The 113,037-nt window shown below is 54.4% G+C and carries 111 protein-coding genes and 1 pseudogene (2 of these 112 running past the window's edge); 51 read left to right on the top strand and 61 right to left on the bottom strand.

Annotation, left to right across the window (positions count from 1 at the left end):
- Positions 1-269 carry the 3' portion of a formate dehydrogenase subunit alpha gene (fdhF, locus tag ACW14G_RS00245; RefSeq protein WP_455648419.1) on the top strand. 1,885 nt of this gene lie to the left of the window's left edge, so 269 of the gene's 2,154 nt are visible here — the last part of the coding sequence; the start codon falls outside the window, past its left edge; its stop codon occupies positions 267-269.
- A gap of 45 nt (positions 270-314) precedes the next feature.
- On the opposite strand, the gene ACW14G_RS00250 is transcribed toward fdhF, so the two are convergent.
- Together ACW14G_RS00250 and ACW14G_RS00255 are read right to left on the bottom strand one after the other, a co-directional pair.
- Entirely contained in the window at positions 315-773 is a 459-nt protein-coding gene (locus ACW14G_RS00250; protein WP_163446383.1) for a (2Fe-2S)-binding protein, read from the bottom strand.
- 43 nt (positions 774-816) lie between these two features.
- Complete coding sequence (locus ACW14G_RS00255) at positions 817-4,023, bottom strand: molybdopterin cofactor-binding domain-containing protein (protein WP_249023255.1); 3,207 nt, start codon at positions 4,021-4,023, stop codon at positions 817-819.
- 377 nt (positions 4,024-4,400) lie between these two features.
- Between ACW14G_RS00255 and ACW14G_RS00260 the strand changes: the two genes are divergently transcribed.
- Positions 4,401-5,714, top strand: coding sequence for a glycoside hydrolase family 10 protein (locus ACW14G_RS00260; protein ID WP_411908116.1), 1,314 nt, complete (start codon positions 4,401-4,403; stop codon positions 5,712-5,714).
- A 327-nt stretch (positions 5,715-6,041) separates the two neighbouring features.
- Entirely contained in the window at positions 6,042-7,253 is a 1,212-nt protein-coding gene (locus tag ACW14G_RS00265) for an amino acid permease (protein WP_249023254.1), read from the top strand.
- A 49-nt stretch (positions 7,254-7,302) separates the two neighbouring features.
- On the opposite strand, the gene cfa is transcribed toward ACW14G_RS00265, so the two are convergent.
- Positions 7,303-8,457 carry a cyclopropane fatty acyl phospholipid synthase gene (gene cfa / locus ACW14G_RS00270; RefSeq protein WP_249023253.1) on the bottom strand — a complete coding sequence of 385 codons (1,155 nt, stop codon included), beginning with the start codon at positions 8,455-8,457 and terminating at the stop codon, positions 7,303-7,305.
- A gap of 175 nt (positions 8,458-8,632) precedes the next feature.
- Here cfa and ACW14G_RS00275 point away from each other — a divergent pair, with 175 nt between their 5' ends.
- Complete coding sequence (locus tag ACW14G_RS00275) at positions 8,633-9,370, top strand: helix-turn-helix transcriptional regulator (RefSeq protein ID WP_223802647.1); 738 nt, start codon at positions 8,633-8,635, stop codon at positions 9,368-9,370.
- On the opposite strand, the gene ACW14G_RS00280 is transcribed toward ACW14G_RS00275, so the two are convergent.
- Positions 9,367-9,717: a PerC family transcriptional regulator gene (locus tag ACW14G_RS00280; protein ID WP_163446387.1), complete on the bottom strand. Its 351-nt coding sequence runs from the start codon at positions 9,715-9,717 to the stop codon at positions 9,367-9,369. The two genes, ACW14G_RS00275 and ACW14G_RS00280, sit on opposite strands and share 4 nt — an antisense overlap.
- Before the next feature lie 269 nt (positions 9,718-9,986).
- On the opposite strand from ACW14G_RS00280, the gene ACW14G_RS00285 reads away from it, so the two are divergent.
- Together ACW14G_RS00285 and ACW14G_RS00290 are read left to right on the top strand one after the other, a co-directional pair.
- The gene (locus tag ACW14G_RS00285) at positions 9,987-10,763 is read left to right on the top strand and encodes an MBL fold metallo-hydrolase (RefSeq protein WP_249023252.1); all 777 of its coding nucleotides are present in this window, start codon (positions 9,987-9,989) and stop codon (positions 10,761-10,763) included.
- A 15-nt stretch (positions 10,764-10,778) separates the two neighbouring features.
- Positions 10,779-11,726 (top strand): GlxA family transcriptional regulator, encoded by a 948-nt coding sequence (locus ACW14G_RS00290; protein ID WP_163446389.1) that lies wholly within the window; start codon positions 10,779-10,781, stop codon positions 11,724-11,726.
- 314 nt (positions 11,727-12,040) lie between these two features.
- Here the strand turns inward: ACW14G_RS00290 and ACW14G_RS00295 are convergent, their stop codons facing one another.
- The 8 genes from ACW14G_RS00295 to sad form a co-directional block, all read right to left on the bottom strand.
- Positions 12,041-12,481 (bottom strand): GNAT family N-acetyltransferase, encoded by a 441-nt coding sequence (locus ACW14G_RS00295; RefSeq protein WP_163446390.1) that lies wholly within the window; start codon positions 12,479-12,481, stop codon positions 12,041-12,043.
- A 10-nt stretch (positions 12,482-12,491) separates the two neighbouring features.
- The gene (locus tag ACW14G_RS00300; protein ID WP_163446391.1) at positions 12,492-13,406 is read right to left on the bottom strand and encodes a bestrophin family protein; all 915 of its coding nucleotides are present in this window, start codon (positions 13,404-13,406) and stop codon (positions 12,492-12,494) included.
- Positions 13,407-13,679: 273 nt separating this feature from the next.
- Positions 13,680-15,131, bottom strand: a complete 1,452-nt coding sequence (locus tag ACW14G_RS00305) for a tagaturonate reductase (protein ID WP_223802650.1) — start codon at positions 15,129-15,131, stop codon at positions 13,680-13,682.
- Positions 15,132-15,245: 114 nt separating this feature from the next.
- The gene (locus ACW14G_RS00310; protein WP_167575800.1) at positions 15,246-15,773 is read right to left on the bottom strand and encodes a GNAT family N-acetyltransferase; all 528 of its coding nucleotides are present in this window, start codon (positions 15,771-15,773) and stop codon (positions 15,246-15,248) included.
- Between the two features lie 88 nt (positions 15,774-15,861).
- Positions 15,862-16,854: a sensor domain-containing diguanylate cyclase gene (locus ACW14G_RS00315; protein ID WP_249023250.1), complete on the bottom strand. Its 993-nt coding sequence runs from the start codon at positions 16,852-16,854 to the stop codon at positions 15,862-15,864.
- 165 nt (positions 16,855-17,019) lie between these two features.
- Entirely contained in the window at positions 17,020-17,385 is a 366-nt protein-coding gene (locus ACW14G_RS00320; RefSeq protein ID WP_163446395.1) for a DUF4186 domain-containing protein, read from the bottom strand.
- Positions 17,385-18,311 (bottom strand): glutaminase B, encoded by a 927-nt coding sequence (gene glsB, locus ACW14G_RS00325; protein WP_223802651.1) that lies wholly within the window; start codon positions 18,309-18,311, stop codon positions 17,385-17,387. Before glsB ends, ACW14G_RS00320 begins: the two co-directional genes overlap by 1 nt.
- Before the next feature lie 71 nt (positions 18,312-18,382).
- The gene (sad, locus tag ACW14G_RS00330) at positions 18,383-19,768 is read right to left on the bottom strand and encodes a succinate-semialdehyde dehydrogenase (protein ID WP_249023319.1); all 1,386 of its coding nucleotides are present in this window, start codon (positions 19,766-19,768) and stop codon (positions 18,383-18,385) included.
- A gap of 103 nt (positions 19,769-19,871) precedes the next feature.
- On the opposite strand from sad, the gene ptrR reads away from it, so the two are divergent.
- Complete coding sequence (gene ptrR / locus ACW14G_RS00335; protein ID WP_419058742.1) at positions 19,872-20,732, top strand: putrescine utilization regulator PtrR; 861 nt, start codon at positions 19,872-19,874, stop codon at positions 20,730-20,732.
- Here ptrR and ACW14G_RS00340 read toward each other — a convergent pair.
- Positions 20,704-21,183 (bottom strand): GNAT family N-acetyltransferase, encoded by a 480-nt coding sequence (locus ACW14G_RS00340; protein ID WP_249023248.1) that lies wholly within the window; start codon positions 21,181-21,183, stop codon positions 20,704-20,706. The two genes, ptrR and ACW14G_RS00340, sit on opposite strands and share 29 nt — an antisense overlap.
- A gap of 151 nt (positions 21,184-21,334) precedes the next feature.
- On the opposite strand from ACW14G_RS00340, the gene ACW14G_RS00345 reads away from it, so the two are divergent.
- A complete protein-coding gene (locus tag ACW14G_RS00345) occupies positions 21,335-22,279 on the top strand; it encodes an L-lactate dehydrogenase (protein ID WP_163446399.1) in 945 nt (314 codons plus the stop codon).
- Positions 22,280-22,319: 40 nt separating this feature from the next.
- On the opposite strand, the gene ACW14G_RS00350 is transcribed toward ACW14G_RS00345, so the two are convergent.
- On the bottom strand, positions 22,320-23,108 hold the full coding sequence (locus ACW14G_RS00350; protein ID WP_249023247.1) for a PhzF family phenazine biosynthesis protein: 789 nt from the start codon (positions 23,106-23,108) through the stop codon (positions 22,320-22,322).
- Positions 23,109-23,308: 200 nt separating this feature from the next.
- Between ACW14G_RS00350 and ACW14G_RS00355 the strand changes: the two genes are divergently transcribed.
- Positions 23,309-24,508 carry a sugar transporter gene (locus ACW14G_RS00355; RefSeq protein ID WP_167575795.1) on the top strand — a complete coding sequence of 400 codons (1,200 nt, stop codon included), beginning with the start codon at positions 23,309-23,311 and terminating at the stop codon, positions 24,506-24,508.
- A gap of 42 nt (positions 24,509-24,550) precedes the next feature.
- On the opposite strand, the gene ACW14G_RS00360 is transcribed toward ACW14G_RS00355, so the two are convergent.
- Positions 24,551-25,219, bottom strand: coding sequence for a MarC family NAAT transporter (locus ACW14G_RS00360; protein WP_065358073.1), 669 nt, complete (start codon positions 25,217-25,219; stop codon positions 24,551-24,553).
- A gap of 229 nt (positions 25,220-25,448) precedes the next feature.
- On the opposite strand from ACW14G_RS00360, the gene marR reads away from it, so the two are divergent.
- From marR to marB, 3 genes are read left to right on the top strand one after another with little or no spacing between them, the layout of a single operon-like run.
- Positions 25,449-25,883, top strand: a complete 435-nt coding sequence (marR, locus tag ACW14G_RS00365) for a multiple antibiotic resistance transcriptional regulator MarR (RefSeq protein ID WP_064545351.1) — start codon at positions 25,449-25,451, stop codon at positions 25,881-25,883.
- Positions 25,884-25,903: 20 nt separating this feature from the next.
- Complete coding sequence (gene marA, locus ACW14G_RS00370; RefSeq protein ID WP_163446402.1) at positions 25,904-26,287, top strand: MDR efflux pump AcrAB transcriptional activator MarA; 384 nt, start codon at positions 25,904-25,906, stop codon at positions 26,285-26,287.
- Positions 26,288-26,317: 30 nt separating this feature from the next.
- Positions 26,318-26,530, top strand: a complete 213-nt coding sequence (marB, locus tag ACW14G_RS00375; protein WP_163446403.1) for a multiple antibiotic resistance protein MarB — start codon at positions 26,318-26,320, stop codon at positions 26,528-26,530.
- 32 nt (positions 26,531-26,562) lie between these two features.
- Here the strand turns inward: marB and eamA are convergent, their stop codons facing one another.
- Positions 26,563-27,465 carry an O-acetylserine/cysteine exporter gene (gene eamA, locus ACW14G_RS00380; RefSeq protein ID WP_249023246.1) on the bottom strand — a complete coding sequence of 301 codons (903 nt, stop codon included), beginning with the start codon at positions 27,463-27,465 and terminating at the stop codon, positions 26,563-26,565.
- Positions 27,466-27,661: 196 nt separating this feature from the next.
- Here eamA and ydeE point away from each other — a divergent pair, with 196 nt between their 5' ends.
- Positions 27,662-28,852 (top strand): efflux MFS transporter YdeE, encoded by a 1,191-nt coding sequence (gene ydeE, locus ACW14G_RS00385; protein WP_249023245.1) that lies wholly within the window; start codon positions 27,662-27,664, stop codon positions 28,850-28,852.
- 37 nt (positions 28,853-28,889) lie between these two features.
- Here the strand turns inward: ydeE and ACW14G_RS00390 are convergent, their stop codons facing one another.
- Both ACW14G_RS00390 and ACW14G_RS00395 read right to left on the bottom strand, forming a co-directional pair.
- Complete coding sequence (locus ACW14G_RS00390; protein WP_249023244.1) at positions 28,890-29,996, bottom strand: cobalamin-independent methionine synthase II family protein; 1,107 nt, start codon at positions 29,994-29,996, stop codon at positions 28,890-28,892.
- Positions 29,997-30,148: 152 nt separating this feature from the next.
- The gene (locus ACW14G_RS00395) at positions 30,149-30,547 is read right to left on the bottom strand and encodes a rhodanese-like domain-containing protein (RefSeq protein WP_163446516.1); all 399 of its coding nucleotides are present in this window, start codon (positions 30,545-30,547) and stop codon (positions 30,149-30,151) included.
- A gap of 85 nt (positions 30,548-30,632) precedes the next feature.
- Here ACW14G_RS00395 and ftrA point away from each other — a divergent pair, with 85 nt between their 5' ends.
- Both ftrA and mgtS read left to right on the top strand, forming a co-directional pair.
- On the top strand, positions 30,633-31,622 hold the full coding sequence (ftrA, locus tag ACW14G_RS00400) for a transcriptional regulator FtrA (RefSeq protein WP_249023243.1): 990 nt from the start codon (positions 30,633-30,635) through the stop codon (positions 31,620-31,622).
- 82 nt (positions 31,623-31,704) lie between these two features.
- The gene (gene mgtS / locus ACW14G_RS00405) at positions 31,705-31,800 is read left to right on the top strand and encodes a protein MgtS (protein WP_163446408.1); all 96 of its coding nucleotides are present in this window, start codon (positions 31,705-31,707) and stop codon (positions 31,798-31,800) included.
- A 167-nt stretch (positions 31,801-31,967) separates the two neighbouring features.
- Here the strand turns inward: mgtS and ACW14G_RS00410 are convergent, their stop codons facing one another.
- On the bottom strand, positions 31,968-32,138 hold the full coding sequence (locus ACW14G_RS00410; RefSeq protein ID WP_163446409.1) for a hypothetical protein: 171 nt from the start codon (positions 32,136-32,138) through the stop codon (positions 31,968-31,970).
- A 353-nt stretch (positions 32,139-32,491) separates the two neighbouring features.
- Complete coding sequence (gene dcp, locus ACW14G_RS00415; RefSeq protein ID WP_455648412.1) at positions 32,492-34,537, bottom strand: peptidyl-dipeptidase Dcp; 2,046 nt, start codon at positions 34,535-34,537, stop codon at positions 32,492-32,494.
- A 300-nt stretch (positions 34,538-34,837) separates the two neighbouring features.
- On the opposite strand from dcp, the gene ydfG reads away from it, so the two are divergent.
- Together ydfG and ACW14G_RS00425 are read left to right on the top strand one after the other, a co-directional pair.
- Positions 34,838-35,587: a bifunctional NADP-dependent 3-hydroxy acid dehydrogenase/3-hydroxypropionate dehydrogenase YdfG gene (gene ydfG, locus ACW14G_RS00420; RefSeq protein WP_163446411.1), complete on the top strand. Its 750-nt coding sequence runs from the start codon at positions 34,838-34,840 to the stop codon at positions 35,585-35,587.
- Between the two features lie 92 nt (positions 35,588-35,679).
- Complete coding sequence (locus ACW14G_RS00425) at positions 35,680-36,366, top strand: GntR family transcriptional regulator (protein WP_163446412.1); 687 nt, start codon at positions 35,680-35,682, stop codon at positions 36,364-36,366.
- A gap of 32 nt (positions 36,367-36,398) precedes the next feature.
- On the opposite strand, the gene ACW14G_RS00430 is transcribed toward ACW14G_RS00425, so the two are convergent.
- The 6 genes from ACW14G_RS00430 to ACW14G_RS00455 form a co-directional block, all read right to left on the bottom strand.
- Positions 36,399-36,827, bottom strand: a complete 429-nt coding sequence (locus tag ACW14G_RS00430; protein ID WP_167575790.1) for a universal stress protein — start codon at positions 36,825-36,827, stop codon at positions 36,399-36,401.
- A gap of 211 nt (positions 36,828-37,038) precedes the next feature.
- Complete coding sequence (locus ACW14G_RS00435) at positions 37,039-38,499, bottom strand: mannitol dehydrogenase family protein (RefSeq protein ID WP_163446414.1); 1,461 nt, start codon at positions 38,497-38,499, stop codon at positions 37,039-37,041.
- A 168-nt stretch (positions 38,500-38,667) separates the two neighbouring features.
- Positions 38,668-40,209 (bottom strand): MFS transporter, encoded by a 1,542-nt coding sequence (locus ACW14G_RS00440; RefSeq protein WP_223802659.1) that lies wholly within the window; start codon positions 40,207-40,209, stop codon positions 38,668-38,670.
- Positions 40,210-40,235: 26 nt separating this feature from the next.
- A complete protein-coding gene (gene uxaC / locus ACW14G_RS00445; RefSeq protein WP_249023240.1) occupies positions 40,236-41,642 on the bottom strand; it encodes a glucuronate isomerase in 1,407 nt (468 codons plus the stop codon).
- A 47-nt stretch (positions 41,643-41,689) separates the two neighbouring features.
- Positions 41,690-42,904: a starvation-sensing protein RspA gene (gene rspA, locus ACW14G_RS00450; protein WP_065358061.1), complete on the bottom strand. Its 1,215-nt coding sequence runs from the start codon at positions 42,902-42,904 to the stop codon at positions 41,690-41,692.
- A 194-nt stretch (positions 42,905-43,098) separates the two neighbouring features.
- Positions 43,099-43,425 (bottom strand): YnfA family protein, encoded by a 327-nt coding sequence (locus tag ACW14G_RS00455; protein ID WP_249023239.1) that lies wholly within the window; start codon positions 43,423-43,425, stop codon positions 43,099-43,101.
- A 150-nt stretch (positions 43,426-43,575) separates the two neighbouring features.
- Between ACW14G_RS00455 and ACW14G_RS00460 the strand changes: the two genes are divergently transcribed.
- Positions 43,576-43,917 (top strand): DUF1283 family protein, encoded by a 342-nt coding sequence (locus tag ACW14G_RS00460; protein WP_163446418.1) that lies wholly within the window; start codon positions 43,576-43,578, stop codon positions 43,915-43,917.
- Between the two features lie 49 nt (positions 43,918-43,966).
- Here ACW14G_RS00460 and ACW14G_RS00465 read toward each other — a convergent pair whose 3' ends face one another.
- Complete coding sequence (locus ACW14G_RS00465; RefSeq protein ID WP_455648413.1) at positions 43,967-44,677, bottom strand: YnfC family lipoprotein; 711 nt, start codon at positions 44,675-44,677, stop codon at positions 43,967-43,969.
- Between the two features lie 103 nt (positions 44,678-44,780).
- On the opposite strand from ACW14G_RS00465, the gene ACW14G_RS00470 reads away from it, so the two are divergent.
- Positions 44,781-45,035, top strand: coding sequence for a DUF1161 domain-containing protein (locus tag ACW14G_RS00470; RefSeq protein WP_163446420.1), 255 nt, complete (start codon positions 44,781-44,783; stop codon positions 45,033-45,035).
- A 32-nt stretch (positions 45,036-45,067) separates the two neighbouring features.
- Here ACW14G_RS00470 and ACW14G_RS00475 read toward each other — a convergent pair whose 3' ends face one another.
- Positions 45,068-45,469 (bottom strand): dTDP-glucose pyrophosphorylase, encoded by a 402-nt coding sequence (locus ACW14G_RS00475; RefSeq protein ID WP_249023238.1) that lies wholly within the window; start codon positions 45,467-45,469, stop codon positions 45,068-45,070.
- A 265-nt stretch (positions 45,470-45,734) separates the two neighbouring features.
- Here ACW14G_RS00475 and ynfE point away from each other — a divergent pair, with 265 nt between their 5' ends.
- The 5 genes from ynfE to clcB are packed head-to-tail and all read left to right on the top strand — an operon-like array spanning position 45,735 to position 51,629.
- On the top strand, positions 45,735-48,170 hold the full coding sequence (gene ynfE, locus ACW14G_RS00480; RefSeq protein WP_455648414.1) for a selenate/tellurate reductase subunit YnfE: 2,436 nt from the start codon (positions 45,735-45,737) through the stop codon (positions 48,168-48,170).
- Positions 48,171-48,180: 10 nt separating this feature from the next.
- Positions 48,181-48,798, top strand: a complete 618-nt coding sequence (locus tag ACW14G_RS00485) for a DMSO/selenate family reductase complex B subunit (RefSeq protein ID WP_163446423.1) — start codon at positions 48,181-48,183, stop codon at positions 48,796-48,798.
- Position 48,799: 1 nt separating this feature from the next.
- Complete coding sequence (locus ACW14G_RS00490; RefSeq protein WP_249023236.1) at positions 48,800-49,657, top strand: DmsC/YnfH family molybdoenzyme membrane anchor subunit; 858 nt, start codon at positions 48,800-48,802, stop codon at positions 49,655-49,657.
- A 47-nt stretch (positions 49,658-49,704) separates the two neighbouring features.
- Positions 49,705-50,319: a Tat proofreading chaperone DmsD gene (dmsD, locus tag ACW14G_RS00495; RefSeq protein ID WP_223802667.1), complete on the top strand. Its 615-nt coding sequence runs from the start codon at positions 49,705-49,707 to the stop codon at positions 50,317-50,319.
- 14 nt (positions 50,320-50,333) lie between these two features.
- On the top strand, positions 50,334-51,629 hold the full coding sequence (clcB, locus tag ACW14G_RS00500) for a voltage-gated ClC-type chloride channel ClcB (protein ID WP_249023235.1): 1,296 nt from the start codon (positions 50,334-50,336) through the stop codon (positions 51,627-51,629).
- On the opposite strand, the gene bioD is transcribed toward clcB, so the two are convergent.
- From bioD to ACW14G_RS00515, 3 genes are all read right to left on the bottom strand, one after another.
- Positions 51,582-52,277 (bottom strand): dethiobiotin synthase, encoded by a 696-nt coding sequence (gene bioD, locus ACW14G_RS00505; RefSeq protein ID WP_163446517.1) that lies wholly within the window; start codon positions 52,275-52,277, stop codon positions 51,582-51,584. The genes clcB and bioD overlap by 48 nt on opposite strands.
- Positions 52,278-52,408: 131 nt before the next feature.
- A complete protein-coding gene (gene mlc / locus ACW14G_RS00510; protein ID WP_163446427.1) occupies positions 52,409-53,626 on the bottom strand; it encodes a sugar metabolism global transcriptional regulator Mlc in 1,218 nt (405 codons plus the stop codon).
- A 124-nt stretch (positions 53,627-53,750) separates the two neighbouring features.
- Positions 53,751-54,653, bottom strand: a complete 903-nt coding sequence (locus tag ACW14G_RS00515; protein WP_163446428.1) for a LysR family transcriptional regulator — start codon at positions 54,651-54,653, stop codon at positions 53,751-53,753.
- A 116-nt stretch (positions 54,654-54,769) separates the two neighbouring features.
- Here ACW14G_RS00515 and ACW14G_RS00520 point away from each other — a divergent pair, with 116 nt between their 5' ends.
- The gene (locus tag ACW14G_RS00520) at positions 54,770-56,020 is read left to right on the top strand and encodes an MFS transporter (protein ID WP_163446429.1); all 1,251 of its coding nucleotides are present in this window, start codon (positions 54,770-54,772) and stop codon (positions 56,018-56,020) included.
- A gap of 56 nt (positions 56,021-56,076) precedes the next feature.
- Here ACW14G_RS00520 and ACW14G_RS00525 read toward each other — a convergent pair whose 3' ends face one another.
- Positions 56,077-56,715: a hypothetical protein gene (locus ACW14G_RS00525; RefSeq protein WP_419058014.1), complete on the bottom strand. Its 639-nt coding sequence runs from the start codon at positions 56,713-56,715 to the stop codon at positions 56,077-56,079.
- 249 nt (positions 56,716-56,964) lie between these two features.
- A pseudogene (locus tag ACW14G_RS00530) lies at positions 56,965-57,048 on the bottom strand (DUF968 domain-containing protein); the annotation flags it as partial.
- Between the two features lie 107 nt (positions 57,049-57,155).
- Between ACW14G_RS00530 and ACW14G_RS00535 the strand changes: the two are divergent.
- From ACW14G_RS00535 to ACW14G_RS00550, 4 genes are all read left to right on the top strand, one after another.
- On the top strand, positions 57,156-58,352 hold the full coding sequence (locus tag ACW14G_RS00535; RefSeq protein ID WP_163446431.1) for an MFS transporter: 1,197 nt from the start codon (positions 57,156-57,158) through the stop codon (positions 58,350-58,352).
- A 171-nt stretch (positions 58,353-58,523) separates the two neighbouring features.
- On the top strand, positions 58,524-58,943 hold the full coding sequence (asr, locus tag ACW14G_RS00540; protein WP_163446432.1) for an acid resistance repetitive basic protein Asr: 420 nt from the start codon (positions 58,524-58,526) through the stop codon (positions 58,941-58,943).
- Between the two features lie 155 nt (positions 58,944-59,098).
- Positions 59,099-59,182, top strand: a complete 84-nt coding sequence (ydgU, locus tag ACW14G_RS00545; RefSeq protein WP_455648420.1) for a small membrane protein YdgU — start codon at positions 59,099-59,101, stop codon at positions 59,180-59,182.
- 101 nt (positions 59,183-59,283) lie between these two features.
- Entirely contained in the window at positions 59,284-60,108 is an 825-nt protein-coding gene (locus ACW14G_RS00550) for a trypsin-like serine peptidase (RefSeq protein WP_163446433.1), read from the top strand.
- Here ACW14G_RS00550 and ACW14G_RS00555 read toward each other — a convergent pair.
- The 4 genes from ACW14G_RS00555 to ACW14G_RS00570 form a co-directional block, all read right to left on the bottom strand.
- Positions 60,105-62,270 (bottom strand): EAL domain-containing protein, encoded by a 2,166-nt coding sequence (locus tag ACW14G_RS00555; RefSeq protein WP_455648415.1) that lies wholly within the window; start codon positions 62,268-62,270, stop codon positions 60,105-60,107. The two genes, ACW14G_RS00550 and ACW14G_RS00555, sit on opposite strands and share 4 nt — an antisense overlap.
- Before the next feature lie 91 nt (positions 62,271-62,361).
- Positions 62,362-62,691 (bottom strand): multidrug/spermidine efflux SMR transporter subunit MdtI, encoded by a 330-nt coding sequence (mdtI, locus tag ACW14G_RS00560; protein WP_163446435.1) that lies wholly within the window; start codon positions 62,689-62,691, stop codon positions 62,362-62,364.
- A complete protein-coding gene (gene mdtJ, locus ACW14G_RS00565; RefSeq protein ID WP_163446436.1) occupies positions 62,684-63,052 on the bottom strand; it encodes a multidrug/spermidine efflux SMR transporter subunit MdtJ in 369 nt (122 codons plus the stop codon). Before mdtJ ends, mdtI begins: the two co-directional genes overlap by 8 nt.
- Positions 63,053-63,149: 97 nt before the next feature.
- Entirely contained in the window at positions 63,150-63,284 is a 135-nt protein-coding gene (locus ACW14G_RS00570) for a protein YdgV (protein ID WP_419058010.1), read from the bottom strand.
- Positions 63,285-63,452: 168 nt separating this feature from the next.
- Here ACW14G_RS00570 and ACW14G_RS00575 point away from each other — a divergent pair, with 168 nt between their 5' ends.
- Positions 63,453-64,484 (top strand): AI-2E family transporter, encoded by a 1,032-nt coding sequence (locus tag ACW14G_RS00575; protein WP_167575776.1) that lies wholly within the window; start codon positions 63,453-63,455, stop codon positions 64,482-64,484.
- Between the two features lie 3 nt (positions 64,485-64,487).
- On the opposite strand, the gene ACW14G_RS00580 is transcribed toward ACW14G_RS00575, so the two are convergent.
- From ACW14G_RS00580 to ACW14G_RS00615, 8 genes are all read right to left on the bottom strand, one after another.
- On the bottom strand, positions 64,488-64,661 hold the full coding sequence (locus ACW14G_RS00580; RefSeq protein WP_163446438.1) for a GhoT/OrtT family toxin: 174 nt from the start codon (positions 64,659-64,661) through the stop codon (positions 64,488-64,490).
- 198 nt (positions 64,662-64,859) lie between these two features.
- The gene (locus ACW14G_RS00585; protein ID WP_163446439.1) at positions 64,860-65,096 is read right to left on the bottom strand and encodes a hypothetical protein; all 237 of its coding nucleotides are present in this window, start codon (positions 65,094-65,096) and stop codon (positions 64,860-64,862) included.
- Positions 65,097-65,207: 111 nt separating this feature from the next.
- Positions 65,208-66,632, bottom strand: coding sequence for an aminobutyraldehyde dehydrogenase (patD, locus tag ACW14G_RS00590; protein WP_455648416.1), 1,425 nt, complete (start codon positions 66,630-66,632; stop codon positions 65,208-65,210).
- Between the two features lie 14 nt (positions 66,633-66,646).
- On the bottom strand, positions 66,647-67,462 hold the full coding sequence (locus ACW14G_RS00595; RefSeq protein ID WP_163446441.1) for an ABC transporter permease: 816 nt from the start codon (positions 67,460-67,462) through the stop codon (positions 66,647-66,649).
- On the bottom strand, positions 67,452-68,393 hold the full coding sequence (locus tag ACW14G_RS00600) for an ABC transporter permease (RefSeq protein WP_249023231.1): 942 nt from the start codon (positions 68,391-68,393) through the stop codon (positions 67,452-67,454). The genes ACW14G_RS00595 and ACW14G_RS00600 overlap by 11 nt, the downstream gene beginning before the upstream one ends.
- A complete protein-coding gene (locus ACW14G_RS00605) occupies positions 68,394-69,407 on the bottom strand; it encodes an ABC transporter ATP-binding protein (protein WP_249023230.1) in 1,014 nt (337 codons plus the stop codon).
- A 17-nt stretch (positions 69,408-69,424) separates the two neighbouring features.
- Complete coding sequence (ydcS, locus tag ACW14G_RS00610) at positions 69,425-70,570, bottom strand: putative ABC transporter substrate-binding protein YdcS (protein WP_167575770.1); 1,146 nt, start codon at positions 70,568-70,570, stop codon at positions 69,425-69,427.
- Positions 70,571-70,866: 296 nt separating this feature from the next.
- The gene (locus ACW14G_RS00615; protein ID WP_167575769.1) at positions 70,867-72,279 is read right to left on the bottom strand and encodes an aminotransferase-like domain-containing protein; all 1,413 of its coding nucleotides are present in this window, start codon (positions 72,277-72,279) and stop codon (positions 70,867-70,869) included.
- A gap of 229 nt (positions 72,280-72,508) precedes the next feature.
- On the opposite strand from ACW14G_RS00615, the gene ACW14G_RS00620 reads away from it, so the two are divergent.
- Genes ACW14G_RS00620 through ACW14G_RS00630 form a run of 3 tightly spaced genes read left to right on the top strand, consistent with a single transcriptional unit; the run spans position 72,509 to position 75,041 of the window.
- Positions 72,509-73,909 (top strand): cytochrome ubiquinol oxidase subunit I, encoded by a 1,401-nt coding sequence (locus tag ACW14G_RS00620; RefSeq protein ID WP_163446446.1) that lies wholly within the window; start codon positions 72,509-72,511, stop codon positions 73,907-73,909.
- Positions 73,906-74,916, top strand: coding sequence for a cytochrome d ubiquinol oxidase subunit II (gene cydB, locus ACW14G_RS00625; RefSeq protein WP_249023229.1), 1,011 nt, complete (start codon positions 73,906-73,908; stop codon positions 74,914-74,916). Before ACW14G_RS00620 ends, cydB begins: the two co-directional genes overlap by 4 nt.
- Positions 74,916-75,041 carry a DUF2474 domain-containing protein gene (locus tag ACW14G_RS00630; protein ID WP_249023228.1) on the top strand — a complete coding sequence of 42 codons (126 nt, stop codon included), beginning with the start codon at positions 74,916-74,918 and terminating at the stop codon, positions 75,039-75,041. Before cydB ends, ACW14G_RS00630 begins: the two co-directional genes overlap by 1 nt.
- A gap of 121 nt (positions 75,042-75,162) precedes the next feature.
- Here ACW14G_RS00630 and ACW14G_RS00635 read toward each other — a convergent pair whose 3' ends face one another.
- Both ACW14G_RS00635 and ACW14G_RS00640 read right to left on the bottom strand, forming a co-directional pair.
- The gene (locus ACW14G_RS00635) at positions 75,163-77,133 is read right to left on the bottom strand and encodes a peptidase U32 family protein (protein WP_249023227.1); all 1,971 of its coding nucleotides are present in this window, start codon (positions 77,131-77,133) and stop codon (positions 75,163-75,165) included.
- Between the two features lie 199 nt (positions 77,134-77,332).
- Entirely contained in the window at positions 77,333-77,908 is a 576-nt protein-coding gene (locus ACW14G_RS00640) for a helix-turn-helix domain-containing protein (RefSeq protein ID WP_249023226.1), read from the bottom strand.
- A gap of 132 nt (positions 77,909-78,040) precedes the next feature.
- Between ACW14G_RS00640 and ACW14G_RS00645 the strand changes: the two genes are divergently transcribed.
- Entirely contained in the window at positions 78,041-79,207 is a 1,167-nt protein-coding gene (locus tag ACW14G_RS00645; protein ID WP_249023317.1) for a benzoate/H(+) symporter BenE family transporter, read from the top strand.
- Here the strand turns inward: ACW14G_RS00645 and ACW14G_RS00650 are convergent.
- Positions 79,184-80,059, bottom strand: a complete 876-nt coding sequence (locus tag ACW14G_RS00650) for a helix-turn-helix domain-containing protein (protein ID WP_249023316.1) — start codon at positions 80,057-80,059, stop codon at positions 79,184-79,186. The two genes, ACW14G_RS00645 and ACW14G_RS00650, sit on opposite strands and share 24 nt — an antisense overlap.
- Before the next feature lie 185 nt (positions 80,060-80,244).
- Between ACW14G_RS00650 and ACW14G_RS00655 the strand changes: the two genes are divergently transcribed.
- Positions 80,245-81,144 carry a DMT family transporter gene (locus ACW14G_RS00655; protein WP_249023225.1) on the top strand — a complete coding sequence of 300 codons (900 nt, stop codon included), beginning with the start codon at positions 80,245-80,247 and terminating at the stop codon, positions 81,142-81,144.
- 160 nt (positions 81,145-81,304) lie between these two features.
- Here the strand turns inward: ACW14G_RS00655 and ACW14G_RS00660 are convergent, their stop codons facing one another.
- The 3 genes from ACW14G_RS00660 to tehA form a co-directional block, all read right to left on the bottom strand.
- On the bottom strand, positions 81,305-81,973 hold the full coding sequence (locus ACW14G_RS00660) for a DUF3313 domain-containing protein (RefSeq protein WP_163446453.1): 669 nt from the start codon (positions 81,971-81,973) through the stop codon (positions 81,305-81,307).
- Positions 81,974-82,119: 146 nt separating this feature from the next.
- Positions 82,120-82,716: a tellurite resistance methyltransferase TehB gene (tehB, locus tag ACW14G_RS00665; protein WP_223802683.1), complete on the bottom strand. Its 597-nt coding sequence runs from the start codon at positions 82,714-82,716 to the stop codon at positions 82,120-82,122.
- Positions 82,713-83,717, bottom strand: coding sequence for a dicarboxylate transporter/tellurite-resistance protein TehA (gene tehA / locus ACW14G_RS00670; RefSeq protein ID WP_223802684.1), 1,005 nt, complete (start codon positions 83,715-83,717; stop codon positions 82,713-82,715). Before tehA ends, tehB begins: the two co-directional genes overlap by 4 nt.
- Before the next feature lie 153 nt (positions 83,718-83,870).
- On the opposite strand from tehA, the gene ydcK reads away from it, so the two are divergent.
- Positions 83,871-84,851: a YdcK family protein gene (ydcK, locus tag ACW14G_RS00675; RefSeq protein WP_163446456.1), complete on the top strand. Its 981-nt coding sequence runs from the start codon at positions 83,871-83,873 to the stop codon at positions 84,849-84,851.
- Here ydcK and rimL read toward each other — a convergent pair.
- The 4 genes from rimL to hglS form a co-directional block, all read right to left on the bottom strand.
- Positions 84,846-85,397 carry a 50S ribosomal protein L7/L12-serine acetyltransferase gene (rimL, locus tag ACW14G_RS00680; RefSeq protein WP_167575757.1) on the bottom strand — a complete coding sequence of 184 codons (552 nt, stop codon included), beginning with the start codon at positions 85,395-85,397 and terminating at the stop codon, positions 84,846-84,848. The genes ydcK and rimL overlap by 6 nt on opposite strands.
- A gap of 62 nt (positions 85,398-85,459) precedes the next feature.
- The gene (locus tag ACW14G_RS00685) at positions 85,460-87,115 is read right to left on the bottom strand and encodes a glucan biosynthesis protein D (RefSeq protein ID WP_249023224.1); all 1,656 of its coding nucleotides are present in this window, start codon (positions 87,113-87,115) and stop codon (positions 85,460-85,462) included.
- A 114-nt stretch (positions 87,116-87,229) separates the two neighbouring features.
- Entirely contained in the window at positions 87,230-88,735 is a 1,506-nt protein-coding gene (locus tag ACW14G_RS00690) for a carboxylesterase/lipase family protein (RefSeq protein WP_249023223.1), read from the bottom strand.
- A gap of 44 nt (positions 88,736-88,779) precedes the next feature.
- On the bottom strand, positions 88,780-90,123 hold the full coding sequence (gene hglS, locus ACW14G_RS00695; RefSeq protein ID WP_419057999.1) for a 2-oxoadipate dioxygenase/decarboxylase HglS: 1,344 nt from the start codon (positions 90,121-90,123) through the stop codon (positions 88,780-88,782).
- Positions 90,124-90,349: 226 nt separating this feature from the next.
- On the opposite strand from hglS, the gene pcaH reads away from it, so the two are divergent.
- The 4 genes from pcaH (at position 90,350) to ACW14G_RS00715 (ending at position 95,600) form a co-directional block, all read left to right on the top strand.
- On the top strand, positions 90,350-91,090 hold the full coding sequence (gene pcaH, locus ACW14G_RS00700) for a protocatechuate 3,4-dioxygenase subunit beta (RefSeq protein ID WP_163446461.1): 741 nt from the start codon (positions 90,350-90,352) through the stop codon (positions 91,088-91,090).
- Positions 91,087-91,707 (top strand): protocatechuate 3,4-dioxygenase subunit alpha, encoded by a 621-nt coding sequence (gene pcaG, locus ACW14G_RS00705; protein WP_163446462.1) that lies wholly within the window; start codon positions 91,087-91,089, stop codon positions 91,705-91,707. Before pcaH ends, pcaG begins: the two co-directional genes overlap by 4 nt.
- 185 nt (positions 91,708-91,892) lie before the next feature.
- On the top strand, positions 91,893-92,816 hold the full coding sequence (locus tag ACW14G_RS00710) for a LysR substrate-binding domain-containing protein (RefSeq protein ID WP_064545207.1): 924 nt from the start codon (positions 91,893-91,895) through the stop codon (positions 92,814-92,816).
- Between the two features lie 408 nt (positions 92,817-93,224).
- The gene (locus ACW14G_RS00715; RefSeq protein ID WP_249023221.1) at positions 93,225-95,600 is read left to right on the top strand and encodes a glucose/quinate/shikimate family membrane-bound PQQ-dependent dehydrogenase; all 2,376 of its coding nucleotides are present in this window, start codon (positions 93,225-93,227) and stop codon (positions 95,598-95,600) included.
- A gap of 46 nt (positions 95,601-95,646) precedes the next feature.
- On the opposite strand, the gene ACW14G_RS00720 is transcribed toward ACW14G_RS00715, so the two are convergent.
- From ACW14G_RS00720 to cybB, 5 genes are all read right to left on the bottom strand, one after another.
- Positions 95,647-97,341: a methyl-accepting chemotaxis protein gene (locus tag ACW14G_RS00720; RefSeq protein WP_249023220.1), complete on the bottom strand. Its 1,695-nt coding sequence runs from the start codon at positions 97,339-97,341 to the stop codon at positions 95,647-95,649.
- 138 nt (positions 97,342-97,479) lie between these two features.
- Positions 97,480-98,598 carry an S-(hydroxymethyl)glutathione dehydrogenase/class III alcohol dehydrogenase gene (locus ACW14G_RS00725; protein ID WP_163446465.1) on the bottom strand — a complete coding sequence of 373 codons (1,119 nt, stop codon included), beginning with the start codon at positions 98,596-98,598 and terminating at the stop codon, positions 97,480-97,482.
- 23 nt (positions 98,599-98,621) lie between these two features.
- Positions 98,622-98,897, bottom strand: coding sequence for a metal/formaldehyde-sensitive transcriptional repressor (locus ACW14G_RS00730; RefSeq protein ID WP_163446466.1), 276 nt, complete (start codon positions 98,895-98,897; stop codon positions 98,622-98,624).
- A gap of 130 nt (positions 98,898-99,027) precedes the next feature.
- A complete protein-coding gene (gene leuE, locus ACW14G_RS00735) occupies positions 99,028-99,666 on the bottom strand; it encodes a leucine efflux protein LeuE (RefSeq protein ID WP_065357142.1) in 639 nt (212 codons plus the stop codon).
- Between the two features lie 74 nt (positions 99,667-99,740).
- On the bottom strand, positions 99,741-100,268 hold the full coding sequence (cybB, locus tag ACW14G_RS00740; RefSeq protein ID WP_163446469.1) for a cytochrome b561: 528 nt from the start codon (positions 100,266-100,268) through the stop codon (positions 99,741-99,743).
- 224 nt (positions 100,269-100,492) lie between these two features.
- Between cybB and gap the strand changes: the two genes are divergently transcribed.
- From gap to ACW14G_RS00760, 4 genes are all read left to right on the top strand, one after another.
- Positions 100,493-101,494, top strand: a complete 1,002-nt coding sequence (gene gap, locus ACW14G_RS00745; protein ID WP_223802691.1) for a type I glyceraldehyde-3-phosphate dehydrogenase — start codon at positions 100,493-100,495, stop codon at positions 101,492-101,494.
- Positions 101,495-101,614: 120 nt separating this feature from the next.
- On the top strand, positions 101,615-102,391 hold the full coding sequence (locus ACW14G_RS00750; protein WP_249023219.1) for an isocitrate lyase/PEP mutase family protein: 777 nt from the start codon (positions 101,615-101,617) through the stop codon (positions 102,389-102,391).
- Entirely contained in the window at positions 102,375-103,439 is a 1,065-nt protein-coding gene (locus ACW14G_RS00755) for a bifunctional transcriptional activator/DNA repair enzyme AdaA (protein ID WP_249023218.1), read from the top strand. The genes ACW14G_RS00750 and ACW14G_RS00755 overlap by 17 nt, the downstream gene beginning before the upstream one ends.
- Positions 103,440-103,633: 194 nt before the next feature.
- Positions 103,634-104,152, top strand: coding sequence for a hypothetical protein (locus tag ACW14G_RS00760; RefSeq protein ID WP_411908126.1), 519 nt, complete (start codon positions 103,634-103,636; stop codon positions 104,150-104,152).
- A 48-nt stretch (positions 104,153-104,200) separates the two neighbouring features.
- Here ACW14G_RS00760 and ACW14G_RS00765 read toward each other — a convergent pair whose 3' ends face one another.
- The gene (locus tag ACW14G_RS00765; protein WP_249023217.1) at positions 104,201-104,995 is read right to left on the bottom strand and encodes a YdcF family protein; all 795 of its coding nucleotides are present in this window, start codon (positions 104,993-104,995) and stop codon (positions 104,201-104,203) included.
- 360 nt (positions 104,996-105,355) lie between these two features.
- On the opposite strand from ACW14G_RS00765, the gene ACW14G_RS00770 reads away from it, so the two are divergent.
- From ACW14G_RS00770 to pbp4b, 7 genes are all read left to right on the top strand, one after another.
- Positions 105,356-106,678 (top strand): MFS transporter, encoded by a 1,323-nt coding sequence (locus ACW14G_RS00770; RefSeq protein WP_167575744.1) that lies wholly within the window; start codon positions 105,356-105,358, stop codon positions 106,676-106,678.
- A gap of 147 nt (positions 106,679-106,825) precedes the next feature.
- Positions 106,826-107,257, top strand: a complete 432-nt coding sequence (locus ACW14G_RS00775; protein ID WP_249023216.1) for a MarR family winged helix-turn-helix transcriptional regulator — start codon at positions 106,826-106,828, stop codon at positions 107,255-107,257.
- Entirely contained in the window at positions 107,257-108,909 is a 1,653-nt protein-coding gene (locus ACW14G_RS00780; protein WP_163446476.1) for an MFS transporter, read from the top strand. The genes ACW14G_RS00775 and ACW14G_RS00780 overlap by 1 nt, the downstream gene beginning before the upstream one ends.
- A 24-nt stretch (positions 108,910-108,933) precedes the next feature.
- Complete coding sequence (locus tag ACW14G_RS00785) at positions 108,934-110,019, top strand: HlyD family secretion protein (RefSeq protein WP_065357148.1); 1,086 nt, start codon at positions 108,934-108,936, stop codon at positions 110,017-110,019.
- Entirely contained in the window at positions 110,016-111,392 is a 1,377-nt protein-coding gene (locus tag ACW14G_RS00790; protein WP_249023214.1) for an efflux transporter outer membrane subunit, read from the top strand. The genes ACW14G_RS00785 and ACW14G_RS00790 overlap by 4 nt, the downstream gene beginning before the upstream one ends.
- A gap of 21 nt (positions 111,393-111,413) precedes the next feature.
- A complete protein-coding gene (locus tag ACW14G_RS00795; RefSeq protein ID WP_163446479.1) occupies positions 111,414-112,073 on the top strand; it encodes an O-methyltransferase in 660 nt (219 codons plus the stop codon).
- 104 nt (positions 112,074-112,177) lie between these two features.
- Positions 112,178-113,037 carry the 5' portion of a penicillin binding protein PBP4B gene (gene pbp4b, locus ACW14G_RS00800; protein WP_419058018.1) on the top strand. The gene runs 442 nt beyond the window's last position, so 860 of the gene's 1,302 nt are visible here — the first part of the coding sequence; its start codon is at positions 112,178-112,180; the stop codon falls past the right edge of the window.

A 113,037-nucleotide genomic window follows, 5' to 3' on the forward strand; every position in this document is an offset into this window, starting at 1 on the left:
ACTCACGTAAAGGGCGAATTATTACCCGGGCCAAAGTCAGCGAAAGGCCCAATAAAGGGGCGATTTACATGACCTACCAGTGGTGGATCGGCGCCTGTAACGAGCTGGTCACGGAAAATCTTAGTCCGGTCACCAAAACGCCGGAATACAAGTATTGTGCGGTGCGGGTAGAGGCGATTGCCGATCAGGCGGCAGCGGAACGCTATGTCATAGAAGAGTATGCGAAGCTCAAAGCACAACTACGGGAATGCAGCGAGAGTCATGCGTAATCGGCGTTGGGGAGGTTTCAACCTCCCCGGCGCGCCATCACCGCGTTATGACTTTAAGGCGTGATGAATTGAATCAAGAATCGGCTGGTAGCCGGTACAGCGACAGATATTACCTTCCAGCACATCCTTCAGTTGTTCATCACTCGGCTGCGGCACCTCTTGCAGCAGCGCGGTCGTGCTGACCAGCACGCCCGGCGTACAGAATCCGCACTGAACGCCGCCTTTCTCAACAAAAGCATTCTGCAATTTTTGCGTAATAGGGTTGTCGTTTAACCCTTCCAGGGTGGTGATTTCCGCCTCATCGCACTGTTCTGCCAGCACCAGACAGGAACAGACCGCTTTGCCGTCCATCATCACCGTACAGGCACCGCATTCACCAATAGAGCAGCCTTCTTTTGTCGCGGTTAGCTTCAGGGTGTTGCGAACCAAATCCAGCAGACGCATATTGCCTTCGACCTTAGCTTCCACCAGTTTGCCGTTGACCTTCACTTTAATGATACTCATCTCGTTGTCCTCGACAGGGCGCCGGGCGCCCTGCTTTCATTGATTATTGAGCGGATGCCTGCGTCATCATGTCGCGGAACATGCTGACAAAAACCGGCTGCTTATAGGCGGCAGACCAGCGTTTGCCGATCGCGGCATAAATCAGCTTGTCCAGCACCTCGCAGGCGCTATCAACGGTTTGCGGCGTGATACGCTGCCCCACCAGGCAGCGCTCGACATCGAGCAGACGCTGCGGTTTGCTGAATAACGCGCCGTCGACCAGACGGCAGTAGCTCACGGTACCGTCAGCAGTGAATTCCAGCAGCGCGGTTAAGCTCTGGCGGGTAATGTTCAGTGCATTACGACGTCCAAGCTGATGGTAGAACCCCTTCGCTTTTGGGTGCGTCGGCGGCGGAAGGATCACGCGCGTCAGCAGTTCATCTGGCTGGCGTTGCGTTTTGTAGCCAGAGAGCAGGAACTCGGCCAGTGACATACGCCGTGTGGCAGCATGGGAACGCAGTTCAACGCTGGCGTCGTAGAGAATCGACGGCGGGATGGAGTCACCACATGGCGCCGCGTTGACGATATTGCCGCCGATGGTGGCGCGGTTACGAATCTGGTGTGAGCCGACGGTATGACAGGCCTGCACCAGCAGCGGGTAACGTTCGCGCAGCAGAGGGTGGTCGGTAATACGGTTAAAGGTGACCGCGGCGCCAATCGACACTTCGTGGCTTTGCGGGTCTTCCGTCACCTGAGTCAGTTCACTGAGACGAGAAATATCAACCAGCTTCACCGATTTGGTTTGCAGACGCCCCTGTACGATAACATCGGTACCGCCTGCGATAGCCGTGACACCGTCACTTTTAAGCAATGCCAAAGCTTCATCCAACGTCTTCGGCCTTGTCACCGTAACGTCGGTCAGCCGTAGCACCTGCTTTTTGTTCTCCTGCTCGATCATCAGTTCACTTTGCCGCGCCGGTTTTTTCAGGTTATAGCCAAGAATCACCTGTTCCAGCGTCAGCGGCAGCTTATTAAAACGCGTGCCTAGCGCAAAACTCACGGCGTTATTGATGGCGGCGGCCGCCAGTTCAGTCGCCGGTTCACCGATACCTTTTGCCCCGAGCGGGCCTGCTTTATCCGGGTTTTCCACCCCGATTACCGTAATGGCGGGAATGTCCTTGATCGTTGGCAGCAGGTAGCTATCAAAGTTCTCCGACTTCACCTGGCCGTGCTCAATATTGAAATCTTCCAACAGCGCGTAGCCGAAGCCCTGCGCCACGCCGCCGCATACCTGCCCTTCAAAACCGACGGGATTGAGCACCTGACCGACATCATGCGCGGCGGTGACGTGCAGCAGGTCGGTCTTACCCGTGCTGATGTTCACCCGCACTTCCGCCACCTGGCAACCATATACCCAGGTGAAGTACGGGCTGCCACAGCCTTTTTCTTCATCCCAGTGGATCGGCGGCGGCACAAACCAACCGTATTCCGTCAGGCTGACGCTGGCCCATTTGGTTTTATTAACCGCATCTTTAAACGCGATACGTTGGCTATCATCTTGTTTATTGATGATAAAACCGTCCTGCCAGCGGGTATCTTCAAGTCGCGTCGCGCCGATGGTCTCACCCACGACGCTCAGAATACGGCGCTTAATTTTCTCTGCCGCGTCCAGAATCGCCCCGCCGCCAACCATCGTCCCGCGCGTGGCCGCCGTTGAGCCCCCGTCGCCAATCACCGAGGTGGGCGGTTCACTGAAGTGAATGTCGGCCATCGCGATCCCGAAAGCTTCAGCGGCGATTAACGACATGGTGGTCTGTAGCCCCTGACCGTTTTCCGACACCGACGTGGAGAGGTTGACGCTGCCGTCCTCGTTCACCTGAATCAACGCCGTTGAGGTATCGACCCCTTCCGCACCAATGGAGCAGCCGCGGTAGCTGAGCGCTAACCCAATGCCGTAGCGATATACGCCACCCTGTTCGTTCAGCACATGGTAATGCTTACGCTTGGCCATAAACTCCGCCGAGGCGGCGGCCTTTTTCAGCACCTCGAGTGCCGACACCGTATGCTGATCGAAAACCTGGCCAGTGACGGACGTATCGCCTTGACGTAATGCGTTGATTTCACGTATTTCAACCGGGGAAATATTCAGATACTCGGCAATTTCATCCATCAACGATTCATTCGCATAAACCACCTGCGGGGAACCAAAACCGCGCATCGCCGAGGTATAACTGTTGTTGGTGTATATCGCTTTCACATCGATATGCACATTAGGAATGGCGTAAGGACCTGCCGCCTGTACGGAAGAACGCCAGGTCACAAACGGTGATGATGCGGCATAGCCCCCGCTGTCGGCGAGAATATCGACTTTCATCGCCTGGATACGTCCGGCGTCGCTAAAGCCGACTTTGTATTTCATTTTGTACGGGTGGCGCTTGCAGCTTTCAATAATGGACTGTTCACGGGTATAGGCGAACTTGATTGGTTTTCCGGTCAACCGTGTCAACAGCGCGGAGCGGCAGGCAAGATGATCAATCACATCATCTTTACCGCCAAACGAACCGCCCATCACCGCGCGCTTGACGTTAATCTGGCTCTGCGGGCAGCCCATAAATTTGGCCACAAAGCCGCGCACGCGGTGCGGGTTCTGAATGGAGCCGGAAATAATCAGGCTGCCATCGGTAGGATCAAGCCAGGTCAGTACCACTTCCGGCTCAATGTAGGCGTGTTCCTGGAAGCCCACCTCATATTCGCGTTCAAGGATATGCCGGGAGTCGGCAAATCCCTTTTCGATATCGCCTTTCAACGTGTGGTGATGCGCAGCAATATTGTCGTCGCGCTCCGGGTGAATTCGCCGTGCATCCGGCGCCAGCGCGGATTCCACGTCGGTTAGCGGCGCATACGGCGTGTAGCGCACGTGAATTTTGTCGGCCGCTTCGCATGCCGCCTCATAGGTGGTTGCAGCGACGACGGCGATCACGTCGCCGTGAAAGACCACCTCATCTTTGACGATTGGCAGGTAATCTTTAACGATAACGCCGACCACCGGCGTGCCGGGAATATCCTGCCAGGTGGCAATCCTGACCACACCCTCTACCGCCAGCGCGTCGCTGAGATCCAGTTCTTCGATTTTGCCCGCCGGGATATCCGCATAGCGGCAGACGCCGTAGAGCATATCCGGCAACGTAATATCATCGCCGTATAGGGCGGTTCCTTTGACTTTCGCCAATCCATCCACGCGTCCTGGCGACGCTGAACGCAAAGCACACATAACGCTCCCCTTATTATCAATCCTGTAAGTAGTTACGGGAAAAGCCCATCGCTACGTACAAATCCAAGATTTATGCCAGAGATCAACGAGGTGGCTGTTAGGGTTCGTTTTTGTGATTGCGCCCGCGTTAATGGTCAATCACAGGGAGAAATCGGCCTGTCGAACGAGGAGTGGGCAGAGAATTCGTGTCGTGCTGTCGGTGAATTATCAAAGTAATAATCGGTTTTTATCAAAATAATAATGGCTTAGCGCGTATTAACCGAACATTCACTGTCAAGGGTCAGTAAAGGTCACGCTCCCTGCAGGCTAAGCGATTGACTTCGCCGCAAATAGTACGAAAATGTTCCCCACTCGTGACAACCCGAATAACGGCACCTATGACTTCCAGCTCTTTTCGTTTTTCCCGCCTCTCCACCCTGAAAAAGGCCAGCGCGCTGATCGTTGCCGCATTTTTACTGGTTAGCTGCGATTCGAAACAATCGACGACGCCCTCCTCTACCGTGAAACCGGGCAGTTCACAGCAGAGCAACGAACCGATGCGCGGCGTCTGGCTAACCACGGTGTCACGTCTTGACTGGCCGCCGATAAGCTCCATCAATGCGCCTGACGCCACCCTGCGCGTCGAACAACAGCAAGCCGCGCTGCGGGCAAAACTCGATAAGCTGAAAAGTCTCGGCATCAATACCGTTTTTTTCCAGGTAAAACCGGACGCAACGGCGCTGTGGAAATCGGACATTCTGCCCTGGTCTGATGTGATGACCGGCAATATTGGCGAATATCCTGGCTACGATCCGCTGCAGTTTATGCTCGATGAAGCGCACAAACGCGGCATGAAAGTCCATGCCTGGTTTAACCCGTATCGGGTTTCGACCAATACCAAACCCTCAACCGTCACCGCGCTCAATAACACCCTGTCGATGACGCCTCCGAGCGTGTTTGTGTTACATCGTGACTGGATTCGCACGGCCAGTGACCGTTTTGTCCTCGACCCAGGTATTCCGGAAGCGCGTGATTGGATCACCAGCATCGTTGCCGAGGTGGTGTCGCGCTATGACATTGATGGCGTGCAGTTTGACGATTATTTCTATACCGAAACCGCCGGCTCTTCGCTGAACGACACAGTCACCTTCCGCCGCTACGGTCAGGGGTTTGCCTCGAAAGCGGACTGGCGTCGACACAATACGCAGGAATTGATCGCCCAGGTCTCCCGCACCATTAAGCAGTTGAAGCCGAATGTCGAGTTTGGCGTGAGTCCTGCAGGCGTATGGCGTAACCGTTCGCACGATCCGGCGGGATCGGAGACTCGCGGTGCAGCAGCCTACGATGAATCCTATGCCGATACCCGTCAGTGGGTGCAGCAGGGTTTGCTCGATTATATCGCCCCGCAGATTTACTGGCCGTTTGCCCGTGATGCGGCGCGTTACGACGTGCTGGCCAAATGGTGGGCAGACGTGGTTAAACCGACCAACACGCGCCTTTATATTGGTATCGCACTATATAAAGTGGGCGAACCCTCGAAGAATGAGCCGGACTGGAGCATCGAAGGCGGTGTGCCGGAGCTGAAAAAGCAGATTGACCTGAATGAGTCCGCCGCCAACATCAATGGAACGATTCTGTTCCGCGAAGCTTATCTGGAACAACCGCAAACGCAGCAGGCCGTTGATTATTTAAGAAGCCGCTGGGGGAAATAATAACCACAAGGAATCAGCCACTACTGGCTGATTCCTTTAATAAAAATCGAGATAAGTTACATCGGTGTGAATTATAATCAGTAATATCTTTTTATCTCACCAATAATAAGAAAAAAAGCTTGCAGCCGCTGCAGCGGTACCCGTAGTATCGAAAACAAGCACAATGAATAAATAATAACAACGACCTCATCCCTCTACATTTCTTTCCCGTTTGGATACCCAATAATTCGCCCATTAACGTTCGCGTTATTCTCGATATATATGAGTACTATGACTAAAGACACCGTAATATCTCGTCCTCAATGGACGAAAAAGGACACCATCTGGATGATGGGTGTGTATGGCGCTACCGTCGGAGCAGGCACGCTTTTCCTGCCGGTAGAAATCGGCACGCGCGGTCCGCTCGTCTTTATTCTCCTGCTTCTACTCGGTTTCCCGCTATCGTTAGTGCCGCACGTGCTGATTTGCCGCGTTTTTATGCGCGATAATGCCGGGCAAACGCAAAACGACCGCACGCTGCCGCTCTTCGGCTCTTTCTTCGGCGCCAAAGGCCGTCAGGCGATGAAGCTGTTTTTCTGCGTCGCGCACTATCCTGTGACGTTGGTGTACGCTGTTTCGCTCATTAATGCCCTCAGCCATTTCCTTAACGAACGTCTGCATTTCACCGGCTTCAACCGCGCCTCTCTGACGCTGGTCGTGCTTGCGATTTTGCATCTCGTGCTGAGTAAAGGCCGCGATAAAGTCGTCAGTACTATGAGCGCACTGGCGTTACCGTTCGCCATCGCCATCATTGTGGTGGCCGCTTCGCAAATCCCGGCATGGGATATCAGCAACATCACCCACGCCTGGCAGTTGACTCACGCCACCTCGGTTGGTAATTCACTGAAAGATTTGTGGCTGACGCTGCCGCTTATCGCCTTTTCACTCTGCTCCGCGCCGCTGATTCCCGCGTTGGCCTCCTGGTATCGCGAACCGGGCAACGGTGGGGAAACCCAATCCGTTCGCGTGATTCGTCGCGCCTATGGTCTGATATTCTTCAGCATTATTTTCTTCGTACTGAGCTGCATTTTGAGCACCCCGCGCGAAACCTTTGAAATGGCCAAAGCGCAAAACCTCAACGTGCTGTCGGTTATCGGCGGTAATGACGGTATGAATGTGATGATCTATCTGGCGCCGCTGATTGCGATTCTGGGAATGACTAAATCATTTTTAGGTATTTCAATGCCGGTGGCCGAGACATTTAACGTCTTGGCAACGGACCTGTTGGGTATTAAACGGACCAGCCATATTAAGCAGATTAAATTAATGATTTCGGTCTTAATGTTTATCGTCACATCGGTGGTGGTTTATATTAACCCGGATGTCATTAATATGATCGAAACACTTTGTGGCCCGTTAATTGCCATTTTCCTGTTTATTATTCCAACCTGGTTAATCTTCACCCGGGCTGCGCTGAAACCGATGCGCGGTGTGGTCTCAATCATGGTGATGATCAGCGGCATTCTGACAGTATCCGCGCTGCTTTACGGGATGTTCTGAAAACAAGCTGACTCAAGGGTGGCATAGTGACCTATGCCACCCTCACGCATTAACGATAAACGTACATCCCGCCTTCCTTTCCCCGGCTAAACAGCACCTGCCAGAGTTCAATATCGCGGGCGCGAAATGCGCCGGCACAGGCACACAGGTAGTAATTAAACATCCGACGGAAACGCGGCGTATAACGTAGGGCCAGTTCGGGCCAGGCGTCGTTAAAACGTTGATGCCACGCCATCAAGGTTTTGTCGTAATCACTGCCAAAGTTGTGCCAGTCCTCCATGATCAGCCGTTTTTCGCTCACACTGGCGATCTGACGAATCGAAGGCAAACACCCGTTCGGGAAAATGTACTTGTTGATCCACGGATCGACGTTTACACCACTTTCATTGCTGCCAATGGTATGCAACAAAAACAGCCCCTCTTTCTTCAGGCAGCGGTCAACTACGCTAAAGTAGGTGTCATAGTTTTTCGGCCCGACGTGCTCGAACATCCCCACAGACACAATGCGATCGTACGTTCTATCCAGGTCGCGATAATCCTGAAGCAGAATCGTGACGTCTAAACCTTCACCGCGCTGCTGGGCCATTTTCTGCTGCTCTTGCGAGATGGTCACGCCATCAACGCTAACGCCATAGTGTTGCGCGGCGTAAGCTGCCAGCCCTCCCCAGCCGCAGCCAATATCCAGCAGACGCATACCTGGCTTGAGCTGTAATTTTTCACAAATCATCTTCAGCTTGGCATTTTGCGCCTGCTCAAGCGTCTCCGCTTCTCGCCAGTAAGCGCAGGAGTATTGCATGTGGGGATCAAGCATGCGGGCGAAGAGATCGTTGCCAATATCGTAGTGTTCTTTGCCAACAATCCAGGAACGTCGACGCGTCTGGAGATTAAATAATCGTGCACCGGCAATGCGCAGAATATCTTTCAGGTTTCCCGGCATCTGTTTATCCAGTTTGCCTTTGAGAATTTTATAGAACAACACATCCAGTCGGTCGCAATCCCACCAACCATCCATATAACTTTCGCCAAAACCGAGAGAACCTTGCTGAAAAACACGCTTAAAAAAATCAGCATGATGAACCTGAATATCCCAGGGGCGCGAACCGTTAATCTTAATATCCACCTGCTGAAGCAGTTCTTTAGCCATTCGCGACCAATTATCATTCAATTCTTCAACATTTATTACGTCAGAGCAAACCGTCGCCATAATCCTAATCCGTCATCAAGTCATTTTATTCTGCGTGAGATTATCATTGATAACACGATGGTATGTATTATGATGTCAGGACATTATTTATCGAGTAGACGCCATTATGGTCGACAAGCGCCCCCCTTTTTCCAGCATACAGCCTAAGAAGTGGTTTTCATCGCAGGATGATTCGATGAAAGAGCTGCCGCAGTCGGTTTATTTTCGCTCATATGTGCTTGAAGCCAATAATCATGTTGCCGACCACAGCCATGTCTTCACCCAATTCCATTTTGCCCGTACCGGTAGTATGCGCATCGACGTGGCGGGAAAATGTTGGGTGATACCGGCGCATTATGGAATCTGGATCCCACACAACATCACGCATGCGGTATGGGCGCTGGATGATGTGTACCTGGAGAGCGTGGATGTTGAACCGGCATTTTTACCCGAGCCGATCAACGAGTGTAAAATGGTGGCAATCAGCGATTTTGCCCGCGAATTCATTCATTATGCCACCACAAACACGCCAGAACGCTATGACATTTCTGGTAAGGAGGGTCAACTGGTGAGCGTGCTGCTGGATGTTCTTTTGCAGCTTCCGGAGGTGGAGTTGATGTTACCGTGGCCGCATGATGATGCTCTGATAAAGGTATGCAGAACTATTCAGGAATCACCAGGACTGGAACATTCAATGGAATATTGGGCCGATCATCTGGGCATGTCGGCCCGTACTTTTTCCCGTCATTTTAAAAAAGAGACCGGTCTACCTTTTAGCGCTTGGAAACAGAAAATGCGTATTCTGGAGTCGGTCATGCTGCTGAAGAAAAACAAAAATGTCACCGCCGTAGCGTTAGAGGTGGGCTATTCGAGCACGGCAGCATTTAGTTATGCTTTCCGCCAGGCCTTGGGCGTTCCTCCTTCCAGTTATTAATGGATAGGTTTGCTTCGTGGATTATATTTATAGATAAACGCACTCGATCTCCCGGTGAGCAGCTGGACTTCTTTAATGCTATATCCTTGCTGTAGCAACTGCTGAATTCTAATTTTATCCCGCTCAATGTTTTGCTTCTTTTCGTTTCCTGTAAGCGCTACAGCAGGTGATTTTATTTGCAAATGTAAACTGCAGAGATCTATTTTTTCCGCTGCCAGTCGGCACTGGGTTTTATCAGCGTCAAAATGTGTAGAGACTTCCCGCCAGATACGTAGAGCACGGCGGTAAAAACCTTTCGTTTCGTTAAGTTGGGCGAGCACAATGAGTGCATTAACTTCTGCGGACATAATCAAAGACCCAGTAATGAATGAACAGTACGCGTATGCGCTATGGCTGACTTCATTTGTATGATAAATACAAATTCCCCGTACTGTCTACGGACAACCTGCTCTTTTTACATACTGATTTTTCATACTTTCCATGCCTGAATGGCATCGTTGCGGTACCAGACAGTAGAAAATTGGCCCAATTTCATCGAAAACTGGCTTTCAGCCAATGGCGAGATTTTGCCGCTGCCGCATACTGTCTTCAGTGACCCCAACACAGGATTTTGACGATGGACATCATGCAAATACGCAATGCGACTCAGTTGATCGCTTATGCGGGTAAACGTTTCCTTGTTGACCCAATGCTGGCGGCAAAAGACGCCTATCCTGGCTTTGCAGGCAGCGCACGTGCTCACCTTCGTAACCCGATGGTTGAATTGCCAGTCCCCATCGAGCGCCTGCTGGATGTGGACGCCATCATCGTGACACATACCCATCCCGACCATTGGGACGACGCTGCGGCGGCTTTGATTCCGAAATCTATGCTGATTTATGTGCAGAATGCCAGCGACGAGGCCATGCTCCGCGCTCAGGGGTTTACCCAATTACGCCAGCTTTCCGACACCAGCCGCTATGGCGATATCATGTTGACCAAAACCGACGGTCAACATGGTTCTGACGCCGCCTATGCGATTCCTGAACTGGCTCAGCGTTTGGGAGAAGCCTGCGGTGTGGTATTCCAGCATCCTGATGAAAAAACGCTCTATCTGCTCGGAGATTCAATCTGGACCAAAGGTATCGAAGGGAACCTGCGCCAGTATCAGCCCGATGTGCTTATCATGAATACCGGTTGGGCACACCTGCTGGGTTTTGGCCCCATCATCTTCGGAATGGAAGATGTCCTCAAAGCCCACAGCCTGTTACCGCAAGCGCAGATCGTCGCCACCCATATGGAGGCACTCAATCACTGTCTTGTTACGCGCAGCGCCTTGCTGGAATATGCGCGCGATAATCAGATTGAAACCTTCGTCAGTGCCCCGGCCGATGGTGACACTGTCACCTATTAACAAGAGAAAAACGCTATGACCACCACCTCGGTTGCTATCGTCGCCAGCGAAGGCTTCAGCACATTTCATTTTTCGGTTCCGCTGATTCTGTTTGGCGATAGCGTCAGCAGCGAAAAGCGTTTCACTCGCTATATTTGCGCAGAAACGCCTGGAATGGTCTGGTCTAAGGAGGGCACGGCGGTCATCGCTGATGCTGATTTTTCTACCCTTGCGCAATGCGAGATTGTCATTGTTCCCTACTGGCGGGATGTGGATGAAAACCCCTCACCCGCGCTGCTCGCTGCACTGGTCGCCGCGCGTCAAAATGGCGCTACGCTGGTCGGTCTGTGCCTCGGCACCTTCGCATTGGCTTATGCGGGGTTACTGGACCATCATCGCGCCGTGACCCACTGGGAGTTTGAAAACGCGTTTCTGCGCTTATTTCCCGACGTGCGGCTCGACGTCAACGTGCTTTATACGGACGATGACGGTCTTATCACCTCCGCCGGTACCGCCGCGGCGCTGGACTGCTGTCTGTACGTTATCCGTCAGCGTTTTGGCACAAAAGTAGCCAACCAGATAGCCCGACGGATGGTCACGCCGCCCCATCGGGAAGGCGGCCAGACGCAGTACATTGAGCAAGCGCTGCCGCAACGGAGCTACGATAAACGCATCAATAATCTGCTGGATTTCTTACAGCAGAATCTCGAGACACCGCTCAGTATTGATCTGCTGGCCGAACGCGCAGCAATGAGTCGTCGCTCTTTGACCCGCCATTTCCAGAAGGCCATGGGGATGTCGATTGGGGAATGGGTGACGACAGAGCGACTGCGGCGAAGCCAACGACTGCTGGAGAGCAGCCAGCTGTCCATTGAGCAGGTTGCGGAACGTGCAGGCTTTCAGTCATCTATCACGTTTCGTCAGACCTTTCGTGAAAAAATGGGCGTCAGTCCCGGCGAGTGGCGTAAGACGTTTCAGGGATGAAGCGCCCGATGTTATCCACAGAAACGGTGCACAACCTTGTGGGTAAATAGCCTAAAAGCCGTTGATTATTGGCATGTTCATACATTGTACAAGGGCGCAACAGGTATCGCGCCCGGAAGGACGGTTTCGCTCTACTCGCTTTAGCTTACCAGCTAAAGGAACGAACCAGCGACAGGTCCCAGGCAGTCGCAAACAGTGAAATGAACAGAATGATGTTAACGGCAGTCTCGATACGCCTTTCCATTTTGATTCTCCTTATGTCACTGCAACCATTAAACATGGAAAACCTTAATGATTTATTCTGTGTATTGGGTTTAAAGCCTAACACAATATCGTACATAATCATCCGCAGCGATGAATTCATCATAAAGCTTACGGGCAGGATTATGAATACGAGTATGCCAGTAGAAACGTGACCACCCCTGCTCTTTGGCCTCATTTAGCACGAAATGCATCAGCTGACGAGCAATACCCTGACCGCGAAACGCCGGATCAACGAACAAGTCTTCCAGATAGCAGATGGGTGAACTTACCCAGGTCCCTTCGTGCAGAACACAGAGCGCGAATGCCGCCACACGTCCATCCACCACGGCAACCCGGCCAAAAATTGGCGATTCAGGGCTCAGTATCCGCTGCCAGGTATGCTCGGTGATCTCATCAGCAAGGCTGCTGCCATAAAAGTCGTTATATCCTTTCCACAGCGCTAACCACTGAGCTTTATCTTCTGCCTGAATGGGACGATTCACAACGTTCACGTGTCACCTCTTAGCTGAGCTGATAGTACTTATCGACGGTAAGGCGCGCAGGTATCTCTGTGGCATCGTTCATTTGCAGCAGGTCGATCTCGATGGCATTGCAGATGGCATCCAGCGGTAAGTCATTATTTTCCATACCGAAGGGTTCTTCAAGCTCTTCTGCTAACGTATCCAGCGAGATAAAGGTATACGAAATCAGCACCGAGACAAACGGCGTCATATAGTGCAAATCAACCACCAACGCGAAAGGCAGCATGATGCAGAACAGATACACCGTACGGTGAAGAATCAACGAATAGGCGAAGGGTACCGGCGTGTTGGCAATACGCTCGCAGCCCGCCAGCACGATAGACATATCGTTAAGACGGATATTCAGACTGTGGAACAGAATATCCGACAACTCACCCGCCCGACGACGTTCCGCCAGCCACTCACCCATGATCAACAGAATTCGGTTCGCCGGAGACTGTGCGGCCAGCACCTGGTTAAGATGCGGCTCGCTAAGATACTTTGCCAGCACGGCACGTGTCGGCTGACGGCGTAGAGTCAGACGAAGACAATGGGCAAAGGCAATCTGCAAACCTACAAATTCACTGACATGCGGATCGTCATGCAGCGTATTTTTGACCTCGCGAAGCAAAGAGCGTGAGGCGATCATCAGTTGGCCCCATAGTTGCCTCGCCTCGACGTAGCGTGAATAGCAGGCGTTATTGCGAAAACCCAGAAAGATTGCAATGGCCACGCCGAGAATACTGAACGGCGCGACGGTCAATTTCACGCCAAGCGACGAATACCACGGCAAAATGAGGATCACCACAATCGACAACAGAAAGTTGAGCAGTAAACGCGAGAAAATTTTTGGCAGTACCGAGCCGTGCCAAACGAAAATGCGAGCCAGCCAGTGCTGGTGAGGACGAACGATCATTTTTATATCAATCAGGTTAATAAGTTGTGTATTAAACGTGATCTTCATCATGTATTCAAGCGATGATCAGGCGGTAATGATATGCTTTGCGGCGCTCCATCTTACTGGCAGACCCTTTTGCTCGATGTTTCATGAGGATAATAAGCGAATAAAAAATGTATGTTGTAACTAATAAAGCAGGCTAGCAACGATGCATCGCCCTCTTTGCGTTTGGTCGCACAACAAACAAAAAACCCGGCCAGTGCCGGGTTTACAGCTGCGATCAGGCCGTGATTAGCAAAGCGGCTGTACCGCTTTACGCATGCCCTGAGTCAGAATAGCGTCGAGGTCAGCAGCGACTTGTTCGACCAATCCAGAAACCTGTGTAAGATCTTGTTCCCAGTGTTCGCTGACAGACAGTACCGCGCTGACCAGATCGGTGGTGCTAATCTGTTGGTCGCGATGTTGCGCCCACAGCTGCTGGTAACGTTCAATCCAGTGCGCATCATCCTGCACCGGATAGGCTTCACCGTTACGTTCTGCGCGATAGAAGGCAATCAGAGCAGCCAACGCAAAAGTGAGACGCGCAGGCAATTTACCGCTCGCCTTCTGCCCTGCCAGCAGCTGCGGCAGAATACGGGTACGGAATTTCGTCATACCGTTCAGCGCAATAGACAGCAGTTGGTGCTTGATATACGGGTTACGGAAACGACCAGTTACCGCACTCGCAAACGACTCCAGCTCGTCTTTCGGCAGGTCCAGCACCGGGATGATTTCCTGGTGGATCGCTTTCTCAACGAATGCGCAGATTTCCGCATCGTTCATCGCTTCACCCACGGTATCAATACCTGCCTGGAAAGCTACCGGCACCAGCGCGGTGTGCGCACCGTTCAGAATCGCAACTTTACGTTCTTTATACGGCTTGATGTCGTCAACAATCAGCACGTTCAGCGCCAGTTTATCCAGACGCAGTTCGCTGGCTAGTGATTTTGGCCCCTGAATCACGAACAGGTAGAAGTGCTCAGCGGTATCGAGGAAACCGTCTTTATAACCCAGTTCCGCTTCCAGTTGAGAGGCTTCATCACGCGGATAACCGGTCACGATACGGTCAACGAGGGTTGAGCAGAAGGCGTTAGACTCATTCAGCCAAGTCATGAATTCTGCCGGCAGCGCCCACTCCTGCGCGTAACGAACCACCAGCTCGTGCAGGGCTTCACCGTTATAATCAATCAGTTCGCAAGGAATGATCACCCAACCTTTATCCGCCGCACCGTTGAAATGGCTGAAGCGCTCGAACAGCAGACGAGTCAGTTTTGCCGGGTAGCTAACCGCCGGTGCATCGTCAAACTTATCGCCTGCGTGATAGCTAATACCCGCTTCGGTGGTGTTGGAAAACACAAAACGCATGTCCGGGTTATGAGCCAGCTTGAGGAATTCTGCGTAATCGTTATAGGCGCTGATTTCACGGTTGACGGAGCGGATCAGGCGCGCATCGCTCACCGCTTCACCCTTCTCATTCAGACCGCGAATAATCGTGGTGTACAGGCCATCCTGAGTACTCAGTGAAGGCGGGAAGTCGCTGGCGATCGGACGAACGATAACCACGCCTGAATTCAGGTCGGTTTTTTCGTTCAGCAGGTCAATCTGCCAGTCAACAAACGCGCGCAGGAAGTTTCCTTCGCCAAACTGGATAATACGTTCAGGGTATTGGGCACCGGGGAAATCATGGCGGTTAAGTGTTTTCACAATGGGTTCCTTTCTGGATTAGTCATACAGCCTGCTCAATTGGTCTAATAACTTATCAGATTTTCCGCTTATGAAACCCTGTTTTGATCAAAACTGCGAGAATAAATAGTGAGTCTATAAAAATTTGTAAAAAATCGAGGTCGCCGTCAGCGTACCGTCTGGCATAAGGGCATAGCGCGGCACTTCGCCCACTTTCTGCCATCCGCAGCGCTGATAGAAGTTTTCCGCCCCGCTGCCAGTGGCAGTATCCAGCACCAGCACGTTTTTCCCCGCATCAACCGCAACCGCTTCCAGTCGCTGCATCAGCGCTCGCGCAATGCCGCCGCGACGGGCGCGTTCGTGTACTAACAGTTTTGCCACGTCGGCACGATGCGGTTGGTTTTCTGGCTGATCGATAATCAGCTGAACGGTACCGACAATCGTCTGGTCGACATCTTTGGCCACGAGAACCACGCGTTCGTCGCGCCCAACGCTGGCGGCAGTTCGCCGCCAGAATGCCAGCGCGGTATCGTGATGAAAAGGCAGCATAAAGCTAACCGATGCGCCGCCATTGACGCAGTTGGTCAGGACGTCAGACAGCGGCTCAAGATGGGAGAGAATCTCCGCTTCAGAAAAGGTATGCAGCGTAAATGATGCGTTCATGATGGCCTCCTGGAAAATGAGGTTATCACTATTGCGTTAACTTATTGATAACACAATAGGTCTTATCATCGCAGTTTCTTATGATGCGCTAATGCGCAAAAATCTGGTTCTTACCACGACGTTTTGCCTCATACAGCGCGCTGTCCGCCGCCTGTAGCCAGTCGGAGACTTCCAGCATTTCCGGCAGCGCGTCGGCAATCCCAATGCTTAGCGTGAGCGTCTGGCGATGATCCGGACGCTCCGTCACCACCGCGGTAGCGTCCATAATTCGCTGGGCGATTGAGCGCCCTTCTTCAAGCGTGGTATCCGGGAGCAGGATAACAAATTCATCGCCGCCCAGACGTGCGGGAGTATCCGTTGGCCGGGTCGCCATCTGCAAAATTTGCGACACGGTTTTGAGCATCACGTCGCCCACCTTATGGCCGTAGCGATCGTTAATCTCTTTGAAATTGTCGACGTCGATAAACATCAGCAGCGAATGGCCGCAGTCCCGTTGCAATCGAATCAATTCCCATGAAATACGCTGCTCCAGCAGACGACGATTGGCGATATCCAGCAGCGGGTCGAGCATCGCAATACGTTCCAGTTCCTGGCTCTTCAGCCGCAGCTTGACGGCAATGCTATCGGTAAGCAGACTCAGTGCCAGAACATATAAGGAAATCAGTGGCAGCGTCGCCAGCATCGTGCGTTGACTTACCGCGCCATAAAATGGCATACCGATCACTACCCAGCTGATCGCAAATCCCGCCAGCATGGCCAGCGCGGCTTTACGCATCAACATTTGTCCCCCCGCAGAGAGCCTGTCAGTCAGCAGGATCGTGGCAATCGCGACTGATGGCAGCGGATTCATCGCCATCATCGCTATCCAGAAGCCACCCACTCCGGCATCCCATAACAGGTTCTGTTGTTCAACCTCACGGGGTATTGGCGCGAGCATGGCACGCAGATAAGCTACGGTGGGCCAGACAAAGGCGTTCAACGCCAGTAAGATCTTCAGGTATTCAGGTCGATGAAGTTCGGCAAGAACGGAGAAAATAGGCAGAAAACAGAGGAAGGTGCCGAGCATCCGCATCAGAAACATCCGTCTGACAAACCGGGTTCCCACTCCCCCATTGTTCGCAATAAGTTTGTCAAAACTCTTCATAACACAATTTATTCCGATGCGATGCCAGCCGTATCATATTGAGGGCGGCATGTCGAAACAAGCTATCAAAATAGATAGCTTTTCAGAATAAACTTAAGCGTGCTAGCGTTCGTTACGGTTCATCTGGATGACCAGCCAGTGGTGAATAACACCCACAATATAGCGCTGTTGATCCGCACTCAGCGCCTGCCCCTGCGGGATATGGTGCCATTTTTCCAGGCAGCCGCGACAGCAGGTAGCGGTGGCGTGCTGGGCAATAAATACCGGGTGACCACGCATCGGTGTCTGCTTACCGTCGTTCTTCGGCTGTGCGGGCGCCAGACGCCCGGCGATAAAATCGGCCGCATGGCTATCGATAATCTCCGGGCCTTTATCAATACAGTACTGCCGCTCTTTTGCGCCAAGGCGAAAGCGGCTGCGGAAGGTTGAACGCTGCAGCCGCGCAAATAAACTGTCGAGAGTATCCATCAGTAAACTGAACGTCCTATCTGCTGCGTCAGCGCCTCCAGGGCTGCCACGCCGGCCAGAGAGTTACCCGCGTCATCCAGTTCCGGGCTCCAGACGGCTATCGCCATTTCGTGCGGTACGATAGCAACCACGCCGCCGCCCACGCCAGATTTCGCTGGCAGCCCTACTCGCCAGGCAAATTCGCCGGCGTTCTGGTACATACCGCTGGTCGCCATCAATGCATTAACCTGCCGCGTCTGCATGGGGGTGATCACCGGCGTGTCGAGATGCAGCGCCTGCCCCTGGTTGGCAAGAAACAGAAAAGTCCTCGCCAACTCTACGCAGTTCATCTCAAGCGCACAGTAATGGAAATAATTTTGCAGTACGGTCGCCACGTCGTGATGGAAGTTACCAAAGGATTTCATTAGCCAGGCGATCGCCGCATTCCGCGCCGAATGTTCAAACTCCGAGCGCGCGACCTGCGCGTCATAACCGATGTTCGACACGCCGCTCAGCTTACGTACGATCTCCAGCATCCGCTGGCGCGGTGCGCTGAGTCGCCCTTGCAGCATATCGCAGACCACCAGCGCGCCAGCGTTAATAAACGGGTTACGTGGAATACCCTGTTCAATTTCCAGCTGTAAAAGAGAGTTAAACGGCTGCCCGGAAGGATCTTTACCCACCCGCGACCAGATCTCCTCGGCCTGATAGTGATTCATCGCCACGACCAGACTGAGGACTTTGGAAATTGATTGAATGGAGAATCGCTCGTTGGCGTCGCCAGCGCTAAAGTGCTGCCCATCGACGGTACTGATAGCGATCCCCAGTTTTTTGCCGCTTACGCAGGCCAATGCCGGAATATAGTCCGCCACTTTCCCCTGCCCAATCAGCGGCCTGACGTCGTCGAGGATCGACGCCAGCATGACATTATTGATAACCGTAGCCACTTACCACTCCTTGCCCACAGGCTATTTTCGGCCAGGGAGTATAGCAGAGCGTAAGGGCTACGTCGTTTCGCTTATCGACGATCTTTCCATACCGTTTGAACGTTACAGAATTCGCGCAGGCCAAAATGCGACAACTCACGACCAAAGCCGCTCTTTTTCACGCCGCCGAAGGCCACGCGCGCATCGCTGGCACTGTAGCCGTTGATAAACACGCCGCCGCACTCCAGCTCGTCGGCAAAACGCTGCGCCTGTATCGGGTCCGCGGTAAAGACCGTTGCCGACAGACCAAACTCACTGTCGTTCGCCAGCGCCAGCGCGTGATCGGCATCGCGTGCGACGGTGATCGCGGCCACCGGGCCAAACATCTCCTGACGGAAGGCGGTCATCGTCGGAGCCACATTGACCAGCACGGTGGCCGGATAATAGTTGCCTTCACTGCTGGGCAGTTCGCCGCCCAGTAAGAGAGTCGCCCCTTCGTTAATCGTCGCCATCACCTGACCATGCAGCTCATCACGCAGATCGAAACGGGCCATTGGGCCGAGATAATTTGCTTCATCCCGCGGGTCGCCCATTTTCAGCGCCGCGACGGCAGCAACAAACTTGTCGGTGAACTGCTCGGCAATGCTCGCTTCCAGAATAAAACGCTTAGCCGCCGCACAGACCTGTCCGGTATTCTGATAGCGGCCAATCACCGCCGCTTGCACCGCCGTATCGATGTCCGCATCGTTCAGTACGATGAACGGATCGGAACCGCCCAGTTCCAGTACGCACTTTTTCAGCGCGGCACCCGCCTGCGCACCAATCGCCTTACCCGCGCGCACGCTGCCGGTAACAGTGACAGCGGCAATCCGTGGATCGTTAATGATTTGGGAAACACCGTCATTCGTCGCATTCACCCAATTAAAGACGCCTGCCGGAACGCCCGCTTGCGCAACGATATCACCAATCAGCGCCGCACAGCCCATGACGTTCGGCGCGTGTTTCAGTAGGTAACTGTTCCCCGCCAGCATAATCGGCACCGCGCCGCGCAGAACCTGCCACAGCGGGAAGTTCCATGGCATCACCGCCAGCACAGGCCCCAACGGACGGTACTCGATAACCGCCTGATGGTTTTCCACCTGGGTTGCTTCGGTCGCCAGCATCGCCGGGCCATGTTCGGCATACCAATCGCACAGATGGGCAGATTTTGCCACTTCACCGCGCGCCTGATTAATGGGTTTACCCATTTCGCGGGTGATGCACTGCGCCATCTCTTCAGCCCGCTCGCGCAGAACGCGGCCAATGGCGCGCAGGGCATCGGCACGCTGCGCGACGGACGTTTTGCGCCACTGACGGAAAGCGTTATCGGCCAGGGTAATCGCCAGATCCACGTCAGTAGAGGACGCCCACGGCAGCGCGGAGAGTGTTTCGCCGTTGGCCGGGTTAACGGAGACGGCATGGGTTGCAGGTGAAGTCATCTTTTTCTCTCTGATTGATTGCGTCATGGTGACATCCTCACCTATTCTTCCGTTTATGAAAACTGAATAATATTAACCGAACCATTCACGATATGAGAAAGTCATGGATTTAACTCAACTGGAGATGTTTAATGCCGTCGCCCAAACCGGCAGCATTACTCAGGCCGCGCAGAAGGTGCACCGCGTGCCGTCTAATCTGACCACTCGCATTCGCCAGCTGGAAGCCGACCTTGGCGTCGATTTATTCATTCGTGAAAACCAGCGTCTGCGCCTGTCGCCAGCGGGGCACAGCTTTCTGCGCTACAGTCAGCAAATTCTCGCGCTGGTCGATGAGGCCAGAATGGTTGTCGCTGGCGATGAGCCTCAAGGGCTGTTTGCACTCGGTGCGCTGGAAAGCACCGCCGCCGTGCGCATTCCGCAGACGCTGGCGTCCTATAACCGCCGCTACCCGCGGATCCAGTTTGATCTGGCCACCGGCCCATCCGGTACCATGATCGACGGCGTACTGGAAGGTACACTGAGCGCCGCTTTTGTCGATGGTCCGGTGATGCATCCTGGACTCGACGGCATGCCGGTCTATCAGGAAGAGATGATGATTGTCGCCGCCCACGGCCATCCCCCCATTACCCGTGCCAGTGAGGTCAACGGCACCAGCATTTACGCGTTTCGCGCTAACTGTTCCTATCGTCGTCATTTTGAGAGCTGGTTTCATAGCGATCAGGCCACGCCAGGGCGTATTCACGAAATGGAGTCTTATCACGGCATGCTGGCCTGCGTGATCGCCGGCGCCGGGTTGGCATTAATGCCGCGTAGCATGCTGGAAAGTATGCCCGGGCATCAGCAGGTCTGCGCATGGCCGCTGGCCGAGAAATGGCGCTGGCTAACGACCTGGCTGGTGTGGCGGCGCGGCGCGATGAGCCGCCAACTGGAAGCGTTTATTGCGCTGCTTGATGAACCTGCGTGACCAACGGCTTCGTCATAAATACGCTGAGCGGATCCGGTTGATACGGCGCAAACGCCGCGCAAATTTGATAGCCACTGCGCGTGTACAGGTTAATTGCCGCATGCTGATGAATTCCGGTTTCCAGCTGCAACGTGGTGCAACCGCGTTGCAGTGCCACCGTCTCCAGCGCTGTCAGGAGTTTTTCCCCGAGCCGCTGGCCTCGGTGCGTCGGGTCGATAAAAACACGTTTCATTTCACCGCAGCCGTCGTCTGCTAATACGATGGCGCCGCAGCCGACAGCGGTTTTCCCCTGGCGAATCAGCATGACGATAATCTGGTTTTCCGGCAGCGCCGCAAGGTCAATCAGGTGGTTACTTTCTGTCGGATAGAGCGTGCTCTGATATTTATCCAGCTCGTGAATCAACGCGCTGACATCCGGGTCGGCAGGGGAAGTGATAGCGATCGTGTACATGGCAGGCTCCTGTTTATTTTATCACCCCACTCTATCATTCACCCTCATGTCGTCTCATAGCATTAACTTATATTGTCGGCCGGGTATTGCGCTAACCACTTGTTAACGAGTAGCTTTATCCCCTGTCGTTTGCCCATGTAATGGAATAACCATGAACACGAAAGCCCGTAAAGTCATGATCATCGGCGCCGGTAACGTTGGCGCGTCAGCTGCTTATGCGCTACTGAATCAGAATATTTGCGAAGAACTTATCCTGGTCGACCTGAACAAGACCCGCGCAGAAGCGCATGCTCAGGATCTTAGCGATGCCGCCGCCTATATGCCCGGCATGATGACCATTACCTGTCGCGATGCCAGCGACTGCGCCGATGTGGATATCGCTGTGATCACGGTGTCCGGCGGCGCATTAAAGCCGGGTCAAACCCGTCTGGATGAGTTAAAAAGCACGGCCAAAATCGTCCACAGTATCGTGCCGCAGATGATGGCAGGCGGCTTCAACGGCATCTTTCTGATCGCCACCAACCCGTGCGATATTATTACCTGGCAAGTCTGGCAGCTATCCGGCCTCCCTCGCAGTCAGGTCATCGGCACCGGCGTGTGGCTGGATACCACGCGTCTTCGCCGCAAGCTGGCGCAGGATCTGGATATCGGTGCGCAAAGCATTGACGCCTTTATTCTCGGCGAGCACGGCGACAGCCAGTTTCCGGTCTGGTCACACTCTTCAGTCTATGGCTCGCCAATCGAACAGGTTTATCGGCACCGTACCGGCCGCGAACTTGACCGCCAGGCGATGGCCGACAGCGTGCGCAAGCTGGGTTTTGAGATCTACGCCGGTAAAGGCTGTACCGAGTATGGTATTGCGGGAACCATTGCCGAGATCTGTCGCAATGTCTTCACCGGTAGCCACCGTGCGCTGGCCATCTCCTGCATTCTTGATGGCGAATATGGCGTGAACGGCGTCGCTATCGGTGTGCCTGCCGTGCTGGCGCAAAGCGGTGTTCAGCAAGTTATTGAGCTTCAGCTGGAAGCGGACGAACAGGAAAAGTTCGCCCGGTCGGTTGAGGTGATTAAAGCGAATATTGCGCTATTACCCTAGTTCTGAGTCAGTCCACCCGGCTGAGCACAGCGACGCCGGGTTAATCCAGAAACACCTTACCCTGCAAATAGGTTCTCGCCTTCCCGCTCATGAAGACCCGTTCTCCCCGCCACTCGCAGCGTACATCGCCGCCACGGGCGGATACCTGACGCGCCAACATCTGCGTTTTCCCCAACTTTTCACCCCAGTAAGGAATCAACATCGTGTGCGCCGAGCCAGTCACCGGATCTTCCCAGACCGCTTCGCCTGGCGAGAAGAATCGGCTGACAAAATCGTATTCGCCGTCGCCTTTCGCCGTCACCGACACTTTATGTTCGCCCGGTATCATCGCGCCGATATCCGGTTGCAGTGCTTCAACCTGTTGCTGATTCTCCAGTTCAATCACCCATGCGCGGCCTTTACGCGCGTGGCGATACTCGCCGATCCCGAGCGCACGCAGCATCTCTTCTGGCGGCAGCGCTTCTTCGGTCACACTGATGGGGAAATCCAGCGTCAACCATTCACCGCGACGGGTCACGGTTAAACGACCAGATAGCGTCTCAAAATGAACTCGCTCATCCGGATAGTCGAGATAGTTGAACACCACATGGGCGCTGGCCAGCGTGCCGTGACCGCAAAGGTTAACTTCATGACGCGTGGTAAACCAGCGCAACGCAAAGCCACCTGGCTGTTTCACAATAAACGCGGTTTCCGACTGATTATGTTGTTGCGCCATTTTAAGCAGCAGGTCATCTGCTGGCCATGATTCCAGCAGACAGACTGCCGCCGCATTGCCCCCAAAGGCTCGGTCGCTAAAGGCATCAACCATAAAAAAATCAATCTCGTGCATATTTTTCCTCTGCATTATCTCCACGTTATCGCAAACTGACACAAAATCTTAACAACGACAAGACCCTTTTTTCTGCAATCGGTGACACTGTCACTCAAACTTAAAATGAGATCTGAATCACATAATGATTGTGTTTGCAGCAATAATAGCTTTAAGATCCCACGTCTCTTCATTTATCTAACGCCCCCGGTGCATTATCTATGACAACAAACGCCGTCTCTCGTCGGATCGCGTGGCTTCGGGTAGTCACGCTGGCTGTCGCGGCCTTTATTTTCAATACTACTGAGTTCGTTCCGGTTGGCCTGCTGTCAGATATCGCCGACAGCTTTGGCATGCAAACCGCCGAGGTCGGCATTATGTTGACCATCTACGCGTGGGTCGTGGCGGTAATGTCGTTGCCATTTATGCTGCTCACCAGCCAGATGGAGCGCCGCAAGCTGCTGATCGGGCTCTTTGTCCTGTTTATTGCCAGCCATGTGCTCTCGTTCCTGGCGTGGAACTTCACGGTGCTGGTCGCCAGCCGCATCGGCATCGCCTTCGCCCACGCGGTGTTCTGGTCGATTACCGCTTCTCTGGCTATTCGTATGGCGCCCGCAGGAAAACGCGCTCAGGCGCTGAGCCTGATTGCCACCGGCACGGCGCTGGCGATGGTTTTCGGCATCCCGATTGGCCGTATCGTCGGCCAGTACTTTGGCTGGCGCACCACCTTCTTCGCCATCGGCGTCGGGGCGCTGATAACGCTGCTGGCCTTGATTAAGCTGCTGCCGCGCTTGCCAAGCGAACATTCCGGTTCGTTGAAAAGCCTGCCGGTGCTGTTCCGCCGTCCGGCGCTAATGAGCATCTACCTGCTAACCGTCGTGGTGGTCACCGCCCACTACACCGCTTACAGCTATATTGAACCCTTTGTCCAGACCGTGGCCGGACTGAGCGGCAACTTTGCCACTGTGCTGCTGCTGATTCTTGGCGGTGCGGGAATTATCGGTAGCGTGCTGTTTGGCAAATTGGGGAACCTGCATGCATCCGGGCTCATCAGCAGTGCGATTGGCTTGCTGCTCGTTTGTCTGCTGCTGCTGTTGCCTGCGGCACAGGATGCGACACATCTGGCGGTACTAAGCATCTTCTGGGGAATCGCCATTATGGTGATTGGCCTGGGTATGCAGGTGAAGGTTCTGGCGCTGGCACCGGATGCCACTGACGTGGCGATGTCGTTATTCTCTGGTATTTTCAATATCGGGATTGGGGCTGGCGCTCTGCTGGGCAGCCAGATTAGCACCCACTTATCGATGTCATCCATCGGCTATGTGGGCGCCGTGCCCGCGCTGGCGGCGTTTATCTGGGCGGTGGTCATTTTCCGCCGTTGGCCAACGGCATCGTTAGAAGAACAGGCTCATCAGCATTAACACGCGTGATCAGGCCGGGAGTGAGTCCCGGCCTGACTGCTATTACGCGGGATAGGTTTTAATAATTTCCAGCACGCCGTTAATAATAAACTGCACCCCCATGCACACCAGCAGGAAGCCCATCAGACGGGAAATCGCCTCGATGCCGCCCTTGCCCACCAGACGCATAATGGCGCCTGAACTACGCAGGCAGCCCCATAAAATCACCCCCACCAGCGCGAAGATAATCGGCGGCGCGACCAGCACCACCCACTCCGGGAAGTTGACGCCATGCTTCACCGTTGAAGCCGAGCTGATGATCATCGCAATGGTACCAGGGCCTGCGGTGCTGGGCATCGCCAGCGGCACAAAGGCGATATTGGCGGTCGGCTCTTCCTGAAGCTCTTCGGACTTACTGCGCGCTTCCGGTGAGTCATGCGCCTTCTGCTGCGGGAACAGCATGCGAAAACCAATAAAAGCGACAATCAGCCCGCCGGCGATACGAAGGCCAGGTATTGATATCCCGAATGTATTCATCACCACCTGGCCCGCATAGTAGGCCACCATCATGATGGCGAAAACGTAAACGGAAGCCATCAGCGACTGTCGGTTACGCTCCGCGCTGTTCATATTCCCCGAAAGGCCGAGGAACAGCGCGACGGTGGTTAGCGGGTTAGCCAGCGGTAGCAACACCACCAGACCCAGCCCAATTGCCTGAAAGAGTTCCTTCATAAGCGTTTAAAAATCCTGTCTGTTTTACGGAAAAAATCGGTCTGTACGCCAGGTCGGCGCCCTTTTGTACAGCATCTCTTGCTACGGGGTGCTCCTTTACAGGATATCCTATTTAGGCCTTCCTGAAGCGTTTTAGCAATTCGTGGCATCGCCTGACCCATTCAGTTGACTTATGGTTGCGTGAGAAATAATATCCATCGCAACTAAAGTACTTGCCAGGGCAACCATTGTGAACAGCACAAGCGATCTCTTCAATGAAATGATTCCACTTGGGCATTTGATTCACCTGGTTAACCAAAAGAAAGATCGCTTACTCAACGAGCATTTATCGCCAGAAGACATTACCGCCTCACAGTTTAGAGTGCTGTGCTCTATTCGTTGTAAAGGCAGTATCACCCCCGTGGAATTGAAAAAAACCTTGTCGGTGGATCTGGGCGCGCTCACCCGCATGCTTGACCGTTTGCTGTGTCGGGGCTGGATAGCCCGGTTACCCAATCCAAGCGACAAGCGGGGTGTATTGATTCAGTTGACGCCGGAAGGCGCAGCCATTTGTGAACAATGCCATCTGCTCGTTGGGCAAAACCTGCACCAGGAATTAACAAAAAACTTAACGGCAAATGAAGTAGCAACACTCGAGCTTCTGCTTAAAAAAATATTGCCGTAAACAGAAGAAGAGGTAAGACGATGTCCAGACGTAACACTGACGCTATTACTATTCATAGCATTTTGGACTGGATCGAAGAGAACCTGGAATCGCCGCTGTCGCTTGAAAAAGTGTCAGAACGTTCTGGTTACTCCAAATGGCACCTGCAGCGGATGTTTAAAAAAGAGACCGGTCATTCATTAGGTCAGTACATTCGCACCCGTAAGCTGACGGAAATCGCCCAGAAATTAAAAGAAGGTAATGAGCCGATTCTGTATCTGGCCGAACGCTACGGTTTTGAATCTCAGCAGACGTTGACGCGAACGTTTAAAAACTATTTCGACGTGCCACCGCACAAGTACCGCGTCACCAATATGCACGGAGAGTCTCGCTATCTCCACCCTATTAATCACTGTGTTTGTTAATCGCCTGCAATAAGACGTATCGAGGAAATAATGAAACTGTTCGCTTCCGTTGCCTTCGCCCTGCTAGCGATGGCCTCAACTCAGAGCTACGCGGAGCAACTTCCGGCCCACAGAACTGCGCACGACACCATGCTGATGCCGTCCGCCAGCAGCCAGTCACCGTTTGATTTCAATCATATGGGTGCCGGTAGCGATAAATCTGATGAGCTGGGTGTACCTTATTACAATGAAAATAATCGCTAAACATTCATTGCCCCGCTATCGCGGGGCTTTTTTTAGCCCTTCACCACCCGCCGCATCCCTGGCAAACGTAGACCAAAGACGTTAATAAACAGTCCGGCCATAATCAACAGCGCACCAATCAACTGCATTGCCGACAACGTTTCATCCAGCAACAACGCTGCACTGGCGAGCCCCACCACCGGCACCAACAGTGACAGTGGAGCCACGCGCCAGGTTTCATAACGGCCAAGCAGCGAACCCCAGATGCCATAACCCACAATGCTGGCAATAAACGAGAGATACGCCAGCGACAGTATGGTCGTCAGGTCGATGTGAATCAGGCTTTGGGTCATCAACTGCGGCCCCTCGAAAATCCACGAGCTCAGCATAAACGGCAGAATAGGAATCAACGCGCTCCATACCACCAACGACATCACCCCGGGTTTCGAATCATGGTGCAGGATTTTCTTATTAAAGATATTACCGCAGGCCCAGCACAGCGCCGCCGCCAGCGTCAGCATAAAGCCCAGCAGCTTAACGTGTTGCCCGCTCATACTGGTTTCAATCAGCACCAGCACGCCAAACACCGCCAGCGAAATCCCCACCAGCTGTTTACGCTGCAGTCGCTCACCAAAGGCGAAGGCACCAAGAATGATGGTAAAGAAAGCCTGCGCCTGAAGCACCAGCGAGGCCAGCCCAGCCGGCATGCCGAAGTTGATGGCACAAAACAGAAAGGCAAACTGGCCAAAACTGATGGTGAGCGCGTAGCCAAGCAGCAGCGGTAGCGGAACCCGCGGACGTGGAACGAAGAATAGCGCCGGGAAAGCGACAAATAAAAAGCGTAGCCCCGCTAACAGCAGCGGCGGCATACCGTGCAGGCCGACTTTGATCACCACAAAGTTCAGCCCCCAAACCACAACCACCAACAGCGCCAGTAGCCCATCTTTACGCGTCATGCCTCGCCCCAACATTTATTAAATTTATGTAAACCTAACCAAAGTAACGAAAAATTCAGACGAGGAATAGATCATTATTTTTGGCAGTTCAAAATCGCACTCCCCAACACGACCACGGCTATACAAGCTGCTTATGGCATGATATTTGTGAAAGAGATAACAAAAAACAATACAACGACATCTATCAGGCAGGAAAATGAAACCAACGACCAGACGATCTACGATCGCGCTACTGGCATCGTCGTTACTGTTAACTATCGGACGCGGCGCCACACTTCCCTTTATGACCATTTATCTCACGCGTCAGTACGCAATGACGGTAGATACCATCGGTTATGCCATGTCCATTGCGCTGGTGGTTGGCGTCATGTTCAGCCTCGGCTTCGGGATTCTGGCCGATAAATTTGATAAAAAACGCTACATGCTGATTGCCGTCGCCTTTTTTATCTGCGGTTTTGTCGCCATTCCGCTGGTCCATAGCGTGGTGCTGGTGGTTTTTTTCTTCTCGCTGATCAACTGCTCGTACTCGGTGTTTTCCACCGTACTGAAAGCCTATTTCTCCGATACCCTCGCGCCGACAACCAAAGCGAAGGTTTTTTCGCTTAACTACACGTTTCTGAATATTGGCTGGACTATCGGTCCGCCGATTGGAACGCTGCTGGTCATGCAAAGTATTAACCTGCCTTTCTGGCTGGCAGCGATATGCGCGGCCTTCCCGCTGCTGTTTATCCAGCGCTATGTTGAACGTCTGAGACCAACAGAAATCCCGGAAACGCCCATCGCCTGGTCACCGTCAGTATTGCTGCGCGACCGGGCGCTGCTGTGGTTCACGCTGTCGGGCCTGCTGGCGTCCTTCGTTGGCGGTTCTTTTGCATCCTGCCTCTCTCAGTACGTGCTGGCAGTTGGCGACAGTAACTTTGCTGAAAAGGTCGTGGCCGTGATTTTGCCGGTGAACGCCGCCGTGGTCGTCACACTACAGTACGCGATTGGTCGCAAGCTCACTGCCAATAATCTGCGACCATTAATGACCTTTGGTACCGTTTGCTATGTGATAGGTCTGACAGGGTTTATGTTTTCTGGCGACAACCTGTGGTTCTGGGGGCTGGCGGCAGCCGTTTTCACCCTGGGAGAAGTCATCTACGCACCGGGTGAATACATGTTGATCGATAACATCGCTCCACCGGGCATGAAAGCCAGCTATTTTTCCGCTCAGGCGCTGGGGTGGTTAGGCGCTGCTCTTAACCCACTACTGACCGGGCAGATCCTGACCCATTTCCCGCCAGTCATGCTATTCCCCATCATGATGGTCACCATTGTGCTGGCGTGGCTGTTGATTTTCCGTGGAATTAAGGCCAGTACCTGGGGCACCACCGTCAGCGCGGCGTAGGGTTATCCGGGGCCAATTCGGCCCCGGGAAGAGATCGTTATGACCAAATGTCGGCCGCGACGCCCGTCACCAGGCGGACCTTGTCCCACTGCTGCTGCTCGCTCAGGCTGTTGCCCTCTTCGGTCGAAGCAAAACCGCACTGCGGGCTGAGACAAATCTGTTCCAGCGCAACGTAGTGTGCCGCTTCCTTGACACGCGCTTTCACGCCTTCCGGGTTTTCCAGCTCGCCGTTCTTGGTGGTAATCAACCCCAGGACGGCTTTCTGATGACCAGGACGAATAAAGCGCAGCGGCGCGAAGTCGCCGGAACGGTCGTTGTCGTACTCAAGGAAGAACGCATCGACGTTGACGCGGCCAAACAAAATCTCCGCCACCGGCTCATAGCCGCCTTCAGAAATCCACGTGGAGCGGAAATTACCGCGGCACACGTGCAGACCGATAATCAGATCGTCCGGTTTACCTTCCAGCGCGCGGTTCAGCACGTCGGCATAGATAGCCGCCAGTTGATCCGGATCATCGCCCCGCTCACGAACCTGACGACGCTGGTCTTCCGAGCACAGATAGGCCCAGACGGTGTCATCCAACTGCAGATAACGGCAGCCCGCATCGTAGAAGGCGCGGATAGCATCACGCCACGTGTCTGCCAGATCGTTGAAATAATCAGCCAGATCCGGGTATACGGTCGCATCAATATCCTTACGGCCCCCGCGAAAATGCAACACGCTCGGGCTTGGAATGGTCATTTTTGGCGTTGCGTCGCCGCTGATGCTTTTCAGGAAACGGAAATCCTCCAGCATTGGATGGTCGCCGAAACCAAGTTTACCGGTCACGCGAATGCCGTGAGCGCGAGTCTGTACGCCGTTAAACTGAATACCTTTATCTGAGTCATAGCGTTCCACGCCCTGCAAACCGTCGAAGAAATCGAAGTGCCACCAGGCGCGGCGGAATTCGCCATCGGTCACCACATGCAGGCCACAGTCGCACTGATGCTGCACCACGCGACGAATCTCAGCATCTTCAACTGCACGCAGCTGCTGCGCGGTAATTTCACCGTCAGCCAGCTGCTGGCGCGCCTGTTTGATGGTCAGCGGGCGTAAAAAACTGCCGACAATATCGGCGCGGTACGGGGCGTGTTGATGTGGCATGCGATTCTCCTTATTCACTCGGGCAAACTGGTTACCCGGTGTGATAATTTATTATTTGAACTTTTTAGCCTTCTGGATGGCTATATGTCCAGATAGTGTCATCCGTGTGCACCACAAGCAAACGAGAATAATTCATGATAGATGAAAAAAATTCACGATCCCTGGCTAAAGGCAAAACCTTCATCTTCCCAGCCGGTGATACCGCCAAGCATAATTTTCACCGGTCGGCCCAGCGTCGCCAGCTTTAATGCCGCGCGGTCAGCGCCATTGCAGTGTGGACCGGCGCAGTAGACCACAAATAAGGTCTCTTGCGGCCATTCCTGCATGCGTTCAGCGCTCATCTCAGCATGGCGAAGATGGATCGCGCCGGGTAAATGGCGTCGGGCAAACGTCCCGGCGCTGCCCACCACATGGAGCAGGACAAAATCCACTTCTGGCTCCTGCAGGGCGGCGTGCACGTCGGCGCAGTCAGTTTCAAAACCCAGACGCTGGCGAAAATGGGCTGCGGCGTCAGCCGCGCTGGCCGCCGGAAATTCGGTAACGTAACTCATCATTGACTCTCCCGTTAGGTATTACCACTATGGTAACGATGCGATGAGTATAAACAGGCTCCCGATAAGAGAACTGCCCACAGAAATGACAGAAAACAGCCAGAATATGACAATACGCGCCCCCCTGGTGGTGACGCTAGCCTACGACGGGCTCTGTACCTTTGAATTTGGCGTGGCGGTAGAGGTGTTTGGCCTGCCCCGGCCTGAAATGGGTGAAAGCTGGTATCGCTTTGCCGTTGCTGCCGTCGATGAAGGTGCCCTGCGCGCTACCGGCGGCGTTCGCGTGATGGCCGATGGCGACCTGAGCCTGCTTGAAGAAGCCGATACCATTATCGTCCCTGGCTGGCGCGGTGTGGATAGCCCGGTGCCGGAAGCGTTGAGCCTGGCGCTAAAGCAGGCGCATCGGCGCGGATGCCGGGTGTTATCTATCTGTTCCGGCGTGTTTGTTCTGGCGGCGGCTGGCCTGCTTGATGGTCAACGTGCCACGACCCACTGGCGTTATACCACGCTACTCCAGCAACGCTACCCGGCAATTAGCGTTGTGGATGACGTACTTTATATCGCCGAGGGGAACGTACTGACTTCTGCCGGCAGCGCCGCTGGCATCGATCTCTGCTTACACGTTGTCAGGCTTGATTTTGGGCTGGAGGCCGCCAACCGGGTTGCTCGACGACTGGTCATCCAGCCACACCGCGACGGCGCGCAAAAGCAACAAATTACCCGGCCCGTCGCCCGCTCCCGCGAAAGTCAGCGCTTAGGGATGTTATTTGACTTTCTCCACCAGCACCTGGCGGAGAGCCATAGCGTGCGTTCGCTGGCTGACAAAGTCGGCATGAGCGAACGCACATTCCTGCGCCGCTTCCAGGAAGCAACCGGAAAAACCCCTGCTCGCTGGCTGCTTGACGAGCGTTTGTTGCAGGCTCAACACCATTTGACTACCGGCAGAGACAGCGTAGAAAAGGTCGCGGAAATCACCGGATTTGGTAATGCCAAAAATCTCCGTCTGCGCTTTCAGCAACATTTTGCAATCAGCCCGCTGGCCTATCGAAAAAGATTTACCGCAACAAATAATTAATTCACAAATGAGGGCGTTAGTCTAAGTTTAAGAGAGTACGCTAATAGATGTTGCTAGTGAAATCGTTAAAGAGGAGGTCGTCATGCTGGATAATATGCAAGTGTTTCTGGTTGCCGTGGGACTCATTCTGCTTTCCGGTTTTCTCACCGCCTATTTAAGCGGAAAATGGAATGACTAACCAACACCACAATAATCATCCCGGATAAAGAGATAAAAAAAACCGCCAGAATGACTGGCGGTATAAATGCTTGCATGGATAGATTTTTACTTCTCCGGTTACCCGCTCTCCTTGATTAGGTAACCGTTGCTGTAAAATAATCCTACCACTGCGTTATTCAACTAAAGCTAAACGGCGAGTGCATTGTTTAAGCCATAATTTTTCCACGCCTTTTTACTCTGACAACCGGCCTGACGGCCAGCCCACAATCTGCCGGAACGTGATTCCTGTAGGTCCTGATGCTCAGGACGGGTGGACCAGATGGACTCGCGACGCGTTTTACGCTGGGATTTTTTCATTCGTGCCTCCGGGCAGATTGTCGATATTAAATCCATTAACTCAACGATTTACGCAGCAATATTAGCAAGTTGAATGGCGAGTTTCTTCAACAACTGCACGTATTTGTAAAGAGCCTGTGAGCCAGCGCACTTAACCCCCTTAAACAATAATCCCCTACCGAAAATGTCAGGTTGCGAAACGACTACGGTACCGTAAAATCTCATCGGCTATCCTCCCTGAACGGGAGGATAGTCAGAATGCTCTATCTTATTGTGATACTTAACCCGCCAGCCCTGTGTGCGGGTTCTTTTTATATTTTTCAGCATGGCCCTACGCGTAAAAAATGACGACAGGCATGCCCTTAACACCTGGTTTAGTCACTCAAGCCACGGTTTTTAAGCATCGGCGAAATTAACGGATCATGCCCACGCCAGTCTCGGTACAATTTTTCTAAATCGCTACTATTACCCTGGGATAAAATCGCATCACGGAATCGCTGCCCGTTTTCACGATTTAAACCACCGCGTTCAACAAACCACTGGTAACCGTCGTCAGCCAGCATTTGTGTCCACAAATAGGCGTAATATCCGGCAGCATAACCGCCGCCAAAAATATGTGAGAAGTAGCTGCTGCGATAACGCGGCGGTACAGCGATGAGATCGATATTTTCGCGATGGAGCGTCTCGGCCTCAAACTCTTCCACATTCTTCGGCAAGGCACTGGCGGATAAACTATGCCAGTTCATATCCAATAACGCGGCGCTGAGCAGTTCAGTCATATCGTAACCTTTATTAAAGCTCGACGCGCGGAACAGACTTTCACGCAGCGCATCCGGCATCGGCTCACCGCTTTCATGATGACGCGCATAGTGGGCGAATACGTCGGGATGACTGGCCCAATGTTCATTAATCTGCGATGGGAACTCGACAAAATCGCGTGGCGTATTCGTGCCAGATAACGTCGCATAGCGCTGTTTCGCGAATAATCCGTGTAGCGCATGGCCAAACTCATGGAACAGCGTGATCACGTCATCCCAGGATATTAGTGCGCTTTTGCCGGCGGCCGGTTTCGGGTAGTTGCATACGTTATAGATAACCGGACGGGTACCCAACAGGGTGGATTGCGGCACAAAATTGTCCATCCATGCCCCACCGCTCTTGCTATCGCGCGCAAAGAAATCACCGTAGAACAGCGCCATGCCTTCACCATCGGCATCAAATATTTCCCACACGCGTACATCAGGGTGATAAACCGGCAGGTCAAAACGCTCAACAAAGCGGATACCAAACAGCTGGCTGGCCGACCAGAACACGCCGTCAACCAGTACGCGCTCCAGCGCGAACCAGGGTTTAATCTGTGCTTCGTCGATCGCATATTTCTCACGACGAACCTGTTCGGAATAATAAAGCCAGTCCCAGGCCTGGGCAGTGAACGATGATGAGCCGTTGTCGATCAGCGCCTGGATATCCGCCAGCTCGCATTCCGCTCTGGCCCGTGCCGCAGGCGTAATTTCACGCATAAAATCAAACGCGGCTTTTGGTGTTTTCGCCATCTGGTCGGCCATGCTCCAGCTCGCGTAATCGGCATACCCCAGGAGTTCGGCCTGTCTGGCGCGGATGGCCACCAGTCTGAGAATACGCTCACGCGTATCGTTGGCATCTCCACGCTGGTTACGTTGCCATGCCGCTTTAAACAATTTTTCCCGGGTTTCACGTGAACGCAATGAGGCCAATGCAGGCTGCTGTGTCGTGTTGACAAGCGGAATCAGCCAACTGCCCGCCAGACCGCGCTCCGCAGCAGCGGTTGCGGCCGACGCGACTTCATCATCACTCAGACCAGCCAGGTCGGCCTCATTATCAACAACCAGCCCGCCATTTTTTGCCGCTCCCAGCAGGCACTGATGAAACTGGCTGCTTAACGTCGCCGCTTCGGTATTCAACGTTTTCAGTTCGGTCTTTTCTTGTGAGCCAAGCATCGCCCCGGCAAGAATAAAGCGATGATAAATCACCTCGATGAGTCGACAGGACTCGCTGTCCAGGTCCAGCGTTTCTCGCTTTTCCCAGACCGTCTGAACCCGCTTGAATAGCGCGTCATTAAGATAAATATCGTTTGCCAGCCCGGCAAGCTCTGCCGAGAACGCCTCATCAAGGCGCTGAATCTCATCATTACTATTTGATGCAGCCATCGCAAAGAAAACAGACGTCACGCGCGAAAGCATTTCACCGCTTTTTTCCAGCGCAATAAAGGTGTTTTCGAAAGTCGCCTCGGCAGGATTGCAGGCAATGTCGGCGATGTCCTGGCGTTTGCGTTTTAGCGCTTCGTCAAAGGCCGGACGATAATGCTCGTCTTTAATCACATCAAACGGCGGCGCCTGATAAGGTAAAGTGCTGCTGGCGAAAAAGGGATTCATAGCCGACATGTCATGCTCCTGAAGAAAACGGTTAACTCTGGCAGAATAAACAAATTGAGGCCGCGCTGCTCGATTATATCTTCAGAAGGCAAAAGGATTGGGCACTGAGAGCCTCCATCGCAATTGCGCGTTTGTTCCACAAGCGCAGCCTCCCTCAAATGTAGGTTAGATAACAGCGAGATTTCATATCCCATTAAAAAATCTAAAACTGTTTTTCTATTTATTCCAAAACATCAATCCGCCAGGATAGTTATGCACTTTTCGTTCTGCTATCGTAATGCAACACTTAAGCGTTGAAGGAACAGAGAAATGATCGTACTGGTAACCGGAGCAACGGCAGGTTTTGGCGAAAGCATCACTCGCCGTTTTATTGCCAACGGGCACAAAGTTATTGCCACTGGCCGTCGTAACGAACGTTTGAAAGCGCTGAAAGATGAGTTAGGCGACAGCATCCTGACCGTACAGCTGGACGTGCGCAACCGCGCAGCTATTGAAGAAACGATCGCCAACCTGCCAGCCGAATGGCGCGAAATTGATATCCTGGTCAACAACGCCGGGCTGGCGCTGGGTCTGGAACCCGCGCATCGCGCCAGCGTGGAAGATTGGGAAGATATGATCGATACCAACAACAAAGGGCTGGTGTACATGACCCGCGCCGTGCTGCCGGGTATGGTAGAACGCAATCGTGGCCACATTATCAATATCGGTTCAACCGCGGGCAGTTGGCCCTATGCAGGTGGCAACGTCTACGGCGCAACGAAAGCTTTCGTACGTCAGTTTAGCCTGAACCTGCGTACCGACCTGCACGGTACGGCCGTTCGCGTAACGGATATTGAGCCGGGTCTGGTCGGCGGCACCGAGTTCTCCAACGTTCGTTTCAAGGGTGACGACGCAAAAGCAGGTAAAACCTACGAAAATGCCAACGCGCTGACGCCAGAAGATGTTACCGAAGCCGTATGGTGGGTCGCGACGCTGCCGAAACACGTCAACATCAATACCGTTGAGATGATGCCGGTCAGCCAGACCTACGCAGGACTTAGCGTTCATCGCGGAAGTTAACATTTTATCCCAGCCCGACCCTCGGTCGGGTCTGGGCGCGGCGGCAAAAAAAGCGTAAAATAACAGCTTAATCAGCTGATAAGAACGACTCAATGGCCGCCGAAACACAACTGAACCCAACACAGCCCGTCAATCAACAGATTTATCGCATTCTGCGTCGCGATATCGTTCACTGTCTTATTCCGCCGGGCACGCCGCTTTCGGAAAAGGAAGTCTCTCTTCGCTTTGACGTTTCCCGCCAGCCGGTACGTGAGGCCTTTATTAAACTGGCCGAAAACGGACTTATCCAGATTCGCCCTCAGCGCGGCAGTTACGTCAATAAGATCTCCCTTTCGCAGGTTCGCAACGGCTGTTTTGTACGTCAGGCCATCGAATGCGCGGTAGCACGCCGAGCGGCAACAATGATCACCGATGCCCAGATCTATCAGCTAGAACAAAATTTGCATCAGCAGCGTATTGCGATTGATCGCCAACAGCTTAACGACTTCTTCCTGTTGGATGATGAATTTCACCAGCTGCTGTCAAATATTGCGGATTGCCAGCTTGCGTGGGATACCATCGAGAATATTAAAGCGGCAATTGACCGGGTGCGTTATATGAGCCTCGATCATGTCTCCTCACCGGAAATGCTGCTGCAACAGCATCATGAAATATTCAGTGCGCTTGAAAAACGTGATGCCGATACGGTAGAAAAAGCGATGACTGCGCATCTGCAGGAAATCAGTGAATCCGTATTGCTCATTCGCCAGGAAAACCGCGATTGGTTTAGCGAAGATTAAGAAGAAGGGCCTTCAAATTGAAGGCCCTTTTTTTATCGGATAACCATCGTCGGAATGTTGGCGTAACGTAGAATAGATTCCGCGTTCGACCCCAGCAGATGGGTTGTGATCCCGCGCTGACGGGAACCAATCACAATCACGTCGTACTCACCTGTCTTACTTAACGCGAGTACCTCATCGCGAATATTACCAAAGCGAACTTCGGTGTGTATGCGCTCTGCGGGCATATCAAATAGCCGCCGCAGACCCTTCATTTTGTTTGCCGATTCTGACTGCATAAATTCTTCGAATTTTTTAATATCCGAAGCAAAACCGCGCAAAATAGAACGATTGCTGTTTGGTAGTACGTTCAGCAGCGTAATTTCGCCAGACTCCCCCGCCAGATATACCGCATGACGAATAGCCTTATCACTTAAATCCATTTCAAAAATATCTACAGGCATGAGAATTTTTTTATACATAGCCCGAGCTCCTTATTCCAGAGGATCCATTTTTTGTTTCGCAATAACCATGCCATATTTATGCCTATTGATATAGCATTAATTCACAAAACTGATAGTTTCAGCGTGAAAATAATCGTCCATTATTTCAACTGACTTGAATTAACTTAAAGAAGTGTCATGCGGGGAAGAAAAGTGAGATGCCGCCATTGCTGGCGGCATAATAGACTCATTACAGCGCGGCAAACTCAGCAACGGTCGCTTTCGCGCCTTTACTCAGCAGTGACAGGTAAGCATTGGTCACCTGATCAACAAACTGGCCTTGTAGCGGCAGATCTTTACCGAAGATCGCTTCGATGGCCAGCAGCGCTTTCACGCGAGACTCGCCCTCTTCGCTCTGCTGTACCGCAGCCTGAATCACCGGCAGCAGCGGGTCGCACACTTCGATGGCATTGCCCTGCTCATCTACGCCGCCGACATAGCGCATCCAGCCCGCGACGCCCAGCGCCAGCAGCTTGAAGCTGCTGTTATCCGCCAGGTGCCAGCGCACGGAATCCAGCATACGCTGAGGCAGTTTCTGACTGCCGTCCATCGCGATCTGCCAGGTACGGTGGCGCAGCGCCGGGTTGGTATAGCGTTCAATCAGCAGGTCGGCATAACGCGCCAGGTCAACGTTCTGTACTTTCAGCGTCGGCGCCTGCTCTTTCAGCATCAGGTCGTGCGCAGCACGACGGTAGTTGTCGTCGCCCATGCAGTCGTTAATGTGCTGATAGCCCGCCAGGTAGCCCAGATAAGCTAGGAAAGAGTGGCTGCCGTTCAGCATGCGCAGTTTCATTTCTTCGAACGGAATAACGTCGCTCACCAGTTCGGCGCCTGCTTTTTCCCACGCCGGACGGCCTGCGACGAAGTTATCTTCAATAACCCACTGACGGAACGGTTCGCACGCCACGCCAGCCGGATCGCGAACACCGGTCAGTTGCTCAATTTTGTCCAGTGTTTCTGGAGTCACGGCCGGAACAATACGGTCAACCATGGTGGACGGGAACGTCACATGTGCTTCGATCCAATCGGCCAGCTCGGCGTCGACGGCGCGCGCATAGGCGCAAACGACGTTACGCATGACGTGACCGTTTTCCGGCATGTTGTCACAGGACATCACGCTGAATGCCGGCAGCCCCGCCGCTTTACGACGCGCCAGCGCCTCCACCACCACGCCCGGCGCAGATTTCGGCTGATGCGGGTTTTGCAGGTCGGCCACGATGAAAGGATGATCGAGCATCAGTTGTCCGGTTGCCGGAGAGTGGCAATAGCCTTTTTCGGTGATAGTCAAAGAGACAATCGCCACCTGCGGCTCGCACATTTTTGCCAGCACGGTTTCCAGACCATCGACCTGCGCATGCAGCGCTTCTTTGACAACGCCTACCACGCGGGCAGTCCATGCATCCGCGGACATCTCCGCCACGGTGTATAAATTGTCCTGATGATTCAGGTCGGCAATCTGCTGCTCACCGCCGATCAGGTTAACTTCGGTATAACCCCAATCGCTGCCGTGTTCTGAGGCGAGGATATCGGCGTATACAGCCTGATGGGCGCGGTGGAATGCACCAAAGCCCAGGTGCACAATACGTGGCACCAGTTTGCTGCGATCGTAGGTCGGGAGAGTTGCCTTAGCGGTTAATAGCGTATTCTGCATCTTTTTGACTCACTGTAGAGAATGTTGATTGCCATACTAGATTAACGAGTTCATCTGAGGAGATTTTGATTTGCATTAATATATTGGCGATTGGTATGACATGATTTTTAAGTTGTGTGACAGCATAAGCAAAGTCGGCGCTCTTACCTATGCTGTCACGGCTGGACGTTAGTTCACCTGTGCCGGTCGGCTCAGTTTTTTGTCGACTTGCTGCGGTTCATTCCACAGATCGTCATAAGAGTACCCGGTCAGATCTTCGACAATATGACGCGTCTCCGGCGTGACATCTTGTTTCGCCCCCTTCGCTTTCAGGCGCTCAACTTCATCAACAAAGATTTTGTGCGTGCGTTTGTTGAGACGGAAAGTCACCGCCTGCCACAATGCAATCAGCAGCAGACCTGCGGTACCAATGAACAGCAGCATCGCAATGGTATTCACCGCGCTCTCAGGCTGAACCTGGCTACCCTTCACAAAGCCCCCTTCCTGCAGCATCACGCCCACAATAAAGGTTGCGATCGCCACCGTCGTTTTACGGGAGAAGGTCATCACTGCGGCAAACAGACCTTCGCGACGCTGACGAGTGATCATCTCATCAATATCCGGGATAAACGGGAATACGTTCCACGGCGTAAATTCCAGTACGCAACGTCCGACCTGGTACAATGCGGCCAGCACCACCAGAATGGTGACTTTATTGTCGGTTGGGAACTGGTAAACCATAAACAGTCCCACCAGACACAGCATCATCAGCGTATAGGCGAAAACGTACAGACGAGATGGGCCAAACTTGATGATGGCCACCCCCGCCAGCAGCGTGACCGGCAAACCGACGATACTCATCGACAACAGCGTGCCGGACAGTGATGGCGAGACATTCAGACAGTACACGCAGAAAAAGACAAACACCGTGTTATAGACATCTTTCGCCGTAAAAGAGAACAGATAGATAGCCAGATGTTTTCTGAAGGCGCGTACTTTTAAGGTTGAAAAATACTCTTTAAACAGACCGCCAACGGCGCTAATTTTTTCAGCAAAAGAGCGTGGTCGACGATCGCGTTCCAGCTCCGCCAACATCTCTGGCGTCAGCTCGCGCTCCCAGGTTACTTTCCAGGAAATAAACACGCAGACCATGAACAACACGGCAAAAACGACGCCATTGATAAAGTAGGCGTGCGGATCGTGTTCGCCAAAATAACTGATTAATAAACCCGGAATAAAGGTCGCCAGGAAGGTGCCTGAGGCCGAAAGGAACATACGGCAGGTTGATAGCTTGGTACGGGAGTTAAAATCCTTGGTCATTTCTGACGGCAGGGTTTCCCATGGGATCAGCACAACCGCCGCAATGATTTCGAACGCCAGGTATACCGCCAGGTAGAACCAGAAGTTCATTCCGGTTACCCATAGCAGGATATACACCAGCATCAGCGGCGCGCCGACCAGCAGGAAGAAACGACGGCGTCCAAAACGCTTGCCCAGCGGGTTTTTATAGAAGTGATCGGTAAAGCTGCCCATAAACAGACTCACCACTGCATCAACAATACGGGCAATGGCGACGATGGACGCTGCCTCAACCGGCGATAAGCCGACGAACGTCGTGTAAAAGAATAAGAGCCAGGCGCCAATAACGGTAAACGCACCGCCTCCCATAATATCTGTTAAGCCATAGCCAATACTGACAGGGATTGTTATTTTTCTATTAGTACGAGACATGTTCTACCCTCATGTAAGGAAGGACGTTAGAATCTGAAATAATTAACTGCGTTATCGTGACAAATGTTTTTAACCATCCGCGTTAAGATCCTCTTATTATCAGGAACTTCACCACGGTCAACCCAACCACCAATTAAGTTACACAGAATACGACGGAAATAATCGTGACGAGGATAAGATACCAGGCTACGTGAATCCGTCAGCATGCCGACAAAATGCATTAATAACCCCTGATCTGCGAGACTATTAAGCTGATTCTCCATGCCACGCCGCGTATCGTTAAACCACCAGCCAGAGCCAAATTGCATGGGCGATTTCACGCCGTCTTCGCCAGATTGAAAATTAGCGATAGTTGTCGCCACAATATCGTTATAGCTGGCGTTCAGATTATAAAGAATGGTCTTGGGTAGGCCATTATTTTGCGCCATCGCGTTGAGCAGGCGATTTAATCCGGCGGCAAGATTGCTCTGGTCGGTAATAGAATCAAAACCGGTATTAATCCCCAGCTTCTTGCGCATGATGCTGTTGTTATTACGGATAGCGCCAAAATGAATTTGCATGGCCCAGCCGCGTTTTTTGTACTCCTGCCCCAACATCACGAACATCGCGCTATTGAGCTGCGCGGTTTCCTCTTCATTCAACCCCGTACCGTTGCGTTTCTGAGTAAACAACGCATTCACACGTGCTGCATCAGCGGGCTGATACTCGACGCTAACAGGCCCATGGTCTGAGATTCGGCAACCCACTTCATGGAACACGTCAATACGCTGAGCCATCGCCGTGGTGAAATCGCTGAAGCTGCCAATATCACACGCTGTCACCTGCGCCAGTTTGTCGATAAAGAGGGCGAATTCACTGGCGTCCTCGGCAAAAATATCGTCCGGTCGGAAAGTTGGCAGCACTTTGGTGGTAAAGCTCGGGTCCTGCTGCAACAACCGATGATATTCCAGCGAATCCAGCGGCGCATCGGTGGTGCAAATAACTTCGACATTAGAGCGCGTAATTAAGCTACGGGGTTTAAACTCCTCGCTTGAAATCATGCTATTACAATGCCGCATAATATCCTGCCAGTTATCGCTACCCAGCATTTCATTACAGGAAAAGTATTGACTCAGTTCTAAATGCGTCCAGTGATACAGTGGATTGCCAAAAGCAGCTTCAACTGTTTCCGCATACGCTTTAAATTTTTCCTCCGCCGAAGCATCACCGGTAATATATTTCTCGGCAATACCATTTGCCCGCATTGCGCGCCATTTATAATGGTCGCCAGCTAGCCATAGTTGAGTGATATTATCAAAGTTTTTATTTTCGTAGATTTCTTTTGCATCAAGATGACAGTGATAGTCGATGATCGGTAATTGTGCAGCTACATCTTTATATAACCGAACACCGACTTCACTATCGATCATAAAACGATCGTTAATGAAGCCCATGTTATTTCTCTTGTTAAAATAAAGCTTAATTTAAAAATCGAAGGTCATTACCAGTTCCACAGCGTGCCATCTTCCAGACGCGCAACCGGCAGATAGGCCGGGTCATACGGATACTTCGCCGCCAGTTTTTCATCAAACTCGATGCCTAAGCCCGGTTTATCGCCTGGATGCATATAGCCGTTATCAAAGGTCCAGTTGTGTGGGAAGACTTCCAGCATTTGCTCGGAGTAACCCATGTATTCCTGCACGCCGAAGTTAGGTACCCACAGATCGAAGTGCAGCGCTGCCGCCATGCAAACCGGGGAGAGATCCGATGGGCCATGTGAACCCGTACGTACCTGATACAACGAAGCAAAGTCGGCGATACGGCGCATGCCGGTGATCCCGCCCGCATGAGTAATAGTGGTACGGATGTAATCAATAAGCTGCTCTTCGATAAGCTGTTTGCAGTCCCAGATACTGTTGAATACTTCACCCACGGCGATCGGCGTGACGGTGTGTTGACGAATCAGACGGAAACATTCCTGGTTTTCTGCCGGGGTCGGATCTTCCATCCAGAACAGACGATAATCTTCAATGCTCTTACCAAAACGCGCCGCTTCAATCGGCGTCAGGCGGTGGTGCATGTCATGCAGCAGATGTTCGTCAAAGCCGAACTGGTTACGTACCGCGTCGAACAGCTTCGGCGTGAAATCGAGGTATTTCTCGGTGGACCACAGTTGCTCTTCCGGCCATTGCCCTTTCGTTGCAGGCTCGTAGGCCAGCCCCTTTCCTTTCGACATGCCGTAGGTGGTTTTCATCCCTGGCACGCCGCACTGGACGCGAATCGCTTTGAAGCCCATCTCTTTATGACGCGCATAATCTTCCAGCACATCATCAATGGTATGGCCGGTGGTGTGACAGTAAACCATCACGCCTTCGCGAGACGCGCCACCCAGCAGCTGATACAGCGGCATGTTGGCGGCCTTGGCTTTAATGTCCCACAGCGCCATATCGACGGCGGAGATAGCCGACATCGTGACAGGGCCGCGACGCCAGTAAGCGCCTTTATAGAAGAACTGCCAGATATCTTCGATGCGGTGCGCATCACGCCCCACCAACTGCGGGCACAGATGATCTTTTAAATAGGATGCAACGGACAGCTCACGGCCATTCAGCGTCGCATCGCCGTAGCCGATTAATCCGCTATCGGTGGTAATTTTCAACGTGACAAAGTTACGACCAGGACAGGTTACAAAAACCTCAGCACCCACAATTTTCATCTTCAATCCTTACATCTCATCGGTTAGTGAGGCAAACTTACGCTCTGAGCTACTACCATACAAGTATAAATATTAAAAATTACCGAGAAAGATCACAAAATTAAGGGGATTAAGTCAGACAAATGTATGAGGGATCACAAAGAAATGGTGCTTAGCCCAAACCAGGCCAGGCACAGGAGATGCTGGCAGAAATGTTACCCTCTGCCCCAGCCCGCGACGATAATCAACATGCCGCATAGCGCGACCGCTGCGCCAAGCCAGTCGTAGATCGTCAGTTTTTCACCTTCAACGACGCGCAGCCACAGCAGTGCGGTAAAGATGTATACCCCGCCGTAGGCCGCATACACGCGCCCACTGGCGGCCGGATGCAGCGTCAACAGCCAGACAAACATCGCCAGCGTCAATCCGGCGGGTAACAGTAACAACGGCGTTGCACCGCGCTTAAGCCACAGCCACGGCAAGTAGCAGCCGATAATTTCACACAGCGCGGTAGCAAAAAATAGCAGCGATGTCTTTATCATCGTTAATCATCATTCACTTAGGGTGGGCCTATCATACGTAAAAATAAGCCTCAATCGACCATACTCTTTTCGCGGGTATGCCAGCCCAAAGAGATGTAGTAGACTGCTCAACAGGAGCCATTGTTTTTATCACGTTAAAGGAACCCGCAAATGAAAATTACACTTGGCAAACGCCTGTGCCTGACGGCAATGCTCGCGCTGGGTGCCATCGTGTACACCGCGTCTGCGTCTGCTGAAACCAGCAAGCTGATCATTGAATCTGGCGATAGCGCGCAGAGCCGCCAGAACGCAGCGATGGACAAAGAGCAGTGGAACGACACTCGCCAGCTGCGCCAGAAAGTAAATAAGCGCGCGGAAAAAGAGTGGGACAAAGCCGACGTGGCGTTCGACGCCCGCGATAAGTGTCTGCAAAGCCCGAACGTCAACGCCTACTGGGAACCCAACACCCTGCGCTGCCTTGACCGTTCAACCGGCCGCACGCTGAACCCATAATTGAAGAGGGCGCCGTTGGCGCCCTTTTTTCATGAAGCTGTGTGAAGCTTTAGTAATATTCAATCGTGTTTTTAATCGTATAGCGTTGGGTGGTGGCAGGTTTCACGCTTTCATCAACGATAATCAAATCACAGCTTACCGGGTTATCATAGCTGTCGTAATCACAGCTCTGCGTCACATTGCCAATGGGCTGCTTATTCAGCAGACTCACTGAGGTATAATCGAGCTTCTTACGCGCATCCTGAGACGGCGTTGAGATAATCGACAGCGTGGTATCTTTGACGGTCGACGTTTTGCCCAGTGGATACCCTTCAGCATCGTAGCGGTAATCAACTTCGCTCTCTTTCCCCAGCGCCTTCACCACAAAACCGTTATCGTCGGTTTCCCAGGTCACGCCCGCCGACGGAAACTCAGCCAACTGGCATTTTCCCTGTAAGCGCACGCGTTTCTCGTGCGTCACGCCGTCAAGATAGTAGTTGGCGTTAAGCACCAGCAGCGCGCCGGTATCTTCTTCGATATTGTGAAACTCCAGCATATCAAAGCAGCCTTCCGGCGAAACCTGTGCGCTCACGCGCTTCGCCACCTCGCCCTTTTGGTTGAGCAACGTTTGGCTGAAATCCTTCACCGGCCCGCGCAACGGATCGAAATCAAACTCGTTGGAGAAGCTGGCCATTTCCGGCGTGAACGCCGCCGGGGAATCGTTCTTCTCACAACCACTGAGCAGAGCCATCACTGACACCAGCAAAATCACTTTCTTCACACCGTCATCCTGTTTCGGGAGTTTTCTCAATCATATTAGGAAATACAATTGTTTACACTAGCACTGCTATACTTTTTACGTCTCTAACGAAAAGGAGCCGAACATGAGAACTTCACGCTGGTTACTGGCACTCCTGCTAACAGGCGCCATGCCCGCTCTGGCGGCCGTACCGGATTCCTGTGAACGCGTTCGCAGCGACATTCAGCAGAAAATTATCCATAACGGCGTCGCGGAAAGCGCGTTTACGCTTGATGTCGTCCCTAACGATCAAGCCGATCAGCCCGGCGCGCAGGTGGTCGGCCACTGCGCCAATGATACCTTTAAAATTCTCTACACCCGTACCGATAGCGCTCAATAATGTTCTGCCGCCTCTGAACGAGGCGGCCGCATTTACGGCTTTTGCTCGACGATAAACTCCAGCGCCACGCCAATCAGCACCCCGTCCTTCAGCGAACGATCGTCCGATAACGCATCCAGATCCCCCTGGAAGCGCAGCTTTTGCGTCGACGTATTGATCGTAAGTTTTGAGTGCAGGCAAGGAAGCGCCTGTGAGGTAATGGGATAGACCACTCGTCCGGAAACCAGCACCGGAATCTTGCGCAACTCCGTCTGCTGGAGCACGCCAACCGTCGAATAAAGCACCGCCAGCGGCGTCACCGCTAAAACCGGTTGGTTTGTCACGCTAATAAAATCGAGCAAAATTTCGGGGCGTAAAAAATTCACCCCTTTATAAGGAACCGTGACCGTATCAATCTCGGGCATCGGGATAACTTGCGTAGCAATGTCCTGCATAGGGTTCTTCCATAAGCGTAGGATGAGGCCAATATTCCCGGTCGCTGATACCGCCAGAAGACCGTAAATAGCGTTTTTTTTGTTGTAAAACAATTATGCACAGCCCTCCCTTTGCTGGCAAATGCCGCCCACAAAATCTCATCGTTCGGATCTCTTCAGAATTGACCAGGGTTAATACTTGTATACCACCGGAGAGGTATCATTTTCATCCATTAGCCGGTTCTTAATTTCAGGTCGAAATAATCAAATAATAATGGAGTGAGCGATGTCTAATCAGGAAAAACCAGGGGGGCTAAGTCGACGTACCCTTATTAAATCGTCGGCGATAGGTTCCCTGGCGCTTGCCGCGGGCGGCCTCTCTTTGCCCTTCTCTCTGCGAGCAACCGCCGCCGCGGTGCAGCAGGCCGCTCAGGTCGAAGATAAAGTGGTCTGGGGCGCCTGCTCCGTTAACTGCGGCAGCCGATGCGCGCTGCGCTTGCACGTAAAAGACAATGAAGTTTATTGGGTTGAGACCGACAATACGGGTCATGATATTTACGGCGATCACCAGGTGCGCGCCTGCCTGCGTGGCCGTTCCATTCGTCGTCGTATTAATCACCCGGACCGACTGAACTACCCGATGAAACGTGTTGGTAAACGTGGTGAAGGGAAATTTGAGCGTATTAGCTGGCAGGAAGCGCTGGATACTATTGCGGATAACCTCAAACGCGTCGTGAAGGACTACGGCAACGAAGCCGTGTACATCAACTACTCTTCCGGCATTGTTGGTGGCAACATTACCCGCTCTTCCCCTTCTGGCTCGGCAGTCATGCGGCTGATGAACTGCTACGGCGGCTCGCTCAACCAATATGGCACCTACAGTACCGCGCAAATCGCCTGCGCAATGCCCTACACCTACGGCAGCAATGACGGCAACAGCACTTCCGATATCGAAAACAGCAAACTGGTGGTGATGTTCGGCAACAACCCGGCTGAAACGCGCATGAGCGGCGGCGGCATTACCTGGTATCTGGAACAGGCGCGTGAACGCTCAAATGCGCGCATGATCGTTATCGATCCACGTTATACCGATACCGCCGCCGGGCGTGAAGATGAATGGATCCCGATTCGTCCCGGCACTGACGCCGCGCTGGTCGCCGGTATTGCGTGGGTATTAATTGACGAAAACCTGGTTGATCAGCCGTTCCTCGATAAGTACTGCGTGGGTTACGACGAAAAAACGCTGCCGGAAGGTGCGCCCGCCAACGGCCACTATAAGGCCTATATTCAGGGCTTGGGCGATGATGGCATCGCCAAAACGCCGCAGTGGGCCTCACGCATTACCGGCATTCCGGCTGACCGCATTATCAAGCTGGCGCGTGAAATCGGCAGCACCAAACCGGCTTATATCTGCCAGGGCTGGGGCCCGCAGCGTCAGGCCAACGGTGAACTTTCCGCCCGCGCGATTGCCATGCTGCCCATATTGACCGGCAACGTTGGTATCAACGGCGGGAACAGCGGTGCCCGTGAGTCGACCTACACCATTACGATTGAACGTTTCCCGGTGCTGGAAAACCCGGTAAAAACCGCCATCTCCTGCTTTACCTGGACGGATGCAATCGACCACGGCGCGGAGATGACCGCCACCCGCGATGGCGTGCGCGGCAAAGAGAAGCTGGATGTACCGATTAAGTTTTTCTGGAACTACGCCGGTAACACCATCATCAACCAGCACTCAGACATCAACAAGACCCATGAGATTTTGCAGGACGAAAGCAAATGCGAAATGATTGTGGTAATTGAAAACTTCATGACCGCCTCGGCAAAATATGCCGATATCCTGCTGCCTGACCTGATGACCGTCGAACAAGAGGACATCATTCCGAACGACTATGCCGGTAATATGGGTTATCTGATCTTTATCCAGCCCGCAACCGCGCCGAAGTTCGAGCGTAAGCCTATTTACTGGATCCTCAGCGAAGTGGCCAAACGTCTTGGTGATGACGTTCATCAGAAATTTACCGAGGGCCGCACTCAGGCGGAGTGGCTGCAGTATCTGTACGCTAAAATGCGCGCGAAAGACCCGGCGCTGCCGAGCTACGACGAGCTCAAAAAAATGGGCATCTATAAGCGTAAAGATCCGAACGGCCATTTTGTCGCCTACCGCGATTTCCGCAACGATCCACAAGCCCATCCGCTGAAAACACCCTCGGGGAAAATAGAAATTTACTCCAGCCGTCTGGCGGACATCGCCGCAAAATGGCAGCTGGAGAAAGATGAAACCATCAGCCCGTTGCCCGTCTATGCCTCGACCTTTGAGGGTTGGGACGATCCGATGCGCGACAAATTCCCGCTCCAGCTGTTCGGCTTCCACTATAAAGCCCGCACGCACTCCAGCTATGGCAACGTCGATGTGCTGAAGGCCGCCTGTCGCCAGGAAGTGTGGCTCAACCCGATTGACGCGCAGAAACGCGGCATTCAGAACGGCGATATGGTGCGAGTATTCAATGGCCGCGGCGAGGTGCGGATACCCGCAAAAGTCACACCGCGTATCATGCCGGGCGTGTCAGCGATGGGCCAGGGAGCCTGGCACGACGCGCAGATGGACGGCGACCGCATCGACCACGGTTCCTGCATCAACACACTGACCACTCACCGCCCTTCACCGCTGGCGAAAGGCAACCCGCAGCACACCAATCTGGTTGAGATCGAGAAGGTATAAGGACTAGCTAATGAGTACTCAATACGGATTTTTTATTGACTCGGCACGCTGCACCGGTTGTAAAACCTGCGAGCTGGCATGTAAAGATTACAAAGACTTAACCCCGGACGTCAGCTTCCGTCGTATTTACGAATACGCGGGCGGCGACTGGCAGGAGGACAACGGCGTCTGGAACCAGAATGTCTTTGCCTACTACCTGTCGATTGCCTGTAACCATTGCGAAGATCCGGCCTGTACCAAAGTGTGCCCGAGCGGCGCGATGCACAAACGTGAAGACGGTTTTGTGGTCGTTAACGAAGATGTCTGCATCGGTTGCCGTTACTGCCACATGGCCTGCCCATACGGCGCGCCGCAATACAACGCCGCCAAAGGCCACATGACCAAGTGCGATGGCTGTCATGAGCGCGTGGCAGAAGGCAAAAAGCCGATCTGCGTGGAGTCCTGCCCGCTGCGCGCGCTGGACTTTGGGCCGATTGAAGAACTGCGCCAGAAGCACGGCCAACTGGCGGCTGTTGCGCCGCTGCCGTCGGCGCACTTCACCAAACCAAGCATTGTGATTAAACCTAACGCCAATGCACGTCCGTGCGGCGATACCACTGGCTACCTGGCCAATCCGAAGGAGGTGTGAGATGGGCAACGGATGGCATGAATGGCCACTGGTGCTGTTTACCGTACTGGGGCAATGTGTGGCGGGGGCGAGCATTATTAGCGGCATGGGCTGGCTGGCGGCACGTCATGAAGCAGTCGACCAGCGGCGCATCGTACTGAGTATGTTCTTCCTGTGGGTCATCATGGGGATAGCCTTTTTTGCGTCGGTACTGCATCTCGGCTCACCGCTGCGGGCGTTTAATTCGCTCAACCGGGTCGGCGCTTCTGCGCTGAGCAATGAAATCGCGAGTGGTTCCCTTTTCTTCGCCGTGGGCGGATTCTGGTGGCTGCTCTCAGTGCTCGGTAAAATGCCGCAGGCGTTGGGGCGTATCTGGCTTATCGTCAGCATGCTGCTGGGTCTGGTATTTGTCTGGGCAATGACGCGTGTTTATCAGATAGATACCGTACCAACCTGGTATAATGGTTACACGACAGCCGCGTTTTTCCTGACTATGCTGCTCACCGGGCCGCTGTTTGCCGCTCTGCTACTGAAGCTGGCGAAGGTGCCGTTTAACGGCAAATTCTTCGCAGCATTAAGCGTGCTGGCCTTGCTGGCAAGCCTGGCGGTGGTGGTTTTACAGACCAGCGATCTGGGTTTCATCCACAGTTCCGTACAGCAGGCGAATGCGCTACTGCCAGACTGGGGCACATGGCAGGTTGGGCGCTTTATTCTACTGGCTGCCGGATTAGGCTGCTGGATCTGCCCGCTGCTGCGCCGGGTTCCACCTACGGCGCTCGGACTGACCATCGGTCTGATTCTGATGATAGCGGGAGAATTGATCGGCCGCGGGCTGTTCTATGGCCTGCATATGACCGTCGGCATGGCGATTGCCGGATAATCTATCGGCGCGGGAACTGGCCCGCGCCTCTTTAAGGAATTGCAGTAATGAATGACGTTCAGCACAACGACGCCTTAGCTTTTTCTGCTCGCGTATTGGGGGCACTGTTTTACTTCGCACCGGACAGCGCGCTTGCCGAGCCGCTGGTTGCCGCATTTCGTGACGGCGAATGGGCCGCACAATGGCCATACCCGGTAGCCAACGCCGACGCACTGTCCGCCGCTTTTGCCGCTCCCTGCGACGAATCGCTGGCGGAAGCCTGGCAGCGGCTGTTTATTGGCCCGTCGGCCCTCCCGTCACCGCCGTGGGGGTCCGTCTGGTTAGATCGTGAAAATGTCCTGTTTGGCGATTCGACTCTGGCGCTGCGCCAGTGGATGCGCGAAAACCAGATCGCCTTCGACGTTGCGCAAAATGAACCGGAAGATCATTTCGGCACCCTGCTGATGCTGGCGGCCTGGCTGGTTGAAAACGATCGTCAGGAAGCCTGCGACCAACTGCTGGCCTGGCACCTGTTGCCATGGGCACCGCGCTTCCTGAGTGAATTTGTCGCCAAAGCCAATCACCCCTTCTTCAAGGCCCTGGCGGAATTAGCGCAGAACACCCTCGCCCAGTGGCAGTCACAGCTACTGATCCCCGTTGCCGATAAAAAACTGTATCGCTAAGCGTTTCGCCTCATATGCAGCGTCTTCATTCCTATCCCGATATTCAGGCGATGTTACGTCGCCTGCTGCTGGCTATTGTCATTGGCGTCCTCGCGGCGCTGGCGGTAGCCCTGTTTCGTCACGCCATGTACCTGCTGGAGTGGTTATTTTTAAGCAATGACAGCGGCAGTCTGGTCAACGCGGCGGAGGGCCTGATTTGGTGGCGACGCCTTATCACCCCGGCGCTCGGGGGCCTGGCGGCGGGAACGCTACTATGGGGCTGGCAACGTTATACGCGTCAGCGCCCTCATGCGCCAACAGACTACATGGAGGCCCTGGAAAGCGACGAAGGCAAGTTCGACACCGGCTCCAGCCTTGTCAAATCAACCGCTTCTCTGCTGGTCGTGGCCAGCGGCAGCGCGATTGGCCGGGAAGGAGCGATGATTTTACTGGCTGCGCTGGCGGCTTCATTTTTTGCCCAACGCTTTACGCCAAAAGCGGAGTGGAAACTGTGGATCGCCTGCGGGGCCGCCGCGGGGATGGCCAGTGCCTACCACGCACCGTTGGCCGGCAGCCTGTTCATTGCCGAGATCCTCTTCGGTACGCTGATGCTCGCCTCGCTCGGACCCGTGGTGATATCAGCGGTTGCTGCCCTGCTTACCACGCAGGCGATGAACGGCGGCGCGGAGCTGCTTTATCGCGTCGAGGCCTTACCCACGCTCACTGCCACGCATTATGTGCTGATGCTCGCCACCGGTCTTCTGTGCGGCCTTGGTGGTCCGCTGCTGATGTGGTTAATGGATACAACTCATCGCGGTTTCCTGGCGTTGAAGTTGTCTCCACCATGGCAACTGGCCCTTGGCGGGTTAATCGTCGGGGTATTATCGCTGTTAACGCCTGCCGTATGGGGCAATGGGTATAGCGTGGTGCAAGCCTTCCTGCTGTCACCGCCCACCCTGACCCTCATCGCCGGGATCTTCCTGTGCAAACTGCTCGCCATTCTCGCCAGTAGCGGTTCCGGCGCGCCCGGTGGCGTGTTTACCCCTACGCTATTTATTGGTCTGGGAGTGGGAATTTTGTTTGCTAATACGTGGAGTCTGGGACTTCCCGGTCACGAGAGCATCGCGATATTGTTGGGAATTACCGGAATGGCCACCCTGCTGGCGGCAACAACGCATGCGCCAATCATGTCGACGCTGATGATTTGTGAAATGACCGGGCAGTATATGCTGCTGCCCGGCTTGCTGATTGCCTGCGTGTTAGCCTCAGTGCTATCGCGCACCTTACGCCAGAATTCTATCTACCGTCAGCACGTTACGGAGCATCGCTAAATCAACATACTGGCTGAGCTCGCGCTGTTCCGCACGCGGCAGATACGGCAGTTCGCCGATCAGCGGTGCGGGCAGTTTTTTGCTCAGCACATCAATAATTTCCGCGTAGTGCGCCAAACCTGGGTTGATACGGTTGGCGACCCAACCAATCAGCGGCAGCCCGTCATTAGCGATGGCCTGTGCGGTCAGTAGCGCATGGTTGATGCACCCTTCCTGAATCCCAACCACCATGAGTACCGGTAGCTGTTCCTGCACTACCCACTCAGAAAGCGGCCGCAGATCGTTCATCAGGCTACGCCAGCCGCCCGTGCCTTCCACAACCACGTTATCAACCTGGCGGCTCAGATTCGCCAGCCCGTCGGACAACAGTGTGTAGTTAATCGGACAGCTGTGTGCAACGCTGCTCTCTTCTTCACTCAGCGCGATAGGGTTAATCGCCTCATAAGGTAGCGCCAGCGACGACACGCTTTGTAGCACCAACGCGTCTTTGTTACGCAACCCCTCGGGGGTCTCTTTGCTACCCTTGGCTACCGGCTTATAGCCTGCCACCCGTTTCCCGCTGGCGGCGAGCGCCTGCAATAGCGCACGAGAAACCACCGTCTTGCCGACAGAAGTATCAGTTCCAGTAATAAAGAAACGATTTAGCATCACTAACTAGCCCCACAAATTTGCCGATAGAATATCAAGACAATGAATAATTCAACGGGGTGAAAGTTTACGTGATGCGTCAGGAGGTCGGATTGAGATAGCGCAATTTTTTGCAAAACGGCAAAAAAATGTTAACCCTGTAACAGTCTGATCAGCAGTGTTCCGTTATAAAGCGCATCTTTTACCAGTGCCGCACCCGCCATCGTGCCGCGGTTGGAGAACTGCGTCTGTTCTACGGCAATATGTTTACTGTAGGCTGGCAGCGACTGCTGGCGAATACAGTCGCCAATCGCCGGAAAGAGGATATCCGCCGCCTGGTTAAACGGGGAACCAATAAGAATTTTTTGTGGATTGAACAAATTGACCATAATCGCGAGGATACGCCCGACGTTGGTGCCGATGCTGCTGATGATATCTTTTGCCAGCAGATCCCCTTGCTGCGCCGCCTGGCAGAGCCAGTCTACGGTGAGCGGCTTTTGATGTAACATCGAGCTCATTGACTGCTGCATCCGCACCTGGGTAAGTTCCAGCACGCTCTCCACGCTGGCAATCGTTTCCAGACAGCCGTGGTTGCCGCAGTAGCAGCGTTTGCCGTAAGGGTCAACCTGGGTATGACCAATCTCAACCAGGCTGCTGCTGCCAGCATGCAGTAAGCGACCATCGGTAATTACCCCTGCGCCCACGTTATGGTCAATCACCACCTGAATCACGTCGCGTGCGCCGCGAGAGGCCCCGAACAGCGCTTCGGCCATGGTCCAGGCGCTGATGTCGTGCTGGATATACACCGGTACGCCGGTATGCGCCTCCAGCGTTTCCCCCAGCGGGACATCTTTGACATCGTAAAACGGCATGCGATGAATGATGCCGTTTTCGGTATCGATGATACCCGGCAACGTGATGGCAATGGCCGTTAAACGTTCCAGCAGATTTTGGTGACGAATAAAGAACTGGTCGATATGCGACAGCACGCGGTTCAGGAAAGGCGTTTCATCCTCCAGCGCCAGCTCAAGCTGCTCTTCAACCACCAGTTTGCTGCTCAGGTCGCGCAGCGCAAGATGAATATCACCGCGGCTGATGCGCACCGCAAGGTAGTGCCAGGCTTCGGTTTCCACCATCAGCCCCACCGCCGGACGGCCACGACTCCCCGCCTCCTGGATTTCCGTTTCCTGCACCAGATGGGCTTCCAGCAGCTCACGAACAATTTTGGTAATACTGGCGGGGGCCAGTTGCGCAAGTCGGGAAAGGTCAATACGCGACACCGGGCCAAGCTGATCAATGAGACGATAAACCGCCCCTGCGTTGGTCTGCTTGATTTGATCAATATGGCCTGGCTGACTGTCCGCTACCACCGTAAACTCCCTTATTTTCGCGCTTCGAAATAAACTGTGGACTATGGTGAAGTACTTCAATGGTCGACGTCAAATATTTACTTAGCCTTGTGATTTAACGCACATTTTTTCACACTTTTGGCGGCTAAACGCTGACCTTTGCCGCGTTTAACAAGTGCTGCTTAAAGCGCTGCGCCGCCTGGCTAAGCTCATGGTGTTTTGACCAGACCAGCCACATTTCCGACACCGCGTCCTCTTCTGCGATGGGTACCCAGCGCATTTCATACAACTGAACGCGACGAAATGAGGCGGGTAAAATCGACACCCCCAACCCCGATGCCACCAGACCGATAATCGTCATCGCCTCCCCGACCTCCTGGGTAATCACCGGCGTCACGCCATAGCGGCGCATCAGGCCGAGAATATCGTCATACAGCCCGGTGCCGACATGCGGATCAAAAAAGACAAACGGCTCTTTCGCCAGCTCGACAAGGCTGACCGACGGCTGGCTGGCTAACGGATGGTCGCGGTGAATCATCGCCAGCAGCGGCTCGCGCAGAATAATTTGCCAGTCGAGGGTATCGGGGAGCTGCGTGTTGCGCATCAGTCCCAGCTCAAGCGCACCTTCCGTCAGCGGTAAAATCTGTTCGCGGGTATTGGTCTCACGCGTCTGAATATGCACGTCAGGGTAACGCTGGCGAAATGTCGACAACGTATCGGAAACGGCCTTAATAAAGGGAGCAGATGAGGTAAAACCAATGTGCAGTTCACCGGTTTCCCCGTGATGCAGACGGCTGGCGCGCGCGGCGGCTTCGTTCACCTGCAGCAGGATCTGCCGGCTGTCGGCAAGGAACTGTCTCCCGGCCTCCGTCAGGCTGACGCTGCGGTTGGTGCGGGCAAACAGTCGCGCGCCAACCTGCTGTTCCAGAATCTGAATCTGCTGGCTCAGCGGCGGCTGAGAAATATTCAAACGCGCCGCGGCACGGCCAAAATGCAGCTCTTCCGCAACGGCCACGAAATAGCGCAGGTGACGAAGCTCGATATTCATATTTCATAAGTATCAATTGAGATTATTAATATATTAGACAGAATATTTACATTTTCCTACTCTGATTATGTGACCTATGTCGCCATTACTCGTTGTTTTTAGCCAAGGATCTTCCCGTGAGCCGCACAACTACCGCAGACCATACGCCCGTTATTGATGTCCGCGACGATACCCCCACTGTCAACAATACGTTTATCCGCCGCGGCACGCCGGCCTTTATTCGCGTCACGCTCGCCCTCTTCTCCGCCGGGCTGGCAACGTTTGCCCTGCTGTACTGTGTGCAACCCATTCTGCCGGTGCTCTCCCATGAGTTCGGCATCTCTCCGGCGGGCAGCAGTATTTCGCTGTCAATTTCCACCGTCATGCTGGCGATTGGCCTGCTGTTTACCGGGCCGCTTTCCGACGCCATCGGGCGTAAACAGGTGATGGTCACCGCGCTGCTGCTGGCTTCCTGCTGTTCACTCCTGTCGACAATGATGACCAGCTGGCATGGAATTCTGCTGATGCGTGCGCTGATTGGTCTGTCGCTCAGCGGCGTGGCAGCGGTGGGCATGACCTATCTCAGTGAAGAGATTCACCCAAGTTTCGTCGCCTTCTCAATGGGGTTATATATCAGCGGTAACTCGATTGGCGGGATGAGCGGACGTCTGCTCACTGGGGTGTTTACCGATTTCTTCGGCTGGCGCGTGGCGCTGGCGGTGATCAGCCTCTTTGCGCTGGCCTCGGCCATCATGTTCTGGCGCATTCTGCCGGAATCCCGCCATTTCCGCCCCAGCTCGCTGAAGCCGAAATCATTACTCATTAATGTTCACCTGCACTTTCGCGATCGTGGCCTGCCGCTGCTGTTCGTCGAGGGTTTTCTGCTGATGGGCGCGTTCGTCACCCTCTTTAACTACATCGGCTACCGCCTGATGCTCTCGCCCTGGTCGCTCAACCAGGCGGTGGTGGGTCTGCTATCCGTCGCCTACCTGACCGGGACCTGGAGCTCACCAAAAGCCGGCGTAATGACCACCCGCTACGGTCGTGGCCCGGTCATGATCTTCTTCACCGGCGTAATGTTGCTGGGGCTTCTGCTCACGCTGTTCTCGCCGCTGTGGGTGATTTTCCCCGGCATGCTGCTGTTCTCCGCAGGGTTCTTTGCCGCACACTCGGTGGCCAGCAGCTGGATTGGCCCGCGTGCGCGCCGCGCCAGGGGTCAGGCGTCGTCGCTGTATCTTTTTAGCTACTATCTCGGCTCAAGTATTGCCGGGACGCTCGGCGGCGTCTTCTGGCACAAATACGGCTGGAACGGCGTGGGGGCATTTATTGCCCTGCTGCTGGTTGGCGCACTGCTGACCGGCTATGCTCTGCATAAACGCTTACGCTAAACTCAATTAAGAACAGGCTAAAAAATGCCGCAGCGCCCTAAACGCCGAGGCATTTTCTATTTACAGTCCATACTGATATTTAGCGGGAAAAGCTGGTCGGAGGACTTATCCGTTTTCATAAAATAGTACGTAACAAGCAACAGCCCTACCATAAATGGAATTTCATACAACTCTTCCATAAGGTCAGCATATTGAGGATTATGAACAAACAACGGTGCCAACAGACGATGGTGCTCAATGGTATCGGAAATGATAAACGTACAAATAGTAACAGCCAGCAACCATACCGGCATTGTCACTTCCTTAACCCTGCGGACGATGTCCTTACGTAATGGCCCGGATAACAGAGAAAGCGCTAAACCTCCGATCAGAGTGACGGAAATCACTCTAAACACAAGATGAGGTTGCTCCGGAAAGTAAGCCCGCCCCCAACTCGTACTTCGTCCTAGCAACACCATCCACCACAGCACGGCCCACATCCAGAACTGTTTTTCTCCTTCAGGCCTCGAAAGCGGTTTGATATACCAAGCGGTAAACAACGCGCCAAACAGCAGCCATAGCGCCTGAGCGTTTTCAATCTGCGTCACTAAGGCACCGCCAAGCAACGGTAGATGCCAGTCTGCGGCAAACGGAAATAACAACGACAGAACCGCCATAGCAACAACAGAAAAGGGTAAATACGTATCGAATTTCATACAAATCATTCAAGTTAATAATGAATTACTGATAGTAGCTTTTAAGAAATTTAATCCATTAACATTGAATGCGATTTTCTTAAGGTTATCTTAATGTTTGTGTGATCGTTCAATTCATCAATTGAAGAGCCCCAAGTAATCTGTAATCACCGCTATCGCTTCACCAAACCCATAACACACTTCCTCTCGGAATCCTGCCCCTTGCAATCGCGCTATCCACGCCATTTGCGGTACCGTCGGTTTGCCTCCCTTCGTGCCGGTACCGCCGAAGCCATTCTCGATAAGATGGTGTGGATCGTCGCCAGGCTTTCCGCAACCCCAGCACGGCTGCGTTCAGACGTCCCCCTTGTGATTATTCGTGCGCATGAAATCCTAATAACTTCAAGAGAATACCGACAGGTTCTATAATACGCCCACTTTTGTCTTTCCTGTTCCGTGTTATGACTACCTACACCAGCAATACCCAGCTTAATCTACGCATTATTTCGATCGTGGTTTTCACCTGTATTTGTTACCTCTCCATCGGCCTGCCGCTGGCGGTACTCCCCGGATTTATCCACTACGATCTCGGCTACAGCACGCTGGTCGCCGGCGCGGTGATTAGCCTGCAATACATTTCCACTCTCGTCAGCCGCCCCCACGCCGGGCGCTATACCGATATCTGGGGGCCGAAGAAGGTTGTCAGCCTGGGGATTATCTGCTGCATGATGAGCGGCCTGTTCACGCTCGCCGCCGCGGCCGCGCACGCCAGCCCCATTCTGGCGGTCATTCTGCTGCTGGTCGGCCGCGTGTTCCTTGGTGTAGGCGAGAGTTTTACCTCTACCGGCTCCACGCTGTGGGGGATTAAAACCGTCGGCGCGATCCACACTTCCCGCGTCATTTCCTGGAACGGGGTCGCTACCTATGTCGCCATGGCCGCCGGTGCGCCGTTGGGTGTGATGCTCAATAGCGCGTTTGGCATCAGCGGCTTCGCGGCGCTGATTGTGATTATCGCCGTTATTGGCCTGCTCTTTGCCCGTACTCGTGCTGACGTCAGCGTCAGCGCGGGCATCCGAGCGCCTTTCCACGTCGTGGCGCGCAAAATCTGGCCGTACGGTCTGGGGCTAGGCCTGGGTACAGTAGGCTTCGGGGTGATTGCGACATTTATCACGCTCTACTTCTCCGCACACGGCTGGCAAGGTGCCGCCTTCACGCTCTCACTGTTCAGTATTGGCTTTATCTGCATTCGTCTGGTGCTGGGTAACACCATCACCCGGTTTGGCGGCATTCGCGTATCGCTGGTCTGCTACGTTTTTGAATGCCTGGGGCTGCTGATTATCTGGTTTGCCCCGAATGCCTGGATCGCCGGACTAGGCGCCTTCCTTACCGGCTCCGGTTTCTCGCTGGTCTTCCCGGCGCTGGGCGTCGAAGCGGTCAAGCAGGTGGAAGAACAAAACCAGGGGACCGCGCTGGGCACCTATTCCGCCTTCCTGGATTTGGCACTTGGCATTACCGGCCCTGTTGCGGGCTGGATTGCAGGCTATCAGGGTCTGGACAGCATTTACCTGCTGGCTGCCGTGGTCGTGGCAATGGCCTTCGCGCTTATTCTGCGCGTTTACCTGATGCAACGCGCCAGCCGCACGCCTTGCGCGAACTAACCTCGTGAGGGGCGAAGACCCATCGCCTCTGTACATTTGTGCAACACCTCTCGTACATTACGTTACACGCCGATACCAATCACTCACGGAAAGACCGATAGCCCGTAGGTATAGTTCTTTCAACGGCCCCGCAGTGGGGTTGAATGAAAAAACCAATTCGAGGGTATGAGAATGAAAAAAGTATTAGCTCTGGTTGTTGCCGCTGCTATGGGTCTGTCTTCTGCTGCTTTCGCTGCTGACGCGACGGCTACGCCGGCTCCGGCTGCTACTGCGACCGCCACTCACGCGGCTCCGGCAAAAACCACTCACCACAAGAAACACAAAAAAGCAGCACCAGCACAGAAAGCGCAGGCTGCCAAAAAACACAAGAAAGCAGCGGCTAAACCGGCTGTAGAACAGAAAGCCCAGGCTGCTAAAAAACACAAAAAAGCAGCCACTAAACCGGCTGTAGAGCAGAAAGCGCAGGCCGCTAAAAAACACAAAAAAGCAGCTACTAAACCGGCTGTAGCGCAGAAAGCGCAGGCTGCTAAAAAACACAAAAAAGCAGTAAAACACGAAGCCGCTAAACCAGCAGCACAACCAGCAGCTTAATGACTACGCAGTCGGCGCGTTCTGCGCGCCGATTCAGGCAGACAGGTGCATCACGTAGCGTCGCCCCCGACGCCGGTGTTAGCCCTGCTGTCTGAGGCGATCAATTATCCGTATCGGCGCTACTTCAGCGCCGATTTTTTCCCGGGGAGCCAACCATGTTGCGGCGTTATCGTTTCGAGCTCATCCTGGCATTACTGATCGTTTGCGCGCTTATCGCGACTCAGTTCTTCTTTTACTGAATGTAGTTCGCTGATTTTACTCCCACTTTTCATGTCTCCCGTCTATAGTAGTCTCACTGGGTTTAGTTTTTATAATCATAATTGCCCCATCCGAGAGTGATATGCGTACAGCCTTTGTGTGTTGTTTACTGGGATCGTTATCCGTTCTGCCTTTAATAACTCATGCTGATGACAGTGATAGCGGCATTAGCGCAAAAGATATTAAAACCCTGTTTTTTGGTCAGGACGATCGCGTCCTTGTCAGCCATCCGGCGCAAGAACCGTGGGACGCCATCGGGCAACTTGAAACCGCCAGCGGCAATCTGTGTACCGCGACGCTGATTTCTCCCCATCTGGCTTTAACCGCCGGACACTGTCTGCTGGAGCCGCCAGGTGGCAAGCTGGATAAAGCGGTAGCCCTGCGCTTTGTGTCGCAAAAGGGCAGCTGGCGCTATGAGATTCATGGCATTGAGGGACGGGTTGACCCTTCGCTGGGCAAACGACTGAAGCCCGACGGCGACGGTTGGATTGTGCCGTCTTCAGCGGCACCATGGGATTTCGGCCTGATCGTCCTTCGCTATCCCCCTTCTGGTATTACGCCACTGCCGCTGTTTACCGGCGACAAAGCCGAACTGACCGCCGCGTTGAAAGCCGCTGGGCGCAAAGTGACGCAGTCAGGTTACCCGGTCGATCATCTGGATTCACTGTACAGTCATGAAGATTGTACCGTCACCGGCTGGGCGCAGGCGTCGGTGCTTTCCCATCAGTGCGATACGCTGCCGGGTGATAGCGGCTCACCGCTGCTGTTGAAAACCGACGCCGGCTGGCAACTGATTGCGGTACAAAGCTCAGCACCGGCGGCCAAAGATCGCTGGCGTGCCGACAACCGCGCCATCGCCGTCACCGGTTTTCGCGACAAGCTGGAAGCGCTCGCCGCCGACAATTAACTCTGAAGCTGCTGGTGACGCAACGCCAGCAGCGAAGATAACGGCATCGGCTCGCTGAAATAGAATCCCTGAAGCTGATCGCAACCCGCCAACCGCAGCAGCTTCATCTGTCTCTCCGTTTCGACGCCTTCGGCAATCACCGTCATGCCTAGCGCGCTGGCAATCCGAATCGTGCCCCCCACCAGAGCAGCAGCCTGATCGTCGTCATCCACCAGCCCGGCCAGCGATTTATCAATTTTAATGGTGTCGAAATTGAAGCGCCGCAAATAGCCAATGCTGGAGTAACCGGTACCAAAATCATCCAGCGCAACGGCGGTACCCAGCGCTTTCAGATTCGCGATTGCCGCACGCGCGCGTTCCGGTTTTTCGAGCACGTAGGTCTCGGTAACCTCAAGCTGTAGCCTGGACGGCGGAAAACCAGATGATTTCAGCACGCTGGAAACCTTATTTTCAAACTCAGGGTCGCGGAATTGCGCCGGCGAAATATTAACCGAGAGCTTAAGATCGTTGTGTGCCAGCAGATCGTGACACGCGCGAGCCAATACAAACTGCCCGAGCGCATAGATAAGCCCGCTGGTTTCAGCGACAGCAATAAACGCATCAGGCATCAGCTCGCCTTTCTTCCGTCGCGGCCAGCGCACCAGCGCTTCAACGCCAATCATCACCTGCGTCCGCGCGCAGACGATCGGCTGATACCAGACTTCAAACTCATTGTTTTCCAGCCCGTGGCGAATGTCATTCTCGATAGCGACCTGGTATTCACGCGCGCTGTTAAGTTCAGCGTCATAGTGGGTAATGCGCCCTTTGCCGGTGATCTTCGAGTGATACATGGCGATATCTGCCTGGCGGAAAAGCTCAGAGCTGGAGTTCAGCTGCAATTTTCCGCTGGCGATGCCTATGCTGGCGCTGATGTGCAACGTACGGCCATCGATACGGATTGGCGCATTAAGGTAATCCAGCACGCTTTCCGCAAAGGCTGCCGCGCGCGCTTCTGAGTGCTCACCGCCCACGGTCATCGCAAACTCATCGCCTCCCATGCGCGCCAGCATTCCGCCGCCAGGCACCAGCGTTTGTAGCATGGCGGCGATACGAATAATCAGAATATCGCCGACATCATGGCCATGAATGTCATTAACATCTTTAAAGCCATCAAGATCGATAAACACCACCGTTTTCACGTCGCGATCGCCACGCTGGCTGATGCGCTCCAGCTGTTCAATCAGCGCACGGCGGTTGGGCAGATGGCTCAACCAGTCGGTCAACGCAATTTCTCGCGCCTGGCGTTCCCCGCGCGCCAGCTTCCACAAGCCTAAGCTGCTCAGCAGAATAAACAGCAGAATTAACCCGGTCGCAAGCAGCACAATTTCACGAATTTGCGGTGATGCGGCGCTGGCAGCCTCAGCCCCAGGCTGCCTGAGCTGCCAATCAAGCCAGCCCACCACCTTCCCCCCAGAGGTTCGCACCGGAATGTTGTATTGGTTCTGCGGCGCAGTACCCAACGTCAGTTTTTCAATCTGGAACGTATTTCCCAGATTGTTGAGTAATCCAGGATTGATATGCCGGGTGATCACCAGATAACGCCGCGTCGCGTCGTACACCTGTAAACGTCCAACCATAGGGCGAATCAGCCCGATCCCGACAAAGGCAATCCCCGCTCGCGTCTGGGTTATGACGGCAAAAACATTGCTCCCCCGACGCAGCGCATCCTCATTTTGACTAATAAGTGCTTCCAGCCCCTCACCAAAGAAATCGAGATTATGTTCATTAAACGGTGAGCTATGAAACGAGCCCCAGAGAACACGATAGTTTTCATCCAGGACGAATGTGCCATCGTAGAGATTATTGATTTTGAAGCCTGCTCCCCAGGTATTATACAGCCACGTGGTGTCCAGCTGCGGCGCATAAACCTGACGGACGGCGTCGTCCCAGATAGAGTTGTCGGTAACGAGTGAGAGCACGCGGTTAATGGATGTCTGAAGGGCCCCATCAACAGAAAGTGCGGAACGGCGGGCATCAATATCGTTAGTTTTGCTACTGATTAAATTCTGCGACAGGTAAAGCAGTGAAATAATAGAAAAGATCAGGCCAACGCCTGCTAAAAAGATCATCACGAACAGCGTTCTGGCCGTGGCAATATTACGCCAGCGTGACGGATTAAACATGCCCCACCCTCGCAGTCACAAAGAAACCCTTTGTTACAAGCGTAATACAGGCCATAAATTTCGCTGCCCGATTTCCCGGGCAGCTATCACATCAAGCGAGTTTAATCATCACCATACCGATCAACAGCAGGCCAAGTCCAACCCAGCCCTTATTATTCAGGCGCTGACCAAAGAGGATCCACCCCGCCGCCAGAGTGGCCGCTACGCCGAAGCCCCCCCAGATAGCGTAGGCAACCGACAGGTCAATGCCCTTCACCGCCTGCGACAAGGCGCTAAACGCGGCCAGCACGGCGGCCAGTGAGAGGAGTCCGTACAGTTTGTTACGGAAACCGTCAGAGAATTTCAGGAAAATATTAGCGACAATTTCAAGTACGATGGAACCTGCCAACCAGAGGCCGTGAATCAATTCGAACTTAAGCATGATTCACCTCGTTATTGATCATAACGCTTTTCTTCGGCGCTTTACGCGTACCCGATTTGATCAACACAATCCCGGCGATAAGCGTTGCCAGACCCGCCGCTTTCATCACCGTCAGACTTTCGTCAAAGACCAGGACGCTGAAAAGCGTAATCAGCACAATACCGATACCTTCCCAAAGCGCGTAGGCGACACCGAGGGCGATTTTCTTAACCGCGAACGAAAGAAAAATATAAGACAGTGAGATCATCACCAGCATTAAAATAAAGCCGGTATTACCATCGCTTACGCTTGCCCATTTCATAGACAGCGTACCTGTAATTTCGGCCACAATAGCCAGGGCTAATAAAATCCAGTAAAACATGGTCCTTCTCCTGCATGAGAATATAATCCGTTGCAGTTCGCGACGTAGCGCAAACCGAAATAAAATGATTAAAATTTAGCTCAAACGAAGAAAAGGACTACAGCGCGTTGCGCCAGTGGTGCTCACCGCAGAAGGCAGAAAAAGAAGGGAAAACAGTGAATTGAGTAGAAATGTACGTCCTGAACATATTGTCCATAAAATTACAATTATCCGCGGTATTGCTTCTCATCATTGCGGATTAAAATTGTCCTCAGTAGTTAAACACAGCTAATTTCTAACACAGTTGTCGAAGTATCTCAAAATGTTTTCAAATCTTTACGGATGTTGTTTGATGTACATTCATTTATTATAAGCCAATTCGCAATTATCATAATCAGCAGAGTTTATAGCAGGAGCTATCATGTCCAGGCCGATCATCACGCTTAATGGATTAAAAATCGTCATCATGCTCGGCATGCTGGTTATCATTCTGACGGGGATCCGTTTTGCTGCGGAGATCATCGTCCCCTTCGTGCTGGCGCTGTTTATCGCCGTGGTGCTCAACCCAGTTGTTCAGCTGTTGGTGCGCTGCCGCGTACCGCGCGTGCTCGGCATCTCGCTACTGATTGTCGTGATTATTCTGCTGGCCGTACTATTACTGGCCTCACTCGGCACATCACTCAACGAACTGACGCGCACGCTGCCTCAGTACCGCTCGTCACTGGCGGTACCGATCTATAATCTGCAGCCGTGGATGCAGCGATTTGGTATCAGCGTCAGCCCTGAAGAACTGATTAAATACATTGACCCCAATGCCGCCATGACATTGGTTTCACGCCTACTGACCCAACTCTCGAACGCGATGTCGTCTATTTTTCTGCTGCTGCTGACGGTGGTGTTTATGCTGCTGGAAGTGCCACAGCTACCGGCGAAACTTCAGCAGGTCATGTCCCGTCCGGTAGAGGGAATGGCGGCGATTCAGCGAGGGCTGGACAGCGTATCGCACTATCTGGTGCTGAAAACGGCGATTAGCCTGGTAACGGGTCTGGTTGTATGGGGCATGCTGGAGCTACTGGGCGTCCGTTTTGCCTTTATCTGGGGGCTGCTGGCCTTTGCGCTCAACTATATTCCGAATATTGGCTCGGTGCTGGCGGCGATCCCACCTATTTTGCAGGTTCTGGTCTTTAGCGGCTTTTACGATGCGCTTATCGTACTTGCGGGGTATCTGGTGATAAATCTCGTCTTTGGCAACATTCTCGAGCCCCGCATCATGGGACGCGGCCTGGGGCTCTCCACGCTGGTGGTGTTCTTATCGTTAATATTCTGGGGCTGGCTGCTGGGTCCGGTCGGTATGCTGCTGTCCGTGCCGCTCACCATTATCGTGAAAATCGCGCTGGAGCAGACCGAAGGCGGTAAAAGCATCGCTATTTTGCTCAGCGATCTCAGTAAATAGCCATCAAAATAGCGACAGCAGCAGCGCAACGGGAAAACTGAACGGCCACGTTGCGCCGATTAAAAAAGTGGCAATCAGTCGGATTGAGGTGCTTTCTTTGGTGAGAAACCAGGTAATTCCGGCGCAAATAACCGCCATGATGGCGTAAAAAATGAGCATATGTTGGTACAGCGTCACCAATTGAGTCCTTACCATTGATCGTTAAAGCGGCGCAATACGCTACGTTTTTTGACGTACATCAAGTTTTTCGCCGCTTTTCGCGTGAGGCTATTCAGTTCACGCAGATCTATCTCCAGATAAATTAACTGCGTGAACGATTAAAACTAAAGTCACGGTACGCCGATTTAGTTTTTCATGCTGTGATTCAGCTTACACTTAGCGTTTTGGTTTGGAGGCGGCAAAAATGCTGTCGGTGGTCGGATCGCTTACATAATGATTTGGATCGTACTGCGGAATTAAATTCACTTTTTCGGCATCCCAGGCTTCAGCCAGGCAAGCCGCTGTTACGTGGATATCGCCATCACAGGCGGCAATGCGGCCTGCTGAATAATAAATGCCTGTACCCATTAAGGCCGCCGCGGCGACGGCACTGCACACAATACTCTTTTTCATCTCTCTGACTATGCCCGGTTTTACAACGGCGCGGATCCTCGCACGTTGCTCCGGGCATGTCAAAACTGCCGCGCGGCGCGGCAGGTTTTTCCCCTACCGCAAAGGGAGTAATCAGTGCTTAATCATCACATGCCGCACCACGGTATAATCCTCGAGAGCGTACATCGACATATCCTTGCCGTAGCCTGACAGTTTTTGCCCACCATGCGGCATTTCACTGACCAGCATAAAGTGGGTATTGACCCAGGTGCAGCCGTACTGCAAGCGCGCGCTCAAGCGATGCGCGCGGCCAACATCCTGCGTCCACACCGATGAAGCCAGCCCATATTGCGAATCGTTAGCCCACGCCAGCACCTGCTCTTCACTGTCAAAGACGGTCACGCTGACAACCGGGCCAAACACTTCACGTTGGACGATATCATCCTCCTGGTGAGCGCCCGCCAGCAGCGTTGGCTGGAAATAGAACCCTTTCCCCGCCACCTTTTCACCGCCGGTTACCACTTTGACGTGCGGTAAGGCTTTGGCGCGCGCGACGGCATCGCTAACGCGCGTGAGGTGTGCCTGGGAGCTCAACGGCCCCAGTTCGGTGCTCTCATCTTCCGGCGCCCCCACCTTCAGGCTTGCCACCGCCGCGCCAAGTCTGGCGACCAGCCGGTCGTAAACGCCCCGCTGCGCGTAGATACGACAGGCGGCGGTACAATCCTGCCCGGCGTTATAGAAACCAAAGGTTCTGACCCCCTCAATAACCGCATCAATATCGGCATCATCAAAAACGATCACCGGCGCTTTCCCACCCAGTTCCATATGCGTGCGCTTAATCGAGGACGCCGTGTGCGCCAGAATATGCTCGCCGGTGGCAATCGAGCCCGTCAGCGAAACCATCCGCACCTTCGCATGCCCGGTGAGCGGATCGCCCACGGTTTGGCCGCGACCAAACAGCACGTTCAGTACACCTGCCGGGAAGATATCTTTCGCCAGCTCAGCCAGCGTCAGCACCGTGAGCGGCGTGATCTCAGAAGGTTTCAGCACCACGCAGTTACCCGCCGCCAGCGCCGGAGCCAGCTTCCACGCTGCCATCATTAGCGGATAGTTCCACGGCGCGATCGACGCCACCACGCCAATCGGATCCCGGCGAATCATTGAGGTATGGCCTTCCAGATACTCCCCGGCAGCCAGCCCGTTCAGGCAGCGCGCTGCACCGGCGAAGAAGCGGAACACATCCACCACCGCTGGGATTTCGTCGTTCACCACGCAGTGCAACGGCTTGCCACAGTTGAGCGATTCGAGCCGGGCGAAGGTTTCTACGTGCGCTTCAATAACGTCTGCCAGTTTTAATAAGCACTCCGACCGCTGTTTCGGCGTCGTTTGCCCCCACTGAACAAATGCGCGGTCGGCGGCATTCACCGCCGCGTCAACCTGCGTGGCCGAAGCCTCGGTAATCGTCAGCAGGATCTCGCCCGTCGCCGGGTTATAGACCGGCTGCGCGTCGCCTTCACCGGCCACCAGTTCACCGTTAATCAGTAACTTATGTTGCATAGCATGATCCTGTTTTAGTTAAATGTCGTCCCACCGCCAGCGGCTGTTTCGTCTTCGCGCGTCAGCCACCACGCCCCTAAAATCGGTATCATCGTCAGCACCATCACCAGCAGTGCTACCACGTTGGTCACCGGCACATCGCGTGGTCGGCCCAATTGGTTCAGCAACCACAGCGGCAACGTACGCTCGTGGCCTGCGGTAAACGTGGTGACGATAATTTCATCAAACGACAGCGCAAACGCCAGCATGCCTCCTGCCAGCAGCGCCGAGCCAAGGTTCGGCAGCACCACATGGCGGAAGGTTTGCCAGCCGTTGGCGCCGAGATCCATTGACGCCTCCACCAGGCTCCATGATGTACGGCGAAAGCGGGCAATCACGTTGTTAAAAACCACCACCACGCAAAAGGTCGCGTGACCAATCACGATAGTGAGCAGCCCCGGCTCCAGATTCACCGTCTTAAACGCCGTCAGCAGCGCCAGCCCCGTGACAATGCCGGGTAAAGCGATGGGAAGGAGCAGCAACAGCGATATCGCGCTTTTACCAAAGAAATCCCGCCGCCAGAGCGCTGCTGCAGCAAGCGTGCCAAGTACCAGCGCAATCGCCGTCGACAGGGTGGCTATTTTAAGTGACAGTGTCACGGCCTCGTAGATATCGCTGCGCCCTGCCGCTTCGCTAAACCAGCGCAGCGTCAGGCCCTGCGGCGGAAAGCTGAAGGCGGCGTCTTCGGTGTTGAACGCGTATAGCGCAATAATCACCAACGGAAAATGGAGAAAAATCACACCGCCACAGGCGGCGATTTTGAGAAACCACGGTGCGCGATCAGAGTGCATCAAACGCTCCCAGACGTTTCACGAACGCCAGATAGAGGGCAATCAGCACGATGGGAACAAGGGTAAATGCCGCCGCCATCGGCATATTGCCGATCGCGCCCTGCTGGGAATAAACCATATTGCCGATAAAATACCCCGGAGGCCCCACCAGCTGCGGGACGATAAAGTCTCCAAGGGTTAGCGAGAAAGTGAAAATCGACCCCGCGGCAATCCCCGGAATCGCCAGCGGCAATACCACATGGCGAAAAGTCTGGCGCGGCAGCGCGCCAAGGTCCGCTGAAGCCTGCAGCAGCGAGCCGGGAATGCGCTCCAGCGCAGCCTGTACAGGCAGGATCATAAAGGGCAGCCAGATATAAACGAACACCAGAAAGCGCCCCAACCCGGACGTTGAGAGTGTATTCCCCCCGATCCCCGGTAGCGTCAGCACAGCCACCAGTACCGGCTGCAAGCCCAGATGGCTAAGGAACCACTGCGCGACGCCGTCCTTCGCCAGCAGTAGTGTCCATGCGTAGGCTTTCACAATATAGCTGGCCCACATCGGCAGCATCACCGCCACGTAAAAGAAGGCCTTCTGTTTACCGCGGGTATAGCGCGCCATATACCACGCCATCGGAAAGGCCAGCAGCGCACTGGCGACGGTTACCGCCAGCGCCATAACCAGCGTTCGTAGAATGATATCGTAGTTGGCTGGGTTAAATAGCGCATAGAGGTTTGCCAGCGTGAGCGTAGGCGTGACCGACATGGTGAAGTCATCGAAAGTGTAGAAGCCCTGCCACAACAGCGTGAGCAGTGAGCCAAAATAGACGATGCCAAACCACATCAGCGGCCCGAGCAGCAACAGGAACAGCCCTAACATCGGCTTACGCCAGAACAGACCGGATATTTTCCCGGCATTGCGGGCAGGAGGAACAGGGGACATGCTCATCTCCATTCACCTCCCTCCATCCAACGCCACCATGGCATCTCGCGGCCACGAAGCCAGTACTTCGCCGCCGACAGTTGGCCCTTCAGCATTTAGCCCGACGGAGAAGTTTGGCTGGCTGACCAGCAGCCGATCGCCGCTTTCCAACAGCAATTCATAGCGCGTCGCCGCGCCTTGATACTGCACCGCCTGCACCCGGCCTTTCACCTCTACTTCACCACCTTCATTCAGGCGAATATGTTCAGGGCGCAGTGCCCAGTTTCCGCTCATGCCGCACAACGTTTCGGCCATAGCCGGATTAAACACGTTCGACGTCCCCACAAAGCTGGCCACAAACGGCGTACGTGGCCGCAGATACAACGCGCGCGGCGTATCGACCTGTTCAATGCGCCCGCTGTTAAACACCGCCACCCGGTCGGACATCGACAACGCTTCGCCCTGATCGTGAGTCACGAAGATAAAGGTGATGCCAAGCTCCTGCTGGAGCTTTTTCAGTTCGAACTGCATCTGTTCACGCAGCTTAAGATCCAGCGCGCCCAGCGGCTCATCAAGCAGCAGCACACGCGGTTCATTCACCAGCGCACGGGCGATCGCCACCCGCTGACGCTGGCCGCCGGAAAGCTGCGAGGGTTTTCGCATCGCGACAAACCCCAGCGCCACCTTTTCTAGCGCCTGCGCGGCTTTAGTCTGTCGCTCTTTCTTGCCCACCCCTTTAACCATGAGTCCGTAGGCAACGTTATCGAGCACTGACATATGCGGAAACAGCGCGTAATCCTGAAAAACGGTATTGACGTCACGCTCCCACGGGGGAAGTTCGCTGGCATGGCGTCCAAAAATCGAAATCGCGCCGCCGGACAGTTGTTCAAACCCGGCAATCAGGCGCAGGCAGGTGGTTTTGCCGGAGCCTGACGGCCCCAGCATAGAAAAGAACTCGCCGTCATGGATGGCAATACTCACCCCATCCACCGCCCGAACGTCGCCATAAAACCGCGAGACGTCATGAAACTCTACTGCATAGGTCATGATGAGCTCCCGACTGATTAACGACCGCCCATAATCGCAATGTAGTCCTGCGTCCAGCGGCTATAGGGGACATATTTGCCGCCTTCAGCAATCGGGGTTTTCCAGAAGGCAATCTTGTCGAAGAAGCTGTAGCCATTGGTTTCACAACCTTTGTCGCCGAGCAACGTACTGGCTTTACATCCTTCAGCCACCACCGGCAGCGAGCCAAACCAGGCCGCGACATCTCCCTGGACTTTTGGCGTTAACGACCAGTTCATCCATTTGTAGGCACAGACCGGATGTTTAGCGTCAGCATGGAGCATGGTGGTATCCGCCCACCCGGTCACGCCCTCCTTCGGGAACACCGTGGCAATCGGCTGACCTTCGCCTTTCAGGCCGTTAGCTTGATACGGCCAGGCGCTGGACGCGACCACGCCTTCGTTTTTAAAGTCGCTCATTTGCACCGTGGTATCGTGCCAGTAGCGGTGAATCAAGGCATGCTGATCGCGCAGGACCTTAAGCACGGCCTGATATTGTTCTTCAGTGAGCTGGTAAGGATCGCTAATCCCCAGCTGCGGCTGCGTCGCTTTGACAAACAGCGCCGCATCGGCAATGTAAATCGGGCCATCATAAGCCTGCACGCGCCCCTGATTCGTCTTGCCATCCGGTAGATCCTGCTTCACAAAGACCACGCTCCAGGAGTCTGGCGGCGTAGGAAACGTTTTGGTGTTGTACATCAGCAGGTTTGGTCCCCACTGATAGGGCGTACCGTAGACTTTTCCGTCAACGTTAAACCAGGCGCCTTTGGCGAGCCTCGGGTCAAGCGTTTTCCAGTTTTCGATAAGCGCGGTATTAATCGGTTGCACGCGTTTGCCCATAATCAGGCGTAGCGAGGCATCACCGGATGCGGTGACCAGGTCATAGCCGCCTTTTGCCATCAGGCTGACCATTTCGTCCGAGGTAGCCGCCGTTTTGACGTTCACCTGACAGCCGCTCTCTTTTTCGAACGCGGTCACCCAGTCATACTGTTTGTCGGTCTGACCACGTTCGACATACCCCGGCCAGGCAATAATATCCAGCCGCCCTTCCCCCTTTCCCAGCGATGTCGGCGGTTCGGCGGCGTGGGCCGTGGCGATCGTCACGACCAACGCGCACAGGCTGCTGTGGGCAAATTTCTTGCTCATAAAGTTTTTACTCCTGTCACAATGAAATGGAGCGGCAGCCGTGCCGTTAAAAATATCTCCCTGTTTAAAAATAGACGTCACTAAGGCACTCACCTGCGCCGCAGATAAAAATTTGCACAGGTTGTGACAAAGGGCGCATTCCGCAAAATGAATGAATTGATGCTGATAATATGGATTATAGACAAGGAGTTACCAGCCAGGAGCGCTATGCGTATTTCCTATGACCGGTGCAATGAAATATCCCCTTAATTAGCATGAATATTATTAAGGGGATAATCTGGAATAAGCGTTTGTGATTAATTCAGCATCTGGCGAATAAGTTTACCGAGGGTTTCCACCGCATGGTCTTCTCTTTCTCCCCAGCCCCAGGCGGTATTAAAGCGAAAGAATGACGCCCAGTTGTCAGTCGTTGAAAACATTTTGCCCGGCGCAATGCTGATCTGATGTTCCAGCGCGCGTGTGCTTAACGTTCCAGCATCCATTCCCGCCGGCAGTTCCAGCCAGAGAAAATAGCCGCTGTCATTGTGATGAATACGCACTTCAGACGGGAGTGAACGCATCAGCGACTGCCACGCCATCTGTTTCCGTTCCGCTAGCTGACGACGCAGGCGGCGCAGATGCGCGTCATAACGCTTGGTCGCCAGATAATCGACCAGCGCCAGCTGCATTGGCGAACTGGTGGAAAGCGTACTCATCAGTTGTAAATGCTGAATGCGGCGAGCGTGCTTGCCCGCCGCAACCCAACCGATGCGGAACCCCGGCACCAGACACTTAGAAAACGAGCTACAGTGCAGCGTCATATCCTGCTTGTCCCATGCCTTTGCGGGCAACGGCTTTTCGCGGCCAAAATAGAGTTCGCTGTAGACATCATCTTCAATCAGCGTGACGTTATACGCAGTGAGGATCTCAATCAGTCGCGCCTTTTTCTCCGGCGTCAGCGTAAAGCCCAGTGGATTCTGGCTGTTGGTCATCAGCCAGCAGGCCTTTACCGGATAATGTTGCAACGCCTGTACCAGCGCATCGAGATCGATCCCCTCTTTCACATCGGTCGCTATCGAAAGCGCCTTTAGCTTCAGCCGCTCTAACGCCTGTAACGCGCCGTAAAAACACGGGTTCTCCACGATAACCCAGTCGCCGGGCTCCGTGACCGCCTGCAGGCTCAGGTTTAGCGCCTCCAGCGCCCCGGCGGTAATGACAATCTCATCCGGCGAAATGGTCATTCCCTGTAATGCGTAGCGACGTGCAATTGCATGTCGCAGTTCATCGTTACCCGGCGGCAGGTTTTCAATCACGCTCATGGCCGTCGCGGTTTTACTTACCTGAGCCAGTGAGCGGTTCAGCTGCGGCAATGGAAAAAGACGCGGGTCAGGAAACGCCGAGGCAAACGGCAGCACCGCCGCGTTGCGGCTGGCCTGCAGGACCTCGAAAATATAGGTGTTAATGTCGACGGCGTTATCAGGCATGACCTGTGGCGCAGAGGCCGCGGCACGCGGTGAAACAGGGTGTGGCGCGACATAGTAACCAGACTGCGGGCGCGCGACGATTCTGCCCTGGCTCTCCAGCAGTTGATAAGCATGACTGACCGTCATAAAACTCATCCCACTGTTGACCACCTGCTCGCGTAGCGAAGGCAGCTTATCACCCGGTTGCCATACCCCGTGGGCGATCTGTTCCGTCATTTGCGCAGCAAGACGCTGGTACTTTTTCATGATCAATTCCGCTAACTCTGTCTTACCAGCATTTTATATCAGCGTTAAAAAAAATGCATTTTTATGTAACTGATATGAGTTTCAAACAGTGAACGCCCAGCGGGTTTACATAACATAACGTCATTAGCATCAGTAAACTGTTATCAATTAAAACACCCAGACTGTTTCTGCAACCCAAACCACAAGCTTCGTACAATCGCCGGGAGATATTTATTCCCCCGGAGTCAGCATGTTCGGTCTTGATGCGTTTCACCTCGCGCGAATTCAATTTGCCTTTACCGTTTCGTTTCACATCATCTTCCCCGCCATCACGATTGGCCTGGCAAGCTATCTGGCGGTGCTGGAAGGGCTATGGCTTAAAACCCGCAACCCAGTCTGGCGCTCGCTGTACCAGTTCTGGTCAAAGATCTTCGCCGTTAACTTCGGCATGGGGGTCGTTTCTGGCCTGGTCATGGCCTATCAGTTTGGCACTAACTGGAGCGGCTTCTCGCAGTTTGCGGGCAGTATTACCGGCCCGTTACTGACCTACGAGGTGCTGACCGCTTTCTTCCTTGAGGCGGGTTTTCTTGGCGTCATGCTGTTCGGCTGGAAGCGCGTCGGGCCGGGCCTGCACTTTTTTGCCACCTGCATGGTCGCCCTCGGAACGATCATCTCTACCTTCTGGATCCTCGCCTCCAACAGCTGGATGCAGACCCCGCAGGGGTATGAAATCGTCAACGGTCAGGTTGTTCCGGTTGACTGGTTCGCGGTGGTGTTCAACCCATCCTTCCCATATCGACTCCTGCATATGTCTATCGCCGCGTTCCTGAGCAGCGCGCTGTTCGTTGGGGCGTCGGCGGCCTGGCATCTGCTGCGCGGCAACACGTCGCCTGCCATACGCGTCATGTTTTCCATGTCATTGTGGATGACGCTCATTGTCGCCCCCATTCAGGCGATGGTCGGCGATATGCACGGTCTTAACACCCTCAAACATCAGCCGGCGAAAATTGCCGCCATTGAAGGCCACTGGGAGAACCCGCCGGGAGAACCGACGCCGCTACTGCTGTTCGGCTGGCCGGATATGGAACAGGAACGTACCCGTTATGGGCTGGAGATCCCCGCGCTCGGCAGCCTGATCCTCACCCATAGTCTGCACAAACAGGTTCCTGCGTTGAAGGAGTTTGCCAAAGAAGACCGGCCAAACTCGACAATCGTCTTCTGGTCGTTCCGCATCATGGCCGGGTTGGGCATGCTGATGCTGCTGCTCGGCGTTGTCGCGCTGTGGCTGCGCAAGAAGCAGACCCTCTATACCTCGCGTCCGTTCCTGTGGTTTGCACTGCTGATGGGACCATCCGGTCTGGTGGCGATCCTCGCCGGCTGGGTGACCACGGAAGTGGGCCGCCAGCCGTGGGTAGTTTATGGTTTGCAACGCACAGCAGACGCGGTTTCCGCACACGGTGACCTGCATATGAGCATCAGCCTGGTGACCTTCTTCGTGGTGTACAGCTCGGTCTTTGGCGTGGGCTACAGCTACATGGTGCGTCTGATTCGCAAAGGGCCGCAGCCCTTTACCCCTGAACCACACGGTACGCCAGCACGTCCGCTCTCTGCCGCTATTGAGCAACAACAATCTAAGGAGGAGCGCGCATGAGCCTCGATCTGTCCATTATCTGGTTTGTGATTATCGTTTTTGCCACCCTGATGTATATCGTGATGGATGGCTTCGACTTAGGGATCGGCATTCTGTTCCCCTTCACCAAAACGGCCCAGGAGCGAGATGTCATGGTGAACAGCGTGGCCCCGGTGTGGGATGGCAACGAAACCTGGCTGGTACTCGGCGGCGCAGGATTATTCGGCGCGTTTCCGTTGGCCTACGCGGTGATCATCGACGCGTTAACGATCCCGCTCTCCCTCATGCTGGTGGGGCTGATATTTCGTGGCGTCGCCTTCGAGTTTCGCTTTAACGCCACGCCCTCTCATCGCCCGTTCTGGGACAAGGCGTTTATGGGCGGTTCCATTCTGGCGACCTTCTGCCAGGGGATCGTCGTGGGTGCGGTAATCAACGGTTTCCAGGTCACCGACCGCGCTTACAGCGGCGGCGCTTTCGACTGGCTGACGCCATTTACACTGTTTTGTGGCGTTGGGCTGGTTATCGCTTACGCGCTGCTGGGTGCCAGCTGGCTGGTGATGAAAAGCGAAGACGCGCTGCAAGCCTGTATGCGACGCGCCGCGCGCGGGCTGCTGCTGGCGCTGCTGGCCGTGATCGCTTGCATCAGCCTGTGGACCCCGCTGCTGCATTCATCCATCGCCACGCGCTGGTTCAGCTTGCCCAATCTCTATTATTTGCTGCCCGTACCGCTGCTGGTACTCGCCGTCAGCGCGCTGCTGTGGCGCCATCTGGGGCAACCGGAAAGCCACGTGCCACCGTTTATTCTGACGCTGGCACTCATCTTTCTCGGCTTTAGCGGGCTCGGCATCAGTATCTGGCCTGCGATTATTCCACCGTCTATCACCTTGTGGCAGGCTGCCGCGCCGGTGCAAAGCCAGGAATTTATGCTGATTGGCGCGATATTTATCATTCCGGTAATTCTGGTGTACACCTTCTGGAGTTACTACGTTTTCCGCGGCAAAGTGCCGCAGAATGAGGGGTACCACTGATGAAAAATCGCTGGATGTCGCGAATATTCTGGCTGGTTGCGCTGTGGGGCGGCAGCGTACTGGCGCTGGCGATGGTGGGGAGTTTATTCCGCTTACTGATGACCGCTGCCGGTTTTAAATCCTGAGAGAATACCCGGCACATTTTCGTCGCTCTATACCCAAACGTCCGCCATAACGAGTGAAAAAAGGCCGGAAAGCGTAATGGCTTTCCGGCCTATCTCTCTTATGTTGCTTCTCGCTGCCGGACTACAAAGGTGCGTTTTTACGCTTTGGCAGCGTTTTCAGCAGATCGTCAGGGCTTACCGACGCCACCACGCTCCCCGGCAAGGGCATTTTCAATATGTGGTTTTTGATTTTGCCAATCACGTGCATTTCACATGGGCGACAATCAAACTTCAGCGTCAGCACTTCATCACCGTTAATCAGCTGCATCGGCGTCGCCTTCCAGCTTTTAATCGATCCTTTTGCCTGCTTCGGACACAGATTGAACGCAAAACGTAGGCAGTGCTTGGTGATCATCACCGGGACATCGCCCTTCTCTTCATGCGCTTCATACGCGGCATCGATCAGCTGCACGCCATAGCGGTGATAAAACTCGCGCGCTTTATGGTTGTAGACGTTCGCCAGGAAGCTGAGATGGCTTTCCGGATAAACCGGTGCCGGGCTGGCGACGGCTTTACGGCTACCGCGAACATAGGCGTTGAGACGCGCCCGATCGAGCAAATCGACGGTTTCACGGCGTAATTGGTTGAGCTGGCTGTTGGGGACAAATAACGCTTCCGGCAGCATCACATCAACGTTCCGCGCGTAGTACAGCGTTTGCCCGAGTTTAGCGACGCCGTCATGCAGCTGGCTGAGCGCTTTTTCAGCGTTGTTCGCCGTCGCAAACTCGCCGTCTAAGGTATGGGTCACCGTGACGCCATCTTCACTGGTCAGCGTCAGCACCAGCTGTTCCTGCCAACCGGAAAGCTCGATATCCACTGCGATACGACGCTCGCTGGAAGTTTTCAGCAGCGCCTGCTGCCAGTTATGGTCGAGGTTACGGTTCAGCACCTGATGCGGTCGCGCCTTATGCAGGTCCGCCGGCATTTCGTTCGGCCAAACGCGATAGCGATTTTCGCCGATTTTTTCCACCGTATTGGCACGAAAACCGACGACTTCACGTTTGATCAGCACATTCAGGCCATCGCCGTTCGCCAGCGGTTCGCTCACCTCAACATCCAACGTCTCTTTGTTGACCTTCAGCACTTCGCCCACTGGCAGACCAACAAACTTCGGTGAGTCGAAGGCGCCGATGTTCATCTGCCGCTGGTTGACGAAGTAGTCCGTGCTGCCGCGATGGAAGGTTTTATCGGTCGACGGAACAAAGAAATGCTCGGTACGACCAGCAGACGCGCGGGCTAAATCACCGCGTTCTTCAATAATGGCGTCGAGCATCTGGCGGTAATGGGCGGTGATGTTCTTCACGTAGCTCATATCTTTGTAGCGGCCTTCAATCTTGAAGGAGCGCACGCCCGCATCAATCAGCGCGCCAAGGTTGGCGGTCTGATCGTTGTCTTTCATCGACAGCAGGTGTTTTTCAAAGGCGACCACGCGCCCCTGATCATCTTTCAGGGTATACGGCAGTCGACAGGCCTGAGAGCAATCACCGCGGTTGGCGCTACGCCCGGTCTGGGCATGCGAGATATTACACTGGCCGGAATAAGCCACGCACAGCGCGCCGTGGATAAAGAACTCGATGGTGGCGTCGGTGGCCTCGTGAATCGCTCTGATCTGCTGAAGATTCAGTTCGCGCGCCAGCACGATCTGACTAAATCCGACGTCGGAGAGAAATTTAGCCTTTTCTACGCTGCGGATATCACATTGCGTACTGGCGTGGAGCTCAATGGGGGGAATATCCAGCTGCAAAATTCCCATATCCTGCACGATCAGCGCATCAACGCCCGCGTCATACAGGTTGGTAATCAGCTTTTGCGCCGGTTCCAGCTCATCATCATGCAGAATGGTATTTAGCGTAATAAAAATTTTGGCGCCAAAGCGATGGGCAAACGGCACCAGTTCGGCGATATCCTGCAAGCTATTGCTGGCGTTATGGCGTGCGCCAAAACCGGGGCCGCCAATATAAACGGCATCAGCGCCGTGCAGAATGGCTTCGCGGGCAATTGCCGTATCGCGTGCCGGGCTAAGAAGTTCAAGATGAGCGTTTTGCTGGCGCATACAGTCGGAGTTATCCAGTAGGGTCACAAAATGGCGGCTATTGTAGCCAGAAGCTGCGATAGACGAAAACAGTTTCCATCGCTTCTGCGCCGCGGTTAGCTGAATTTCGGCAACCTATTGCCGAAATGGTCATTTCCGCTTGCATCATCAATAGGTTAGAGTCAGCCCCGTATTCCGGACTTTCCTCGTAACGGCCACGTTATGGTTCATTGTCGTGATTTGCCGCAGGCCTGCCTGCGGCTTTTTCTTTTGGGTAATGAATAATAGAGTGGAAATGCACGGTTTGCTCGCCGCTGTTGCGATAAGCGTGCGGGAGATCGCCCGCAAACCGAAGCCCTTCTCCCGCCTCAAGGCGACGCCATTCCCCCTGAATGCACATATCCAACTGGCCGCCGATCACCACCACATGTTCAATCACCCCTTTTTCATGCGGAGTCGATTCGCTTAGTGCGCCCGGCGCCAGTGTGATCGAGAAATGGTCAAAGCACAGTTCAGGATCCCAGGGAAAGATCGGCGTCACCACCATCGCTTGCTGTTGAGGGTCGAACGACTGCTCGCCGTCTGCTTCCGCCGGGGTGATAAAAACGGAAAACGGGACGTTCAGGCCCGTGGCGATTTTCCACAGCGTCGCCACCGTGGGGCTGGATTCATTACGTTCAATCTGCCCCAGCATCGCCTTGGATACACCGGTTTCTTCTGCCAGCTTTGACAGGCTCCATGCCCGTTCCTGACGCAAATTTTTAAGCGTCGCCGCCAGATGTTGCGCAATATTCATTCGGCCTCCATGTTTTCTATCGCCAAAGTATACCTCACCTGCGCGCTATTTACGTCCAGGATACATAGCCATTGTGCGCTATAACGCACGATGGTACATTACGGCGGACGCTATAACGCACAAGAGGTCATCATGCGCTCAGCTTTTATTCCTTTCCCGACTCTGCTGGCAGGATTTGTTGCCGTGTTGGTCGGCTATGCCAGTTCTGCCGCCATTATCTGGCAAGCTGCCGCCGCCGCAGGCGCCAGCGCGGCACAAATTTCCGGCTGGATGACGGCGCTGGGTCTGGCTATGGGGATCAGCACGCTGGCACTGACGCTGTGGCGCAAAGTCCCTATTCTCACCGCCTGGTCAACCCCCGGCGCTGCGCTGCTGGTCGCTGGTTTACAGGGAGCCACCCTCAATGATGCGGTAGGCATCTTTATCTTCGCCAACGCACTGATTGTCATTTGCGGGCTGACCGGTTGGTTTGCCCGGTTGATGAAGCTAATCCCCCATTCGCTGGCCGCTGCCATGCTGGCGGGAATCTTGCTGCGCTTTGGTCTTCAGGCATTTGCCACGCTACAGGGGCAACTGTTGCTGTGCGGCAGTATGCTGGTTAGCTGGCTGCTGTTTAAGGCCCTCGCGCCGCGCTATGCCGTGGTTGCCGCGCTGGCGGTGGGAATTATTGTCGCCTTACTAAAAGGTGACGTTGTCACAAATACATCCACACTAGGGTTTGTCGCGCCTCAATTTATTGCCCCCCATTTCTCGCTAACGCAACTGATCAGCGTGGGTATTCCTTTCTTTCTGGTCACCATGGCTTCGCAGAACGCTCCCGGTCTCGCCACGCTTCAGGCCTCCGGCTATCGCGTGCCGGTGTCGCCGTTGATTGTGATTAGCGGCGCCTTTGGGCTGCTGCTGGCCCCCTTTGGCGTCTATTCCGTGTGTATTGCCGCCATTACCGCCGCTATTTGCCAAAGCCCGGACGCACATCCGGACCCGCAGAAACGCTGGCTTGCCGCCGCCGCTGCCGGTGTTTTCTATCTACTGGCGGGCGTATTTGGTGGCTCAATCACCGCGCTGATGGCAGCCTTACCTGTGGTGTGGATTCAAATGCTTGCCGGGCTGGCATTGCTGGGTACGCTGAGCGGCAGCCTGTTCCAGGCACTCACTTCCGCACATGAACGCGACGCCGCGATGGTCACGTTTCTGGTCACGGCGAGCGGTATCACCCTGGCGGGGGTTGGGTCGGCGTTTTGGGGACTGGTTATCGGTGGTGCCAGCTTTGCCCTGCTATCGCGCCAGGCCCGCGCGTAGCTGCGACGGCGTGGCGCCGGTCACCGCTTTAAAGCGATTACTGAAGTGGCTGGCGGAGCTAAAGCCGCAGCTTAACGCAATATCGGTTAGCGGCAGCGCGGTGTGGCGCACCAACTGCTGCGCTTTGTCCATCCGACGCTGCATCACGTATTGATGCGGGGCTAAACCTACGGACTGGCGGAACATGCGAGCAAAGTGGTATTCGCTGAGTGTCGCTTGCGCAGCCAGTTCCGCAAGCGTTAAGGGATCGCCAAGATGCGCATCGATAAAATCGAGCGTATTACGCAGGACGCCCGGAGCCAGCCCGCCCGTGACCATCGGTAGACGCCACTGCACATTAGCGTAGTTCTGTAGCAAATGGGTAAGCAGCAGCGTGCTGGCGCTGCTGAGGGTCAACTGATTAGCCGGCTGCTGCCAGTCGCAGCCAAGCAAAAACTGGCGGTACAGCAGCGTGATTTTGGGGTCGTCACCAAAAATTTGTTCATCCAGCGTAATCGTTGCCGGACTGCGATCCCACACCTGCTCACCGACTTTACGCAAGTGCTCGTCAGTACAATAAAGATGCACAAAGGACAGATCATCGCGAATATCCCACGTCGATTCACTGTCTTCGGGCATCAGGCAGAAGCGATTTGGCCCACCGCCGTTTTTCCAGCCGTACGGCGTTTTCTGATAACTTTCATAACCATCAGCCACATACAGGCTCAGCGTGTGATGATCGCTTTGCACCGTCAGCGTATCGCGTTTGTTATACCACGCGGCAAGCTGAATGCCGGAATTGAGCGCCACGGTCTCCCGCAGAATCGCCTTCTGGCTCTGTAGTCTCTCAAACGTCGCGTAGGTGTGCGCCATTAACATTTCAGTCACGATGATAGGTAAACCCAGTCTAGGGCTTGTCACGCATGGATGCTACCTTTCTGCCCCAGCGGATAAAAAAAACCGCAAGAATTTGCAAGTGTACCGCAACTCCTTGCAAGCTCTGACCGCCAGCACGCGTCACACTGCGCCTTCTATCGCTGTTATCGTTGTGAGGAACTATGAACGCGCTGCTCTATACGCTGGTCGTTGTTATCTGGGGAACCACCTGGATTGCCATCTTTTTACAGCAGGGGCCGGTGCCTGAAGCCGTCTCCATTTTCTGGCGTTTCGCTATCGCCAGCGGCACTATGCTGACAATTTTGCTGTGTCTGCGCCGCCTGCGACCGCTGGCGTTGCGCGATCACCTGTTCTGCATGGTGCAGGGCTGCTGCGTGTTTGGTTTCAACTTTCTCTGTTTTTATTCCGCCGCAAAATGGATCAATACCGGGCTGGAGTCGGTGATTTTCTCCATGGCGGTGCTGTTTAACGCCATCAATAGTTTTATTTTCTTTCGCCAGACGCCGCCGAAGCGCTTTTACTTTGCCGCCCTGCTCGGATTGGCTGGCATGATCACACTCTTCTGGCACGACCTGCAGGCAGTGGGCATGAGCAGTACTCTACTGGCGGGCATTTTGCTCAGCGCGCTGGGTACCTACGGCTTTTCGCTGGGCAATATGTTGAGCTTGCGCCACCAGCGGCGGGGGCTGGAAACATTGACCACTAACGCCTGGGCGATGCTCTATGGCACGATCGTTATCGGCATTGTGGCGCTGCTGCGCGGCGATGATTTTACGCCGCAGTGGACGGTGAGCTATATGGGAGCGCTGTTCTACCTCGCGCTGTTCGGTTCAGTGATTGCCTTTGGCGTCTATTTCACTCTGGTGGGGCGTATCGGCGCCAGCAACGCGGCCTACAGCACGCTGCTGTTCCCTCTGGTGGCGCTGACGCTGTCTACCATTTATGAAGGCTATCAGTGGCATGCTAATGCCATCGTTGGGCTGGTGCTCATTTTGTTGGGTAACCTGGTGATGTTCGCCAAACCACAAATCTGGCGATTACAGCTTCTCAGCCGCGCCTGAGGCCCGCTTTCCGATGCGTACCGACAGCCATACTGTATTCACTGAAAAAAAGAATATCGACAGAAGAAGAATATGACGGAAATAGTCAATACCGTCCTAATATGAATAATAAAAGGGAGACCATCACGTCTCCCCTTTTATTTGCGATAGCAATAATGGCTTATTTCTGCGACGGGTCGAATTTCACCGCATCGATGGCCATATCATCAATAACCTGTTTCAATGTATCCAGCGTCAGCTGGGCGTTAGAGTTAGACAGATCTTTGCCTTCCCCTTTACGCACCACTTTGATCACCGGCTTATTGGTGGCGGCGTCGACCAGTTCTGCCTCAAAGTACAGGTTGGTGTTCATGGTACGGTGGCCCGTCGCGGCTTCAGTGCCGGCAACAACCATCGCAATTGGAATCACTTCGTAGAACTGCAACCCTTCTTTGCTGGAGTCAACGGCAGTAATCGCACCGCGGAAGATCAGGCTATGCGGGCCCGCCTTGGTCGCCAGTGGTTTACGCTCGCTAATGGCTTTTTTCAGCTCGGTATTGGTGTAGTTCAGAATATCGGTCAGCGCTTTCTGCCCAACCTGAGTGGTCGGTTTCGGTACCGGATAGTAGGTTACCGGGTTATAGACCACGTTGGCATAATTGGCCGGTTTATAGTCCGGAGAGATCCAACGCAATTCTGTTTTCCCCGACGCCGTTGTGGCTTCTTTCAGGCCGGAATAGTCTTTTAAAAAGCCGGAGTACTGCTCAGGAGTGGTGGTCTTCGATGCACAACCTGCTAATGCCAAAACGCCCACAAGGGCCGCCGCTTTGAAAAACGCTTGAGTACGCATGAGAATAATCCCTGATAAATGCACAGATGCCCGTAAGTTATAGCAAATGCATCAGGAGTTTGTCGCGACAAAAATGGAGGCGGCTCTCATTATTTATAAAAATGATTCATTATATAACGGGCTCTCGCCCGTTATATAAATAACAATTATGATTCCCTGCGCGCCAGCATCGTCGCGAAACGTAATTTAATACGATTGCCCTTTTCATCAGTACGATGCAGTTCGCCGACGTCTTCGTTATATTTCAGCAAATCCCAACCTTTATAATAGTTTTTCAGCTCACCCGTTTTAAAGGCAAACGGGAAACCAACTGTACAGGGGAAATCATCGGTGTCCATCGCTGCGACAATCAGATTGTAGCCGCCCGGTTTGGTGCAGCGCTGCATGTTGTCGATAAGACGCGGAATGGTATTCGCTTCAAGGAACATCATCACTACGGTAGAGAGAATAAAATCGTACTCACCGTCAAAGCTAAGCGTATTGAGATCGTGAACCGCCACCTGCAGATTTTTCAGCCCTTCCGCTTCACGAATCGACTGCAGATTCTGAATACTCATCGGGTTCTTATCCCACGCCATTACGTCGTAGCCGTTCGCCGCCAGATAAAGGCTATTGCGCCCGTTACCGCACCCCAGATCGAGGGTTTTCCCCGGCTTAACAATAGTCGCGGCATGCACCACTTCTGAATGGGTTCGGGTCAGGCCGTATTTGTCGGTAAAGTAATTTTCATCACGAATGGTCATTGTTCATCCTTCGGTTTCATCAGTGTCGACGGTGCAACACGCGTCAAAAGTTTACCCTGAAGCAGCAACAGCAGCGTTTTTACCAGCAGCAGGCCGATCACGATATTCGTGAAAATAAAGAGCGGCAGCGCCAGATTATGGAAGAAGCCGGTTCCGCTGGCATGTCCCAGATGAAGGCCGGTAGAAGCCAGCGCGGAAATACCGAACGAGAAGCTCCAGAACGAGGCATTAAACGCCTGACGCAGATACCAGGGCATCAGTCGTAACATAAACAGCAACTGTAATAGCCCGTAGCCGAACAGCATTTTCGCGAACACATCGGCGTGTCCGCCGTTAATGCTCAACCACGCGTTGCAGGCGACCAGCGCCGGTGCCAGTTGAATGCCGAGTGAGGTCCGTAACGGCACGGACAACGCGCCGCCGCTGCGCAGGCGTTGCACAATAGCGGGCTCCAGCGTTATCCATGAAATGACGCCAGCGCCCAGAAAGACCAGTCCGGCATCGTTAAACCCCAACGCTCCGCAGGCCATGGCGCTGATAAAATTGTTGGCGACGGTCGGCAGATACAATCCAGGCGTGGTGGCATCTGCCGGATGCTCGCCGCGCCACAGCCCCGCCGTTTGCCAGGCGGCGTAGCTCAATTGCAGCACCACGCCAATAATAAACAGCGCCTGCGCCAGCGGTCTCATCCACGGTGTGACGCCGATGGCGACCAGCATGGTGGTCGCCGGAAACAAACTCACAAAACTGCTGGCGATGGGGTGGCGCATCTCCAGCCAGACGCTGTAGGGAAAACGTATCGCTCGGGTGATAAAGGCCAGCGTCAACAGCGCCCACATCACAATCGCCAGTATCACCAGCCCTTCGCCAATCGCCGGGCTCAGCGGCCAGATAGTGCTGGCGTAACGCCAGGCGAAACCCATACCAATAGTGCCCAGCACCATCCCAAAATAGCCCGCAGGTAAATTCAATACCCGCTGCCCATCGGTTTCATTATGCATTTTGTTTATTTAATCAAATTTATTTAAGTTGCATTTTAAATGATTCTTTTGGCCGGCGCTAGCGCCAAAAGTCGGTCCAGAAAACGTCAGCCGTTCGCACTGCTGCGGCAGAGGATTTGCTACATTTAGTGTATCTACTTAGCTGAGGTTATCATGAAAAAATACCGTCTTAGCGACGCTTCACGCAGCGTTCAGATTGGCGAACCCGGCGCGCGGGAAAGCATCGTGATGCGGCAAATCATTGCCCTGAGGGATTTTGCCGACGTGACAGCCGGCACTCTGGGCGGCTGGGTTGATGATGAAAACGCACTGAGTCACGACGGCAACTGCTGGATTTACGATGAAAACAGCCTCGTTTACGCCGGGGCAAAGATAGAGGAAAACGCGCGGCTGATAGACTCCTGCGAAGTGAGTCATCAGGCGATTATCTGCGGAAACGCTCGCGTGCTGGCCAGCCGGATCGGTCAGGGGGCGCGGTTGAGCGGCAATGTCACGGTCGATAACGCGCGCGTACACGGTCACTGCCACCTGTTTGGCGATGCCCATATCGGCGAGGGCTGCCAGATTGTCGGGGCAAAAGGCCTGACCGCCGACAACGAACGTCTGCTGCAAATCTACGACCGCGTCCGGTTACGCGATTGCCGGGTCGTACATCAGGCACAAATTTACGGTGACGCCAGGCTAAACCATGCCTTTGTGGAACATCGAGCGGAGATTTACGACAGCGCGCGCCTTGAAGGTAATGAGGAAAACAACATTTGGGTCTGCGACTGTGCCAGAGTTTACGGCCACGCGCGTATCATTGCCGGGCATGGCGAAGACGATATCCCCACCCTACGCTACAGCTCGCAGGTCGCGGAGAACGCCGTGATTGAAGGTAACTGCGTGCTGAAACACCACGTCCTGGTTGGCGGCAACGCCCGGCTCCGCGGCGGGCCCATTTTGCTCGACGATCACGTGCTGATTCAGGGCGATGCGCGTATCGAAGGCGATGTGCTGATCGAGTATCACATTGATATCACCGACAACGTGGTGGTCGAAGCGCTGCCTGGCGAAGCCATTCATCTGCGCGGGCGCAAAGCCATTACCGGCGCGCAGCGAATTACGCGCACCCCGCTATTTGGTGCCCTATGACCGGGTATTGTCGATAATTCGCGCGTAAATATTCTGGTCATAGAACACGCCATTCAGAAACTCTGCCTGGCGCAAGCAACCTTCCAGCTGAAAACCGTTACGTTGCGCCACCTGATTACTGCGCGGATTGTCCACCCGGCACTTAATCACAAAGCGGCGAATTTCTCCGCGTTCAGCGTAATAGCGCATAAACGCCTGCAGCGAGGCGGATAAAATGCCCTTCCCCTGCGCGGCCTCGTCCAGCCAGTAGCCGATATAACCGGTCTTGTTGGACGGTTCAATCTGGTTAAAGGAAAGCACGCCCGACATTTTCCCCTCAACAAAAATCAGGAACATTTTGGCAATGCCGCGCTGGTGCAGCATCATATTGCCCTGCACATTCTGGCGGGTGTCCTGTTCGCTTTTGACAAACTGCGGCCAGTTGAGCGTTTGCTGTAGCCAGTCGCGATTGCGCAGCACCATCTGATGCAGCTCGGCTACGTGCGACTCATTAACGGCTTCAAGGGTGATGACGTCGGAAGCGACGATCGTTTCAACACAGGTCATGTGTAGGTTCTCAGTCTAAAAGAAAACCCGGCGTCGCATGACTCGGCCGGGTCCGGGCTTGGTTATTTCATAATACGGTCGTCAACGTATTGACGTTTATCCGGCGCTGGCGGGAAGTACTGGTACAGCCAGGTTTCGCTGATGGCGTCGCCACGACAGCGCAGGAACAGGCGCATATCCACCGGCTCGGTGGAGTCTGACGTGGGATACCAGTCGAACAAAATACGGTAGCCGTCAAACGGTTCAACGTAGAGAATTTCAATCTGCTTCGCTTCACCGCTGGAAAGCGTGATCACCGGTTCAATGCCTTTCGGCGCAGCGGCTTTCAAATCGCCGCCGACAAAGTCGATCGCAAAACGGCGGGACCATTTATCCGGATAATGTTCGCCCGGCGCCCAGCCTTCCGGGAAGCTGCCCATCCCGGTGCGGGTGGCCAGTACGCGGGCTAACGGCGAACGGACCGGCGGCATCGCGCTCCAGTATAAGCGATAGCTAAAGTTTAACTGGTCGCCCGCTTTCATCGGTTTTTCCGGCTGCCAGAAGCAGACGATGTTATCCAGCGTTTCGCCGGTCGTCGGGATCTCCATCAGGCTTACCGCCCCTTTGCCCCACTGATTGCGCGGCTCGACCCACAGGCTTGGACGCTTGTTGTACCAGCCCATCACGTCCTGATAGTGGGTGAAATCACGATCCAGCTGCAGCAGACCAAAACCTTTCGGATTCTTATCCTGGTAGGCATTGAACTGCAGTTTTTGCGGGTTGTTCAGCGGACGGCAGACCCACTCGCCGTTGCCGAGCCACATCGCCAGACGATCGGAGTCGTGGATCTGCGGGTGAATGGTGTCGCAGACGCGGCGCTCATTATTCCCGCAGCTGAACATGCTGGTCATCGGTGCGATGCCTAACTGTTTGATATCTTTGCGCGCATAGATATGGTTTTCCACATCCATAATCACCTGCGCCTTCTCGCAGTGCACCACGAATTTATAGGCACCGGTCACGCTGGCGCTATCGAGCAGCGCATAAACCGTAAAGGTGGTGTCGCCTGGTTTAGCCGTTTCAAACCAGAAAGAGGTAAAGTCCGGGAACTCTTCGAGTGAGTCGGTATAGGTGTCAATCGCCAGACCGCGCGCAGACAGGCCGTACTGATAGGTGCTGTCGACCGCGCGGAAGTAGCTCGCGCCCAGGAAGGAGACGATGTCGCGACGCGCCAGTTCTGGTGCCTTAAACGCGCGGAACCCGGCAAAACCGAGGTCGGTCTGCCCTTCCAGCTGTTTGGTGTCGACGCCAGCATCGTTGTACTGGAACAGCTCCGGGCGGAAGTGAATTTCACGCGCCTGCTGGCTCGCCGGGTCGAGTGAGAACATACGTACGCGGCGACGGAAACCCATGCCCACGTGGAAGAACTGAATATCCAACTGGCGGTCTTTCACGTTATTCCACAGGGAGTGCGCCGCATCGTACTGGATGCTGTTGTAAGCCTGCGGCGTCAGATTTGCCAACGTCTCTGGCAGCGCGCGCGGAGCGCCTCCCCACGGTTGACGGGAGAGATCGTGAGCCATTGATTGCAGCACGCTGAAGTCAAAGCGACGCGTCTGGCCGTCGGCAATGTCAGACTCCTGCGCCAGCGCGGCCTGGGAGAAAAGCGATGCAAAACCGGAAGTCCCGCACACGGCGGCAACAGCCATTGAAGATTTTAGAAAGTGTCTGCGATTCATGCCTGGCAAAGCGTCCTTTTTATAGTCGGAATGCTGCAAAAAAATTACGGCGATACTGCTGCCCACTCTAGACAAAATTGACTGATAATCCAATTGGTAGCGCAAGAAAATCTGCTAATCCAGGTTCACATGGTGTTTCATCACGCGTTTAAACAGCGCCAGACGCGCGCGCATAAAGCGGTTTTCCACACGGAAGCCGGCGTGCTTGTGTAACCCGATACGCAGCAACCGATCACGGCCCCGTACCGAGGCAGGCCAACGCACCGGGCCCGTCAGAACCGTATGCTCCGCGCTGGCATGACGCGCGAAGTTCACCCAGTAATCGGCCACCTGGGCGGCAAAGGCTAAATCGCGCGGCGAAGCGTAATCACAAGATGGCGGTATGTGTCCCAGCGTATCGAAAACGTAAGGGACTTCATTGCCATGCCACGCGCCGTGAGGATAAGTATCGTGTTCCGCTTCAGCAACATAGTCGAACCAATAACGCCAGCACGGTTGATTCAGCCGCTGCTGGGCCTGCATCACCACGTAGCCGAGCGTGGTAAACGCCATGTCGCGGCACACTTGACGCCCCAACTCCTCATCGCCCTTCACGCCGGGATAAAGCAGTTTGATTAACCCCAGTCCCAGGCGGCGCTCGCGGCGTAGCTTCTGGATTTCTCCGGCCAAATCAACGCCAAAGACCGCCATGACGCTCGCTTCGTCGCTGTTGGAACCAACAAGTACCGGCATGGGGTGCTGCTTTGCGGCAAAAAAAACATCCAGCATGGGCTGTGGCAGTACCGCATCGCCGACAATCGGCGCAGGCCCAAGATTATGCGGTGCAGTCAACGACCAGAATGCATCCGCCGGGATTTCACGCAGACTTTGCGCAGACGCGTCGGGGAGATTGAAGTGTTCAGCTAACCGTTCACCGCGGGCCAGCGCGGTTTCACGCGGCATATCCGGCAACGTATAGCCGCTCTGGATAATGGCTTTATGGAACAGGCCTTTCGCCTTCGGCGAAGCCATCAGTGACAGCACGCTACGCGCGCCCGCCGATTCACCAAACAGCGTGATATTGTCGCGGTTTCCGCCGAAGGCAGCGATATTATCCTGCACCCAGCGCAGCGCAGCGATTTGGTCCATCAGACCAAAGTTATACAGCCGTTCGCCGTCTTCTTCCTCCAGCGCCGGATGGGCAAAGAAGCCCAAGTGGCCGAGGCGATAGTTAAGCGTCACCACCACCACGCCGCGCCGTGCCAGCGCCTTGCCGTCGTATGGCGGCAGCCCGCCCGCGCCGATAGTAAACCCTCCGCCGTGCAGCCAGACCATTACCGGCAGCAACTCATGACGTTCCGCCGGCGACCAGACGTTGAGATAAAGACAATCTTCAGAGAAGCGGCCTGGATCGCCGCCGCCCAGTTCCTGGCAGTATTCACTGTTTTGCCAACTGGAAGCCGAAAAGGTCTCGGCGGGGCGAACACCCTGCCACGGCATGACCGGCTGCGGCGCGCGCCAGCGCAGGGAGCCGACCGGCGGTGCGGCATAGGGAATGCCGCACCACAGATGGATATCCTCGTCCACTCGTCCTGACAACGACCCTTGTAAGGTCTCTACGCGCGTTGAGGCATTCTGCATCGGTGTTCATCCTTTTTTGTTGATTCCTTTGCAGATTAACCGTTTCAGAGCAAACCGCAACGGCGTTTGCTGCGCACCTCCGCTTCTTCATAGAGCTTGAATTCATCCAGAACTGGCCGTCCCAGGGCGGCTTCAAAGGCACTACGGCTGGCATTGCCATGGCTGCGCGTCTGCGCATCGCCGCCCAGATTCGACTGGAAAATCCCGGCAGCGCTCACCGGCAGAAAATCTTCATAGGTGATGGGCTGGGCGGTTATCCAGCCGCGTTCAATAAACGGCTGCGGGTCGTCACCGGGACGGATCGCCTGACGGTGCGCGTCACCACTCGGCGTAAGACGATAGCGGAACCAGGCCAACCCCTGCTGACGCAGAAGGAATTCGCTATCGGGAAAGGCTTTAAACACTTCTTGCAGATGCTGCTGATGACTGAGGTTATCTTTCCCCACGCCCGCTTCGTTCAACAACCGGTCGTATAGCGCCCGGCCTTTTGGCGTCAACGCCACCCCACGCTGCTCAATTTCACCAAAACGCGCGGTATGCGTGCCGCTGGCATCGCCGGCAAAGGCAACCGGCTCTTCCAGCGCCTTAAAGCTGGTCTGACGCAGCAGTAGCGGTACCGCACGGCGCGGCGGCCCTTCTATGACGGCCTTTGGTTCGATCCCGTATTCGGCCATCAGCGACTGAACCTGATCGATATCCAGCGTGCGCGGCGTCAGGTGGTTAATATGACAACCCGGGAAGCAAACCACGTCGGCAATAAGCCGATGCTGGCGGTTAAGCGCCTCGTAGGTTTCTTTGTCTACCGTGGTATGCCGGTGCCAACGGAAAGTTTCCAGCGCTTCGTGGACGAACTCTTGTGCCTGCTCGACGTTGAAACCGTTCTGTTTATCATGAAGATTCATCAGCGCCCGACAACGCGGAGTGAAAATATCGCGCCGGGCGAGAATCTTCGCCGCCCTCTCCCGTAGCGCGGGATCGTCAATCAGCTCCAGACGCAGTAACGAGGTAAAGATTCGGAATGGGTTGCGTTGTAACGCGGCGTCATCCACGGGGCGAAACGCGGTGGAGTGAACCGGCACGCCAGCGACCGAAAGATCGTAATACCCGACCGGTTGCATTCCCATAATGGCAAACATGCGACATAGCGTCGCCAGCTCTTCAGCCGTTCCCACCCGTATGGCGCCATGACGCTCAACGTTCAGACGCGCCAGCTCATCGGCGTTCGCCAGCTGTTCATGCAAGCGTGCATTGTTTTCCAACACTGCCAGATTCACATCAGCAACAAGCGCTAACAACGTGCCATATTGCGGGACTTCCTGCTGGTACATTGCCGACATTGCTTGTGAAAAATCTTCCCGAATATCATCTGCCGAAAGGGTGTGCGCCATGTTTTTCCATCTCCTGTGCCTATATTTGCAGTGTAGGTAAGCACATGAGGCTATGCGGTAAGAATTTACAAAGTGTGATCCCGGCGACTGAGTTGATTTTGCAGTGAATCCCGGCCATTACATAACCACAGGTTATTTAAAATACACCTTAAATTCACTATTAATTAACAATGCATTTACACACACTGTGTGAGGCAATAATAAAATACCCTACACGGAGCCACCTATGAGCACAAAATGGTCACCGCAAGAAGTGATTCACCGGGATTATAACAATCACCCACCGGCCTACGCGCCGGGTTACAAAACCAGCGTGCTGCGCTCGCCGCGTAATGCACTGATCTCATTGCAGAATTCTCTATCGGAGATCACCGGTCCGGTCTTCTCCCAGCAGGATATTGGCCCGCTGGATAACGATCTGATTCTGAACTACGCCAAAGATGGCCTGCCGATCGGCGAACGTATTATTGTTCACGGCTACGTGCGTGACGGCTTCGGACGTCCGCTGAAAAATACGCTGGTCGAAGTGTGGCAGGCCAACGCAGGTGGCCGTTACCGGCATAAAAAAGATCAGTATCTGGCCCCCATCGACCCCAACTTTGGCGGCTGTGGCCGCGTGATGACAGATGAAAACGGCTATTACTTCTTCCGGACCATCAAGCCCGGCCCCTATCCGTGGCGCAACCAGGTCAGCGACTGGCGACCATCGCATATTCACTTCTCGATTTTTGGTGAAGCCTTTGCTCAGCGTCTGATTACGCAAATGTACTTCGAAGGCGATCCGTTAATTAAACAATGCCCAATCGTGCAAGCCATCAATAACGACGACGCGGTTCGTACGTTGATTGCTGAGCTGGATACTCATGCCGCCGTACCGCTGGACTGTCTGGCATATCGTTTTGATTTGGTGCTGCGCGGCCAGCGCGCCACGCTGTTTGAAAACCGTACGCAGGGGGCTGCACGATGAAAGACTATTTACCCGAAACCGCATCGCAAACCGCTGGGCCTTACGTCCACATTGGCCTCGCGCCGGACGCCGCCGGTTTTCATATTTTTGAGAAAAACTTTGGCCCAACGCTGGTTAACAGCCATACACCGGGTGAACGCATTGCCATTGAAGGCCGCGTTTTCGACGGTTCTGGTACGCCAGTACGCGACGTGCTGATTGAGATCTGGCAAGCCAACGCCGAGGGCCGCTACAACCACGCCGCCGATCGGCAGGAAGGCAAATCACTGGACGCTGATTTTCGTGGCTGGGGTCGTGCCTGCTCTAACTTTGATACGGGCGTCTGGCGCTTTGACACCATTAAGCCCGGACAGGCGGTTGGCCGCGATGGGCGCATGATGGCGCCGCACGTCAACCTGTGGATCGTCGCTCGTGGGATCAACATCGGCCTGAATACGCGCATGTACTTTTCTGACGAGCAGGAGGCCAACGCCAGCGATCCCGTACTGAATCTGATCGAGTGGGAAGTCCGCCGTCAGACGCTGATTGGCCACAAAGAAACGCGCAACGGCGAGACGGTGTATCACTTTGATATTTATCTACAAGGTGAAAAAGAAACGGTCTTTTTTGACGTGTAAGCGCTGATATTCTCTGGCGCCTCCTCCTTACCTGACCCGGCTGAGTGCAACGACGCCGGGTTTTATCCATGCAACAAAACGCTTGTCTGTTAAACCGCACAAATGTTAATAATAATTTGCTAGCAAGTTATCAAAATTAAACAACATTACTTGTCACCCATGCCGCTCTGTTTTTAACATCGCTTATGGAAAAAAATGCTCTCTTTAGTCAGCGCATTCGTCTGCGCCATCTGCACACATTCGTGGCCGTCGCCCAGCAAGGAACATTGGGGCGCGCGGCTGAAACACTTAATCTCAGCCAGCCTGCTCTCTCCAAGACGCTGAATGAACTTGAACAGCTAACCGGCACGCGGCTATTTGAGCGTGGTCGACTGGGCGCGCAGTTAACCCTCGTCGGCGAACAGTTCTTAACCCATGCGGTCAAGGTGCTGGATGCGCTAAATACCGCCGGGCAGGCGCTTGTTCGTAAAGAAGGTGTTAACAATGATGTGGTTCGTATCGGCGCGTTGCCCACCGCTGCGCTGGGTGTCTTGCCAGCGGTGATTGGGCAATTTCATCAACAGCAAAAGGACGTCACCCTCCAGGTTGCCACCATGAATAACACCATGCTGTTGGCGGCGCTGAAGTCCGGAGATATCGATCTTGGTATTGGACGGATGTCGGATCCGGAACTGATGACCGGGCTAAACTATGAGCTCTTGTTCCTCGAATCATTGAAGCTGGTGGTGCGGCCAGACCACCCTATTCTGCATGAAAACATCACCCTGAGCCGCGTACTGGACTGGCCGGTTGTCGTTTCACCAAAAGGTACGGTTCCACGTCAGAATGCCGAGACACTCCTTCAGAGCCAGGGGTGTAAGATGCCTGCGGGCTGCATTGAAACGCTTTCGGCATCGCTATCACGCCAGCTGACGGTTGACTACAACTACGTATGGTTCGTGCCTTCCGGTGCGGTGAAGGACGATCTGCGGCGCGGTACGCTCACCGCGCTGCCTATCGCGACCCAAGGCCAGGGCGAACCCATCGGCATCCTTACTCGCGTAGACACAACGCTCTCCTCCGGCGCACAGACGCTGCTCAGCGCCGTACGAAAGTCGATGCCTGCCTGATAATTGCGTGACGTGGCCAAAACAGGCCACGTTGGCTCCCTTGTTTATTAACATCCCCCGGAGAGCTTAGGCAAGGCTGCATTGCGAATGAAACATTCGCCATTTAACGCGATCTAAAATCATCATTGCTTGCACCGACTGCTGAACTTCACTATCGATAGCCTCCTTCGGGCAACTTTTCCCTGCCCTATACGCAAATAATGCGAAATCATTTATTAACAATTGCGCAATGCAATTTAACAGTTCTATTATAGCCATAAATTAACCAAATGGTTCACAGGTAATTTCATAACCTAACTAAATACCTCAACAAGAAACACACCAATATTTCATTCAAAACACCAATGCAACGAAGTTAACCCCAGTTGGTTCATTTTGTGCATTTTATGCTGTCGAAAGGAGAACAGTATGGCTACTGGCAACGTGCCGCGAGGATTCCCCCGAATCTTGCAGTGGCTTCTTATCGGGCTGATGGCGCTCATCGGTCTGGCGATTGGTGCCCTGGGGGCAAAACTTGCCTCCGTGGGCGGCACCTGGTTCTTTGCCCTGATGGGGCTGGTGATGGTGGTCAGCGCCATCCTGATCGCCCGTCATCGCCGCGGCGGCATTGTGCTGTACGCGCTGGCCTTTATCGTCGCGATCGTTTGGTCCATCAGCGATGCAGGCTGGGATTTCTGGCCGCTTTTCTCACGTCTGTTTGCCTTTGGCGTGCTGGCTTTCCTCTGTGCGCTGGTCTGGCCGTTTATGTCTACCACCCAGCCAGCTAAAAAAGGCCTGCCGTTTGCCCTTGCGGCGGTCATTGCTGTCGCGCTGCTGGCAAGCATTGGTGGTATGTTCAAGCCACAAACGCTGGTTTCTGCTACCGAAGCGGTGCCGGTTAAACCGGTAGCAGCCGGTGAAGAGCAGAAAAACTGGGAACATTGGGGTAATACCACCCATGGTGACCGTTTTGCTGCCCTGGATCAGATTAACAAGCAGAACATCAAAAAACTGCAGGTGGCCTGGACTGCCCACACCGGTGATATACCGCTGAGCAATGGTTCGGGTGCGGAAGATCAGAACACGCCGTTGCAGGTAGGCGATACCCTGTTTGTCTGTACACCGTATAGCAAAGTACTGGCGCTGGATGTCGATACCGGTAAAGAGAAGTGGCGCTATGATTCGAAAGCCACCGCGCCGAACTGGCAACGCTGCCGTGGTCTGGGCTACTTTGAAGATACGCAGGTGCTGAACGCGCCGCAGAGCACAGCGCAGCCAGCCGCCTGTCCGCGCCGCCTGTTCCTGCCAACCACCGATGCGCGCCTGATCGCCATCAACGCCGATAACGGCAAGCTGTGCGAAGACTTTGGCAACCACGGTATTGTGGACCTGAGCGTCGGTATGGGCGAAGTCAAACCGGGTTACTATCAGCAAACCTCCACACCGCTGGTCGCGGGTAATGTGGTGGTGGTGGGTGGCCGAGTCGCGGATAACTTCTCTACCGATGAACCGCCGGGCGTGGTTCGCGCGTACGACGTACGTAGCGGCAAGCTGGCCTGGGCCTGGGATCCAGGTAACCCGAATCTGACGGGCCTGCCGCCGGAAGGCCAGACCTACACCCGCGGTACGCCGAACGTCTGGTCTGCGATGTCCTATGACGCGAAACTGAATCTCATTTATCTGCCAACCGGTAACGCCACTCCGGATTTCTGGGCCGGTGAACGTACCGCGCTGGACGATAAATACAGTTCCTCCATCGTCGCCGTTGACGCTACAACCGGTAAAGTCCGCTGGCACTATCAAACCACACACCACGACCTGTGGGACTTCGACCTGCCTTCGCAACCGCTGCTGTACGATCTGCCAGACGGTAAAGGCAGCACCACGCCGGTACTGGTACAAACCAGCAAGCAAGGCATGATCTTCATGCTCAATCGCGAAACCGGCGAGCCGGTCGCCAAAGTTGAAGAGCGCCCGGTTCCGGCGGGCAACGTGCATGGCGAGCGCTATTCTCCAACGCAGCCTTACTCCGTCGGCATGCCGATGATCGGCAACGAGCAGTTGAAAGAGTCCGATATGTGGGGCGCAACCCCGGTGGACTTGCTGCTATGCCGTATTCAGTTTAAAGAAATGCGCCATCAGGGGATTTTCACCCCGCCGGGCGTCGACCGTTCCCTGCAATATCCGGGGTCACTGGGCGGTATGAACTGGGGCAGCGTGTCGGTTGATCCGAACAATAGCCTGATGTTCGTTAACGATATGCGCCTGGGCCTGGCTAACTATATGGTACCGCGTGAAAACGTGGCGAAAGGTGCCAGTGGTATCGAGATGGGAATTGTGCCGATGGAAGGTACCCCCTACGGCGCGATGCGCGAACGCTTCTTGTCGCCATTGGGTATCCCCTGTCAGAAACCGCCGTTTGGTACCATGTCAGCAGTGGATCTGAAGTCCGGTAAGATCGTGTGGCAAGTACCGGTTGGCACCGTAGAAGACACTGGTCCGCTGGGTATCCGCATGCATATGCCGATTCCGATCGGCATGCCGACACTTGGCGCATCGCTGTCAACGCAATCGGGTCTGTTGTTCTTCGCGGGCACCCAGGACTTCTACCTGCGTGCATTTGACACCGCAACCGGGAAAGAGATCTGGAAAGACCGTCTGCCGGTCGGCAGCCAGTCTGGCCCAATGACCTATGTTTCGCCAAAAACCGGTAAGCAGTACATCGTGATTAACGCCGGAGGCGCACGCCAGTCGCCTGATCGCGGTGACTACATCATCGCTTACGCCCTGCCGGATTCGCAGTAATCCTCTTCCCCGTAGCCACCCTTGGCTACGGGGCTTTTTCTGTTTATCAGAACGTTTCCCAGTTATCCGCACCCGCTGTGGCCACCGCCGGACGTGTCGGCGTAAACGCCGGTTTGGCGCTGGACTTTTCATGCCCATGATTTTCACTACGCTGGATACGGAACGCCCCGACGGCTTCGGTAAGGCGTGCCGCTTGCTCTTCCAGCGAAGCCGCCGCGGCTGAGGCTTCCTCTACCAACGAGGCGTTTTGCTGAGTGACATTATCCATCTCAGTCACCGCCTGGCTCACCTGCTGAATACCGCGGTTTTGCTCATCGGAGGCCGCCGCAATCTCCAGCATAATATCGGTCACGCGTTTTACCGCATCCACAATATCGGTCATCGTCGAGCCAGCCCGCACGACTTCGTCTGAGCCGCGTTCAATTAAGGTGACAGACTCGCTAATTAGCCCTTCAATCTCTTTTGCCGCCTGAGCGCTGCGGCTTGCCAGCGTGCGCACTTCACTGGCCACCACCGCAAACCCGCGGCCCTGCTCGCCCGCGCGCGCCGCTTCGACCGCGGCATTCAGGGCGAGAATATTGGTCTGGAAGGCAATACTGTTGATGACCGACGTAATTTCCGAAATTTTCTTCGAGCTGGTTGAGATACTGCCCATGGTCGCCACCACGCCGGACACCAGCTGACCGCCGCGCGACGCTTTACCCGAAGCGTCTTCCGCCAGCTTGCTGGCATGATGCGCATTATCGGCGTTTTGTTTCACCGTTGCGGTCAGCTGTTCCATACTGGCCGCCGTCTGTTCAATGGCCGCGGCCTGCTGTTCAGTACGGGAAGAGAGATCGGTGTTACCGACTGAAATTTCGCTGGTGCCACGGTAGATTTCTTCGGCCCCCTGACGCACCGTGCCCACCGTCTGCACCAGCGCATGCTGCATTTTTTGCAGGTTACCATTGAGCTGGCCGATTTCGCTGCGCCCTACCGGTTCATCCGCCATGGTCAGGTCGCCGCTGGCAATCTGCGCGATACGCGCGCCGGCACGCTGCAATGGCAGAATAACCACGCGACGTAATGTGGTAAAGGTCAGTAGCGTCATGACGAGTGCCAGTACGAAGGCCCCAATCATAAAGATGACGCCGAGGCGGGTACGATCGTGAGCCATCTCAGCTAATTGATTGGCGCGAGCGGTACGGATATCGATAACTTTCAATCGTACCTCGTTGTAGGCGTCATCCAGCGCACGGGCTTGCTCACTTTCGTAGTTGATGATCGCTTCAAACATGCCGTTCTGGGCATATTTCAGCATCGGTTTCATCCCTTCCAGGTAGGCGGTATAGCGTTGATTCATTTCACCATCCAACGCCTGGTCTGCCGGGGTTTTCACGCTTCTGTCGGTGTAAACCTTAAATCCAGCCTGCGAACGTTGAATCCAGTGGGCTGCCGCCGCGAGGTTTTTCTTCATGCTGTCCATTTCCGCAATACGGCTGTCCGCTCCAGCATGAATCATCATCAGACGTGCTTCGCGCAGATAGTTAGCGCTGTCGGATAGCCCCACCCGTACCTGTAACTCATGGGTGACATCACGTTGGTCAATATCGGCTTTCCACATAAAGTAGCCAGCCAGCCCCGAGCTCAGGGCAAAAAGCAGCAGAATGCCGCCAAAAACGGAACCAAAAAAAGGTACCAGGCGGATGTGGTGTAAGAAACCGATCTTTTGCGCACGGACCGGCGCAGCCTTTTTATCCATGAGTTGACTCTCTTGTACTTGAGGTAAGTACCAGAGTCATCGGCCATTGCCGCTAATTTCTTATCAGGAAAGATGCAAAACGTAATGCGGGTCACACTTCATACTCCCGGCGGGAAAATTCCCGCCGGGAGGTGGGCATTATTTATCGCCGAAATGAATCACGGTGCGGATAGATTTGCCTTCATGCATCAGATCGAACGCTTCGTTAATCTGCTCCAGCGGCAGACGATGAGTGATGAAGGGATCAAGCTGAATTTTGCCCGCCATCGCGTCCTCTACCATGCCAGGAAGCTGAGTACGGCCCTTCACGCCGCCAAACGCCGAACCGCGCCATACACGGCCGGTCACCAGTTGGAACGGGCGAGTTTTGATTTCCTGACCCGCACCGGCGACGCCGATGATGATGCTTTCACCCCAGCCTTTATGGCAGCATTCGAGCGCGGAACGCATCACGTTGACGTTGCCGATACATTCAAAGCTGAAGTCCACGCCACCGTCGGTCATTTCGACGATCACATCCTGAATGGGCTTATCGTAGTCTTTCGGGTTGATAAAGTCGGTCGCGCCCATTTCTGCCGCCAGCGTAAATTTCTCAGGGTTTGTATCAACCGCCAGAATACGCCCCGCCTTCGCTTGTACCGCGCCCTGGATCACCGCCAGACCGATGCCACCAAGACCAAAGACCGCCACGGTATCACCTTCTTTCACCTTCGCCGTGTTGTGCACCGCGCCAATACCGGTGGTCACGCCGCAGCCCAGCAGACAAACTTTGTCCAGCGGCGCCTGCGGGTTCACTTTCGCCAGTGAAATTTCAGCCACCACGGTGTATTCGCTGAAGGTGCTGGTGCCCATGTAGTGGTAAATCGGCTCGCCGTTATAAGAGAAACGCGTGGTACCGTCCGGCATCAGGCCCTTGCCCTGGGTGGCACGAACGGCCTGGCACAGGTTGGTTTTACCGGATTTACAGAACTTACACTCACCGCATTCGGCGGTATATAGCGGAATAACATGGTCGCCCGGCTTCAGGCTGGTGACGCCTTCACCGACTTCAACCACCACGCCGCCACCTTCATGGCCCAGCACCGCCGGGAAAACGCCTTCCGGGTCATCGCCAGACAGCGTGAACGCATCGGTATGGCAAACGCCGGTGTGGGTGATTTTGACCAGCACTTCGCCTTTCTTTGGCGGCGCGACGTCAATTTCAACAATTTTCAGCGGCTGACCTGGGCCAAACGCAACTGCAGCACGTGATTTCATAGCTGTCTCTTCCGTTGTGATGATTATTTTAAATAGGATCGTAGCAGATGACCCACTTCCGTCATGCGTACTGCACGCTGATCCGGCGTAGTGTCTCCGCTTACCAGTTCGTCTTTGAGATGCATTTCGACCATTTCGCCCATCAGGCCGTTGGCGGCCCCGCGAATAGAAGCAATCTGTTGCAGGATAGTCAGGCAGGAATCGCCGGACTCCAGCGCGCGCTCCAGCGCCTCAACCTGCCCTTTAATGCGGCGAACCCGGGTTAATGCGCGTTTTTTGTCTTCAGGTGAATGCGGCATAGGCCCTCCGGTGATATAGGGGGGTATACTATCAGTTGTTTTAAGAAATTGTAAAATGATTGCGCAGGATTTGCGAAAAGCGGGAGGGAATTGCCGGACGGCGGTTACCGCCTTCTCCGGCATTGATAACTCAGGACTGCAACGTCGCCAGACGCGCGGCAAAACCAACAAACACCAGGCCGATCAGGCTGTTGCCAATCTTTGCCAGCTTCTTACGGGTTTTGACATAGCGGGTAACCAGCGAACCGGAAACAATCAGGAAGCTCAGGTAGGTAAAGCTGACCAACTCCAGCGTCAGCGCGAGGATAAAGAACGCCAGACCCGGTGTTTTAGCGTGCACATCAATAAACTGCACAAAAAACGAAACATAGAACAGAATCGCTTTCGGGTTTGTCAGGCTTAAGGTCAACGCGCGTTTGAAGATAGCGTGCCCCGGCTCAGGCTCGTCATCCTGCCCCGCCGTTTTGCGCTTGAGCGTGCTGTAAAGCATCTTGCCGCCGAGATAAAGCAGATAAATAGCGCCCAGATAACGCACGATGTTAAACAACACTGGCGTCGTTTTTATCAGCGTGGCGACGCCAGCAAAGGAGAGGAACATCAGCACGGCATCGCCGATAAACACTGCCAGCGCGGCCATGTATCCTTTACGGATACCGTGTGCGACGCCGGTTTTCAGGACGAAAAAGGTATTTGGCCCCGGAACCAGAATAATAAAAATGGCCCCGAGTAAATACGTCCAGTAATTCAGCACGCCAAAATCTGCGAACACCCCGTTCTCCCTACGCATACGTAACAAAATTGATGGTGTATGGTAACGCGAAGCCCAGGGAGTTTAAAGCCTTCTTAACGCTTACGCGGCATCATGCGCAGCAGCGTGTTGTCCTTCCAGAGATAGTGATGCGCCAGCGCGGCCAGCGCGTGCAGACCAATCAGCCAGTAGCCCAGATTAGCCAGGAAAACATGGTACTGCTTGAGCGTATCCACCAGGTCGAAATTGGCTTCGGCGGCGTGCGGCATGGTGAGACCAAACGCCAGCCAAGGGTTACCACGGTTGTACATCATCACCAGGCCGATCAGCGGCAAAGCGATAAACAGCAGATAGATAGCCAGATGCCCAAGGTGCGCCAGACCGGTCATCATCGGCTTGGGTTTCGGCACAATCGGCGGCGCCGGGCGCTTCAGGCGGATCAGCAGACGCGCCACCATCAGCACCAGAATGCTGATACCGCAGGAAACATGCACCATATTGATCATCGGGCGGTCGCTGCGCGGAAACAGTCCGCGCAGTTCCATCGCCGCGTAGGCCACCACCACCAGCAGAAAAACCAGCCAGTGAATCGCAATTTGTAAGCGGGAATATTTATCGTTCATCGCCGGGACACTCTGAAAAGTAATATAAAAAGCAAAATAGCCGCGTTTCCTTAAAAATTCATTAACTTTTTCATATCGATACAAATTAACCGCGCAAAATGACATTGCCCTTCTCCGATGACTGAGCTAAGCCTGGACAGGTGAAACATATAATCCACACTTATCTATCAGCGGTTTCAAGTACACGTATTGGGCTGACACCCCATCATTGACAGGAGAACACCATGAGTAAAATTGGCATTAACGGGTTTGGGCGCATCGGCCGTCTGGTTCTACGCCGCTTACTGGAAGTATCCAGCAGTCATGAAGTGGTCGCGATTAACGACCTCACGTCGCCAAAAGTGCTGGCTTATCTCCTGAAGCACGACTCCAACTATGGCCCCTTCCCGTGGAGCGTTGATTTCACCGACAATGCGCTGATTGTCAACGGTAAAACCATTACCGTTTATGCTGAAAAGGAAGCAAAGAATATCCCATGGACCGCACAGGGCGCCGAACTCATCGTGGAGTGTACCGGCTTCTACACCTCGACGGAAAAATCCCAGGCCCACCTGGACGCCGGGGCAAAAAAAGTGCTGATCTCCGCGCCGGCCGGTGAGATGAAAACGCTGGTGTTTAACGTCAACGACGATACGTTGAATGCCAGTGACAAGATCATCTCCGTTGCTTCTTGCACCACCAACTGCCTGGCGCCGATGGCTAAAGCGCTCAACGACGCTTTCGGGATTGAAGTGGGGACGATGACAACCATCCACGCCTATACCGGCACCCAGTCGCTGGTCGATGGTCCGCGCGGTAAAGATCTGCGCGCATCACGCGCGGCCGCTGAAAACATCATTCCGCATACGACCGGCGCGGCGAAAGCGATTGGCCTGGTGATTCCAGCACTGAGCGGTAAGCTGAAAGGTCACGCCCAGCGCGTACCGACAAAAACCGGCTCGGTGACCGAACTGGTCTCCATTCTCGGTAAAAAAGTCACTGCCGATGAAGTCAACCAGGTGATGAAAAAAGCCGCCGAAAACAACGAATCCTTTGGCTACACCGAGGAAGAGATTGTCTCATCCGATATCATTGGCACCCATTTCGGTTCGGTGTTTGATGCCACTCAGACAGAAGTCACCGAAGCCGGTGGGCTGCAACTGGTGAAAACCGTCTCCTGGTACGATAACGAGTACGGTTTTGTCACCCAACTGATTCGCGTGCTGGAAAAATTCGCCAAAATGTAATGCCTTCGGCGGGCATCTGCGCCCGCCGTTTCTTTCAAAAAATGCTCGTCCAATTTTCGGTTGTGAGCCACGTTGCCGTCGCGGCACACTCGGCGCAGACACACACAACCGGTAAAAATCATGGATTTCACAGCATTGCATTATCAAGAAAAACCGTTAGTTATCGCCAACGTCTGGGATGCACCAAGCGCCATTGCCGCACAGCAGGCGGGATTCCAGGCCCTTGGCACGTCCAGTGCCGCCATTGCGAATATGCTGGGCTACGCCGACGGCGAAGGAATGGCGTTTGATGAGCTGCTCTATATCGTCCGCCGCATTCGCGCGGTCAGCTCATTACCGTTGAGCGTCGATATGGAAGCAGGCTACGCCGATAATCCGGAGGATATTGTCGCTCATTTATGCCAGCTCGCGGCGCTCGGCGTGGTCGGTGTGAATCTGGAAGATAGTCGGATCATCAAAGGCGTTCGCACCCTGGACAACCCAGAGGTTTTCAGCCAACGCCTCAGCGCCGTACGCTCTGGATTATCAGCCAAGGGTTGCCCACTGTTTATCAACGCGCGTACCGATGCCTTTCTATTGAATCTTCCCGATGCATTAAGCGTGACACTGTCACGCATAAGCTGTTATGAAACTGGCGGCGCTGACGGCCTGTTTGTCCCTTGTGTCAGCGATGTACAAGATATCGCGGCGTTGGTACAACATACCTCGTTGCCGCTCAACGTCATGTGCGTGCCAGGACTTGCCGACTTCGCTACGCTGGGAAAAATGGGCGTGCGTCGTATTTCGATGGGCAATGCCGTACATTGTGCAATACAAGGTACGCTAAACACTTTACTGTTAACTCTCCACCAGCAGCAGTCATTTGCCGGAGTTTTTTGCGATGAAAATCACCGATAGCGCGCAGTGCGATACCTGGTACGAAGCCCTCCTGGCCCGCGCGTCGGAATATACCGGGGTATTTTTCGTTGGCGTGAAGACCACCGGCGTGTTTTGCATCTCCGTGTGTCGGGCACGCAAGCCAAAGCGTGAAAATGTCGAGTTTTACAGCAATTTCAAATCGGCTCTGGACGCCGGTTATCGTCCCTGCAAAGTCTGCCGTCCTACGGAAAACGCCTGCAGCGCCCCACCCTTTATTGAACAGGCGCTAGCACTGGTTCGGCTCACGCCAAAAGCCCGCGTTAGCGACAGTCAACTGCGGGAACATAACCTTAGCCCCGAGCGCATTCGACGTTGGTTCTTGCAGCATCACGGCATCACCTTTCAGGCGTTTCAACGCATGCAGCGGGTGAATGTTGCTCTGCAAGAGTTAAAAGGAGGACGCCGCACGACCGATGTCGCATTCGATAACGGCTATGAGTCGTTAAGTGGCTTTGGCTATACCTGCAAAAAACTGACCGGGCGCTCACCCGCCGGGCAGCCGCAGACCGTGCTGATTCACCGTTTTACCACCCCGATCGGCCCAATGTTTGTCTGCGCGACCGAACGCGGCGTCTGCCTGCTGGAATTTGTCGATCGCCGCATGCTGGAGAGCGAATTCAGCGATCTGCAACGGCTGTTACGCGCACGCATCATGGCTGGACAAAATGCCCATACTCAACAGGCCGAGCGCGAAATTGGCGAGTATTTTGCCGGTCAGCGCCAGCAGTTCTCGCTGTCGCTGGATAGCCCCGGCAGCGATTTCCAGCGCAGCGTCTGGGCTGCACTACGCCAGTTGCCGTGCGGAGAAACAACCCACTATCAGGCCCTGGCGGAAAGCCTGCACAAACCCACAGCCGCCCGTGCGGTAGCGGCTGCCAACGGCGCGAACCGTATCGCTATCGTCATTCCCTGCCATCGGGTCATCGGCAAAGATGGTTCAATGACTGGCTACGGTGGCGGCATCGCGCGCAAAGCCTGGTTACTTGAACACGAGAAAAAGATCACCCGTAGGCAAAGCGTAAGCTGAAGTCGGGTGTCGTATAGCCGCCCAATTCCGGCAAAGTCCCAGAATCCAGCCGGATAAGGCGGCGCCTGGAGCACGCGGAACGGCTATCCTGAATCGACGTTCCGCGACGGTTGAGTCTTTGTTTATCGTGTAAAACGTATGATGGAGAGCATTATTTTCTTTTTTAAGCTTTCCAGAGTTTTATCATGCGTAAAATGCCCAACGCGCTGGTATTTATAGCGACAGTGGTTCCAGCAGCGTCGAGCTATTCCAGTGAGCTAAACCTGTACTCCGTGAACACAGGCTCGTTTGTCTACCATATGACCGGTAATCACGGCCAATATAATGAGAAATTCAACAACGATTTCTTTTCCGTTGAACGGAAATTCTCTGCGGAATCAAAATACAGCCTGCTCATTGGGACAATGAAAAACAGCTTTGCCGATCGTTGCCTGACGCTAGGCGTGCGTCGTGACTGGCTGCAGGGCAGTAATCATAACAAAGGGTGGACGTTCAAAGGCATATACGCCTACACCGGCGAGTTCTTTTTCGATGCATTCAGCCACTGCGGGGATGAAGGTGCTTACCATACGGCCAGGAAGATTACCGGCGTGGGGTTCTCGCCGTACATTTATCATGGGCTGCAATATAACTTTACCGACTACTTTGGCCTTGAGAGCGGGATTATTCTGCCATCGATCTTCGTGGTGAGCATGCAGTGGAGTTTCCGTTAAGCGCTTTGTCGTCCCGGCGTCACTATTCGCTTGGCCGGGAAACGATGTTCAAGCCAGGGTACGGCTGGCAAGCGCGTCTTGTAATTGTGGATCGGTGCTGAGCTGCTGCCAGGCCTCCTCGACCGCCTCTGGAATGTCTACATGGGCAATAAAATCTTTGCCCCGCGGCCCATACCCTTGCGCATCATCACGCAAACGCGGCAATTCTCCGAGGATCAGCGACAGGTAGCGCGTTACCGACCATAACCCTTCAACGGGCTGCTTCCAGGCAATGCCGTTCGGCGAATTCACTAATTCCGGTGTAAAGCCCGGATAGCTTAACCAGCACGGTGCATCGCCAACATCCTGCCAGACGCGAGCGAAAGTCGCCATGGTACGGCGCTGCATCGTGGGGTCCTGAATCACCGTGGCGTAAGGGGCGGTGATGCCCTGTTGTTCCATCATGCGACGCGTAAACCAACTATTCTCACCACAGTTGGTTGAGCGGTCCTCAATCACAATCCGCTCACGCGGAATCTGCCAGAAACGGTAGGCAATTTCCGCCAGCAGCACGGCTTCCGGCTGACCCTGGGTTTCAATACTGCAATAGCGAGGATGTTGGGCAATCGCCTCATAAAGAAACGACGTTGAATGGCCAACACCACCGCTAATCAACAACACGCCGCCATATTGACTGACCAGCCGACAGCCAGCATCAATGGTTGGCATCACCGCATTCCCCGCCATCACCACCAGCTGGCTCTCATGCGCGTCCGGTGACGAAGTAAAGTCATTTTGTGCCAGCCAACTACCGAGAAGATTGGCGGCAGCCAGCGTGTTTTCCGACAGATGTAACAGACTCATCGTGAACTCGGCTCCTTTCTTTTACCGTGAATTGCGGGATAAAAACGCCCTCAGCCCAACCATTTTGTAACAAAGATGAAATAACCAGAAACGTCTAAAAACAATGCGGTTGCACCTGAATAATACACTATAAAAATGTGTTTATTTGGAACTTAAAACCGTAAAACAGCGACTATTAAGTCACAAAAAATGAAAATGACTCTCATTTTAACTCACAAATTTCAACGCCGCGCTTGCCAAAGATAACGCCCATATCTAATTTGCTTAACAAACACACAACCTTTTTCACAATCCAGGTTGCACCCCTTTGTAAAAAAGGTGGCACCAGATTTTAACCCAATGTGGCGGGAGTTATTCTTCATGACAATACAAGAAAGCAGCACCACGATCCTGAAAAAGAATAAAAGGGTTTTGATTGCTAGCCTGACGGGCAGTTCCATTGAATGGTTTGATTATTTTCTGTACGGCACAGCTGCTGCATTGGTGTTCAACAAGATATTTTTCCCGATGGTTGATCCGGTCATCGGCTTGATTCTCTCCTACCTTTCCTTCTCGCTGACCTTCTTCATTCGTCCGATTGGCGGCGTCATTTTTGCCCACATTGGCGACCGTATCGGACGTAAAAAAACGCTGGTCTTGACCCTGTCGCTGATGGGAAGTGCAACCGTGATGATCGGTTTGCTGCCGACCTATGACCAGATCGGTATCTGGGCGCCCATTCTGTTGATTCTGATGCGTATCATCCAGGGTATGGGCATCGGCGGCGAATGGGGCGGCGCGCTGCTGCTGGCCTACGAATACGCGCCGGAAAAACGCAAAGGCTTTTTTGGCAGTATTCCGCAGGCGGGCGTGACCATCGGCATGCTGATGGCGACGTTCATCGTCTCGCTGATGACCATGTTTAGTGAAGAGCAGTTCCTCTCCTGGGGCTGGCGTATCCCGTTCCTGATGAGCGCCGTACTGGTCTTGATTGGCCTGTGGATCCGTAAAGATATCGACGAAACCCCGGAATTCAAAAAGGTGAAAGAGTCTGGCAAAGTGGCAAAAGCGCCGCTGCGCGATACCCTGACCCATCACTGGCGTGAAGTGATTATCGCGGCCGGGCTGAAGGTGGTGGAAACCGCGCCGTTCTACATTTTCTCGACCTTTGTGGTCAGCTACGCCACCACCACCCTGACCTATCAAAAATCACAGGTGCTGGAAGCCGTTACGCTCGGGGCGCTGGTGTCGACGGTGATGATCCCGCTAATGGGCCTGCTGTCTGACAAAATTGGCCGTCAACGCATGTATGCCATCAGCGTCGTACTGCTGGGCCTGTTTATCGTCCCGTGGTTTATGCTGCTTAACACCGGTACCACCTGGGGCATTATTCTGGCAACGGTGATCACTTTTGGGATCCTGTGGTCGCCCATTACCGCCGTGCTGGGGACGCTGTGTTCGGAAATTTTCAGCGCCAACGTCCGCTACACCGGTATTACGCTCGGCTATCAGATAGGCGCCGCGCTGGCTGGCGGCACCGCCCCGCTGATCGCCACTGGCCTGCTGGCAAAATACAACGGTGACTGGGTGCCGGTTGCGTGGTATCTGGCCGCCACAGTGGCTATCTCGCTGACGGCCATTTTCTTCGCCAGCCGCAGTAAGCGTCATACGTCCTCGGTTAACGCGCAGGCCAGCCAGATCTAAACCAGAAGCCCGGCCAGAGCCACCGCGCCTGGCCGGGTTATCCACGAATAGTCACTACCCAATAACAATTATTTTTCACATTCTCTTGAATTATGGTTCACAGCGAACTTAGAATCATTAGAGCTCTAATGATTCTGAATAAACGCCATGGACAACCGCCAGCTGAATTTCTCCCATCTTCTCTACCTGACCGCCCACCACTGGCGGCTTGCCGTTGACCGCCGTCTGAAAGGGTTAGGTATGAGCCAGGCTACCTGGGTTGCCGTTGCCAGCATTGCGCGTAACGAACGCCCGCTGTCACAAACTGAACTGGCGCAGGAACTGGGCGTAGAAGGCGCTACCGTGGTGCCATTGATCAATCGGTTGGTCAGTCTCGGCCTGGTCGAACGCGTTATCACCGAGCGCGATAAACGTAAACGTCTGCTGGTCGCGACGGAGAAAGGTATCGCGCTGTATCATCAGGTGAAAGACGTCGCCGACACCTTGCGCGAAGAGATAATGACCGTCATCACGCCTCAGGAGCAGGAACAGACCTACGAGGTGATGATGAAGTTGCTACGTGAAGTGGAGAAAAAATAATGGCTCCGCCACGTCGCGACCCTTACGCCCCTCACGACTGGGAACCGCACGAAAAACCGGCCATCCTCGGCTCGCCATCAACGCCCATCCACAGCACACCAAAGCGTATCGCCTACGGTATTGTTGGGCTACTGGTATGCCTGACTGGCGCGCTTGGCAACGCGGTGGTCACCGCCAACCTGCAGAATTTACAAGGCTCCTTCGCCGCCTGGTCAACGGAGATTGCCTGGCTGCCCGCGGTATACGTGATGACCAACGTCTCAATTAACCTGCTGCTGGTGAAGTTCCGCCAACAGTATGGCCTGCGCGCGTTTACCGAAGGTTTCCTCGTTCTGTACGTGCTGGTGACTTTCTTTCACCTGTTCGTCAACGATCTCAGCTCCGCGTTGATGGTTCGCGCGGCCCACGGCATGGTGGCCGCCGCGCTCAGTTCTCTCGGTATCTACTATCAGGTTCAGGCCTGGCCGGCGAAACACCGCCTGAAGGCGCTAACCATTGGAATTACCGGGTCGTCGCTGGCCATTCCTCTCGCCCGCCTGTTTTCCACCGAACTGCTGCAAATTGACGAATGGCGCGGGCTTTATTTCTTCGAACTGGGGCTGGCGTTAATTTCGCTGGCCTGCGTGATTGCACTGAAGTTGCCGCCAAGCGATCGCAAGAAAGTCTTCGAGAAAAAAGACTTTATCACCTTCATGCTGCTGGCGCCGGGCATGGCGCTAATCTGTGCCGTACTTTCGCTGGGCCGCCTCGACTGGTGGTTCGAAGCGCCGTGGATTGGCTGGTCACTCGCCGCCGCGATCGTCTTGATTGTCGCCGCCGTCACGTTTGAACATAACCGTCGCAACCCGCTGCTCAATACCCGTTGGCTTTCCAGCGGCAGTATTCTGCGTTTGGGGTTGATTATGGTGTTAATCCGTATTGTTCTGGCGGAACAAAACACCGGCGTGATCGGCTGGCTGCAGTATGTCGGCCTGCAAAATGAGCAGATGACCGATCTGGCCTGGGCGATTTTCGCCGGCATCGTATGCGGTATTATCGCCAGCTGTCTGACGCTAAACCCGCGCCGTCTGTACTGGCCCACCGCCACGGCGCTGACCCTTATCATGATTGCCTCGCTGCTCGACAGCCAATCCAACAGCCTGACGCGCCCGGACCAACTGATGTTCAGCCAGTTTCTGCTCGGCTTCGGCAGCGCCTTTTTCCTCGCTCCGGCAATGCTGGCGGGCATCGGCGGCGTAGTGGCCGACCAGCGCAATCTGGTGAGCTTCTCGGTGCTGTTTGGCATGAGTCAGAACGTCGGCGGCCTGCTGGGTTCCGCCATTCTCGGCACTTTTCAGACCTGGCGTGAAAAATTCCACTCCAGCCAGCTTGCCGACCAGATAACCACCCTCAACCCACTGATTAATGAACGTTTGCAGCAGTATGCACAGCAGTACCAAAGCCAGATTGGCGATAGCGCGCTACTCAACGTTCAGGCCAGCAGCGTCCTGCAAACCCTCTCGACGCTGGAGGCCAATATCCTCGCCTACAATGACACCTATATGCTGACGGCCGCGATTTCCGCCGCGACGCTGCTGTGGGTGTTCTGGCGATTATGCAGACTGAAAATCACTGCTCATATTGCGCTGAAACGCGCGACGGGCAGCAAGTAACAACAAGAGAGATCCGGAGTCGTCATGAGTCAGCAGGACGCGGCCCAGCAACAGGCCAACACCCGAAACAACATCCGCGTGGTGTCTATTTTTACCGCCGCCGCTATCGGCCTGGTCGGCGTACTGGTTGTGCTGTACGCCTGGCAGCTGCCGCCCTTCACCCGCCATAGCCAGTTTACCGATAACGCCTATGTACGCGGCCTGACCACCTTTATCAGCCCGCAGGTCAGCGGTTATGTCACCGGCGTTAACGTGCAGGATTTTAATCAGGTGAAAAAAGGTCAGGTGCTGTTTCAGATTGACGATCGCATCTATAAACAGCGCGTACATCAGGCGCAGGCTCAGTTGGCCATGAAAGAGGCGGCGTTAAAAAACAATCTTCAGCAGCGGAAAAGCGCCGAGGCGGTGATCGTCCGCAACGAAGCGGCGCTACAAAATGCGCGCGCGCAAAATCTAAAATCACAGGCAGATTTAAAACGCGTGCAGGAGCTCACCGCCGATGGCTCACTGTCCGTTCGCGAGCGCGATTCCGCTCGCGCCAGCGCCGCGCAGGGTGCTGCCGATATTGAACAGGCGAAAGCCACGCTGGAGATGTCGCGTCAGGATCTGCAGTCCACCATCGTTAACCGCGACTCGCTGGAAGCGGACGTTGCCAACGCCAAAGCGGCGCTGGAACTGGCGGAAATTGACCTGCAAAACACGCGCATTATCGCCCCCACCGATGGGCAGCTCGGGCAGATTGCCGTGCGTTTAGGCGCATACGTCACCGCGGGCACGCACCTGACGCCGCTGGTTCCCCCGCAGCACTGGGTCATTGCTAATCTGAAAGAAACGCAGTTGGCAAACATCCGCGTCGGCCAGCCAGCGACGTTTAGCGTTGACGCCCTGAACAGCGAGAAATTCCGCGGTACCGTACAAAGTATCTCGCCCGCCACTGGCGTCGAGTTCAGCGCCATTTCGCCGGACAACGCCACCGGTAATTTCGTCAAAATCGCCCAACGTATTCCGGTACGTATTGCTGTTGACGACGGGCAAAAAAACCTTGAACGTCTGCGTCCAGGGATGTCGGTACAGGTGACCATTGATACGCGCGCGGAGGCGGAAAAATGATCCGTCCTCAGGCCCTTGCTTTAGCGCTCGCCCTGGTGGGTTGCCAGTCGGTGGATGTCCAGCAAGCGCAACCTACGCTGGCAATCCCTGCCGCCTGGCGCGCCGATATTGGCCCAACCAGCACCGTGGAAGGCGTCTGGTGGCGTAACTTCCACGACAGTGCGCTGAATCAATACGTCGACCAGGCACTGCGCCATAACAGCGACGTGCTGATCGCCCGCGAGCGGGTCAACGAATATCAGGCCCGCGCTTACGCCGCCGACAGCAGCCTGTTTCCCTCACTGGATACCGGCCTGAGCGGAAGCCGCGCTCGCGCACAGTCTGCCGCCACTGGCCTGCCGATTCACAGCACCGTCTATAAAGGTGGGCTGACGGCAAGTTACGATGTCGATCTGTGGGGCGCAAACCGCAGCGCCGCTGATGCCGCACAGGCCAGTCTGGAGGCGCAAAAAGCCGCGGCCGCCGCCGCTGACCTGACGGTGGCGACCGCCGTCGCCTCCGGCTATGTCACTCTGCTTTCACTGGACGAGCAGCTGCGCGTCACTGAACAGACGCTGAAATCGCGCGAAGATGCCTGGCATCTGGCAAAACGGCAGTTTGAGACCGGTTATACTTCGCGGCTCGAACTCATGCAGGCGGACTCCGAGCTGCGGGCAACGCGCGCTCAGGTTCCGGTATTACGTCATCAGATTGCCCAGCAGGAGAACGCGCTGAGCGTATTGCTGGGCAATAATCCCGGCGCTGTCGCTCGCCATGAGTTTGCTCAGCTCACGCCCCTGACCTTGCCTTCTCAGCTACCGTCGACGCTTCTGGAGCGTCGACCGGATATCGTTCAGGCACAGCGTCAGCTGCTGGCGGCTGATGCCACACTGGCATCGTCGAAAGCGCAGCTGCTGCCGTCCATCAACCTGACAGCCACCGGTACTCTCCAGGATCGCACCCTGCCCGACCTGCTCGATAACCCGCTGCGCTTATGGAGCCTTGGCGGCAGTATTCTGGCGCCGCTGTTGAACCGTCAAGCATTGAATGCGCAGGTTGACGTGTCGATGGCTCAACGCAATCAGGCGCTGTACGGCTATGAGAAAACGGTGCGTAACGCCTTTAAAGAGGTGAATGATAGTCTTGACGCTATCACTCGCTACGGCGAGCAGTTGGCAGAGCTCCAGGGGCAAGAAAGCGTGGCCCAGGAAACCCTGCGCATTGCGCAGAACCGCTATCGCAACGGTTACTCCTCGTATCTTGATGTGCTGGATGCCCAGCGCACGCTGTTTTCAACGCAATTAAGCGCGGTGCAGGTAAAGAACAACCTGCTGCTGGCGCAAATCGATCTTTACCGGTCGCTTGGAGGCGGCTGGTCTTCAGTGTCAGGCTGACAAAACCTTAAAGGTGTCACAATGCAAAAGCAGTGGTCTGAGGTTGATAAGTATCTGATCGAAAATTTAGTCCCCACCGATGCCGTATTGGCGCAGGTGCTGGAAAACAATCATCGTGCGGGTCTCCCCGCGCATGATGTCGCCGCTAATCAGGGGCAGCTGCTGGCGCTGTTTGTCCGTATGGTGGGGGCGAAATCCATTCTTGAGATTGGCACGCTTGGGGCTTACAGCACCATCTGGATGGCTCGCGAGCTGCCGCCTGGCGGGCGTTTAATCACCCTGGAGGCCGATCCGCTGCATGCGCGGGTGGCGCGGGAAAATATCGCGCTGGCGGGTCTGGAGGATCGCATTACGCTGCGTGAAGGCCCGGCGCTGGATACATTAGCGACGCTGGAGGACGCCGCGCCGTTCGACCTGATTTTCATTGATGCCGATAAACCGAATAACCCCTACTACCTGCAATGGGCGCTGAAATACTCACGGCCGGGTACGCTGATTATCGGTGATAACGTGGTACGCGACGGCGAAGTCACCCATCCAGACAGCGATGATGAGCGCGTACAGGGCGTCCGCCGGTTTATTGAGATGATGCGTAACGACCCGCGCCTGACGGCGACGGCACTACAAACCGTGGGCATCAAAGGCTGGGATGGTTTTACGCTGGCATGGGTGAACGCGTAACGCGGTGACGGACAATGCGATCCCTCCTGCATTCCTCCTGATTCGCACTGGTATTTGCGCGTCGCGAGTTGCACCATCGGGCAAACGATGATGAGGGACGCATGATGACACGACGTTTTTTACTGGTTTCACTGCTGGCCTTTTCCGCCAGCAGCTTTGCCGCCGATTACCCCGTTTTAACCCAAGCTGCGCCGGAGTCGGTGGGCTTTGATCGCGCCCGGCTTGATAAGCTGGATAGCTGGATTCAGGATCAAATTAATCAGGGTTACCCCAGCCTCAATCTGCTGATCGTTAAAGACAACCATATTGTTTATCAAAAAGCATTTGGCGATGCGAAGAAGTACGACGGTTCCACGTTAATGTCCTCACCGCTACGAGCCACCACCGCCACGCTGTACGATCTCGCCTCGAATACCAAAATGTATGCCACCAATTTTGCGCTGCAGAAACTGGTCTATGAAGGCAAAATCCGCATCGATGACCGCGTTGCCACCTACCTGCCCGGCTTTGCCGACCGGCCAGAGGATAAGATTAAAGGTAAGGACACGCTGCGCATCAGCGATATTCTGCACCACACCGCAGGATTTCCCGCCGACCCGCAATACCCTAATCCACAGGTTGCCGGAAAACTCTACTCCCAGGATAAAGTCACTACGCTGGAGATGATTAAGCGCACGCCGTTGCAGTATGCGCCGGGCACAAAGCATGTCTATAGCGACGTTGATTATATGATCCTCGGTTTTATCATCGAATCAGTAACGGGTATGCCGCTGGACAGCTACGTTGAGAAGACTCTCTACCGTCCATTAGGGTTAACCCATACGGTGTTCAATCCGTTGCAAAAAGGCTTCAGCCGTAGCCAGATAGCGGCCACAGAGCTCAACGGCAACACCCGTGACGGCGTTATCCATTTTCCGCATATCCGCACTCAGACAATCTGGGGGGAAGTGCATGATGAGAAGGC

This window comes from Kluyvera sp., from assembly GCF_965301105.1.

What these genes read in the sequence shown, in the direction of transcription:
- ACW14G_RS00440 (WP_223802659.1), bottom strand. Translation starts at nt 40,209, where the DNA reads ATGTCTCGTACTAATAGAAAAATAACAATCCCTGTCAGTATTGGCTAT.
- ynfE (WP_455648414.1), top strand. Translation starts at nt 45,735, where the DNA reads ATGTCTAATCAGGAAAAACCAGGGGGGCTAAGTCGACGTACCCTTATT.
- pcaH (WP_163446461.1), top strand. Translation starts at nt 90,350, where the DNA reads ATGAGCACAAAATGGTCACCGCAAGAAGTGATTCACCGGGATTATAAC.
- ACW14G_RS00250 (WP_163446383.1), bottom strand. Translation starts at nt 773, where the DNA reads ATGAGTATCATTAAAGTGAAGGTCAACGGCAAACTGGTGGAAGCTAAG.
- ACW14G_RS00280 (WP_163446387.1), bottom strand. Translation starts at nt 9,717, where the DNA reads ATGTCCGCAGAAGTTAATGCACTCATTGTGCTCGCCCAACTTAACGAA.
- ACW14G_RS00575 (WP_167575776.1), top strand. Translation starts at nt 63,453, where the DNA reads ATGTCCAGGCCGATCATCACGCTTAATGGATTAAAAATCGTCATCATG.
- asr (WP_163446432.1), top strand. Translation starts at nt 58,524, where the DNA reads ATGAAAAAAGTATTAGCTCTGGTTGTTGCCGCTGCTATGGGTCTGTCT.
- hglS (WP_419057999.1), bottom strand. Translation starts at nt 90,123, where the DNA reads ATGGCGCACACCCTTTCGGCAGATGATATTCGGGAAGATTTTTCACAA.
- ACW14G_RS00635 (WP_249023227.1), bottom strand. Translation starts at nt 77,133, where the DNA reads ATGCGCCAGCAAAACGCTCATCTTGAACTTCTTAGCCCGGCACGCGAT.
- ACW14G_RS00345 (WP_163446399.1), top strand. Translation starts at nt 21,335, where the DNA reads ATGAACACGAAAGCCCGTAAAGTCATGATCATCGGCGCCGGTAACGTT.
- ydfG (WP_163446411.1), top strand. Translation starts at nt 34,838, where the DNA reads ATGATCGTACTGGTAACCGGAGCAACGGCAGGTTTTGGCGAAAGCATC.
- ACW14G_RS00390 (WP_249023244.1), bottom strand. Translation starts at nt 29,996, where the DNA reads ATGCCACATCAACACGCCCCGTACCGCGCCGATATTGTCGGCAGTTTT.
- mdtI (WP_163446435.1), bottom strand. Translation starts at nt 62,691, where the DNA reads ATGCTTAAGTTCGAATTGATTCACGGCCTCTGGTTGGCAGGTTCCATC.
- ACW14G_RS00410 (WP_163446409.1), bottom strand. Translation starts at nt 32,138, where the DNA reads ATGAAAAAATCCCAGCGTAAAACGCGTCGCGAGTCCATCTGGTCCACC.
- ACW14G_RS00615 (WP_167575769.1), bottom strand. Translation starts at nt 72,279, where the DNA reads ATGAAAAAGTACCAGCGTCTTGCTGCGCAAATGACGGAACAGATCGCC.
- tehB (WP_223802683.1), bottom strand. Translation starts at nt 82,716, where the DNA reads ATGACCATTCGTGATGAAAATTACTTTACCGACAAATACGGCCTGACC.
- ACW14G_RS00320 (WP_163446395.1), bottom strand. Translation starts at nt 17,385, where the DNA reads ATGGATACTCTCGACAGTTTATTTGCGCGGCTGCAGCGTTCAACCTTC.
- ACW14G_RS00685 (WP_249023224.1), bottom strand. Translation starts at nt 87,115, where the DNA reads ATGAATCGCAGACACTTTCTAAAATCTTCAATGGCTGTTGCCGCCGTG.
- ACW14G_RS00555 (WP_455648415.1), bottom strand. Translation starts at nt 62,270, where the DNA reads ATGTTTAATCCGTCACGCTGGCGTAATATTGCCACGGCCAGAACGCTG.
- clcB (WP_249023235.1), top strand. Translation starts at nt 50,334, where the DNA reads ATGCAGCGTCTTCATTCCTATCCCGATATTCAGGCGATGTTACGTCGC.
- ACW14G_RS00265 (WP_249023254.1), top strand. Translation starts at nt 6,042, where the DNA reads ATGATGGGTGTGTATGGCGCTACCGTCGGAGCAGGCACGCTTTTCCTG.
- ACW14G_RS00645 (WP_249023317.1), top strand. Translation starts at nt 78,041, where the DNA reads ATGCGCTCAGCTTTTATTCCTTTCCCGACTCTGCTGGCAGGATTTGTT.
- ACW14G_RS00710 (WP_064545207.1), top strand. Translation starts at nt 91,893, where the DNA reads ATGGAAAAAAATGCTCTCTTTAGTCAGCGCATTCGTCTGCGCCATCTG.
- marA (WP_163446402.1), top strand. Translation starts at nt 25,904, where the DNA reads ATGTCCAGACGTAACACTGACGCTATTACTATTCATAGCATTTTGGAC.
- ACW14G_RS00430 (WP_167575790.1), bottom strand. Translation starts at nt 36,827, where the DNA reads ATGTATAAAAAAATTCTCATGCCTGTAGATATTTTTGAAATGGATTTA.
- uxaC (WP_249023240.1), bottom strand. Translation starts at nt 41,642, where the DNA reads ATGGGCTTCATTAACGATCGTTTTATGATCGATAGTGAAGTCGGTGTT.
- tehA (WP_223802684.1), bottom strand. Translation starts at nt 83,717, where the DNA reads ATGCATAATGAAACCGATGGGCAGCGGGTATTGAATTTACCTGCGGGC.
- ACW14G_RS00350 (WP_249023247.1), bottom strand. Translation starts at nt 23,108, where the DNA reads ATGCACGAGATTGATTTTTTTATGGTTGATGCCTTTAGCGACCGAGCC.
- ACW14G_RS00655 (WP_249023225.1), top strand. Translation starts at nt 80,245, where the DNA reads ATGAACGCGCTGCTCTATACGCTGGTCGTTGTTATCTGGGGAACCACC.
- ACW14G_RS00690 (WP_249023223.1), bottom strand. Translation starts at nt 88,735, where the DNA reads ATGCAGAATGCCTCAACGCGCGTAGAGACCTTACAAGGGTCGTTGTCA.
- ACW14G_RS00515 (WP_163446428.1), bottom strand. Translation starts at nt 54,653, where the DNA reads ATGAATATCGAGCTTCGTCACCTGCGCTATTTCGTGGCCGTTGCGGAA.
- ACW14G_RS00315 (WP_249023250.1), bottom strand. Translation starts at nt 16,854, where the DNA reads ATGTTTCTGATGCGGATGCTCGGCACCTTCCTCTGTTTTCTGCCTATT.
- ACW14G_RS00425 (WP_163446412.1), top strand. Translation starts at nt 35,680, where the DNA reads ATGGCCGCCGAAACACAACTGAACCCAACACAGCCCGTCAATCAACAG.
- dcp (WP_455648412.1), bottom strand. Translation starts at nt 34,537, where the DNA reads ATGTCGGCTATGAATCCCTTTTTCGCCAGCAGCACTTTACCTTATCAG.
- ACW14G_RS00630 (WP_249023228.1), top strand. Translation starts at nt 74,916, where the DNA reads ATGAAAAATCGCTGGATGTCGCGAATATTCTGGCTGGTTGCGCTGTGG.
- ACW14G_RS00275 (WP_223802647.1), top strand. Translation starts at nt 8,633, where the DNA reads ATGAAAGAGCTGCCGCAGTCGGTTTATTTTCGCTCATATGTGCTTGAA.
- ACW14G_RS00300 (WP_163446391.1), bottom strand. Translation starts at nt 13,406, where the DNA reads ATGATCGTTCGTCCTCACCAGCACTGGCTGGCTCGCATTTTCGTTTGG.
- ACW14G_RS00640 (WP_249023226.1), bottom strand. Translation starts at nt 77,908, where the DNA reads ATGAATATTGCGCAACATCTGGCGGCGACGCTTAAAAATTTGCGTCAG.
- ACW14G_RS00755 (WP_249023218.1), top strand. Translation starts at nt 102,375, where the DNA reads ATGAAAATCACCGATAGCGCGCAGTGCGATACCTGGTACGAAGCCCTC.
- gap (WP_223802691.1), top strand. Translation starts at nt 100,493, where the DNA reads ATGAGTAAAATTGGCATTAACGGGTTTGGGCGCATCGGCCGTCTGGTT.
- ACW14G_RS00260 (WP_411908116.1), top strand. Translation starts at nt 4,401, where the DNA reads ATGACTTCCAGCTCTTTTCGTTTTTCCCGCCTCTCCACCCTGAAAAAG.
- ACW14G_RS00595 (WP_163446441.1), bottom strand. Translation starts at nt 67,462, where the DNA reads ATGCACTCTGATCGCGCACCGTGGTTTCTCAAAATCGCCGCCTGTGGC.
- ACW14G_RS00585 (WP_163446439.1), bottom strand. Translation starts at nt 65,096, where the DNA reads ATGAAAAAGAGTATTGTGTGCAGTGCCGTCGCCGCGGCGGCCTTAATG.
- ACW14G_RS00720 (WP_249023220.1), bottom strand. Translation starts at nt 97,341, where the DNA reads ATGGATAAAAAGGCTGCGCCGGTCCGTGCGCAAAAGATCGGTTTCTTA.
- ACW14G_RS00780 (WP_163446476.1), top strand. Translation starts at nt 107,257, where the DNA reads ATGGCTCCGCCACGTCGCGACCCTTACGCCCCTCACGACTGGGAACCG.
- ACW14G_RS00660 (WP_163446453.1), bottom strand. Translation starts at nt 81,973, where the DNA reads ATGCGTACTCAAGCGTTTTTCAAAGCGGCGGCCCTTGTGGGCGTTTTG.
- ACW14G_RS00435 (WP_163446414.1), bottom strand. Translation starts at nt 38,499, where the DNA reads ATGCAGAATACGCTATTAACCGCTAAGGCAACTCTCCCGACCTACGAT.
- ACW14G_RS00285 (WP_249023252.1), top strand. Translation starts at nt 9,987, where the DNA reads ATGGACATCATGCAAATACGCAATGCGACTCAGTTGATCGCTTATGCG.
- ACW14G_RS00290 (WP_163446389.1), top strand. Translation starts at nt 10,779, where the DNA reads ATGACCACCACCTCGGTTGCTATCGTCGCCAGCGAAGGCTTCAGCACA.
- ACW14G_RS00770 (WP_167575744.1), top strand. Translation starts at nt 105,356, where the DNA reads ATGACAATACAAGAAAGCAGCACCACGATCCTGAAAAAGAATAAAAGG.
- ACW14G_RS00790 (WP_249023214.1), top strand. Translation starts at nt 110,016, where the DNA reads ATGATCCGTCCTCAGGCCCTTGCTTTAGCGCTCGCCCTGGTGGGTTGC.
- ACW14G_RS00490 (WP_249023236.1), top strand. Translation starts at nt 48,800, where the DNA reads ATGGGCAACGGATGGCATGAATGGCCACTGGTGCTGTTTACCGTACTG.
- eamA (WP_249023246.1), bottom strand. Translation starts at nt 27,465, where the DNA reads ATGACGCGTAAAGATGGGCTACTGGCGCTGTTGGTGGTTGTGGTTTGG.
- ftrA (WP_249023243.1), top strand. Translation starts at nt 30,633, where the DNA reads ATGACAGAAAACAGCCAGAATATGACAATACGCGCCCCCCTGGTGGTG.
- ACW14G_RS00470 (WP_163446420.1), top strand. Translation starts at nt 44,781, where the DNA reads ATGAGAACTTCACGCTGGTTACTGGCACTCCTGCTAACAGGCGCCATG.
- sad (WP_249023319.1), bottom strand. Translation starts at nt 19,768, where the DNA reads ATGACTTCACCTGCAACCCATGCCGTCTCCGTTAACCCGGCCAACGGC.
- mdtJ (WP_163446436.1), bottom strand. Translation starts at nt 63,052, where the DNA reads ATGTTTTACTGGATTTTATTAGCCCTGGCTATTGTGGCCGAAATTACA.
- ACW14G_RS00460 (WP_163446418.1), top strand. Translation starts at nt 43,576, where the DNA reads ATGAAAATTACACTTGGCAAACGCCTGTGCCTGACGGCAATGCTCGCG.
- ydeE (WP_249023245.1), top strand. Translation starts at nt 27,662, where the DNA reads ATGAAACCAACGACCAGACGATCTACGATCGCGCTACTGGCATCGTCG.
- ACW14G_RS00600 (WP_249023231.1), bottom strand. Translation starts at nt 68,393, where the DNA reads ATGGAGATGAGCATGTCCCCTGTTCCTCCTGCCCGCAATGCCGGGAAA.
- ACW14G_RS00795 (WP_163446479.1), top strand. Translation starts at nt 111,414, where the DNA reads ATGCAAAAGCAGTGGTCTGAGGTTGATAAGTATCTGATCGAAAATTTA.
- dmsD (WP_223802667.1), top strand. Translation starts at nt 49,705, where the DNA reads ATGAATGACGTTCAGCACAACGACGCCTTAGCTTTTTCTGCTCGCGTA.
- ACW14G_RS00550 (WP_163446433.1), top strand. Translation starts at nt 59,284, where the DNA reads ATGCGTACAGCCTTTGTGTGTTGTTTACTGGGATCGTTATCCGTTCTG.
- ACW14G_RS00785 (WP_065357148.1), top strand. Translation starts at nt 108,934, where the DNA reads ATGAGTCAGCAGGACGCGGCCCAGCAACAGGCCAACACCCGAAACAAC.
- cydB (WP_249023229.1), top strand. Translation starts at nt 73,906, where the DNA reads ATGAGCCTCGATCTGTCCATTATCTGGTTTGTGATTATCGTTTTTGCC.
- ACW14G_RS00570 (WP_419058010.1), bottom strand. Translation starts at nt 63,284, where the DNA reads ATGATGAGAAGCAATACCGCGGATAATTGTAATTTTATGGACAATATG.
- ACW14G_RS00765 (WP_249023217.1), bottom strand. Translation starts at nt 104,995, where the DNA reads ATGAGTCTGTTACATCTGTCGGAAAACACGCTGGCTGCCGCCAATCTT.
- ACW14G_RS00620 (WP_163446446.1), top strand. Translation starts at nt 72,509, where the DNA reads ATGTTCGGTCTTGATGCGTTTCACCTCGCGCGAATTCAATTTGCCTTT.
- patD (WP_455648416.1), bottom strand. Translation starts at nt 66,632, where the DNA reads ATGCAACATAAGTTACTGATTAACGGTGAACTGGTGGCCGGTGAAGGC.
- ACW14G_RS00255 (WP_249023255.1), bottom strand. Translation starts at nt 4,023, where the DNA reads ATGTGTGCTTTGCGTTCAGCGTCGCCAGGACGCGTGGATGGATTGGCG.
- ACW14G_RS00355 (WP_167575795.1), top strand. Translation starts at nt 23,309, where the DNA reads ATGACAACAAACGCCGTCTCTCGTCGGATCGCGTGGCTTCGGGTAGTC.
- cybB (WP_163446469.1), bottom strand. Translation starts at nt 100,268, where the DNA reads ATGAACGATAAATATTCCCGCTTACAAATTGCGATTCACTGGCTGGTT.
- ACW14G_RS00455 (WP_249023239.1), bottom strand. Translation starts at nt 43,425, where the DNA reads ATGATAAAGACATCGCTGCTATTTTTTGCTACCGCGCTGTGTGAAATT.
- ACW14G_RS00395 (WP_163446516.1), bottom strand. Translation starts at nt 30,547, where the DNA reads ATGAGTTACGTTACCGAATTTCCGGCGGCCAGCGCGGCTGACGCCGCA.
- mgtS (WP_163446408.1), top strand. Translation starts at nt 31,705, where the DNA reads ATGCTGGATAATATGCAAGTGTTTCTGGTTGCCGTGGGACTCATTCTG.
- ACW14G_RS00535 (WP_163446431.1), top strand. Translation starts at nt 57,156, where the DNA reads ATGACTACCTACACCAGCAATACCCAGCTTAATCTACGCATTATTTCG.
- ACW14G_RS00750 (WP_249023219.1), top strand. Translation starts at nt 101,615, where the DNA reads ATGGATTTCACAGCATTGCATTATCAAGAAAAACCGTTAGTTATCGCC.
- bioD (WP_163446517.1), bottom strand. Translation starts at nt 52,277, where the DNA reads ATGCTAAATCGTTTCTTTATTACTGGAACTGATACTTCTGTCGGCAAG.
- ydcS (WP_167575770.1), bottom strand. Translation starts at nt 70,570, where the DNA reads ATGAGCAAGAAATTTGCCCACAGCAGCCTGTGCGCGTTGGTCGTGACG.
- ACW14G_RS00760 (WP_411908126.1), top strand. Translation starts at nt 103,634, where the DNA reads ATGCCCAACGCGCTGGTATTTATAGCGACAGTGGTTCCAGCAGCGTCG.
- rspA (WP_065358061.1), bottom strand. Translation starts at nt 42,904, where the DNA reads ATGAAAATTGTGGGTGCTGAGGTTTTTGTAACCTGTCCTGGTCGTAAC.
- ACW14G_RS00360 (WP_065358073.1), bottom strand. Translation starts at nt 25,219, where the DNA reads ATGAAGGAACTCTTTCAGGCAATTGGGCTGGGTCTGGTGGTGTTGCTA.
- ydgU (WP_455648420.1), top strand. Translation starts at nt 59,099, where the DNA reads ATGTTGCGGCGTTATCGTTTCGAGCTCATCCTGGCATTACTGATCGTT.
- ACW14G_RS00730 (WP_163446466.1), bottom strand. Translation starts at nt 98,897, where the DNA reads ATGCCGCATTCACCTGAAGACAAAAAACGCGCATTAACCCGGGTTCGC.
- ACW14G_RS00485 (WP_163446423.1), top strand. Translation starts at nt 48,181, where the DNA reads ATGAGTACTCAATACGGATTTTTTATTGACTCGGCACGCTGCACCGGT.
- ydcK (WP_163446456.1), top strand. Translation starts at nt 83,871, where the DNA reads ATGAAAAAATACCGTCTTAGCGACGCTTCACGCAGCGTTCAGATTGGC.
- cfa (WP_249023253.1), bottom strand. Translation starts at nt 8,457, where the DNA reads ATGGCGACGGTTTGCTCTGACGTAATAAATGTTGAAGAATTGAATGAT.
- marB (WP_163446403.1), top strand. Translation starts at nt 26,318, where the DNA reads ATGAAACTGTTCGCTTCCGTTGCCTTCGCCCTGCTAGCGATGGCCTCA.
- rimL (WP_167575757.1), bottom strand. Translation starts at nt 85,397, where the DNA reads ATGACCTGTGTTGAAACGATCGTCGCTTCCGACGTCATCACCCTTGAA.
- ACW14G_RS00775 (WP_249023216.1), top strand. Translation starts at nt 106,826, where the DNA reads ATGGACAACCGCCAGCTGAATTTCTCCCATCTTCTCTACCTGACCGCC.
- ACW14G_RS00605 (WP_249023230.1), bottom strand. Translation starts at nt 69,407, where the DNA reads ATGACCTATGCAGTAGAGTTTCATGACGTCTCGCGGTTTTATGGCGAC.
- ACW14G_RS00715 (WP_249023221.1), top strand. Translation starts at nt 93,225, where the DNA reads ATGGCTACTGGCAACGTGCCGCGAGGATTCCCCCGAATCTTGCAGTGG.
- ACW14G_RS00725 (WP_163446465.1), bottom strand. Translation starts at nt 98,598, where the DNA reads ATGAAATCACGTGCTGCAGTTGCGTTTGGCCCAGGTCAGCCGCTGAAA.
- ACW14G_RS00340 (WP_249023248.1), bottom strand. Translation starts at nt 21,183, where the DNA reads ATGTACACGATCGCTATCACTTCCCCTGCCGACCCGGATGTCAGCGCG.
- ACW14G_RS00475 (WP_249023238.1), bottom strand. Translation starts at nt 45,469, where the DNA reads ATGCAGGACATTGCTACGCAAGTTATCCCGATGCCCGAGATTGATACG.
- ACW14G_RS00310 (WP_167575800.1), bottom strand. Translation starts at nt 15,773, where the DNA reads ATGAACGCATCATTTACGCTGCATACCTTTTCTGAAGCGGAGATTCTC.
- pcaG (WP_163446462.1), top strand. Translation starts at nt 91,087, where the DNA reads ATGAAAGACTATTTACCCGAAACCGCATCGCAAACCGCTGGGCCTTAC.
- ptrR (WP_419058742.1), top strand. Translation starts at nt 19,872, where the DNA reads ATGGATTTAACTCAACTGGAGATGTTTAATGCCGTCGCCCAAACCGGC.
- ACW14G_RS00525 (WP_419058014.1), bottom strand. Translation starts at nt 56,715, where the DNA reads ATGAAATTCGATACGTATTTACCCTTTTCTGTTGTTGCTATGGCGGTT.
- ACW14G_RS00650 (WP_249023316.1), bottom strand. Translation starts at nt 80,059, where the DNA reads ATGGCGCACACCTACGCGACGTTTGAGAGACTACAGAGCCAGAAGGCG.